This is a genomic window from Methylobacterium iners (genome assembly GCF_022179305.1).
Classification (GTDB): domain Bacteria; phylum Pseudomonadota; class Alphaproteobacteria; order Rhizobiales; family Beijerinckiaceae; genus Methylobacterium; species Methylobacterium iners.
Genome location: NZ_BPQP01000018.1, coordinates 1 through 109,002, shown reverse-complemented (window position 1 = coordinate 109,002; position 109,002 = coordinate 1). Strand labels below are relative to the sequence as shown.

89 protein-coding genes, 2 tRNA genes and 4 pseudogenes are annotated in these 109,002 nt (G+C 68.7%); 41 read left to right on the top strand and 54 right to left on the bottom strand.

Features of this window, described 5'->3' with window-relative positions; genetic code table 11:
- Positions 1–891 precede the first annotated feature (891 nt).
- Entirely contained in the window at positions 892–1,770 is an 879-nt protein-coding gene (locus MFF55_RS06570) for a tetratricopeptide repeat protein (RefSeq protein ID WP_238243277.1), read from the top strand.
- 73 nt (positions 1,771–1,843) lie between these two features.
- Complete coding sequence (locus tag MFF55_RS06565; protein WP_238243276.1) at positions 1,844–3,541, top strand: DUF6311 domain-containing protein; 1,698 nt, start codon at positions 1,844–1,846, stop codon at positions 3,539–3,541.
- An 18-nt stretch (positions 3,542–3,559) separates the two neighbouring features.
- Here MFF55_RS06565 and glpX read toward each other — a convergent pair whose 3' ends face one another.
- From glpX to MFF55_RS06550, 3 genes are all read right to left on the bottom strand, one after another.
- Positions 3,560–4,549 (bottom strand): class II fructose-bisphosphatase, encoded by a 990-nt coding sequence (gene glpX, locus MFF55_RS06560; protein WP_238243275.1) that lies wholly within the window; start codon positions 4,547–4,549, stop codon positions 3,560–3,562.
- A gap of 43 nt (positions 4,550–4,592) precedes the next feature.
- Complete coding sequence (locus MFF55_RS06555) at positions 4,593–5,915, bottom strand: homoserine dehydrogenase (protein ID WP_238243274.1); 1,323 nt, start codon at positions 5,913–5,915, stop codon at positions 4,593–4,595.
- A gap of 116 nt (positions 5,916–6,031) precedes the next feature.
- A complete protein-coding gene (locus MFF55_RS06550) occupies positions 6,032–6,775 on the bottom strand; it encodes a ceramidase domain-containing protein (RefSeq protein ID WP_238243273.1) in 744 nt (247 codons plus the stop codon).
- 88 nt (positions 6,776–6,863) lie between these two features.
- On the opposite strand from MFF55_RS06550, the gene xth reads away from it, so the two are divergent.
- Both xth and MFF55_RS06540 read left to right on the top strand, forming a co-directional pair.
- On the top strand, positions 6,864–7,658 hold the full coding sequence (xth, locus tag MFF55_RS06545; protein WP_238243285.1) for an exodeoxyribonuclease III: 795 nt from the start codon (positions 6,864–6,866) through the stop codon (positions 7,656–7,658).
- A gap of 58 nt (positions 7,659–7,716) precedes the next feature.
- Positions 7,717–8,340: a glutathione S-transferase family protein gene (locus MFF55_RS06540; RefSeq protein ID WP_238243272.1), complete on the top strand. Its 624-nt coding sequence runs from the start codon at positions 7,717–7,719 to the stop codon at positions 8,338–8,340.
- Positions 8,341–8,367: 27 nt separating this feature from the next.
- Here the strand turns inward: MFF55_RS06540 and MFF55_RS06535 are convergent, their stop codons facing one another.
- From MFF55_RS06535 to MFF55_RS06480, 12 genes are all read right to left on the bottom strand, one after another.
- Positions 8,368–9,249, bottom strand: a complete 882-nt coding sequence (locus tag MFF55_RS06535; RefSeq protein ID WP_238243271.1) for a tetratricopeptide repeat protein — start codon at positions 9,247–9,249, stop codon at positions 8,368–8,370.
- A complete protein-coding gene (gene ilvD, locus MFF55_RS06530; RefSeq protein WP_238243270.1) occupies positions 9,236–10,966 on the bottom strand; it encodes a dihydroxy-acid dehydratase in 1,731 nt (576 codons plus the stop codon). The genes MFF55_RS06535 and ilvD overlap by 14 nt, the downstream gene beginning before the upstream one ends.
- A 309-nt stretch (positions 10,967–11,275) precedes the next feature.
- Positions 11,276–11,770: a YcxB family protein gene (locus MFF55_RS06525; protein WP_238243269.1), complete on the bottom strand. Its 495-nt coding sequence runs from the start codon at positions 11,768–11,770 to the stop codon at positions 11,276–11,278.
- A complete protein-coding gene (eutC, locus tag MFF55_RS06520) occupies positions 11,767–12,561 on the bottom strand; it encodes an ethanolamine ammonia-lyase subunit EutC (protein ID WP_238243268.1) in 795 nt (264 codons plus the stop codon). The genes MFF55_RS06525 and eutC overlap by 4 nt, the downstream gene beginning before the upstream one ends.
- Positions 12,558–13,940: an ethanolamine ammonia-lyase subunit EutB gene (locus tag MFF55_RS06515; RefSeq protein ID WP_238243267.1), complete on the bottom strand. Its 1,383-nt coding sequence runs from the start codon at positions 13,938–13,940 to the stop codon at positions 12,558–12,560. The genes eutC and MFF55_RS06515 overlap by 4 nt, the downstream gene beginning before the upstream one ends.
- A gap of 113 nt (positions 13,941–14,053) precedes the next feature.
- Positions 14,054–14,650 carry a LutC/YkgG family protein gene (locus tag MFF55_RS06510; RefSeq protein WP_373874739.1) on the bottom strand — a complete coding sequence of 199 codons (597 nt, stop codon included), beginning with the start codon at positions 14,648–14,650 and terminating at the stop codon, positions 14,054–14,056.
- A gap of 22 nt (positions 14,651–14,672) precedes the next feature.
- Positions 14,673–16,265 carry a lactate utilization protein B gene (locus MFF55_RS06505; protein ID WP_238243266.1) on the bottom strand — a complete coding sequence of 531 codons (1,593 nt, stop codon included), beginning with the start codon at positions 16,263–16,265 and terminating at the stop codon, positions 14,673–14,675.
- Positions 16,262–17,005 carry a (Fe-S)-binding protein gene (locus MFF55_RS06500; RefSeq protein ID WP_238243265.1) on the bottom strand — a complete coding sequence of 248 codons (744 nt, stop codon included), beginning with the start codon at positions 17,003–17,005 and terminating at the stop codon, positions 16,262–16,264. The genes MFF55_RS06505 and MFF55_RS06500 overlap by 4 nt, the downstream gene beginning before the upstream one ends.
- A gap of 130 nt (positions 17,006–17,135) precedes the next feature.
- Positions 17,136–17,732 (bottom strand): cysteine hydrolase family protein, encoded by a 597-nt coding sequence (locus MFF55_RS06495; protein WP_238243264.1) that lies wholly within the window; start codon positions 17,730–17,732, stop codon positions 17,136–17,138.
- A gap of 160 nt (positions 17,733–17,892) precedes the next feature.
- Entirely contained in the window at positions 17,893–18,210 is a 318-nt protein-coding gene (locus MFF55_RS06490; protein WP_238243263.1) for a hypothetical protein, read from the bottom strand.
- A 164-nt stretch (positions 18,211–18,374) separates the two neighbouring features.
- Positions 18,375–20,669, bottom strand: coding sequence for an FdhF/YdeP family oxidoreductase (locus MFF55_RS06485; RefSeq protein WP_238243262.1), 2,295 nt, complete (start codon positions 20,667–20,669; stop codon positions 18,375–18,377).
- Positions 20,670–20,758: 89 nt separating this feature from the next.
- Positions 20,759–22,255, bottom strand: a complete 1,497-nt coding sequence (locus tag MFF55_RS06480; RefSeq protein ID WP_238243261.1) for a caspase family protein — start codon at positions 22,253–22,255, stop codon at positions 20,759–20,761.
- 168 nt (positions 22,256–22,423) lie between these two features.
- Between MFF55_RS06480 and MFF55_RS06475 the strand changes: the two genes are divergently transcribed.
- Both MFF55_RS06475 and MFF55_RS06470 read left to right on the top strand, forming a co-directional pair.
- On the top strand, positions 22,424–22,663 hold the full coding sequence (locus MFF55_RS06475; protein ID WP_238243260.1) for a hypothetical protein: 240 nt from the start codon (positions 22,424–22,426) through the stop codon (positions 22,661–22,663).
- 163 nt (positions 22,664–22,826) lie between these two features.
- Positions 22,827–23,096 carry a hypothetical protein gene (locus MFF55_RS06470; RefSeq protein ID WP_238243259.1) on the top strand — a complete coding sequence of 90 codons (270 nt, stop codon included), beginning with the start codon at positions 22,827–22,829 and terminating at the stop codon, positions 23,094–23,096.
- Between the two features lie 148 nt (positions 23,097–23,244).
- Here the strand turns inward: MFF55_RS06470 and MFF55_RS06465 are convergent.
- The 7 genes from MFF55_RS06465 to argC form a co-directional block, all read right to left on the bottom strand.
- Positions 23,245–23,321: transfer RNA gene (locus MFF55_RS06465), tRNA-Arg, on the bottom strand.
- Between the two features lie 142 nt (positions 23,322–23,463).
- Entirely contained in the window at positions 23,464–24,222 is a 759-nt protein-coding gene (locus MFF55_RS06460; protein WP_238243258.1) for a haloacid dehalogenase type II, read from the bottom strand.
- Positions 24,223–24,405: 183 nt separating this feature from the next.
- Positions 24,406–27,573, bottom strand: coding sequence for an efflux RND transporter permease subunit (locus tag MFF55_RS06455; protein WP_238243257.1), 3,168 nt, complete (start codon positions 27,571–27,573; stop codon positions 24,406–24,408).
- Between the two features lie 28 nt (positions 27,574–27,601).
- Entirely contained in the window at positions 27,602–28,867 is a 1,266-nt protein-coding gene (locus tag MFF55_RS06450; protein ID WP_238243256.1) for an efflux RND transporter periplasmic adaptor subunit, read from the bottom strand.
- Between the two features lie 448 nt (positions 28,868–29,315).
- A complete protein-coding gene (locus MFF55_RS06445; RefSeq protein WP_238243255.1) occupies positions 29,316–29,849 on the bottom strand; it encodes a Ros/MucR family transcriptional regulator in 534 nt (177 codons plus the stop codon).
- A gap of 477 nt (positions 29,850–30,326) precedes the next feature.
- Complete coding sequence (locus tag MFF55_RS06440) at positions 30,327–30,797, bottom strand: nuclear transport factor 2 family protein (RefSeq protein WP_238243254.1); 471 nt, start codon at positions 30,795–30,797, stop codon at positions 30,327–30,329.
- 118 nt (positions 30,798–30,915) lie between these two features.
- Positions 30,916–31,860, bottom strand: a complete 945-nt coding sequence (gene argC / locus MFF55_RS06435) for an N-acetyl-gamma-glutamyl-phosphate reductase (protein WP_238243253.1) — start codon at positions 31,858–31,860, stop codon at positions 30,916–30,918.
- A 198-nt stretch (positions 31,861–32,058) separates the two neighbouring features.
- On the opposite strand from argC, the gene MFF55_RS06430 reads away from it, so the two are divergent.
- Together MFF55_RS06430 and MFF55_RS06425 are read left to right on the top strand one after the other, a co-directional pair.
- Positions 32,059–32,562: a DUF5872 domain-containing protein gene (locus tag MFF55_RS06430; protein WP_238243252.1), complete on the top strand. Its 504-nt coding sequence runs from the start codon at positions 32,059–32,061 to the stop codon at positions 32,560–32,562.
- Between the two features lie 221 nt (positions 32,563–32,783).
- Positions 32,784–33,185, top strand: coding sequence for a SpoIIAA family protein (locus MFF55_RS06425; protein WP_238243251.1), 402 nt, complete (start codon positions 32,784–32,786; stop codon positions 33,183–33,185).
- Between the two features lie 279 nt (positions 33,186–33,464).
- Here the strand turns inward: MFF55_RS06425 and MFF55_RS06420 are convergent, their stop codons facing one another.
- The 3 genes from MFF55_RS06420 to rplM form a co-directional block, all read right to left on the bottom strand.
- Entirely contained in the window at positions 33,465–33,719 is a 255-nt protein-coding gene (locus tag MFF55_RS06420; RefSeq protein WP_238243250.1) for a hypothetical protein, read from the bottom strand.
- Positions 33,720–33,799: 80 nt separating this feature from the next.
- The gene (gene rpsI / locus MFF55_RS06415; RefSeq protein ID WP_238243249.1) at positions 33,800–34,279 is read right to left on the bottom strand and encodes a 30S ribosomal protein S9; all 480 of its coding nucleotides are present in this window, start codon (positions 34,277–34,279) and stop codon (positions 33,800–33,802) included.
- A gap of 2 nt (positions 34,280–34,281) precedes the next feature.
- A complete protein-coding gene (gene rplM, locus MFF55_RS06410) occupies positions 34,282–34,743 on the bottom strand; it encodes a 50S ribosomal protein L13 (protein ID WP_238243248.1) in 462 nt (153 codons plus the stop codon).
- 365 nt (positions 34,744–35,108) lie between these two features.
- On the opposite strand from rplM, the gene MFF55_RS06405 reads away from it, so the two are divergent.
- Positions 35,109–35,879: a potassium channel family protein gene (locus MFF55_RS06405; RefSeq protein ID WP_238243247.1), complete on the top strand. Its 771-nt coding sequence runs from the start codon at positions 35,109–35,111 to the stop codon at positions 35,877–35,879.
- 19 nt (positions 35,880–35,898) lie between these two features.
- Here the strand turns inward: MFF55_RS06405 and MFF55_RS06400 are convergent, their stop codons facing one another.
- Positions 35,899–36,315: a PaaI family thioesterase gene (locus MFF55_RS06400; protein ID WP_238243284.1), complete on the bottom strand. Its 417-nt coding sequence runs from the start codon at positions 36,313–36,315 to the stop codon at positions 35,899–35,901.
- 45 nt (positions 36,316–36,360) lie between these two features.
- Here MFF55_RS06400 and MFF55_RS06395 point away from each other — a divergent pair, with 45 nt between their 5' ends.
- The 8 genes and pseudogenes from MFF55_RS06395 to MFF55_RS06365 all read left to right on the top strand — a co-directional run bounded on the left by MFF55_RS06395 (position 36,361) and on the right by MFF55_RS06365 (position 43,444).
- The gene (locus tag MFF55_RS06395) at positions 36,361–36,924 is read left to right on the top strand and encodes a CoA-binding protein (RefSeq protein WP_238243246.1); all 564 of its coding nucleotides are present in this window, start codon (positions 36,361–36,363) and stop codon (positions 36,922–36,924) included.
- 158 nt (positions 36,925–37,082) lie between these two features.
- Entirely contained in the window at positions 37,083–38,255 is a 1,173-nt protein-coding gene (locus MFF55_RS06390) for a zinc-dependent alcohol dehydrogenase (RefSeq protein WP_238243245.1), read from the top strand.
- 72 nt (positions 38,256–38,327) lie between these two features.
- On the top strand, positions 38,328–38,867 hold the full coding sequence (locus MFF55_RS06385; protein WP_238243244.1) for a cyclase dehydrase: 540 nt from the start codon (positions 38,328–38,330) through the stop codon (positions 38,865–38,867).
- A gap of 110 nt (positions 38,868–38,977) precedes the next feature.
- Positions 38,978–39,904, top strand: coding sequence for a glycine--tRNA ligase subunit alpha (locus MFF55_RS06380; protein ID WP_238243243.1), 927 nt, complete (start codon positions 38,978–38,980; stop codon positions 39,902–39,904).
- 51 nt (positions 39,905–39,955) lie between these two features.
- A complete protein-coding gene (locus MFF55_RS06375) occupies positions 39,956–40,393 on the top strand; it encodes a DUF3828 domain-containing protein (RefSeq protein ID WP_238243242.1) in 438 nt (145 codons plus the stop codon).
- A gap of 118 nt (positions 40,394–40,511) precedes the next feature.
- Positions 40,512–42,047, top strand: a pseudogene (gene glyS / locus MFF55_RS27275) (glycine--tRNA ligase subunit beta); the annotation flags it as partial.
- A gap of 474 nt (positions 42,048–42,521) precedes the next feature.
- Positions 42,522–43,043: pseudogene (locus MFF55_RS27270) on the top strand (DALR anticodon-binding domain-containing protein); the annotation flags it as partial.
- Positions 43,044–43,207: 164 nt separating this feature from the next.
- The gene (locus MFF55_RS06365; protein ID WP_238243240.1) at positions 43,208–43,444 is read left to right on the top strand and encodes a hypothetical protein; all 237 of its coding nucleotides are present in this window, start codon (positions 43,208–43,210) and stop codon (positions 43,442–43,444) included.
- Between the two features lie 42 nt (positions 43,445–43,486).
- On the opposite strand, the gene MFF55_RS06360 is transcribed toward MFF55_RS06365, so the two are convergent.
- Complete coding sequence (locus tag MFF55_RS06360; protein WP_238243239.1) at positions 43,487–46,687, bottom strand: hybrid sensor histidine kinase/response regulator; 3,201 nt, start codon at positions 46,685–46,687, stop codon at positions 43,487–43,489.
- Between the two features lie 190 nt (positions 46,688–46,877).
- Between MFF55_RS06360 and MFF55_RS26740 the strand changes: the two genes are divergently transcribed.
- Positions 46,878–50,621 (top strand): AAA family ATPase, encoded by a 3,744-nt coding sequence (locus tag MFF55_RS26740; protein ID WP_283206706.1) that lies wholly within the window; start codon positions 46,878–46,880, stop codon positions 50,619–50,621.
- Positions 50,622–50,710: 89 nt separating this feature from the next.
- On the opposite strand, the gene MFF55_RS06340 is transcribed toward MFF55_RS26740, so the two are convergent.
- Complete coding sequence (locus MFF55_RS06340) at positions 50,711–50,929, bottom strand: hypothetical protein (protein WP_238243238.1); 219 nt, start codon at positions 50,927–50,929, stop codon at positions 50,711–50,713.
- A 272-nt stretch (positions 50,930–51,201) separates the two neighbouring features.
- Here MFF55_RS06340 and MFF55_RS06335 point away from each other — a divergent pair, with 272 nt between their 5' ends.
- A complete protein-coding gene (locus MFF55_RS06335; protein WP_238243237.1) occupies positions 51,202–52,722 on the top strand; it encodes a caspase family protein in 1,521 nt (506 codons plus the stop codon).
- Positions 52,723–52,877: 155 nt separating this feature from the next.
- Here the strand turns inward: MFF55_RS06335 and glgX are convergent, their stop codons facing one another.
- The gene (glgX, locus tag MFF55_RS06330) at positions 52,878–54,995 is read right to left on the bottom strand and encodes a glycogen debranching protein GlgX (RefSeq protein ID WP_238243236.1); all 2,118 of its coding nucleotides are present in this window, start codon (positions 54,993–54,995) and stop codon (positions 52,878–52,880) included.
- 46 nt (positions 54,996–55,041) lie between these two features.
- Positions 55,042–56,463, bottom strand: coding sequence for an alpha,alpha-trehalose-phosphate synthase (UDP-forming) (locus MFF55_RS06325; RefSeq protein WP_238243235.1), 1,422 nt, complete (start codon positions 56,461–56,463; stop codon positions 55,042–55,044).
- A 387-nt stretch (positions 56,464–56,850) separates the two neighbouring features.
- Here MFF55_RS06325 and MFF55_RS06320 point away from each other — a divergent pair, with 387 nt between their 5' ends.
- The 6 genes from MFF55_RS06320 to MFF55_RS06295 all read left to right on the top strand — a co-directional run bounded on the left by MFF55_RS06320 (position 56,851) and on the right by MFF55_RS06295 (position 60,692).
- Positions 56,851–57,333, top strand: coding sequence for a hypothetical protein (locus MFF55_RS06320; RefSeq protein WP_238243282.1), 483 nt, complete (start codon positions 56,851–56,853; stop codon positions 57,331–57,333).
- 11 nt (positions 57,334–57,344) lie between these two features.
- The gene (locus MFF55_RS06315; RefSeq protein ID WP_238243234.1) at positions 57,345–57,740 is read left to right on the top strand and encodes a phage holin family protein; all 396 of its coding nucleotides are present in this window, start codon (positions 57,345–57,347) and stop codon (positions 57,738–57,740) included.
- Complete coding sequence (locus MFF55_RS06310; RefSeq protein ID WP_238243233.1) at positions 57,737–58,132, top strand: DUF3618 domain-containing protein; 396 nt, start codon at positions 57,737–57,739, stop codon at positions 58,130–58,132. The genes MFF55_RS06315 and MFF55_RS06310 overlap by 4 nt, the downstream gene beginning before the upstream one ends.
- A gap of 61 nt (positions 58,133–58,193) precedes the next feature.
- The gene (locus tag MFF55_RS06305) at positions 58,194–58,925 is read left to right on the top strand and encodes a hypothetical protein (RefSeq protein WP_238243232.1); all 732 of its coding nucleotides are present in this window, start codon (positions 58,194–58,196) and stop codon (positions 58,923–58,925) included.
- A 118-nt stretch (positions 58,926–59,043) separates the two neighbouring features.
- Positions 59,044–60,144 carry an apurinic/apyrimidinic endonuclease family protein gene (locus MFF55_RS06300; RefSeq protein ID WP_238243231.1) on the top strand — a complete coding sequence of 367 codons (1,101 nt, stop codon included), beginning with the start codon at positions 59,044–59,046 and terminating at the stop codon, positions 60,142–60,144.
- Positions 60,141–60,692, top strand: coding sequence for an RBBP9/YdeN family alpha/beta hydrolase (locus MFF55_RS06295; RefSeq protein WP_238243230.1), 552 nt, complete (start codon positions 60,141–60,143; stop codon positions 60,690–60,692). Before MFF55_RS06300 ends, MFF55_RS06295 begins: the two co-directional genes overlap by 4 nt.
- 54 nt (positions 60,693–60,746) lie before the next feature.
- Here MFF55_RS06295 and MFF55_RS06290 read toward each other — a convergent pair whose 3' ends face one another.
- The 10 genes and pseudogenes from MFF55_RS06290 to MFF55_RS06245 form a co-directional block, all read right to left on the bottom strand.
- Entirely contained in the window at positions 60,747–61,766 is a 1,020-nt protein-coding gene (locus MFF55_RS06290) for a YcjF family protein (protein ID WP_238243229.1), read from the bottom strand.
- A gap of 22 nt (positions 61,767–61,788) precedes the next feature.
- On the bottom strand, positions 61,789–63,228 hold the full coding sequence (locus tag MFF55_RS06285) for a YcjX family GTP-binding protein (RefSeq protein WP_238243228.1): 1,440 nt from the start codon (positions 63,226–63,228) through the stop codon (positions 61,789–61,791).
- Positions 63,229–63,345: 117 nt separating this feature from the next.
- Positions 63,346–64,605, bottom strand: a complete 1,260-nt coding sequence (locus tag MFF55_RS06280; RefSeq protein WP_238243227.1) for a hypothetical protein — start codon at positions 64,603–64,605, stop codon at positions 63,346–63,348.
- 81 nt (positions 64,606–64,686) lie between these two features.
- Positions 64,687–65,202 (bottom strand): SixA phosphatase family protein, encoded by a 516-nt coding sequence (locus MFF55_RS06275; RefSeq protein WP_238243226.1) that lies wholly within the window; start codon positions 65,200–65,202, stop codon positions 64,687–64,689.
- A gap of 5 nt (positions 65,203–65,207) precedes the next feature.
- Positions 65,208–66,188, bottom strand: coding sequence for an aldo/keto reductase (locus MFF55_RS06270; RefSeq protein WP_238243225.1), 981 nt, complete (start codon positions 66,186–66,188; stop codon positions 65,208–65,210).
- Positions 66,189–66,276: 88 nt separating this feature from the next.
- Positions 66,277–66,555: pseudogene (locus MFF55_RS06265) on the bottom strand (type II toxin-antitoxin system RelE/ParE family toxin); the annotation flags it as partial.
- A 22-nt stretch (positions 66,556–66,577) separates the two neighbouring features.
- On the bottom strand, positions 66,578–66,859 hold the full coding sequence (locus tag MFF55_RS06260) for a ribbon-helix-helix domain-containing protein (protein ID WP_238243224.1): 282 nt from the start codon (positions 66,857–66,859) through the stop codon (positions 66,578–66,580).
- Positions 66,860–66,966: 107 nt separating this feature from the next.
- Entirely contained in the window at positions 66,967–67,815 is an 849-nt protein-coding gene (locus MFF55_RS06255) for an AAA family ATPase (RefSeq protein WP_238243223.1), read from the bottom strand.
- A gap of 120 nt (positions 67,816–67,935) precedes the next feature.
- The gene (locus tag MFF55_RS06250) at positions 67,936–68,583 is read right to left on the bottom strand and encodes a hypothetical protein (protein WP_238243222.1); all 648 of its coding nucleotides are present in this window, start codon (positions 68,581–68,583) and stop codon (positions 67,936–67,938) included.
- The gene (locus MFF55_RS06245; RefSeq protein ID WP_238243221.1) at positions 68,580–69,785 is read right to left on the bottom strand and encodes an ATPase; all 1,206 of its coding nucleotides are present in this window, start codon (positions 69,783–69,785) and stop codon (positions 68,580–68,582) included. Before MFF55_RS06245 ends, MFF55_RS06250 begins: the two co-directional genes overlap by 4 nt.
- Before the next feature lie 265 nt (positions 69,786–70,050).
- Between MFF55_RS06245 and MFF55_RS06240 the strand changes: the two genes are divergently transcribed.
- On the top strand, positions 70,051–71,919 hold the full coding sequence (locus MFF55_RS06240; protein ID WP_238243220.1) for a cation:proton antiporter domain-containing protein: 1,869 nt from the start codon (positions 70,051–70,053) through the stop codon (positions 71,917–71,919).
- A gap of 26 nt (positions 71,920–71,945) precedes the next feature.
- On the opposite strand, the gene MFF55_RS06235 is transcribed toward MFF55_RS06240, so the two are convergent.
- Positions 71,946–72,407, bottom strand: a complete 462-nt coding sequence (locus MFF55_RS06235) for a hypothetical protein (protein WP_238243219.1) — start codon at positions 72,405–72,407, stop codon at positions 71,946–71,948.
- Positions 72,408–72,729: 322 nt separating this feature from the next.
- Here MFF55_RS06235 and MFF55_RS06230 point away from each other — a divergent pair, with 322 nt between their 5' ends.
- Positions 72,730–73,905: a vWA domain-containing protein gene (locus MFF55_RS06230; RefSeq protein WP_238243218.1), complete on the top strand. Its 1,176-nt coding sequence runs from the start codon at positions 72,730–72,732 to the stop codon at positions 73,903–73,905.
- Positions 73,906–73,911: 6 nt separating this feature from the next.
- Here the strand turns inward: MFF55_RS06230 and MFF55_RS06225 are convergent, their stop codons facing one another.
- Both MFF55_RS06225 and MFF55_RS06220 read right to left on the bottom strand, forming a co-directional pair.
- Positions 73,912–74,232, bottom strand: a complete 321-nt coding sequence (locus tag MFF55_RS06225) for a 2Fe-2S iron-sulfur cluster-binding protein (RefSeq protein ID WP_238243217.1) — start codon at positions 74,230–74,232, stop codon at positions 73,912–73,914.
- Between the two features lie 188 nt (positions 74,233–74,420).
- Positions 74,421–74,765: an Hpt domain-containing protein gene (locus MFF55_RS06220; protein WP_238243216.1), complete on the bottom strand. Its 345-nt coding sequence runs from the start codon at positions 74,763–74,765 to the stop codon at positions 74,421–74,423.
- Between the two features lie 287 nt (positions 74,766–75,052).
- Between MFF55_RS06220 and MFF55_RS06215 the strand changes: the two genes are divergently transcribed.
- Positions 75,053–81,439 (top strand): apolipoprotein A-IV repeat region-like domain-containing protein, encoded by a 6,387-nt coding sequence (locus tag MFF55_RS06215; RefSeq protein ID WP_238243215.1) that lies wholly within the window; start codon positions 75,053–75,055, stop codon positions 81,437–81,439.
- Between the two features lie 19 nt (positions 81,440–81,458).
- Here MFF55_RS06215 and MFF55_RS06210 read toward each other — a convergent pair whose 3' ends face one another.
- The gene (locus tag MFF55_RS06210; protein ID WP_238243214.1) at positions 81,459–81,899 is read right to left on the bottom strand and encodes a DUF1489 family protein; all 441 of its coding nucleotides are present in this window, start codon (positions 81,897–81,899) and stop codon (positions 81,459–81,461) included.
- Between the two features lie 196 nt (positions 81,900–82,095).
- Here MFF55_RS06210 and MFF55_RS06205 point away from each other — a divergent pair, with 196 nt between their 5' ends.
- Entirely contained in the window at positions 82,096–82,281 is a 186-nt protein-coding gene (locus tag MFF55_RS06205) for a hypothetical protein (protein WP_238243213.1), read from the top strand.
- 247 nt (positions 82,282–82,528) lie between these two features.
- Here MFF55_RS06205 and MFF55_RS06200 read toward each other — a convergent pair whose 3' ends face one another.
- Positions 82,529–83,479: a hypothetical protein gene (locus tag MFF55_RS06200; protein ID WP_238243212.1), complete on the bottom strand. Its 951-nt coding sequence runs from the start codon at positions 83,477–83,479 to the stop codon at positions 82,529–82,531.
- A gap of 128 nt (positions 83,480–83,607) precedes the next feature.
- On the opposite strand from MFF55_RS06200, the gene MFF55_RS06195 reads away from it, so the two are divergent.
- The 5 genes from MFF55_RS06195 to MFF55_RS06175 all read left to right on the top strand — a co-directional run bounded on the left by MFF55_RS06195 (position 83,608) and on the right by MFF55_RS06175 (position 88,663).
- On the top strand, positions 83,608–84,795 hold the full coding sequence (locus MFF55_RS06195) for an MFS transporter (RefSeq protein ID WP_238243211.1): 1,188 nt from the start codon (positions 83,608–83,610) through the stop codon (positions 84,793–84,795).
- A gap of 73 nt (positions 84,796–84,868) precedes the next feature.
- On the top strand, positions 84,869–85,999 hold the full coding sequence (locus MFF55_RS06190) for an ABC transporter permease (RefSeq protein WP_238243280.1): 1,131 nt from the start codon (positions 84,869–84,871) through the stop codon (positions 85,997–85,999).
- A 110-nt stretch (positions 86,000–86,109) separates the two neighbouring features.
- Positions 86,110–86,832 (top strand): ABC transporter ATP-binding protein, encoded by a 723-nt coding sequence (locus MFF55_RS06185; protein ID WP_238243279.1) that lies wholly within the window; start codon positions 86,110–86,112, stop codon positions 86,830–86,832.
- 59 nt (positions 86,833–86,891) lie between these two features.
- Positions 86,892–87,974, top strand: coding sequence for an MlaD family protein (locus MFF55_RS06180; protein WP_238243210.1), 1,083 nt, complete (start codon positions 86,892–86,894; stop codon positions 87,972–87,974).
- A gap of 110 nt (positions 87,975–88,084) precedes the next feature.
- Positions 88,085–88,663, top strand: coding sequence for an ABC-type transport auxiliary lipoprotein family protein (locus MFF55_RS06175; RefSeq protein WP_238243209.1), 579 nt, complete (start codon positions 88,085–88,087; stop codon positions 88,661–88,663).
- Positions 88,664–88,801: 138 nt separating this feature from the next.
- Here MFF55_RS06175 and MFF55_RS06170 read toward each other — a convergent pair whose 3' ends face one another.
- From MFF55_RS06170 to thiE, 3 genes are all read right to left on the bottom strand, one after another.
- Entirely contained in the window at positions 88,802–89,428 is a 627-nt protein-coding gene (locus MFF55_RS06170; RefSeq protein WP_238243208.1) for a helix-turn-helix domain-containing protein, read from the bottom strand.
- A 99-nt stretch (positions 89,429–89,527) separates the two neighbouring features.
- Entirely contained in the window at positions 89,528–90,334 is an 807-nt protein-coding gene (gene thiD / locus MFF55_RS06165; protein WP_238243207.1) for a bifunctional hydroxymethylpyrimidine kinase/phosphomethylpyrimidine kinase, read from the bottom strand.
- A gap of 29 nt (positions 90,335–90,363) precedes the next feature.
- Entirely contained in the window at positions 90,364–91,068 is a 705-nt protein-coding gene (gene thiE, locus MFF55_RS06160; protein ID WP_238243206.1) for a thiamine phosphate synthase, read from the bottom strand.
- 174 nt (positions 91,069–91,242) lie between these two features.
- Between thiE and MFF55_RS06155 the strand changes: the two genes are divergently transcribed.
- Positions 91,243–92,229 carry an NUDIX hydrolase gene (locus MFF55_RS06155; protein WP_238243205.1) on the top strand — a complete coding sequence of 329 codons (987 nt, stop codon included), beginning with the start codon at positions 91,243–91,245 and terminating at the stop codon, positions 92,227–92,229.
- A gap of 72 nt (positions 92,230–92,301) precedes the next feature.
- Here MFF55_RS06155 and MFF55_RS06150 read toward each other — a convergent pair whose 3' ends face one another.
- Entirely contained in the window at positions 92,302–94,689 is a 2,388-nt protein-coding gene (locus tag MFF55_RS06150) for a putative bifunctional diguanylate cyclase/phosphodiesterase (RefSeq protein ID WP_373874736.1), read from the bottom strand.
- 387 nt (positions 94,690–95,076) lie between these two features.
- Here MFF55_RS06150 and nadA point away from each other — a divergent pair, with 387 nt between their 5' ends.
- Positions 95,077–96,087, top strand: coding sequence for a quinolinate synthase NadA (gene nadA / locus MFF55_RS06145; RefSeq protein WP_238243203.1), 1,011 nt, complete (start codon positions 95,077–95,079; stop codon positions 96,085–96,087).
- Positions 96,084–97,616, top strand: coding sequence for an L-aspartate oxidase (locus MFF55_RS06140; protein ID WP_238243202.1), 1,533 nt, complete (start codon positions 96,084–96,086; stop codon positions 97,614–97,616). Before nadA ends, MFF55_RS06140 begins: the two co-directional genes overlap by 4 nt.
- 18 nt (positions 97,617–97,634) lie before the next feature.
- On the opposite strand, the gene MFF55_RS06135 is transcribed toward MFF55_RS06140, so the two are convergent.
- Together MFF55_RS06135 and MFF55_RS06130 are read right to left on the bottom strand one after the other, a co-directional pair.
- The gene (locus MFF55_RS06135; RefSeq protein WP_238243201.1) at positions 97,635–99,140 is read right to left on the bottom strand and encodes a glucosamine inositolphosphorylceramide transferase family protein; all 1,506 of its coding nucleotides are present in this window, start codon (positions 99,138–99,140) and stop codon (positions 97,635–97,637) included.
- A 136-nt stretch (positions 99,141–99,276) separates the two neighbouring features.
- Positions 99,277–99,351 (bottom strand) — tRNA-Gly (locus MFF55_RS06130).
- Between the two features lie 1,532 nt (positions 99,352–100,883).
- On the opposite strand from MFF55_RS06130, the gene MFF55_RS06125 reads away from it, so the two are divergent.
- Positions 100,884–101,924 (top strand): NAD-dependent epimerase/dehydratase family protein, encoded by a 1,041-nt coding sequence (locus MFF55_RS06125; protein WP_238243200.1) that lies wholly within the window; start codon positions 100,884–100,886, stop codon positions 101,922–101,924.
- Between the two features lie 26 nt (positions 101,925–101,950).
- Positions 101,951–102,718 (top strand): annotated as a pseudogene (gene rfbF / locus MFF55_RS06120) (glucose-1-phosphate cytidylyltransferase); the annotation flags it as partial.
- An 84-nt stretch (positions 102,719–102,802) separates the two neighbouring features.
- Here rfbF and MFF55_RS06115 read toward each other — a convergent pair.
- The 3 genes from MFF55_RS06115 to MFF55_RS06105 form a co-directional block, all read right to left on the bottom strand.
- The gene (locus MFF55_RS06115) at positions 102,803–103,897 is read right to left on the bottom strand and encodes an NAD(P)/FAD-dependent oxidoreductase (RefSeq protein WP_238243199.1); all 1,095 of its coding nucleotides are present in this window, start codon (positions 103,895–103,897) and stop codon (positions 102,803–102,805) included.
- Between the two features lie 562 nt (positions 103,898–104,459).
- Complete coding sequence (locus tag MFF55_RS06110; RefSeq protein WP_373874735.1) at positions 104,460–105,623, bottom strand: TAXI family TRAP transporter solute-binding subunit; 1,164 nt, start codon at positions 105,621–105,623, stop codon at positions 104,460–104,462.
- Positions 105,624–105,651: 28 nt separating this feature from the next.
- A complete protein-coding gene (locus tag MFF55_RS06105) occupies positions 105,652–105,918 on the bottom strand; it encodes an SEL1-like repeat protein (protein ID WP_238243198.1) in 267 nt (88 codons plus the stop codon).
- A 1,576-nt stretch (positions 105,919–107,494) separates the two neighbouring features.
- Here MFF55_RS06105 and MFF55_RS06100 point away from each other — a divergent pair.
- Both MFF55_RS06100 and MFF55_RS06095 read left to right on the top strand, forming a co-directional pair.
- Complete coding sequence (locus MFF55_RS06100) at positions 107,495–107,857, top strand: hypothetical protein (protein WP_238243197.1); 363 nt, start codon at positions 107,495–107,497, stop codon at positions 107,855–107,857.
- A gap of 359 nt (positions 107,858–108,216) precedes the next feature.
- Positions 108,217–109,002: putative HlyD family type I secretion protein (locus tag MFF55_RS06095; RefSeq protein ID WP_238243196.1), on the top strand; the 786-nt coding region annotated here is incomplete at its 3' end.

Sequence of the window (109,002 nt, the reverse complement as noted above, 5' to 3'; positions counted from 1 at the left end):
GCACGAGCGGGGAGGACATGCCCCGCCGCCGCTTTCACCCTGGCGTGCGGGCGACAGCCTGCGGTGACCGCCCACAACGAGGCGGCACGCGAGAGAGCCTTGCAGCGGCCCGGGATGCAAGAGAACCGGGGTTCAGCGCTGGCGCAGGGCGAGGGCCGCCGACACACCGCGACGCGCGAGCAGCGCGGGCCGACACCCGTGCTGCGGGACGCCGGGGGACCGGCATGTACTGACATCTCAGGTGGTTCCGCGGCGTCCCGCGTCACCCCTCGCCAGCCATGCCTCCGGCGCTCGCAGCGCGCGGAGCCGATGACGCGTGCGGCGCCTGCTTCCGCTGCGAGGGCACTCTCACCTGCGCGGAGCAAGCGACCGACGCTCCTGAAGCCAACCACCGTCATTCCGGGGCTGCGCAGCAGAGCCCGGAACCCGGAGCCGCCGACACAGCTATGCTTGGCACCTGAAGCGGTTCTGATTCCGGGTTCGCCGGAGCCTGTCCTCGGACTGGCCAAAGGCCAGATCCGGGGGGCGCCCCGGAATGAGGGCGGTTGGTAGGGAGAGGGCGGTTCACGACGATCCTCATGAGACCTGCGAGCACGACATCCTTCCAGGCCGGGCACCCGCGAGCCGCCGAGGGCGGGTCCTGACGGCAACACCCTTCCCCTTCCTGCGGTCCCGGACGGGTATGATCGGCCGCCCTCGCCCTAGGTCATATCTTCGCCACACGCACCCGCTTGAGCGGGATCGTTGCCCGTCCTTAAGCGCGCGTTCACCGCGATCGGCGAGGGTGCGCGAGCGGATCGATACCCCTGTGCCGGGGAAGGCCGGGCCGCGTTCGCGGCGACCGGCAGGGGCATGACGAGTGTTGGCGGCGGATCGGCGGGGAGCGGGGCAATGGCGGTTGTGATGCGGCAGGCATCGAAGGCGGGTCTGATCGGCGCGACGATGCTGGTCGGCGCGGCGCTCGGCGGCTGCGAGACCTATGGCACGGGCAGCGCCAGCGCGCCGCGCCAGTTCGCCGTGCTGGAGACCGACACGACGGGCGCCACCACCACGAACATCGCCTCGCTCACCGAGGTGATCCAGCGCAATCCCAACGACGCCTCGGCCTACGTCACCCGCGGCGCCGCCTTCGCCCGCGCCGGGCAGTTCAACGACGCGATCGGCGACTTCGCGAAGGCGATCCAGCTCGATCCGAGCTCGGCCTCGGCCTACAACAACCGGGCGCTGGCCTATCGCCAGACCGGCCGCAACGACGCCGCGCTCGCCGACTTCTCGAAGGCCATCGCCGCCGACCCGAATTACGGTCCCGCCTATATCGGCCGCGCCAACGTGCTGCGCGCCCAGGGCGACCTCGACGGCGCCACCGCCGACCTCAACCAGGCGATCCGGCTCGCCCCGGAATCGGCCGAGGCCTACCACGCGCGCGGCCTCGTTCGGCAGAAGCAGGGCCAGAACACCGGCGCCATCGCCGATTTCGACGCCGCCATCGACCGCAACCCCTTCGTCGCCGCGCCCTACGCCGCGCGCGGCCAGAGCCTCATCGCCACGAACCAGTTCGACAAGGCGATCGAGGATTACAACGCGGCCCTCAACGTGAACAACAAGGACGCGACCTCCTGGGCCTATCGCGGCCTCGCCTACGAGAAGTCGGGGCGTCGCAAGGAGGCTGCCGAGAACTACCAGCGCGCCTCCTCGCTGGAGCCCGGCAACCCGGTGGCGAGCCAGGGCTTGAGCCGCGTGCAGGGTGGCTTGGGGTCGGTGTTCAACTGAGGGCATCGCCCGATACGGAAAATCAACCCCTCCGGCGCGTCCTGACGATCCGGTCGACGGGACGACGTCAAGCATGGATTCCGGCGCGATCCTGGCTCGCCCGGTTGGGCGGGTCTTCCTTACCGACCGGCTGACCTGGTTGCTGAGCCTGGCGATCGGATGCGGCGGAGCGCTCGCGCTCTTCCCAATGCCGGTGCTTCTCGGGACCGCGGCCTACTGGGACCATCCGCGAGGGATCGTTCCAGGCTCCTGGGCCGACATGATCATCGCGCTCTCGGGCTACGAGGCCTTCTTGCGCGACGGATGGCGCTGGCCGCTTTTCGAGGTGAAGAGTCTCGGCGCCCCTGCCGGCACCAACGTCGTCTTCACGGACAGCATTCCCCTGCTCCTCCTAGTGGGGCGCCTTCTCTTTCGCCTGACCGGCGCGGTCGTCCCCTTGTTCGGGCCCTGGTCGGGACTGTGCATCGTGGCGATGGCGCTTGCGAGCACCGGTTTGGTGCGAGCCCTCGGGGCGCGGGACCTCGTGCCCGGCGTGGCGGCCGCGATTATCGGCATCTCGATGCCGGTGCTGCTCGCCCGCTGGGGGCATCTCGCATTGATGGGCCAAGCGATCATGCCGCTCGCGCTCACCCAGTATGTCCGCCTCCGGGCCGAGCCGCGGCCCGACCCGGTGCGGCTTCTCGCGCGAACGGTCGGGCTTTGCCTCCTCGCCCTCCTGATCCATCCCTACCTCTTCCTCATGGTCGGTGGGATCGCGCTCGCGACGATCGCCCAGGCCGCCCTCGACCGGCGTCTTACGCTTTGGGCCCTCGCCGGATGTCTTGCAGGGCTCGTCGGCATCGTTGCCGCCGCCGTCGCGTCGATGGGCCACCTCGCCGGCGGCGGGCCCATCGCGGCGGGCGGCTTCGGCTACTACTCGATGAACCTCCTGTCGCCGATCGTGCCCCAGGGAAGCGGATTGATGGCGCCCTCGCATCGCGGTGTGCTCGATGCCACCGGCGGTCAGTACGAGGGGCTCGCCTATCTGGGTGCCGGGCTCCTGCTGCTTTCGGTTCTGGCCCTGGTGCCGCTCCGGCAGCACCAATTCGGCTTGGTCAAGCGCCACGCCTGCCTCCTTGGCGTGTTGGCCGCCTTCGTATTGCTCGCCCTCTCGCACGAGATCTATGTCGGGCCCCTGCACCTCGTCAGCCTGCCGCTGCCGGACTTCCTGCTCGGGCTGGCAGGGATCGTCCGGGCGAGTGGTCGCTTCGTGTGGCCGGCCCTCTACCTGCTTGCCGCTGTCGCGATCGTGCGCGTCGCCCGGCGTCCGCACGGTGCGGCCATCCTCGCCTGCGCTGCGCTGCTGCAATGGATCGACGCGGGTCCTCGCCGGGCCATGATCGCTGCGAGCGTCGCCGCGCCGGCACCTGCGCCACTCGATGGGCTGGCCTGGGCAGCGGCCCTGGCAGGGGTCGACCGCGCCGTCGTCGATCCACCCTTCGCCTGCCTTCCGGAAGGAGATTACGGGGTCGGATGGGCGGCCGAGGCGGCCACGCAGATCCAGCTCATGGCGGCCCGGACAGGCGTCGCCACCAACACGCTCAACGCGGCCCGGCTGCGCAGGTTGTGCGATCCAGGAACTCCCAACGGCCGCACGCTGCTCATCCGCTTCCAACTCGGCGCAGGCGGAGCGCAGAGCGCCTCGCATTGCCGGTACGACGACCAGATAGCGGTCTGCAGCGAAGTCCTCGCTCCCGAAATCCTCCAGACGCTCCTCGCGGCACGGCGCTGAAGCGCCAATGGGCGGTGCTCAAGCCTCGAAGCGCGGACCGCAATGGGTCGCGAGGATGCGCCGCACGGTGCCCGTCGCGGAGCGATAGACCACCGTCTCGGTCTCGATCCCGCCGGGCTTGAAGCGCACGCCCTTCAGCAGCGCGCCGTCGGTCACGCCGGTGGCCGCCACGATGACGTCGCCGCGGGCGAGGTCGGCAAGCTCGTATTTCCGGTCCGGGTTCGAGACGCCCATCCTCGCCGCGCGCTCGCGCTTGTCGTGGCTGTCGAGGATGAGGCGCCCCTGCATCTGGCCGCCGATGCAGCGGAGCGCGCCGGCCGCGATCACGCCCTCGGGCGCCGCCCCGATGCCGAGATAGATGTCGACGCCGGTCTCCTCGGGGCTCGTCGTGAAGATGATGCCGGCGATGTCGCCATCCGAGATCAGGCGGATGCCGGCCCCCGTGGCGCGCACCGCCGCGACCAAGGCGGTGTGACGCGGCCGGTCGAGGACGATCGCGGTGATCTGGGAGGGATCGACGCCCTTGGCACGGGCGAGCGCGGCGATGTTGTCGGCGGGCGACGCGTCGAGGTCGACGAGGCCCGACGGATAGCCGGGGCCGATCGCGATCTTCTGCATGTAGACGTCGGGCGCGGCGAGCAGGGTGCCGCTCTCGGCCATGGCCATCACCGCGATGGCGCCCGGCATGTCCTTCGCGCAGAGCGTGGTGCCCTCGAGCGGATCGACGGCGATGTCGACTTTCGGCCCCGAACCGGTGCCGAGCCGCTCGCCGATATAGAGCATCGGCGCCTCGTCGCGCTCGCCCTCGCCGATCACCACCGTGCCGTCGACCGGCAGGAGATTCAGCTCGCGCCGCATGGCGTCGACGGCGGCCTGGTCGGCCTCCTTCTCGCGCCCTTGCCCGCGCAGTCGGGCGGCGGCCACCGCCGCGCGCTCGGTCACCCGCGCCAGCTCGAGGGTCAGGGTGCGCGCGACGAGCCCGCCCGCCGCTTCGTTCGCATCCGCCATGGGACTTGCACCCCTTCCCGTGTTCCCGCGCCGACGCGGCCGTCTATTCGCGCTCGATCCGGATCAGCTGCGGCGCTTCCGCCAGGAGCCCGTCCCCGGCGATCGCCTCGAGGGCGTCGCGGATGGTGCCCTCCGTCGCCGCGTAGGTGATCAGCACCAGCGGCACCGGCTGGCCCGAGCGGCCGTGCGGATCCTTGGAGGCGGCGCGCTCGTCGCGACGCTGCAGGATGCTCTCGATCGAGATGTCGCGCTCCGCCATGCGCGTCGCGACGCCCGCGGCGACGCCCGGGCGGTCGTGGACGGTGAGCCGGATGTAGTACCCGCCCTCGTGGCGCTGCATCGCGATGCGCTGCGGCGGCGCCAGATGCGCCGAGGGCCGGCCAAAGGTCGTCCGCAGCACGCCGGCGGCCACATCGGCCACATCGGCGACCACCGCCGAGGCGGTGGCCTCGCCGCCCGCGCCGGGGCCGATCAGGGTCAGCTCGCCGACCGCGTCGGCATCGATGGTCACGGCGTTCGTCACGCCCATGACCTGTGCGATCGAGGAGGAGAGCGGCACCATGGTCGGATGCACCCGCTGCTCGATCCCGCCGGCGGCGGCCTGGGCGACGCCCAGGAGCTTGATCCGGTAGCCGAGCTCTTCCGCCATCTTGAGGTCGAGGGGCTGGATCGCGGAGATGCCCTCCACCGAGACCCCCTCCGCGTCGATCTCGACCCCGAAGGCGAGGCTCGTCAGGATCGCGAGCTTGTGGGCCGTGTCGTACCCCTCCACGTCGAAGGTGGGGTCGGCCTCGGCGTAGCCCAGCGCCTGCGCATCCTTGAGGCAGGCCTCGAAGGTCAGGCCCTCGCGCTCCATCCGGGTCAGGATGTAGTTGCAGGTGCCGTTGAGAATTCCGTAGACGCGGCTCACCGTATTGCCGGCAAGCCCCTCGCGCAGGGCCTTGATCACCGGGATACCGCCGGCGACGGAGGCCTCGTAGGCGAGCGCGACGCCCCGCGCCTCGGCCGCCTGCGCGAGCGCGGCGCCGTGCTTCGCGAGCAGCGCCTTGTTGGCCGTGACCACGTGCTTACCCGCAGCGAGTGCCGCCTCGACCGTGGCCTTGGCGGGTCCTTCCGCGCCGCCGATCAGCTCGATCACGCAATCGACCTCACCGGCCCCCGCGAGCGCCACCGGATCGTCGAACCACGTCACGCCGGCGAGGTCGAGGCCGCGGTCGCGGGCCTTGTCGCGAGAGGAGACGGCGGTGACGCGGATCTCGCGCCCAGTCATGCTGCGGAGCGCTTCGGACCGCCGCGCGATCATCCGGACGACGGAGGCGCCCACCGTGCCGAGACCAGCAACGCCCAGGCGAAAGCTCTGTGTCATTGGCGCAATCCGTGGTTCCAGCCGCTGCCCGACGTTTCTCCGCGGGCCCGAGAGGCGGTCCACGAGAGCGGTGGTGAGCGGTCTTCGTACCGCTGCGGCAGCGGGCGGTTCTTCTGCTATGGATTCGAGGGTCGCGCAAGGAAAGCGCTGCCCTTCGCGGCCGTCCGTGTCCGATAGCGCAAAGCCGTCCTGATCAGCGCATAGAGCACGGCCGCGTTCAGGATGTGCCAGAGGAAGTGGGTGCCCGCGGGCAGGCGCGGGCACAGGGCGGCGTCGGCGGTGCGGAAGCCCAGCGAGACCGTGAAGAGGGCCGCCACCGCGATCAGGGCGAGGCCGGCCCGTCTGCGCGCCGGACCCAGCGCGCAGCCCTGTGGGAGGAGCAGGCCCGCGCCGACCCCCAGCAGCGCCAGGGCCGCCGGTGCGTAGCCGATCGAGCCGTTGCTCAACGCATTCACCGAGCGCCCGATCAGCGCATCGAGCGCCGGTTCGAGACCCGCATTGAAGGCCAGGAAGAGGAGCGTGACCGCCAAGGCCGCCGCCGTGCCGAGCCCGAAGAAGCGCCGCATCGCGAGGAAGAAGTAGGCGTAGATGAACATCGCGATCGGGATCACGTCGGCCAGCAGCGACCAGCGCACCGCGAAGGTGTGGAACAGGAAGGAGCCGATCCCGACGATCGCCACGAGGAGGGCCAGCGCCAGGGCGGCCGGATCTCGCGGCTCGGCGCGCCGCTCCTGCCGGGCTGCAGCGGCCGCTGCGATCAGGAAGGCCCCGTTCGAGACGGCGTTGAGCGGCTCGGCCCAGAATCCCGCATCCGCCCGCTCGCAATAGGCCCGGATCGGCGCGAACCAGGTTTCATCCATGGAGAGCTGCCCCCGCCCCGCTCGTCACGCCTTGCCAGCGTCCCGCGAAGGTCCGATGACGGGCGCCCCGCCCTCCGGACGAAGCCTCATGCGGATCGCCACCTGGAACGTCAATTCGATCAAGCAGCGGGTCGGGCACCTCGTCGGCTTCCTCGACGAGGCGAAGCCCGACGTCGTCTGCCTCCAGGAGCTGAAGTGCCAGGACGAAGCCTTTCCGCGCGCCGAGATCGAGGCGGCCGGCTACGCCGTCGAGACCCTCGGGCAGAAGGCCTATAACGGCGTCGCCCTGCTCGTCCGCGCCCCGCTGACGGCGAGCGACATTCGCCGCGGTCTGCCGGGCGACGAGACCGACGAGCAGGCCCGCTACATCGAAGCCCTGATCTCCGGCGAGGACGTGAAGCCGGTGCGGGTCGCCTCGATCTATCTGCCCAACGGCAATCCGGCTCCGGGGCCGAAATACGATTACAAGCTCGCCTTCTTCGCCAGGCTTCGCGCCCATGCCCGCGCGCTCCTCGAGCGCGAGGAGGCCCTGGTGCTCGCTGGCGACTACAACGTCATTCCGGGGCCCGAGGACGCCGCCGAGCCGGAAGCCTGGACTGCCGACGCGATGTATCTTCCGCCGAGCCGGGCCGCCTTCCGCGCCCTGCTGGCCGAAGGTTTCACCGACGGCCTGCGCGCCTGCGATCCGAAGGCCGGCCTCTACACGTTCTGGGACTACCAGGCCGGCGCCTGGTTCCGAAACGCCGGCATCCGCATCGACCACCTGCTGCTCTCGGCCCGCGCTGCCGACCGACTGGTCTCGGCCGCCGTGCAAAGGCACCTGCGAGGCTTGGAGAAGCCATCCGACCACGTGCCGGTGACGGTCGAGCTGACGGACGCGTGAGCGGCATCGGGATCAGGCCGTGCTAGGAGGGCCCCGCATCGCACCGGAGCCCACCCGCATGATCCTCTACGGCACCAGCCTCTCGCCCTTCGTCCGCAAGGTTCTCGTCGCCCTGGCGGAGAAGGCGGTCGCGTTCGAGCACAGGCCGCTGCGCTTTCACGATCCCGACCCCGCCTTCCAGGCCGCGAGCGCACTCGGCAAGATCCCGGCGATCGAGGATGAGGGGTTTCGCCTCGCGGACTCGACGGCGATCGTCGCCTATCTCGACCGGAAGCAGCCTGCGCCGACCATGCTCCCGAGCGACCCGCACGACTATGCCCGGGCGGTCTGGTTCGACAAGTTCAACGACACCGAGCTCCTGCCCAAGGTCATAAAGCCCTTCGTCCATCGCTTCGTCATGCCGAACCTGCTGGGCAAGCCCGGCGACGAGGCCGTGGTGGCGAAGGCGCTCGACAAGGAGATGCCCCCGCTCTTCGATTATCTCGAGGGCGAGATCGACGGCCCCTACCTCGTCGGCGGCGCCTTCAGCCTGGCGGACATCTCGGTGACGACGGCCTTCCACAATCTGCGGCTCGTCGGCGAGGGCGTCGATGCTGGGCGCTGGCCGAAGCTTGCCGGCTACGTCGCCGCGACGCTGGCGCGGCCGAGCTTCGTCAAGGCGATCGCCGCGCCAACGAGCTGAGTGGCGGCGCCCTCATCGCCGCGTCGCTCACCGCCGCCGCTTGCTCGACCCCGTCGTCTGCGTCTGCACCTGGGCCTGCGCTTCCGCCCGGTCGTTATCGCTCGCCTGGCCCCAGGCCTTCTCGTAGAGTGCAACGATCCAGTCGTCCTTGCGTCCCTGGGCCGATTCACGAGCGAGCTGCAGCCACATCAGGCCCCGCGCGCGCTGGACGGGCACCCCCTGGCCGTTGATGAGCAGCTCGCCGAGCAGCGCCTGGGCAGGAGCATGCCCCTTCTCGGCGGCGAGGTTAAACCACCGCGCCGCCTGCCGGGCGTCGGCCTCGACGCCGGTGCCGTCGAGGTAGAGGCGCGCGAGGTTGTACTGTGCGTTCGGGTCCCCGAAGTACGACGCCGCGTAGTTGAACATGTCGTAGGCGCGCTCGGGGTTCGGGCGCACATAGGTACCCTTGATCCCGTCGAGGAAGTAGGCGCCGAGCGCCGTGAAGGCGCTGGCGACGACGCCCGAATTCTGCGCGTCCGGCCCGTCGTCGGTGGTGTCGTCGGCGATCCGCGAGAAGAACTCGAAGGCCTTGAGGTCGTCGTGGGGCACGCCGTCGCCCTCGGCGTACATCCGCCCGAGCTTCCACAGGGCGAGCGCATGGCCCTGGCCGGCGGCGTATTCGAGGGCGCGGGCGGCCCCCTCCTTGTCGCCGGCATTGTAGTCGCGCACTCCGGTGCGCAGGGCCTCGCGGGCCGAGCGATAGCTGCTCGACGGCACGGGCGTGCGCGCGGCCGCATCGAGAGCCTGCACCGGAAGGGCGCCGAGCAGCAGAAGGCCGCCCGCGAGGACGACGCGGAGCAGGACGGGCCGACCGGGATCGGCCCCGGCCGGCCACTCGGGCCGGCTGAGGTCAGTCCTAGATGTCCGCATAGGTCTGCGTCTCCTGGGCGCCGCCCGGATGGGTGACCGCGCCGCTGACCGCAGGCCCGACGGTCTGCGCGTATTTCCAGAGATAGCCGGAGGTCGCGGCGTTCGTCCGCGGCGTCCATTCCGTCCGGCGCTGCGCCAGCTCCTCGTCGGTGAGCGCCACGTCGAGCGTGCCCTTGATCGCGTCCAGCGTGATCACGTCGCCGTCACGGATCAGGCCGATCGGACCGCCGATCGCCGCTTCGGGGCCGACATGGCCGACGCAGAAGCCGCGGGTGGCGCCCGAGAAGCGGCCGTCGGTGATGAGCGCGACCTTGTCGCCCATGCCCTGGCCGTAGAGCGCCGCGGTGGTCGAAAGCATCTCGCGCATTCCGGGGCCGCCCTTCGGCCCCTCGTAGCGAATGACCAGAACCTCGCCTTCCTTGTAGGTCCGGGCCTGCACGGCCTCGAAACAGGCCTCCTCGCCGTCGAAGACGCGCGCCGGGCCGGTGAAGACCTGCTTGTCCGGACCCATTCCGGCGACCTTCACGATCGCGCCCTCGGGCGCGAGGTTGCCCTTGAGGCCGACGACGCCGCCGGTGACGGTGATGGGCGCGTTGGCCGGCCGGACCACGTCCTGGTCCGGGTTCCAGGCCACGTGCTCCATGTTCTCCGCGATGGTGCGGCCGGTGACCGTCATGCAGTCGCCATGGAGGTAGCCGTGGTCGAGGAGCGTCTTCATCAGGAGCGGGATGCCGCCCACCTCGAACATGTCCTTGGCGACGTAGCGCCCGCCCGGCTTCAGATCCGCGATGTAGGGCGTCTTGCGGAAGATCTCGGCGACGTCGAACAGGTCGAAGCTGATCCCGCATTCATGCGCGATCGCCGGCAGGTGCAGGGCCGCGTTGGTCGATCCCCCCGATGCCGCCACGGCCGCCGCTGCGTTCTCGAGGCTCTTGCGGGTGACGATGTCGCGCGGGCGGATGTTCTTGGCGATGAGCTCCATCACCTTCTCGCCCGCGGTCATGCAGAATCTGTCGCGGATCTCGTAGGGCGCCGGCGCGCCGGCCGAATAGGGCAGCGCGAGGCCGATCGCCTCGGAGACGGTCGCCATGGTGTTGGCGGTGAATTGTGCGCCACACGCGCCCGCGGAGGGGCAGGCGACCTGCTCCAGCTCGTCGAGGTCGTCGAGGCTCATGTCGCCGACGGCGTGCTTGCCGACCGCTTCGAACAGGTCTTGGACCGTGACGGGCTTGCCGCGGAAATTGCCGGGCAGGATGGAGCCGCCATAGATGAAGATCGAGGGCACGTTGAGGCGCACCATCGCCATCATCATGCCGGGCAGGGACTTGTCGCAGCCGGCCAGCCCCACGAGGGCGTCGTAGGCATGGCCGCGCATGGTCAGCTCGACGGAATCCGCGATGACCTCGCGCGAGGGCAGCGAGGCGCGCATACCGGCATGGCCCATGGCGATGCCGTCGGTGACCGTGATCGTGCAGAACTCGCGCGGGGTGCCGTTGGCGGCGGCGACACCCTTCTTCACGGCTTGCGCCTGGCGCATCAACGAGATGTTGCAGGGCGCGGCCTCGTTCCAGCATGAGGCGACGCCCACCAGCGGCTGATGGATCTGCTCCTTCGTCAGCCCCATCGCGTAGAGGTACGACCGATGGGGCGCACGCGCCGGCCCCTCGGTGACGTGCCGGCTGGGAAGCTTCGACTTATCTGTGAAACGCGCGTCCATCGTCGACCTTGACACCCCGGCCCTGCACTCTTGCCGAACGCCAGTCACCACCTGCCGAGGCAGGCGGTTGCGCCGCCTTCCGGCGACGCCCGCGATCCGCACGGATCGCGTGTCTGGAAAGACTCGGAACCTGTCGGTAAAGCGTTGGGGAAATTGCCGTTTACCGCGGGTCCTGAGGTGGTCCCGGTTTATGGCGGGATCGCGGCGGATCAGGGCGGCTCCCAAGGCAAACTCGGGATGCTTTCGCGGTGTTGCGAGGCCGCCACAGCCACGCTTTTGGGCCTGCGGGAAGGTCGGGAAGGCCGAGCCTCAGCGCAGGCGGTCGCCGAGCCGCGCGCGGGCGAAATCCAGCGCCTCGGGCAGGGCGCTCGTCGTGAGGACGGTGAAATACGCGTTCTCGGCGATCGTCAAGATCCAGAAGGCAGGATATTCCCAGACCTCGTCGATGGCGGCCCATGCGAGGCGAGTCGCGCCGGCCTTGGTCTCGACGGAGAGGGCATCCTCGTCGAACGTGAAGGTCGCGTGACCCGCGCCGAGGGCGCGGAGCTTGCGCAGCGCAGCAGCCCGGTGTGCGAGCCAGACCCCCAGCGAAAGGCCGCCGAGCAGTAGGATCAGGGCCGGCAGGACGAGGAGAGGCCAGAGGCTTGCGAGCCAGAGGGCGCAGGCGGCTTCGAAGAGGGCCACGGCGGCCATTGCGATCCAAAGGCTACGGCTGCCGGTGAGCCGGCGCTTGGCGAAGGTCCAGGCCGCTGCACTGGCGAGCGCATGGTCGTACACCGCCTCGAACTGGTAGGGCGGGCTCACCCTAGCCGGTCTGCGAGAGCAGCCTGGGCCGCCGGGCCTTCCAGCAATCGGTCGCTCCCGTCCTTCAGCCCCACACCCGTGAGCCCTAGCGCAAAAGCCTGCGTGAGCAGCCAGTGCAGCTTGAAGGCTGCGAGTTCGTGCGACAGCCCGGCTGGCCGGACGTTCGAGATGCAGTTGCGTTCGGCGTCCGTGCGGCCGGTGCGTGGATTCAGGGTCAGGTAGATGCCGAGCGAGTCCGGCGAGGACAGGCCGGGACGCTCGCCGATCAGGACCGCCACGGCCCGCGCCTTCAGGCCCGCACCGATGCCGTCCCCCAGGGCCACTCGCGCCTGCGTCGCCACGATCACCGGAGAGAGGCGCCAGCCCGCCTTGTCGATATGCGGCTTGAACGCCTTGAGAAAGGCCGCAGCCCCCTCGTGAACGGCGCGGGCGGAGAGGCCGTCGGCGACGACGAGCGCGAGATCGACGGGTTCGGCCTGCAGGGCGGTCAAAGTAGCCCCGGCGCCCTCCCCCAGAGTGCGGCCGAGGTCGGGCCGGCGCAGATAGGTCGCGCGATCGGGCGCCGCCGAGGCGAGGGTCAGGGTGGCGAAGCCCAGGGCCTCGATCTCCTTCGCCACCGCCTCGGCATCGAGCGGCGTGTGCACTGCGTCCCTAGCCTGCGCATGGGCGAGGCCGAAGGCGAGGACTTCGCGCGTCGGCAGGCCGGCTCCCGCCCGGCCGAGGCCGATCCGGGCAGGCGTCAGGCGCGCGAGCCGCGCCCAGGGGTTCGAGACGTCGTCCTGCCCGCTCACGCCGCGAGCCCCGGCGCGGCGGCGATGAGGCGGGCGCTCGGGCCCTCCGGCAGCAAGGCGCCCGAGGCGTCGGTGAGGCCGATCTCGGCGAGCCATGCCTCGAATTCCGGCGCCCGCTTCAGACCGAGCACCTCGCGCAGGTAGAGGGAGTCGTGAAACGAGGTGGATTGATAATTCAGCATCACGTCGTCGGCGCCGGGGATGCCCATGACGAAGGTGCAGCCCGCCGCACCCAGGAGCGTCAGGAGCGTGTCCATGTCGTTCTGGTCGGCCTCGGCGTGGTTGGTGTAGCAAACGTCCACCCCGAGCGGCAGGCCCATGAGCTTGCCGCAGAAATGGTCCTCCAGTCCCGCCCGGATGATCTCCTTGCCGTCGTAGAGGTATTCCGGCCCGATGAAGCCGACGACGGTGTTGACGAGGAGCGGTCGGAAGGGCCGGGCCACCGCATAGGCGCGGGCCTCCAGGGTCTGCTGATCGATGCCGTGATGGGAGTTGGCCGAGAGCGCCGAGCCCTGGCCGGTCTCGAAATACATGACGTTGTCGCCGAGGGTGCCACGCTTGAGCGAGAGCGCCGCCTCGTGCACCTCGCGCAGGATCGGCAGGGTGACGCCGAAGCTCGCATTCGCGCCCTGCGTGCCCGCGATCGACTGGAACACGAGGTCGACCGGCAGGCCCTGATTGATCGCGTCGATCGTCGTGGTCACGTGGGTGAGGATGCAGCCTTGGGTCGGGATCGCGAGGCGCTGGATCAGGTCGTCGAACAGGTGCAGCAGACCGCCGATGGTTGCGATGGAATCCGAGGCCGGGTTCAGGCCGATCACGGCGTCGCCGCAGCCGTAGGACAGGCCGTCGATGATCGAGGCGGTGATCCCGGCCGCGTCGTCGGTGGGGTGGTTCGGCTGCAGGCGCACGCTCAGCCGGCCGGGGAGCCCGATCGTGTTGCGGAAGCGGGTCACCACCCGCGCTTTCCTCGCCACCAGGATGAGGTCCTGGTTCCGCATGATCTTCGAGACGGCCGCCGCGATCTCCGGGGTGACCCCCGGTGCGATCCGCGTCAACGTCGCGGAGGAGGCCGTCAGCAGGAACTCGCGAAAATCGCCGACGGTGAGATGGCCGATGTCGGAGAAGGCCGCCGCGTCGTGGGTGTCGAGGATGAGACGGGTGACGTCGTCCTCCTCGTAGGGGATCAGGGGACGCGCCAGGATCTCAGCCAGCGATACGTCGGCAAGGCACCAGCGCGCCGCCATCCCCTCCTCCGCCGATTCCGCCGCGATACCGGCGAGCCGATCACCCGAACGAACCGGCGTCGCCTTGGCCATCAGGGTGGGGAGGTCGACGAAGACGTGGGTGCGAGCGCCGACGACGTGACGATAGGGCATGGTTCGAGGGCCTTTCCTATGCCGGCAGCGCGGTCCCACCCGTCAAAGGAGCATCGTCTTGCGCATCAGGCCCGCTTGCAAGCACCGAGCCTCTTGTCACCCGCGCCCCAGTCCTAGTGCGCTCCTCGCGGCATCAGCAGCACCGTCAGCGAGCGCACGCCCTGCGCTCCGTGGATCAGCACGCCTTCGATATCCGCCGTGGCCGAGGGGCCCGTGTGGAGCACGGCATAGGCGGCGCGCCCGAACTCGGGCCGGCGGTAAGCCGCCTGGATGTTCACGAGGATGTCGGCGGGATCGAGGAGCACGATCAGGTGCTGGGCCAGATAGGCGACCGCGTTCACTCGCAACTCATCCTGCGTGAACAGCACCGACCCAGTCTCCGCGACGCCGAACACCGCGCGGACCACGGCGACGTCGACGTCGGCGAGGTCCTGCGGCTGCGCCACCTGCGAGAGATCCCGGTTTCCTTCAATCTCCGGCACGGCCGACGCGACGATCTTGGAGGCCTTCAGTCGCTCGCGCACGGCTTCGAACGGATCCGCGCTGCCCGGCTCCGCGATCCGTCCGCCCATGCGCTTCAGGCGCTCGCCGAACTCCGCGACGAGATCTTCCCCGACGAGGGGCGCGAAGACCGGGACCTCCGGCAACGCGTACTCGCCCGATGGGCGGTTCTTTCGGATCGCTTCGAGCGTGGCCGCGCGGCTGCTCATGGCCGTCCTCCGGGGGCGCTCCTCACTGGCCTGTCCCCTTCCCCATCCGGTTCTGCCGGTACCAGGCGTGGAAGCTCTGGCGCGGGGTCTCGGGCATCTCGCGGCCCTTTCCCCAGGTGTTGAGCGGGTTGTAGACGGCGAAGCGCGGCAGGTGCCTGAGCGCGGAATCCGCCGCGCCGATCGCCGCGCGATAGGCGGCCGGCCGGCTGAGCACCTGGCCCGCCGCCTTCATCATCCCCTGCTTGAGCAGCGGGATCTGATGCTCCTCCGCGAGCACCTTGCGCCAGGCGAAGATCTGCTCGTGGATGTTGATCTTGACCGGGCAGACATTGGTGCAGGACCCGTTCATCGTCGAGGAGAACGGCAGGGTCGAGTATTTCCGCTTGTTGAATGTCGGGTCGATGATGAGCCCGATCGGGCCCGAATAAGTCGCCCCGTACGAGAGGCCGCCAGAGCGCCGGTAGACGGGGCAGGTGTTCATGCAGGCGCCGCAGCGGATGCATTTGAGCGAGGTCCAGAACTCCTCCATCCCGAGCCGCTCGGAGCGCCCGTTGTCGACGAGCACCATGTGCATCTCGGTGCCGGGCCGCGGCTTGCGGAAATGCGAGGTGTATTGCGTGATCGGCGAGCCCAGCGCCGAGCGCGAGAGGAGGCGGATGAAGACGCCGAGGTGCTCGGTGCGCGGGATCAGCTTCTCGATGCCGATCGAGTGGATCTGAAGCCTCGGCACGTTGCCCGAGAGGTCGGCATTGCCCTCGTTGGTGCAGGTGACGACGGTGCCGGTCTCCGCGACGGCGAAGTTGCATCCGGTCAGCCCCGCGTCCGCCTCCAGGATTAGCGGGCGCGTGTGCATGCGCTGGCTCTCGGCGAGATAATGGGCGTCGTCGTTCTCCGGGTCGGTGCCCATGGTCTTGGCGAAGACCTCGGCGACGTCGAGACGCGTCTTGTGGACGGCCGGCATGACGACGTGGCTCGGCTCCTCGTCGTCGAGCTGCTGGATTCGCTCCCCGAGGTCGGTCTCGATCACCTCGATGCCGGTGCCGGCCATGTAGTGCCGGAACCCGCATTCCTCGGTGAGCATCGACTTCGACTTGATCAGGCTCCTGGCGCCGTGATCCTTGAGGAGACGATGGACGAGGCGGTTGTGCTCGGCTCCGTCCGCCGCCCAGTGGACGTGCACGCCGTTCGCCTTGGCCTGCGCCTCGAACTGCTCGAGATATTCGTCGAGGCGGCTCAAGGTATGCGCCTTGATGGCGGAGGCGAGCTCGCGCAGCTCCTCCCATTCGGGGATGCCGTGGGTGGCGACGTCCCGCTTCTTGCGGACGTCCCAGAGCCGCTCGTCGTGGGCCTTCTGGTGGAGCGGCGCGGCGAGGAAGCGCTCCGCGGCCTCGGCCTGATCGATCGGGCGGTCGCCGCGGATCTTGGCGCCCCGAGGCTGCGGCTCGCGGGCCGCCTTCGGGGCGGCGCTGATCGGTCGGCTCGCGCCCTCGGCATGGGTCAGGCGCTGGCCGTCCTGACCGCGCTCGCTCTCGTCGTTCGCCTTGGCGACCTCGGGGTGGATGAGCCCGTCGCGGTTCGAGGCGCCGCTGCGGAGGTTCAGGTCGTCGGCGCTCATGCGGCCGCTCCGTTGAGGATGCGCGCGATGTGGATGAACTTCAACGGCACGCCGAGGCGCTCGGCGCAGCCCTTCTGGTGCATCAGGCAGGAGGAATCGGCCGAGACCACGTAATCCGCGCCGGCCCTCGCGTGGTCGGCGACCTTGTCGTAGCCCATCTTGGCCGAGACGGCGGGCTCGAACACGGAGAAGGTACCGCCGAAGCCGCAGCACTCGTCGGGCCGGGCGATCTCGACGAGCTCGATGCCCTTCACCTTCGCGAGCAGGTCCAAGGGCTTCGAGAAGAAGGGCCGATTCAGTTCGGAGGGCCTGGCGTGCCCGATGCCGCGCAGCGCGTTGCAGTTCGAGTGATAGCCGACCTTGTGCGGGAACGCGGCCCAGGGAAACTCCTCGACCTTCAGGACATCGTGCAGGAACTCGACGAGCTCGAACGTCCGCTCGCGGACGGCCTTCACCTCGGGAGTCTGCGGGATCGCGGTGAGGTGCTCGCGCACCTGGTGCACGCAGGAGCCTGACGGGGCGACGATGTAGTCGAAGCCCGTGAAGTTCTTGACGAACAAGGCTTCGGTGGCGGCCGCCTCGGCGTGGCAGCCGGTATTCGTCATCGGCTGGCCGCAGCAGGTCTGGTCGAAGGGGTATTCGACGTCGAGGCCGAGGCGTTCGAGCAGTTCGAGCGTGGCGATGCCGACTTCGGGTTCGAAGGCGTCGACGTAGCACGGAACGAAGAGTCCGACGCGCATGGCGTGTGGTCTTTTCTTGGGGGCCGGCTTGGTCCGGCCCGTCCGACGGGCATTCGAGTTCAGAACCTGTCTATCGAATGGGGTCCGTCTTCGCCAGATCGCGGGCGAGCGCTGATCCGCGCACGCGATCTCAGTTGCGGATGTCGTCCGGCGTCCGGGCGACCACCGCGATGAGGTCCGCAAGGCCTGCGAGGCTTGCCGCCTGCACGCTCGCGGCCGAGACGGCGCTGCCGTCCGGCCCCGGCAGGGCGCGGGTTGCGGTCGCGGAGGCCACCACCGTCGGGCGGTAGCCGAGGCTGAAGGCGCTGCGGGAGGTCGAGTTGACGCACATATGCGTCATGAAGCCGGCCACGATCACGTCCTTGACGCCGGCCGCATCGAGGCGCGCCTGCAGGTCCGTTCCGACGAAGGCGCTCGGATAGGCCTTCGTGATGACGGCTTCGTCGCCCTGAGGCGCGACCTCGTCGCTGATCTGGCCGATCGGCGCCCGGACATCGTAGGGCGAGCCTTCGCCGGCGTCGTGCCGAACGTGGATGATCGGGATGCCGGCGTTCCGGGCGCGGTCGAGAAGCTTCCGCGCCTCGACGATGGCCGGCTCGACGCCTTCGAGCCGCATCAATCCTTCTCGATACGTGTTCTGGAGATCGATCATCAGGAGGGCCGAGCCCGCGAGGCTCGCCGGCTCCGGGCTCAGGCCCGAGACGTCGCGAAGGGTCTTGAGGGTCATCCTGGGCGTGCCTCCGTCATTGACGTTTGAGGTTCATGAGGACGCCAAATCCCACGCGGCCGTCAAGACGACTTCCGGGTGGGCCAGTGCGAGAGAGGGCGCGCCGTGCCCGGCACGCCCTCTCTCGCGAAGCGGAGTTCGAGACTTGAGCCTAACCTCTTCAGTAGGCCGGCCCACCGGAGGTGTTGCCGTAGTTCGGGAAGCGCTTGTTGTTCTGCTCAGCATTGCCGTCCTTGGCCGAACGGTCGAGACCGCGCCGGTCGATCGAGCCCGTTACGACCGCATCGTCGGCCCTCGGCTCGACGACGCGGTACTGAACGGGAGGCCGCCCATCGGGGTATCCGTTCCCGCCCTGCGCGATGTGACCTCCACCGACGTAGCCGGCGGGCGCACCGTAGGTCTGCGCGAGAGCCGGCGAAAGCGCGGCACCGAAGGTCAGCGAAAGGAGGGCGGCCGCGGAGGCGATACGCGTATTCATAGATAAAGCCGATCTCTATATTGCAGCGTGATCAAGTAAAATCTGCAGAGTTTCTTGTGAGACCGGTGTATGTGTGCGCACGATCGTTGATGACGTGTGATGGCGCACATGCGCGGAGGATGGTCGGGAGACGACCCCGCGGAGGCGGTGCGAATCCGGTCGGATCAGACGGTCGGGCGCGGCACGATCCGCACCGGCACCGATTTGGCGGCCGGCACCTTGCTCCGCTCCGCATGGTGCCAGAGCGGGATCAGCGGGTTGCATTCCGGGTAGTAGCCGCCCACGCAACCCGCCGGGATGTCGAAGGGCAGGACGAGAAATCCGTCGACGCGGCGCGCGACGCCATCCTGCGCCGCGCAGACGAGATCAACGGTCTGCCCGTCGCGAAGGCGCAGTCGCGCGACGTCGGCGTGGCTCACGAACAGCACCATGCGCGTGCCTTTCACGCCGCGGAAGCGGTCGTCGTAGCCGTAGATCGTCGTGTTGAACTGGTCGTTCGAGCGCATGGTGATGAGGCGCAGCACGTCCGGATCGGACTGCTCGGTATCGGGATCCGCTGACAGCCCCCGGGGCGTCACGAAGTTCGCCTTGCCGGTCTGCGTCTTCCACTCGCGCTTCGAGGCCGGGATCGGCCGGTGGAAGCCGCCGGGCTTCCACATCCGGGCGTTGAAGTTATGAAACTGGTCGGGATAGGTTGCCTCGATCGCATCCCGTACGCTGGCGTAGTCGGAGGCCCAGACGTCCCAGTCGACCCGCTCGTTGGGGGGAAGGGTCGCCTTGGCGATGCCGGCGATGATGCGGGGTTCCGACAGGAGGTTCGGACCGGCGGGCTCGGCATAGCCCCTCGACCCGTGGATGCAGGCGGTCGAATCCTCCATCGCGACGGATTGCCGGCGGCCGTCCTGCTTGTCGATCTCGATGCGGCCGAGGCAGGGCAGGATGTAGCTGACCTCGCCGTGGATCAGATGGTTGCGGTTAAGCTTGGTCGAGATCTGCACGGTCAGGCGCAGACGCCGCCAGGCCGCCTCCATCAGCGTCGTTTCCGGCACGGCCCGGATGAAGTTGCCGCCGAGCGCCACGAAGGCGCGGACCGAGCCGTCGAGGATGCCTTCGCAGGCCTCGACCGTGTTCAGCCCTTTCTCCGCGGGAGGCTCGAAGCCGTAGAGCGCGCGCAGCTTGTCCATCGGCACGAGTTCGGGCTTCTCGGTGATCCCAACGCTGCGTTGCCCCTGCACGTTGGAATGGCCGCGTACGGGGCAGATCCCGGCGCCGGGACGACCGATATTGCCGCGCAGGAGCAGAAGATTCATGAGCGCCTGCACGGTCTCGACGCCCATGCGGTGCTGGGTCAGCCCCATGCCGTAGACCCCAAGCGTCGCCTTGGCTCTCGCGTAGGTCGCCGCCGCCTGCTCCAGGGAGGCCCGGCTCAGGCCGGAGCGGCGTTCCAGTTCGTCCCAGCCCTTAGAGCGGACGGAGGCGGCGAAGGCCTCGAAGCCGTGCGTGTGCTCGGCGATGAAGGCTTGGTCGATCGGACCCGCCCTCCCCGCCTCCCGCGCCGCGTCGTCGGTCGCGATCAGGGCCTTGCACAGCCCGTAGATCGCGGCGAGGTCGCCGCCCGCCTTCACCTGGAGGTATTGCGAGGAGATCCGCGTCTCGGAGCGGGTGAGCATCTCGGCCGGGGATTGCGGGTTGGTGAAGCGCTCCAGCCCCCGCTCGCGGAACGGATTGAAGGTGATGATGGGCACGCCGCGCCGGCTCGCGTCCTGCAGCGGGTGGAGCATGCGCGGCGCGTTCGAGCCGGGGTTCTGCCCGAAGAACAGGATGCAGTCGGTGTGTTCGAAATCCTCGAGCTGCACGGTGCCGACCGGCGAGCCGATGCTCTCGGGCAGGGCCACGGAGGTCGATTCGTGGCACATGTTGGAGCTGTCGGGCAGGTTGTTGTTGCCGTAGAGCCGCGCCAGCATCGCGTACATGTACGAGGCTTCCAGCGAGGCTCGGCCGGAGGCGTAGAACACCGTGGATGCCGGCTCCAGCGCCCGCAACTCGGCGCCGATCTCGGCGAAGGCCTCCGCCCAGGAGACGGGGCGGTAGGTGTCGCTGGCCTGGTCCCAGCGCATCGGCTCGGTCAGCCGGCCGAGCTCCTCCAGGTCGTAGTCGCGCCAGCTCTCCAGGTCGCGGACCCTGTGCGCGGCGAAGAAGTCGGAGGTGATGCGCTTGCGGGTGACCTCCCAGGCGGTCGCCTTGGCGCCGTTCTCGCAATATTCGAACACGGCGGGCTTGGCCGGCTTCGCCCAGGCGCAGCTCACGCACATGTACCCGTCGGGCTTGTTCTGGTGCATGAGGAGCGTGGCGCCGCTCGCCGGGATCTGCTCGCGCAGCAGGATCTCGGTCAGGGACTTGGCCGAGCCCCAGCCTCCGGCAGGGCCGTCGTAGGGCTTGATCTCGACTCGATCGCTCATTGGACGTCCCCCCGCGCGGCCACCCGCGGGTCGGCCGTTCGCTGGAACGCAACAGGCGGGTCCGGCCCCCTGTTCCGGGCAGCTCTCGATCAGCGCCGGAACTGCTTCACCGCCGAGACCGAACCGTCGGCGTAGACGATCTGCGCCGAGGCCGAGCGGGTGCCCGGCGGCGCCTTCAGGTAGGGCACGAAGCTCGAGGGGATCGCGAAGGGGTTCGCCTCGTCGCAGGGCGGCAGGACGACGACGCGGTCCGGCTCGGGACGGTCGAGGCCGATCCGAAGCTCCTTGATGGCGCAGCGATAGGAGACGAGCGAGGTGTAGTAGAGCAGGACGCCGTTGAAGTTCCGGAACTCGAGCCAGCTCCCGCCCACCATCTCGATGATGCGCCGCTGGTCGCGGACCAGGGCGACCCGCGGATCGAAGGCGATCGGGAAGGGGCCGACGGTCACGCCGGCGGCGTCGACGTAGCGCAGGTAGATCGTGGCCGCCGCCGTCCCGACGTCCAGGTGGAACGACGGGTTCGGCATGCGCCGTCCGGTGCGCTGGTCGATGACGTCGAGAAGGTCGGTATCCGCGTAAGCGCCGCTCTCGCCGAGCCGCCAGGACAGGCCGATCGCCGGTTCCGGCAGGGAGATCGTGGCCTGCCAGCCTGAATTGCTTCGCGAGAAGCTGACGAGCGGCCCGTTGACGGGCGCGTTGCCGCCCGCCGTCGGGTTGGATTGTATCGGCGGGAGGGCCGCGACCTGCGCGGGCTTGGCCGGCGGTGCTTCGGGCGGCGCCGTGCTCGGGAGCTTTGCGGTCAGGGCCGGCGCGGCCTGCACCGGCGGGCGGCCGGAATCGTCGCGGACGAAGAAGAAGTCCTCGCCCGGCAGCGAGCCGTAGACGAACGGCTCCTGCTTCTTGCCGGTCGCGGCCATGACGTCGTCGCGCACGAGGCGGAACAGCTTGTTGATCTCGAGCCCCGGCGTCGGGAGGCGCCGGGAGAGCGCCTGAACGAAGGGGCTGTGCTCGCCCTCCCCGTCCAGGGCCGTCTGGCCGTGCTTGGCCGCGAAGGCGACGAGGGTGCCGCCCTCCGGCTCCATCCGGGCGAGCCCGCGCCCGATGGAGCGCGTCGCGGAGGTCCGCCGCATGCTCGCCACGAAGGGGTTGTCGCGGCAGGCGTCGAGAATGACGAGCCGGAGCTTTCGCGCCGCCTCGATGGCCTGCAGCACCCGGTCGAGCGGCACCGCCTCGTCCGCGATGGAGCGGTCGCTCTTGAGCCTGGCATCGACGGGGACGACGTAGTTGGTCCCGTCGATCTCGATGCCGTGGCCGGCAAAGTAGACGAGGGCCCAATCCGCCCGCTCCGCCGCTTCCGAGAACGTGTTCAGCGCGGCGATGAGCTCGCTCCGGCTGGCATCGGAGACCACGGTCACGGCCTGGAACCCGGACCCGCGCAGGGCCTCGGCGACGCGGGTCGCGTCGCGCGGCGGATTGGGCAGCGGTGCCACGGCGGCGTAGCGGCCATTGCCGATGACGAGGGCGACGCGTGTTTCCGCCGCCGCCGGCATCGCGGCGATGGTCGCCGCCAAGAACGCCAGATGCAAGAACGCGAGACGCCTGCCCATCAAGCCCACCTCTGCAGGTCCATTCGCCCTACCGTTACGATATGGCCTGCCGCACGGGAAGGCGTGCGGCGGGACCTCAAACCCGAGCGAACGGTCACCCATTGCATTCGCTAATGAACCGCGGGCAGCCAGGGCCGTTCGTGAGGAATGGCGACCATCGCGATCCTCATCGGCACGCCGAACGGTACCCGACTCCTGGCCGCGTCCGTGGAGCGGGAGGCGGCGATCATGGCCGAGGCGGTCCTGTTCAAGGTGGAGCGCGACGCCCTGCCGGTTCCTCTCTGGGTCCAGTGCGGCGATGCCGGCATCGCCGGCCGACTCACCCGCTACCTCGTCGAACTTCAGACCGACCTGATGGCGGCCGGCGCCGACAGGACGCCCTCATAGCTCTCGTCGGCGTTCCACGGCGGACGCCGAGCGGCATTCAAGGGCGCCTCGATCTTCGCCGGCCCTGGTGTGCGATTGCGCACGATCGGGTGAGGGAGCCGAAACCTTTGGAGGCCCGAACCGGTTGTTAGTGCACAACTCAATTGGAGTAAGGGATTTGGTCATGAAGAGAATTCTTGCCGTCGGTACCCTGACCCTGGCGCTCGCGGGTTCCGCTTTCGCGCAGGGCACGCCCTACCGCCAGCCCGGCGCCACCGGCACCATCGTCACCCAGCAGCCGAACACCACGGGCAGCTCGCCGGACCTCGTGATCTCGCGCGGCGCGACCGGCGCCGACACGGCGACCTCGAGCTCGGCGGCCGGCGGCAACGCCAACCTGCCCGAGCGCGCGGTTCCGAACGGCAGCGCGGGCGGCGGCGGCGGCGGTCGCTGAGGCGAGGCGCGCCGGTCCGTTACGAAGGACCGGTTCTTGAACCAAGAAAGGGCCTGCAGCCGAAAAGTTGCGGGCTCCTTTTGCATGCGCTGACCGGGAAAGCGAAACCGTGCGGGCCTGAGGCGGAGACTGGAACGGGATCGCAGGATGGCGACCCCGGTTGGGCTCGAACCAACGACCTGCCGCTTAGAAGGCGGCTGCTCTATCCAGCTGAGCTACGGAGTCGGACGCCGGAACCCGTCTACCAGTCCCTTTTTCCGAAGTCGACAGCGCCCTGATGCTCGCCGGAACGTGCGGTCCCGAGGTCCGCGCAGGAGGATTGGACCGCTATCTCCGCTTCTCCTAGTGCTCACCGCCCGCGGCTGGGTCAGCAGCCGAGCGCGTCGGCGGCGGCGATCAGGCTGTCAGCCTCGACATCCCAGTGTTCGGTGGGGGCTAGGTCGGTGGTTTGGGCCGGCCCATGTTCGGTCGGGCGGCGCACGAACACCGTTCGCAGTCCGAGGGCGCGAGCCGCCCTCAAATCCTCGTTGTGGGCCGCGATCATGCCGACCTGCGCGGGCGGCAGGCCCACCGCCTCGGCGGAGCGCAGGTAGGTCTCCGGCCTCGGCTTGTAGCTGCGAGCCACCTCGGCCCCGACGATGATGTCCCAGTGCAGGCCGCCGAACCGGGCGAGCCGCATCATGCCGGCGAGGTGCCCGTTCGAGAGCGCGCCGATGGCGAAGCGGCGCTTGAGGCGGGTGAGTCCCTCGACGCTGTCTGGCCAGGGGTCGAGCCGCTCCCAGCAGCGGTTGAGCGCCGCGAGGTCTTCCGCGGCGATGCCATCGATCGCGACCCCGTGGCGGGTCAGGACCACCCTCAGGTTCTCGAGGTTGAGGATGTCGAGGCGAACCCAAGGTCGCCGGCCCGAGCGGACTTCCTCCATGCTGGGCTGGTAGAGGGCGCGCCACTCGTCTGCGAAGGCGAGGGGATCGACGGCGATGCGATGGCGGTCGAGGAAGGGGGCAGCCGCGCGGGCGACGCCGGAGCGCCAATCGACGACCGTGCCGAACACGTCGAAGCCCAGGAACTCGACGCCGGCCATGGCGTCCGGACCATGGCTCGGCCGCGCCTCGGGATGATGGCTCATCGTCGCGTTGTCTCCATCCTGGCCGCCAATCCCCTTCCAACGCTTCTCAAAGGCGGCGTGCTCCTGATCCGGGAACTGCCGATGGTCCCGAGCTCGAGCGACGTGACGGCCCGACATGCTGTCGAAAGGATTGCCTCTCGCTCCAGCCTGTCCGCCGGGCCAGGGTCGGGTTCGCGGTCCGGACTACGCCGCCCGCGCCTCTTCGATCCGTTCCTCGCGAGCAGCCTCGCCCTGGGCTGCTGGTCTGCGCCTCGAGAAGACGAGGATCAGGACGGGGAGGATCAGGAGGATCAGCACCGGCGCCAATGCCATGCCGCCGACCACGACGAGGGCCAGCGGCTTCTGCACCTGCGAGCCGACGCCGTCGGAGAAGGCCGCCGGCAGCAGGCCGACGCCGGCCACGACGCAGGTCATCACGACGGGGCGCATCTGCGTGTAGCAGGTCTGGAGCATCGCCTGGGTGCGCTCCAGGCCCGTCGCGAGCAGGGCGTTGTACTGCGTGATGACGATGATGCCGTCCATCACAGCGATGCCGAGCAGTGCGATGAAGCCGATGGCGGCGGAGACGCTGAAGGGTGTGGCCGTGAAGGCGAGCGCGAAGATGCCGCCGGCGACCGCCATCGGGATCACGCTGAGCGCGAGCAGGGTGTCGGCGAGGGAGGAGAAGTTGATGTAGAGCAGCAGCGCGATCAGCGCGATGGCGAGCGGCACGGTGAGCGACAGGCGCGCCAGCGCGTTCTGCAGGTTGTTGAACTCGCCCACGAGCTCGATCCGGTAGCCCGGGGGAAGCGCGACCTCCGCCGCGACCCGCTCCCGCGCCTCGATGATCGCGCCGCCGAGATCGCGGTTGCGGATGCTGAACTTCACCGGCAGGTAGCGTTCCTGCCCCTCCCGATAGATGTAGGCCGGTCCCGACACGAGCTTGACCGTCGCCACCTCGTTCAGCGGCAGCGACATCGCCATGCCGTTGGCGCTCCGGCCCACGATCCGCAGGTTCCTGATCGACTGGATGCTCTGCCGGAAGGGTGCGGCGAGCCGCACCACCATGGGGTGATGCCGGTCGCTGTTGGCCTCGTAGAGGTCGCCGGCCTCGTCGCCGCCGATGGCGGTGCGCACCGTCGTGTTGATGTCGCCCGGCGTCAGCCCGTAGCGCGAGGCGCGAACCCGGTCGACGTCGATCTGGACCGTCGGCTGCCCCAGCGAGGTGAAGACGCCGAGGTCGGTCACGCCCTCGATGTTCGTGAGCACGGATTTGACCTGGCCCGCGACCCGGGTCAGCGTCTCGAGGTCGGGGCCGAAGACCTTGAAGGAGTTCTCGCCCTTGATGCCCGAGACCGCCTCGGCGACGTTGTCCTGCAGGTACTGCGAGAGGTTGAACTCGACGCCGGGAAACTCGGCGCGCAGGCGGCCGAAGAGCTCGTCGACGAGTTGGTCCTTCGATACGCCCGGCCGCCACTGCTCCGCGGGCTTGAGAGGCGCGAAGAACTCGCCGTTGAAGAAGCCGGCCGCGTCGGTGCCGTCGTCGGGCCTCCCGTGCTGGGAGACGACGCGCTCCACCTCCGGGACGGCGGCGATAATCCGGCGCATCCGGTTGACGTAGTCGTTGCTCTCGTCGAGCGAGATCGTGGCCGGCATGGTGCCGCGGACCCAGAGATTGCCCTCCTCGAGCTTGGGCAGGAATTCGAGGCCGAGGCTGCGCGCGGTCAGGCCGATCCCGGCGAGGAGCAGCAAGGCGCAGGCGAGCGTGAGGATGCGGTTGCCGATGGCCGCGCGCACGGCCGGCCGGTAGAGCCGGTCGAGGGCGCGGACCAGGAAGGTCTCGACCTCCTTGACGTGGTTCGGCAGCAGCAGGGCCGAGAGCACCGGCGTGACCGTGAACGTCGCGATGAGACCGCCCAAGAGCGCGTAGGCGTAGGTCTGCGCCATCGGGCCGAAGATGTATTGCTCGACGCCCGTCAGCGTGAAGAGCGGCAGGAAGCCCGTGATGATGATCACGGCCGCGAAGACGATCGAGCGCCCGACATCCGAGGAGGCGGCGGAGATCTTCTGCAGCTTGGCCGCGAAACCGCCCGGAGCGCCTGCCGCTGCCGCCGCGACGACCGCGTGCCCGGACAGGTAGCGGAAGATGCTCTCCACCATGATCACGGTGCCGTCCACGATCAGCCCGAAATCGAGGGCGCCGACGGAGAGGAGATTCGCGGATTCGCCCCTCGCGACGAGGATCGCGACGGCGAAGAACAGGGCGAAGGGGATGGTGGCGACGACGATCAGCGCGCTGCGCAGGTTGCCGAGGAACAGCCATTGCACGATCAAGATCAGCGCGATGCCGAAGACCATGTTGTGCATCACGGTGTGCGTCGTGACCTCGATGAGGTCCGAGCGGTCGTAGACCCGCTCGATGCGCACGCCCGGCGGCAGGATGCCCGCCGCCTCGATCGCGGCGACCTCGGCCTTCACGGCCGCGATGGAGGGCGTGCTCTTCTCGCCCCGGCGCATCAGGACGATGCCCTGGACGATGTCGTCCTCGTCGTTCATCCCCGCGATGCCGAGGCGCGGCTGGTGGCCGATCGAGACGGTGGCGACGTCGCCGATGAGGACGGGCGCGCCGCCGGCCTGGCTGACCACGGTGCCGCGGATGTCGTCGACGCTCCGGATCAGGCCCACCGCACGGACCACGGCGGATTGGCCGCCGATCTGGATCCGGTTACCGCCGACGTTGAGGTTGCTGTCCTTGAGCGTCTGCATGACCTGCGGCAGGGTCACGCCGACGGCGTTGAGGCGGTCGAGGTCGACAGCGACGTCGTAGGTCTTCGTCTTGCCGCCCCAGCCGATCACGTCGATGACGCCGGGCACGGCACGGAACCGGCGCTTGAGCACCCATTCCTGCAACGTCCGGAGGTCGGTGACGCTGTAACCCTCGGGCGCGCTCAGCTTGTAGCGGAAGATCTCGCCGATCGGGCTCACCGGCGAGATGGCGGGCTTGGCCCCGTTCGGCAGCGCGTCGAGCTGCGCCAGGCGGTTGAGGACCTGCTGCTCGGCCTGCTGATAGGTGAACTCGAAGCCGAATTGCAGCTTCACGTCGGACAGGCTGTAGAGCGAGTTGGTGCGGACCTCCTTGAGGTAGGGCAGACCCGAGGTGCCGATCTCGATGGGGATCGTGATGTAGCGCTCCACCTCCTCCGCCGAGAGCCCGGGCACCTGGGTGACGACGTTCACCATCGGCGGCGTCGGGTCGGGATAGGCCTCGATGTTGAGGGAGCGCAGGGCGCCCAGGCCCCCGATGATGAGGAGGACGAAGGCGAGCACGACCAGCACGCGCTGGCGCAGGGCGAGGTTGACGATGGCCTTCATCGCATCACGTATCCCTCGCGCATCGACGTCAGTCCTGGGCGGCCATGCGGTCGATGAACAGCGCGCCCTTGGAGATCACGGTCTCGCCCGCCGCCAAGCCTTCGAGGACCTCGAGATTGCCGTCGTTCAGGATGCCGGGCTTGATGCGGCGGTGCTCGACCACGTTGCCGTCCTTGAGCACCCAGACGCTCGCCTTCTCACCCTCGAGGATGACAGCGGGTCGGGGCACGGAGAGCGACACGTTCTCGTACTCGTTGATGATGCGCACCGTCGCGTACATCTCGGGCTTGAGCAGGTTGTTGCTGTTGTCGATCTCGCCGCGCACGACGATTCGGCGCGTCGCCGGGTCGACGGAGGTGCCAATGAAGTTCACCCGCGCCCCGAAGACCCGGTCCGGATAGGCGAGGACCCGGAATTGCAGCCGCTCGCCCAGGCTCACCTTGGCCGCGTCGGGCTCGCGCAGCTGAGCCACGAGCCAGACCAGCGATAGGTCGCCGATGACGTAGGACGGGTCCGTCCCGCCCGTGGCCACGTATTGCCCGGGTCCGATCTTGCGCTGGATGATCGTGCCGCTGAGCGGCGCGTTGATCATCGTCTCGGCATTGATCACGCCCTTCTGCTGGAGCGCGGCCATGTCGGCATCCTTGAGGCCGAGGATGCGCAGCCGGTTGCGCACTGCCTCCAGTCCGACCTCCGCGGTCTTGAGATCGTTCGTGGCGTTCGAGAGGTCGTTCTGCGCGGTCTGAAGCTCACGCAGGGTCGTCACGCGCGTGTCGAAGAGGTCACGGAGGCGTTTCTCGACCGTCTGTGCGTAGAGGGATTGCGCGCGGCTCTTGTTCAGCACGTTGAGGGCGGCGAGGTAGTCGTTCTGCGCCTGGACCATCTCGTTGGCCTGGACCGAGAACAGCGGCACGCCCTGGTTCACGTATTGCCCTGTCCGCCCGAAGATCGCGACGACGCGTCCGGGATAGGGTGAGAAGATCGGGGTGGCCCTATACTCGTCGACGCCGATCTTCCCCTCGGTGACGATCTCCTCGTAGAAGAACTTGTGGTCGACGCTCGCCGTCGTGAGGGTCGCGAGCTGCTGCTCCGTGAGCGCGAAGCCGCCCTTGGAGGGCGGCGCGAGGGCCGCCGGCGTGCCGACCGCTGCGGTCGACGGTGCGGCAGCCGCTCCTATCGAGCGCTGATACCAGAACGCTCCGCCCACACCAGCCAGAAGCGCCAGGACGATCGCGACCTGGAGCCAGGGCTTCAGGGCGATCGGTCCCTTGGTTATGCCATCCGCATTGCTCATGCGCCCTCAACCCGTGTTGAGGCGCTGGGCCGAGGCGACCCGCGACAACCACTGCCCGCGTTGCGCGCCGATCCCGCCTCAGGGACTACGCCCCAGCCCATCCGAAGTCCTCAACGGACTAGAGAGCGGACGTGACAGCGATGTGAACGGCAGGATGTGTCTGAAGTTGATCGTGGGGGCCGCGCAGGTCGCCGGGCGCGAGCCTTCGGCGGGTTCTGCGCACGAGACGCATCATCCAACCACCATGGCGCAGGTTGCCCTGAACAGCAGGCCAGTATTCCCGTTAGAGGCGGCCAGCTTTCCTGAAGGCTAGCCCCGGCGCATCACACCATCGCGATGCGAGCCCGCAACGGCTCTGTTCAGCTAAAGCGTTGCGCTTCTTGGGCGGGGGCTGGCAATCTCTTGCTCAGCCCCCGTTACCTTGATCCCACGAGTCTTGCGAAGCGTCTCAGGCCGCCTGCTTCTTGCGGGGTGCGCGACGCTTCTTCTCGGGCGCGGCCTCGGCCGCCTCCGGCTCGCTCTCCTCGGCGACGCTCGTGCTTTCCTCGGGCGCGGCCTTGGCGGCGGACTTGCGGCGCTGCTGACCGAGGCCGAGGGCGCGGGCGAGTTCGGAGCGCTGCTCCGAATAGGCGGCCGAGGTCATCGGGTAATCAGGCGCGAGGCCCCACTTGGCGCGATACTGTTCCGGCGTCAGGCCGCGCAGGGTCAGGTGTCGGCGCAGGGTCTTGTACTGCTTTCCGTCCTCGAAGCTGATCAAGTAGTCCGCCGTGATGGAGCGCCGGATCTCCTGCGCGGTGGCCTTCGGCGGGCCGGCCTCGACCGCAGGGCCGCCGCTCGCGGTCACGCCCCGTATCGCCTCATGAACATCGCTGAGCAGCTTGGGAAGCTCGGCGCTCTGGACATGGTTGTTGCTGACATAGGCCGAGACAATGTCGGCTGCGAGGGTGATCAAGCGACCAGAGTCGAACTCGGTTTCGGTCATGATGTTTGCGCCGTTGCTGTCTCAGGTGATCGATATTTTGGAGCCTAAGCTCACGATCCTTCGCAAGCAAGATGTTCTTCCCGCGAGCGTGAACTTTTTCACGATTATTTGTGAAGGAAACGAGCCCATCTCACGCCGACCCTGTAAGAGAACGCTCTACCACCCCAAGGTTGACGGTGCGGCCACCTGCTATGTCCCAATTCTGGCCGTCGAACTGAGCCTCGCGTCGGGCCTGCAAGACCTCCGGTGGTCACTCGGCCAGTCGAATGCATCGTGTGACTCGAGGAGTGCAGCGAAGCCGCGATGATGCCGCTCTCGCCCCAGCGTCACGCCTTCGGCTGCCGGCGCGTGACCTTCAGCATCGAGGGAAAGCTCAGTACAGCCCACTTCGCGGATCGCAGGGCGAGTGCGGAAAAGCTCCGGCACCGCTGCGGGACACGCACGACGCGCCGAGGACCTGGAAGTGTCGCGGCAGGTCTAGAGGCCGAGATCCGACAATCCCGGGTGATCGGCCGGGCGGGGTCCCTGGGGCCAGTGGAACTTACGCTCGGACTCTCGGATCGGCACATCATTGATGCTGGCCTCGCGCCGCCGCATCAATCCGCCTTCCGTAAACTCCCACTGCTCGTTCCCGTGAGAACGGAACCATTGTCCCCCGTCGTCGTGCCATTCGTAGGCGAAGCGGGCGGCGATGCGGTTCTCGTGGAAGGCCCAGACTTCCTTGATCAGGCGATACTCGCGCTCGCGCTCCCATTTCTTCGCCAGGAACGCGACGATCGCTTCGCGGCCGCTGAAGAACTCTGAGCGATTCCGCCACCAGCTGTCCGGGGTGTAGGCGAGCGAGACGCGTTCCGGATCGCGGGTGTTCCAGGCGTCCTCGGCGCCGCGCGCCTTCGTGGCCGCGGTCTCGGCCGTGAAGGGCGGCAGCGGCGGGCGGGTGTCCGACATGCTCTGGCAAGCTCCGCGGTGATCGCCGAAAGCTTTGCCGTCGATGACCTCGTCTCGTCAATGCTGCAAAGCGCGAAGACGAAGGAAGGTCGGGGACCGAAGGCTCAGAGGATGAGCCTCAGTCGAGGCCGAGCATCAGGCCGATGTTCTGCACGGCGGCGCCGGAAGCACCTTTGCCGAGGTTGTCGAGGCGCGCCACGAGCACCGCCTGACCATGCGCGGAGGACCCGAACACCCGTAATTCCAGAAGATCGGTGTCGTTCAGCGCCTCGGGTTCCAGGCGCTCGACATGCGTTCCCGTAGCGGCGCCGGGAACAACCCTGACGATGTCCTGACCTTCGTAATAGGCGATCAGAGCGGCTTCGAGGTCGCCCGCACTCGGGCGATCGGGCAGCCCATCGAGGTGGAGCGGCACGCTTACGAGCATGCCCTGTCGGAAATTCCCGACCGAGGGGATGAAGATCGGGCGCCGCGTCAGGCGACTGTAGCTCTGCGTCTCGGGCACGTGCTTGTGCGCGAAGCCGAGCCCGTAGATCTCGAACGCCGCGCCGCGGCCGGCCTCGTAAGCCTCGATCATGCCCTTGCCGCCGCCGCTATAGCCGCTGACCGCGTTGATGCTCACGGGGTGGTCCGGCGGGATCAGCCCGGCCTCGACGAGAGGCCGGAGCAGCGCGATCGCCCCGGTCGGGTAGCAGCCGGGATTGGCGACCCGGCGCGCCTGCCGGATCTCCTCCGACTGACCGTCATGCAGTTCGGCGAAGCCGTAGGCCCAGCCGGGGCTGACCCGGTGCGCGGTGCTCGCGTCGAGGATGCGAGGGCCACCGTTCGGCAGCGCGTCGGCGAGCGCGACGGTCTCCCGCGCCGCGTCGTCCGGCAGGCAGAGCACGACGAGGTCGACGTCCTCCATCAGCGCGCGCTTGGCGGCGACGTCCTTGCGGTCCGCATGCGGCAGGCTTTTGAGCGTCACGCGGCCTTCCCGCTCCAGGCGCTCGCGGATGCTAAGGCCCGTCGTGCCGGCCTCGCCGTCGATGAACACGCTTGGCCGCGCGGCGCTCTCGCTCATGGGTAGGGCCCTTCTTGTGATGCGTCGCCGAGACGAAGCTCGCGACGCCGGCGCGACATGGATGGTGCGCGCTTGCCCGTCAACGGATGCCACGGGGTTGAGCACGGCTTCATGACGATAGGGCAGGTCGACGCTGCACCGGAACTCGCCAGCGAAGCACCGGTTGTCCGCCAAATCCACTTAATCGAGGTGCGCACGATGTCAGCAACCGCGGAGAAGACGGACCCGAAGCTCTGGGACAAGGTCAAGAAAAAGGTCACCGACTCGTCGAAGGGCGGCAAGCCCGGCCAGTGGTCGGCCCGCAAGGCGCAAGCGGCGACCAAGGCCTACAAGGACGCCGGCGGCGGCTACAAGGGCGAGAAGACCGGCGACAACCACCTGACGCAATGGACCGAGGAGGAATGGGGCACGAAGTCGGGCAAGGAGAGCGGCAAGACCGGGGAGCGCTACCTGCCGAAGGAGGCCCGGTCCGCGGTCTCGGACAAGGAGTACAAGCGAAGCTCCGACAAGAAGCGCGCCGACACCGCCAAGGGCAAGCAGTTCTCGAGGCAGCCGGCCGATGTCGCCAAGAAGGCTGCCGCGGCGCGCAAATCTGCCTCCGGCACCACGAAGACCGAGTTGATGAAGAAGGCGCAGGCGCGGAAGATCCCCGGCCGCTCGCGGATGTCGAAGGGCGAGCTCGAGAAGGCGCTCGGCGCCTGACCGCCGACGGCGGACATGTTCCTGTTGGGCAAGGTCTGACGCCTAGTACCGGCCACCTATCATCTTCCAGGCCCCCGCGCATCCGCCGCGGCAACAGGGGCCCCATGCTGATGCCGGAGGTCCTCGAAGGTGGCGACCGGATCCACCGCCGGCTGTCTGGATCAAAACCGATTGGTGCAAGGTTTCGGAGAAGTGTCCGCGAGGCGGTTTGGGAGAGCTTCATGAGCGCAGCACCGGACGGTTCGGTCATCCAGCGCGAGGCGCCGCGGGCCGATCTCATCGCCTTCGAGATCAAGGACAGGATCACGAAGCCGGACATCGAGTGGATGTCCTCCATCGCCGACGCGGCCATGACGACGCACGGCACGATCGACATGTTGCTCATCATGTCGAACTACGAAGGCACGGACCTCGGAGCGAGGTTCGACGGGTACGCCGGCTCTGTCATGGCGCGCTCGGTCGCACACATCCGCAAGTACGTCGTGGTTGGTGGGCCGCTGTTCGTGCGCGCCATGGTCACGCTGTCGGGGTCAGTCATGCCGGTCCAGACCAAGACCTTCGATCTGTCCGAGGAGGCGGCGGCCTGGGCCTACCTCGCTGAGGCCGGGCCGGCCGCGACCTGAGTCCGAGGCGGGACGGGGGATCGACCCGACGCGGTCGGCGGCCACCGTCACGCGGGTCTCCCGACGCGCCCAAATCGATAAACCTCCGACCGTTCCCAGGCTGGAGCATTTTCCGCCGAAGTGGTTACGGTCCGGCGAAAGAGAATGCGCTCGCCACGTCAGCGGTTCTGGGTCCTGCTGCGCGGCCTCGAATTGGCAACGGTGGTTTTGACCGGCGAGCTTCTCGCGCCTTCACCGCCAGATGCGAGTCTTACGTCGCGACTTGACTGCTTTCCCGCGTCACGCCTCGGCCAGCGTACCCCAGGAATCCTTCCAGACGCTCTGAGGGTCGATCACCACGATCTCGCGCGCGCCCTCGTTGGCCACGTGGACGGCAATCCCGAAGGCCTGGGCGACCGGCAGTTCACCGGTCGAGCTGAACTGGACGCCGTCCGCGAGCTTGACCTCGCCGACGACCTCCGCACCGGACCGCTTCAGGCAGAGCGTGACGGCAGAAGCGACGGGAGCCTGAACGCGCCGGAAACTGTTTGCCATGGTCCCGTCTCCGTCGCGGAGTTCAAAGAAAAGGGCGGCCGGAGCCGCCCTTTTTGGATGCAACGATCGGCGCGAGGGCCTCAGCGCTTCGAGAACTGGAAGCTGCGGCGAGCCTTCTTGCGGCCGTACTTCTTGCGCTCCACGACACGGGCGTCGCGGGTGAGGAAGCCCTCGCGCTTCAGCGGGCTGCGCAGCTCGGGCTCGTAATAGGTCAGGGCCTTGGAGAGACCGTGGCGCACGGCGCCCGCTTGGCCCGAGAGGCCGCCGCCATGCACGGTGACCGTGATGTCGTACTGGTCCACGCGGCCCGCGATCTCGAGGGGCTGGCGCAGGATCATCCGCAGCACCGGCCGGGCGAAGTAGGTCTCGATGGTGCGGCCGTTGACCACGACGGTGCCCTTGCCGGGCTTGATCCAGACGCGGGCGACCGCGTCCTTGCGCTTGCCGGTGGCGTAGGCCCGGCCCTGCGCGTCGAGCTTCTGGACATGGACCGGCGCCGCGTTCTCGGGCGATTCGACGTTCGACCGGTTGAGGTCGGCGAGGGACTGGAGGGTCGCCATGATCAAGCGCTCACGTTCTTGCGGTTGAGGGCGCCGACGTCGAGCGCCTGCGGCTGCTGGGCGGTGTGGGGGTGCTCGGTGCCCTTGTAGACCCGGAGGTTGCCCATGATCTGGCGGAAGAGCGGGCCGCGCGGGAGCATGCGCTCGACGGCCTTCTCCACGACACGCTCGGGGAAGCGACCGTCGAGGATATACTTGGCCGTGCGCTCCTTGATGCCGCCCGGATACCCGGTGTGGTGGTAGTACACCTTCTGCTCGCGCTTGCGGCCGGTGAACTTCACCTTCTCGGCGTTGATGACGATGACGTTGTCGCCGCAATCGACGTGGGGCGTGTAGGCGGGCTTGTGCTTGCCGCGCAGACGCATGGCGACGATGGAGGCGAGCCGGCCGACGACCAGGCCATCCGCATCGACGACGATCCACTTCTTGTCGACGTCGGCGGGTTTCAGCGAAGTGGTCTTCATCGCGCTGCTCATCCCGTGATGGTCCGTGTGATCTCTCGAAAAACGATGCGCCGCCGCGTTCGGGACGCGACGGCGTTGGCGGGTGCAATACGCGCGGGGTGCCGCGCCGTCAAGAGTCTTATTGCGCGCCTAAGCGCACAAACGCCAATACTCTGAGCGACTTCCGCCGTACGGTATCAAGGTACCGCGCTCGCGAGGTGCCGTGAAAACCCGCGGCGTTCACGTCCTCGCCATGGCCGAGCCGCGCGGATTTCCGTTCTCCCAATCCTGAGAGGACCGGCCCGCACGAGAGGCGCGGGAACGTCCTTGCGCCGCCGACGCTTCGAGAGAGCCGAGCCGCGGCAGCGATGGGAATGCCCGCCCACATGAGCCAGCTGAGATCTGTGCTGACGGAGCTCTACGAGGGCGACAGCCCTCGCGCCCATCGCTTTCGGTACGGCCTGCTCGTCTTCGACATCGCCACGATCGTGTTCATCGTCGTATCGTCGTTCCTGCCGCGCCTCACCCTTTTGAAGGCCGCCGACATCGCGCTCGGCCTCGCCGTGCTCGCCGACTTCGCCGCCCGCCTGCTGATCAGCCGCCAGCGCGGTCGCGAGTTCCTGCGCCTGACCACCTGGGCCGACGTCGCGGCGGTGGTCTCGTTCCTGGCGCCCGCTGTCGTCGAAGGCGCCGGCTTCCTGCGCATCCTGCGGACCCTACGGCTGCTGCGAACCTACCAGATCCTCGACCGCCTGCGCCGCGACATCGACCTCTTTCGCCGCAACGAGGAGGCGATCCTGGCCGCGACAAACCTCGCGGTCTTCGTGCTCGTGATGACCGGCATCGTCTACGCGACGCAGCACCGGACCAACCCGGCCATCGGCAACTACGTGGACGCCCTCTACTTCACCGTGACCTCGCTGACGACGACGGGCTACGGCGACGTCACGCTTCCCGGCACCTCTGGGCGCCTGATCTCCGTCGTCGTGATGATCTTCGGTGTGACCCTGTTCCTGCGCCTCGCCCAGGTGCTGTTCCGCCCCAACAAGGTCCGCTTCCCCTGCACCTCGTGCGGGCTTCAGCTCCACGAGCCCGACGCGGTCCATTGCAAAGCCTGCGGCACCATCGTGAACATTCCCGACGAGGGATCGGGCTGAGTTTCCGGGGCGGGCCGCCTCAGCGCTCCGGCGGGATCGCGTAGGTACCCGTCGCGTGGCAGACGAGGTCGCTGGAGCCCAGCGCGGTGATGAGCACCTCCCCGACCGCCAGCCGGCGCCCGAGCTTCAGGAGGCGCGCCTCTCCAACGAGGCCGTTCGGTCCCGGCCTGCGCAGGAAGTTGAAGCTGAGATTGGTCGTCACCGCGAGCGCGACGGGGCCGAGATTGGCGAGGATCGCGGCGTAGAGCGCGAGGTCGGCCAGGGTCATCATCGCGGGGCCCGAGACGGTGCCGCCCGGCCGCAGGAAGCGATCATGATGATCCATGCGCATCCGGGCGGTGAGCAATCCGACCGCCTCGAGATGATAATGGCGACCGCCATGATGGATCTGCGGGAACTCGCGCTCCAGGAAGGCGACGGTCTCGTCGAGGGTCATCATCGTCGCCTTGCAGCACGGCCCGCGATGACGGACAAGTCGCCCATGATCCCGACCCTCGACAGCGCCCCCGACGGCATCGCCACCTGCCACGACCGCTACGACGACGCCAATGTCCGCGCGCTCCTCAAGGCGGCGCGCACGATCGCCCTGGTCGGCGCTTCGGCGAACCCTGCCCGCCCGAGCTGGATCGTGCTCAAGTACCTGCTCGCCCGCGGCTATGACGTCACGCCGGTCAATCCGGGCCTCGCCGGGCAGGATCTCCTGGGCAAGGCCTGCGTCGGGCGCCTCGCCGACTTGCCTGGCCCCGTCGACATGGTCGAGATCTTCCGCAACTCGGAGGCCGCGGGTCCTCTCGTCGACGAGGCGCTGGCCCTGCCCCAACCGCCGCGGATCATCTGGATGCAGCTCGGCGTGCGCAACGACGCGGCCGCGGCCCGGGCGGAGGCGGCGGGCGTCACCGTGATCATGAATCGCTGCCCCAAGATCGAGTACGGTCGCCTCTCCGGCGAGATCGGCTGGACCGGAGTCAACTCGCGCATCATCAGCGCCAAGAAGCCGGTTCTCGCCGGCCGCGGCGTCCAGCGCCTGACGATCGACCGTCCCTGAGCGCGGGATTCATGTCGGGCGCAGCCGGCCCGCTAGCGTAATGCTATAACACTTCTTTCGAGAGACTTCAGGCCGCGCAGGGATTTGCTTGGAAACATCGAGGGTTCTCGCTGGTTCGTAGGAGGAAACGCCAACAAGAACCGCCGAGGAAACACCCCATGAGAGCACTCGTCTGGCACGGGGCGCAGGACATCCGCTGCGACACGGTTCCCGATCCCAAGATCGAGCAGGACCGCGATGCGATCATCAAGGTGACCTCCTGCGCCATCTGCGGCTCGGACCTGCACCTCTACGACCACTTCATGCCCGGCATGGAGAAGGGCGACATCATGGGCCACGAGACCATGGGTGAGGTCGTCGAGGTCGGCAAAGGCGCCAAGGACGCACTCAAGGTCGGCGACCGGGTCGTCATCCCCTTCACGATCATCTGCGGCGAGTGCGACCAGTGCAAGCGCGGCTTCTTCTCGGTCTGCGAGCGCACCAACCGCAACAAGCACATGGCGGCCAAGGCCTTTGGCCACACCACGGCAGGGCTGTTCGGCTACACGCACATCACCGGCGGCTATCCGGGCGGCCAGGCCGAGTACCTGCGGGTGCCCTTCGCCGACAAGACCCATATTAAGGTGCCGAGCACGCTCTCGGATGAGCAACTCCTGTTCCTGTCCGACATCTTCCCCACCGGCTGGCAGGCCGCCGTCCAATGCGACATCCAGCCGACCGACACCGTGGCGATCTGGGGCGCCGGTCCGGTCGGGCAGATGGCGATCCGCTCCGCCATCCTGCTGGGCGCCAAGCACGTGGTCTGCATCGACAACGTGCCCGAGCGCCTCGAAATGGCCCGCGCCGGCGGCGCCAGCACGATCAACTTCTCGGAGGAGAGCGTGATCGAGCGCCTCTTCCAGATGACGGCCGGCAAGGGCCCCGAGAAGTGCATCGATTCCGTCGGCATGGAGGCGCATGCCACGGCGACGATCGACGCGATGTACGACCGCGCCAAGCAGGCGGTGATGCTCGAGAGCGACCGCCCGCACGTGCTGCGCGAGATGATCTATGTCTGCCGCCCGGCCGGCACGCTCTCGGTGCCCGGCGTCTATGGCGGGCTCATCGACAAGGTCCCGATGGGCGCCTTCATGAACAAGGGCCTGACCATGCGCACGGGCCAGACCCACGTGAACCGCTGGACCGACGACCTCCTGCGCCGGATCGAGGAGGGCCAGATCGACCCCTCCTTCGTGATCACCCATCGGGTCGGGCTCGAAGACGGGCCTGCGATGTACAAGACCTTCCGCGACAAGAAGGACGGCTGCATCAAGGTCGTGATCCGCCCCTGAGCCGACGCATCAACCCTCCCCCGCAGAGGGGAGGGTTGCGCGCTCCAACCTTGTGAAAAGGATCCAGGCCCCATGCGCTACGAAGGTCCCCGTTCCCGCCGCCGTGGCCATCCTGCCCAGGGCACCGACACCCTCGCCCGCGGCCTCGGCGTATTTTCGCTCGTCCTCGGGGCCGCGGAGGTGCTGGCACCCCGCGCGCTGGCCCGCGCCCTCGGCATGCAGGGCCAGGAAGGGCTGATCCAGGCCTACGGCCTGCGTGAGATCGGCACCGGCATCGGCCTCCTCGCGAGCGAGGATCCGATGCCCTGGGTCTGGGGCCGGGTCGCGGGCGATGCCCTCGACCTCGCTACCCTGGCCGCGGCCTATGACGGCAATCCGAGGAAGGACAACCTCCTGCTCGCGGTGGCGGCGGTGGCCGGCGTCACGGCGCTGGACGTGATCTGCGCCGACCAGCTCACCCGGCAGACCGCGGCGCCCTTGCGCCATATCGGGAACTACCGCGGGCGGAGCGGCTATCCGAACGGCCTCAAGGCGTCCCACGGCGTGGCGAAGGACGTCGAAGGAAGCGAGGGGCTTCTCACGCCCGACCTTCTCAAGCCCTGGGCGGCGTGAGGCGGCTCAGGGAACTCGACCCTCGTCGGACGATGATCCGACCGGGCGGTTGACAGGGTGGGCGCCGGCCGTAAACGCAGGGGCGCCCCCTCCCCCGACCCGGACCGCCCATGTCGAGCGCCGTCGACCTCGCACCCCGAACCTCGTTCCAGGGCCTGATCCTGACGCTGCAGAATTTCTGGGCCGCGCAGGGCTGCGTGATCCTGCAGCCCTACGACATGGAGGTGGGAGCCGGCACCTTCCACCCGGCGACAACGCTGCGGGCTCTCGGACCGAAGCCCTGGAAGGCCGCCTACGTGCAGCCCTCGCGCCGCCCCAAGGATGGCCGCTACGGCGAGAACCCGAACCGGCTGCAGCACTACTACCAGTTCCAGGTCATCCTGAAGCCGAACCCGCCGAACCTGCAGGAGCTCTACCTCGCCTCCCTCGACGCCATCGGCGTCGATCTCAAGCTCCACGACATCCGCTTCGTCGAGGACGACTGGGAGAGCCCGACGCTCGGTGCCTGGGGCCTCGGGTGGGAATGCTGGTGCGACGGCATGGAGGTGAGCCAGTTCACCTACTTCCAGCAGGTCGCCGGCTTCGAATGCGCGCCGGTGGCGGGCGAGCTGACCTACGGGCTCGAGCGGCTCGCCATGTACGTCCAGGGCGTCGAGAACGTCTACGACCTGAACTTCAACGGCGGCTTGGGCGACGAGCGGGTGAGCTACGGCGAGGTCTTCCTCCAGGCCGAGCAGGAATATTCGCGGCACAATTTCGAGGTGGCCGACACGGCGATGCTCTTTCGCCAGTTCACGGACGCGGAGAAAGCCTGCCGCACCTACCTTGAGGCCGGGGCGCCCGAGGACGAGGCCGGTCGCCACCGCATGGCCCAGCCGGCCTACGATCAGTGCATCAAGGCGAGCCACGTCTTCAACCTGCTCGACGCCCGCGGCGTGATCTCGGTGACCGAGCGACAGAGCTATATCTTGCGAGTCCGCGAACTGGCGAAGGCGTGTGGGGCGGCCTGGCTCCGGACGGCGGGCGGTGGCGCTTAGGCCGGGGATCGCCGCGGCTGACGATCACCCATAGAGAGCCTTCGACGATCCATGCGCCTCGCCCTCGCCCTCCTCCTCGCCCTGTTCACGCTGCCGGCCCTGGCTCAGTCGACGACCGACCCGGTCGAGACGGTGCGCGCGCTCTACGCGAAGGATGACGCCACCGAACTCCGCTTCTTCGCCAAGACCTTGCGCACGCTCTTCGAGAGGGATGCCAAGGAGGCCCAAGGCGAGGTCGGGCGCCTCGGCTTCGCCTACCACGTCAACGGGCAGGATACGGAGCCGGGCTGGGCGAAGACCCTCTCGCTCACCCTCGTCTCGCAGGACGAGACCAGGGCCGAGATCCAGGCCCGCTTCAAGAACTTCACGCCGCAGGACCTGCGCTACGATCTCGTGAAGGAGGGCGGCCGCTGGCTCGTGGCGGATGTGCGCTCCCTCAGGAAGGAGCGCTGGCGGCTCATGGAGATCATGTCGGCGCCCCTGCAGTAGCGGGCGCCGTCCTCGACACGCCTGTCCCGCCTCTCTACACGGGCACCTCGTCGCCGGGCCCGCCGGCCCCACGAATCCCTGACGCGGCCTCCGCGTCCAGGCCGCAGCCCGCCAAGCCATGCCCGATCTGCTCCTCGAACTCCGCTCCGAAGAGATCCCCGCCCGCATGCAGCGGCGCGCGGCCGACGACCTGCGCAAGCTCGTCACGGACGCGCTGGTCGCGCGCGGCTTCCTTTACGAGGGCGCCAAGGCCTTCGCGACGCCCCGCCGCCTCGCCCTCCACGTCGCTGGCCTGCCGGCGCGCGGCCAGGACGTGCGCGAGGAGCGCAAGGGCCCCCGCGTCGGTGCCCCCGACGGGGCGGTCCAGGGCTTCCTGAAGAGCGCGGGGCTGACGAGCCTCGACGAGGCGACCATCGTCAGCGATCCGAAGAAGGGCGAGTTCTACGTCGCGAAGATCGAGCGGCCCGGCCGCCCGACGCTCGACGTGCTGGCCGAGATCCTGCCGGAGATCATCCGGGGCTTTCCCTGGCCGAAATCCATGCGCTGGGGCGCGGCCTCGGCGAAGCCCGGCGCCCTGCGCTGGGTGCGCCCGCTGCAATCGATCGTGGCGACCTTCGGCCCCGAGACCGAGACGCCCGACGTGGTCCCCTTCGCCGTCGACGGGATCGCGGCCGGCACGACCACCTACGGCCACCGCTTCCTGAAGCCGGACCCGATCGAGGTGCGCCGCTTCGACGATTACGTCCAGGCGCTGGAGCGCGCCCACGTCGTCCTCGACGCGGACCGGCGCAAGGACATCATCCTGCACGATGCCCGCGACCTCGCCTTCGCGCGCGGCCTCGAACTCGTCGAGGACGAGGGCCTGCTGGAAGAGGTCGCCGGGCTCGTCGAGTGGCCCGTGGTGCTGGTGGGCTCCTTCGATCCGAGCTTCCTCGAGATTCCGCCCGAGGCCGTGCGCGCCACGATCCGCGCCAACCAGAAATGCTTCGTGCTGCGCGAGGCCGGCAGCGAGCGCCTGGCGCCCGCCTTCATCCTGACCTCGAACCTCGTCGCCAGCGACGGCGGCCTCGCGATCACCGCGGGCAACGAACGCGTGGTCCGCGCCCGCCTCTCGGACGCGAAGTTCTTCTGGGATACGGACAAGGCGATCCCGTTGGAAAGCCGGCTCCCGAAGCTCGACAGCATCGTCTTCCACGAGAAGCTCGGCACCCAGGGCGAGCGGGTCGCCCGCATCGCGGCGCTGGCGCGCGAGCTCGCGCCGATCGTCGGCGCCAATCCGGACCGCGCTGAGCGGGCGGCGCTCCTCGCCAAGACCGACCTCGTCACCGAGATGGTGGGCGAGTTCCCCGAGCTTCAGGGGCTGATGGGGCGGCGCTACGCCGAGCTGCAGGGCGAGCACCCGAGCGTCGCGGCGGCGATCGAGGAGCATTACAAGCCCGTTGGCCCGAGCGACCGGGTGCCGACCGATCCGGTCTCGGTGGCCGTGGCGCTGGCGGACAAGCTCGATACGCTAGTCGGGTTCTGGGCAATCGACGAGACGCCTACAGGGAGTAAGGACCCGTATGCCCTGCGGCGGGCGGCGTTGGGTGTGATCCGGATAATTCTCGCAAACGAGCATCGGATCAAAATCGCTTCTTTGTCTTCAAAGATGTTTGCTTGGCTTCTGGCCAGACAAGGGGCTCAGATTGAAGCCTTTATTGACGAAAAGCCGGTTGAAAACACCGAGTCTCGCTCCGCGGAGATTGTAGAAAATTTTGCAATACCTGCAAGGTTCTTGAATTTCGACGGTTTGCTCTCGAAAAATCGCGAACTTCTATTTAGATCAATCGATTTTCATAGGTCAGAAAGTCGATATCAAGACTTCGGTTCGTACGCAAAAGATGAGAACATTCAGCAGTATATTTTAATTGCCAGGCAGCAGCTTGGCTTGATGATTTACGTTGAGGATGAACGGGAGGCCGCTGAACGGGCAACGGAGCTCGCTAAACAGATTTACTGGCTGCATGGATTTGCTCTAGAAACAATCGATGCTTATGATCTCGGACTTCTTGAGAGTATAAAATCAAATTTCAATGATAAATTTATTGCACGATTGGAAAAGTTTTCTGGCCTAGAAAGCCAATCAATACTTGTCTTCTTCGCCGACCGTCTCAAAGTCTACCTTCGCGACCAGGGCGCGCGCCACGACCTCATCGACGCCGTCTTCGCCCTACCCGGCCAGGACGACCTCCTCATGGTCGTCCGCCGCGTCGAAGCCCTCGGCACATTCCTCGAAACCGAGGATGGAAAAAACCTGCTCGCCGGCTACAAGCGCGCCGCCAACATCCTGCGCATCGAGGAGAAGAAGGACGGCCGCAGCTACGAGGCCGAGCCTGATACTGCGCTCGCCGCCCAGGGCGAGCCGGAGGAGCGCGCCTTGTCGGAAGCCCTGGTCGCGGCCCGGGAAGCCGCATCCCGTGCGGTCGCGACGGAGGATTTCGCCGGCGCCATGCAGGCGCTCTCGACCCTGCGCGCGCCGGTGGATGCCTTCTTCGACAAGGTGACGGTGAACGCCGAGGACCCAGCCTTGCGGGCGAACCGCCTCGCCCTCCTCAACGCTCTGCGGGCCGCGACGCTCGAAGTCGCGGACTTCTCGCGGATCGAAGGTTGAACGCCACGCCGGGCGCGCTCATCGAAAGTTGTTCGCGGGCGTGACCATTCCACGGCCAAGCTAGGGCGAGCTCAGCGAAAAGCACACCGAAGACAAGCGCGAGTGGAACGGTTTTCCCGGCAACGTCGTTGCTGGCGCAGTTCCACTCCCCATCGGAGAACAACATGCGCATATCCCTTCTTGCCGGCGCTGCCCTCGCGACGATCCTCGGCGCCTCCGCCGTCACCGCGCAGACGACGGTGATCGAGCGCGACCGGACGGATGTCGTGGTCGACCGCCCCGCCTCCGAGACCCGTACGGTCGAGCGGCGCGAGTCGAGCGACGGCTGCTCCACCAAGACCGTCTCGAAGGAGAACGAAGTCGGCGACCGCAAGACGGTCACCAAGGAGCGCTGCGACTGAGGCTTTCACAACGATCCGCCCGGGCACCGGCCCGGGCGGTCTTCACCCGTACGCGATCAGATCCTTGATCCGGCTCGCCAGCGCCTCCATCACGAAGGGCTTGGTGAGCACCTGCATGCCCGGCTCCAAGTGGCCGTTGCCGATGACGGCGTTCTCCGCGTAGCCGGTGATGAACAGCACCTTCAGCTTGGGCCGCGCGACCCGGCCCGCATCGGCCATCTGGCGGCCGTTCATGCCGCCGGGCAGGCCGACATCGGTGACGAGCAGGTCGATGCGCACGTCCGATTGCAGCACCTTCAGGCCCGCCGTGCCGTCCGCCGCCTCGATCGCGGTGTAGCCGAGTTCCTCCAGCACCTCCGTCACCAGCATGCGCACGGTCGGCTCGTCATCGACGACGAGGACAGTCTGGCCCTGCTCGGCCCGCGGCGCAGCGCTGAGATCGGCGTCTGGCATTGCGCCGGCCTCGGCGCCGTAATGGCGGGGCAGGTAGATGCACATCGTCGTGCCCTGGCCCTCCTCCGTGTAGATCCGGACCTGCCCGCCCGATTGCCGGGCAAACCCGTAGATCATCGAGAGGCCCAGGCCCGTGCCCTTGCCGATGAGCTTGGTGGTGAAGAAGGGGTCGAAGGCCCGCGCCGCCACCTCCGGGCTCATGCCGGTGCCCGTATCGGTGACGCAGAGCGACAGGTACTGGCCCGGCGGCAGGTCGCGCTCCCGGGCGCCGCGCTCGTCCATCCACTTGTTGGCGGTCTCGATGGTGATGCGTCCGCCGTCGGGCATCGCATCGCGGGCGTTGATGCAGAGGTTCAGGAGGGCGTTCTCGAGCTGGGGCGGATCGACGAGCGCCGGCCACAGGCCGGTCGCGCCGACCACCTCGACGGCGATCGACGGGCCGACCGTGCGACGGATCAGGTCGTCCATGCCCATGATCAACGCGTTCACGTTGATGGATTTCGGGTCCAGCGTCTGCCGGCGCGAGAAGGCGAGTAGGCGGTGCGTCAGCGCCGCGGCGCGCTTGGCCGCGCCCTGCGCCGCGTTGAGGTAGCGGTCGAGGTCGGTCATCCGGCCCTGCGCCATGCGCGTCTGCAGGAGTTCGAGGCTTCCCGAGATGCCGGCGAGCAGGTTGTTGAAGTCGTGGGCGATGCCGCCGGTGAGCTGGCCGACCGCCTCCATCTTCTGCGACTGCCGCAAGGCCTCCTGCGTCGCGGCGAGCGTCGCGGCGGCCTCCCTCTCGGCCGTGACGTGGCGGCCGCTGGCGTAGATCAAACCCTCCTCGGGCGCCGCGACCCACGAGATCCAGCGGTAGCTTCCGTCCTTGTGGCGGTAGCGGTTCTCGTAGGTAGGAAGCTCCTCGACCGAGGCCGTCGCCAGCGCATCCCGGCTCGAATGGTGGTCCTCGGGATGGATGAAGTCGAGGAAGCTGCGCCCGACCATGTCCTCCGGCGGCCAGCCCAGGATCGTTGTCCAGGCCTCGTTCGCCGCACGGAAGACACCCTCCATGTCCACGACGATCTGGAGGTCGCGGGAGTTCTTCCAGGCCCTATCCCGCTCGTGCGTGCGCTCCTCGACACGCGCCTCCAGGGTCTCGTTGAGCTCGCGCAGGGCGGCCTCCGCCGCTACGCGGGCGGTTTCGTCGCGCAGGGTGAGGACGGCGCCGATCTGCGTGCCGGCCCCGTCGCGGACGGGCCGGGCATTGCCGACGGCCACGATCTGCGTCCCGTCCGGGTGACGGATGCGCCAGCGCGCGTCGAGCACGACCTCCCCCCGCACCGCGCGGGTCAGCGCCAGATCGTCCGTCGGATAGGGCCGGCCGTCCTCGGTGAGCAGATGGTAGGTCTCGGCATAGTCCTCCGGCGCCACGTCGAGGCGCCTGACGCCGTGGATGCGCGCCGCCGCCTCGTTGACGAGGGTGACCCGGCCCTCCGCGTCCGTGACGATGACGCCCTCCGCGAGCTGCCCCAGCGTCGCCGTCTGCTGCGCGGCGAGTTCGCGGGCGCGCGTTTCGCTCTCGCGCAGGCGCTCCTCGGCTTCGCGGCGCTCGTCGATGTCGATGACCGATCCAACATACCCGAGGAACTCGCCCCCCGGGCCGAAGCGCGGACTCGCCGCGTCGATGGCGAGCCGGTAGGCCCCGTCGGCGCGGCGCAGGCGGTACTCGACCCGGAACGGCGCCTGCCGGGCATTGGCGGAGAGAAAGGTCTCCGCGGCCAGCGCCTCGTCGTCGGGATGGGTCGCCTTGGTCCAGCCCATTCCGAGCGCTTCGGCCTCGGTCTGCCCCGTGAACTCGTACCAGCTTCGGTTGAGGTAGGTGCAGGAGCCGCTGGGATCGGTCACCCACATCATGACGGGGGCGTGGTCGGCCATGTTGCGGAAGCGCGCCTCGCTCTCCGCCAGGGCCTCGGCCTGCTGTCGGCGCAGGGTCTCGTCGCGGGCGATCTTGATGAAGCCCTGGCCATCCGGCAGGGCGTGCATCGATCCGTCGAGGAACACGCGTGTGCCGTCGGCGCGCAGGTGCCAACGTTCGTCGTTGGCGCAGCCGTTGCGCGCGGCCGTGGCGAGTTCCTGCCTGTCGGCTCCGGCCGCGCGATCTTCCGGCGTGAAGATCATCGACGCGGATCGTCCTTTGGCAGTCTCGGCGCGCCAGCCGAGGACGGCCTCGGCCCCTGCCGACCAGCTCGTGACGACGCCGTTCGTGTCGGTCGTGAAGATCACGTGGTCCGTGGCCGTTTCGAGGACGAGGCGCAGGCGCTCCTCGCTCTCGCGCAGACGCCGCTCCGCCATGACCTGGCCGGTGATCTCCGCGCAGGCGCAGAAGAACCCCCCGACGCCGCCTGCCCCATCGCGCACCGGCGTGTAGGAGAACGAGAAATGCGTCTCTTCCGGGTAGCCCTTGCGCTCCATCACGAGGGTGAGGTCCGCCATGTGGACGGATTGTCCCGACAGGGCCTGGGCCACGATGGGTTCGAGGTCCCGGCGGATTTCGTGCCAGACGTCGAAGAAGCGTCCGCCCATCGCCGCCGGATGCTTCTTCCCCAGGATCTCGGCGTAAGGATCGTTGTAGAGCAGGACGAGGTCGGCGCCCCAGGCGATGAACATCGGCTGGTTGGCGTCGAGCATCACGTCGGTGAGGAGGCGCAGCGCCTGCGGCCAAGTCTCCGTGGGACCGAGCGAGGTCTCCGACCAGTCGCGGCCCCGGATCAGGGCGCCGCTGGCGCCTCCCCCGGATGAGAGCGGAGCCGTCACGGCCCAGGCCTCACGCACGGTCGCCCGGCCGGAAACGTCATCGGGGCGGGGGCCGGCACCGGAGGGGACATCAGGTCGGATTGCATGGTGGCGATGCCCTGTCAAAGGTCGTAGCCAGGGTCGTAGCCAAGTGTTCGTGCCAGGGACACCGCCCGCTCGGGTCAGGCGCGGGTGATCAGGATGAAGTCACGTGCGTATCCTTGCGATCCGCGGCGGGAACCTCGCGAGCCTCGCCGCTCCGTTCGCCGTCGACCTCTCGGCCGATCCGCTCGGCACCACCGGCATCTTTGCGATCACGGGGGAGACCGGCGCCGGAAAATCGACGATCCTCGATGCCCTCTGCCTCGCGCTCTACGGCCGCTACCCTCGCGTCGCGGGAGGACGCCGCGAGGACACGCCTGATCCGAGCGGCGACACGCTCGGCTCGAACGACGGCCGCGCGATCCTGCGCCGGGGCGCGGCCTCGGGCTTCGCCGAGGTGGATTTCGTCGGCCAGGACGGCGTGCCCTACCGGGTGCGCTGGGAGGCGTTTCGCGCCCGCGGCCGGGCGGACGGACGCCTTCAGCACGACCGGCGCATGCTCCACCGCCTCGACGACGGCAGCGCGGTCGAATCCGGCAAGAACGCCGTCGCCGCCGCCATCGAGCAGCGCACGGATCTCACCTTCGACCAGTTCCGTCGGACCGTGCTCCTGGCGCAGGGCGAGTTCGATGCCTTCCTGCTCGCGGCCGAGAGCGAGCGCGCCGAACTCCTCGAGAAGATCACCGGCACGGCGATCTACTCGGAGATCTCGAAGCGGGTCCATGCGGGAACCGAGGCCGTGCGCTCGGCGGTCCGAACGCTCGAGGTTCGGCGCGACGCCATCGGCCTCCTCGACCCCGAATTTCGGGAAGGCGCCCTCGCGGAGCGCGGAGGGATCGCCGCCGATCTCGCTCGTCTGTCGGGGGATCAGCAGGACCTGCATCGGGCTCTGGAGCGGGCCGACCGGATGGCGGCGGCTCGGGGGCAGCTCGCCGAGGTGCAGCGCCGCCTTGAGGCTGCGGAGGCCGAGCTCGCGGCCAACACCGCCGAGGCAACCCGTCTGGCCGAGCTCGACGCCGTGGAGGCCCTTCGCCCCCTCGCCGAGGCCGCCGATGCGGCCGAGCGTGCCGCTGCGGACGCGTCTGCGGCTCTCGCGATGGCAGGAACCGACCTGTCCCAAGCCGAGGCTGCGGCTTTCGAGGCCGCGGAACTCTTGACGGCCGCCCGGCACGGAGAGGCGGAGACCGAGGCCGCCCTCGCGGCGTTCGGACCGCTTTGGGCCGAAGCCGCCGGCCTCGATCGCGACATTGCCCATGCCGCGGCCCTAGCGGCGGAAGCTGCGAAGGCCCAGCAAGACGCCGAGGCCCTGCTCCGGTCCGCCGAGGACGGCTTGACGCTCCTGGACGGTGTCGTCGCCGAGGAGGCCGCCGCCCTCGCCGTCATCGTCGAACGGCTCGCTGCCGAGAGCGGCGCTGCCTTCCTCGCGGGCCGGCGCGACGACATCGCCTCGATGTTCGAGGAGCGGGCGGGCCTTCGGCAGGACCTCTCCGAGGCCACCGCTGCCCTGGCGCTCGCATCCGCCGAGAGGCAGGCGGCCGAGGACCATGCGGCCGAGGCGTCGCAGCGTATCCTGGAAGCCGAGGCGGAGCGTCAGCGGGATCGGGCGCGGCGCCTCTCCAGCGAGGCGGAGCTCGCTGCGCTCCAGGCGGAGGGGACCCGCGAGCGCGACCTGGCCCTCGCCGACCTTCTCGATCGCACGCGCGCGGCATCGAGCCTGGCCGTGGGCTACGCCGCGTCGGCCGACACGCTCGCCTCCACGGAGCAGGACGCGGCGCGGGGCCGCGCCGCGGTTGCGGCGGCGCTGGTGCGGCAGAGGGAGGCGCGCGCGGCGCAAACGGCAGCCGAAGCGGCGCGGCGCGAGATCACGACGCTCGCGGACCTCGCCGACGGAAGCGTCTCCGAGGGTGCGATCCACCTGCGCAGCCTGCTCGTGCCGGGCGAACCCTGCCCCGTCTGCGGGGCAGGGCATCACCCTCATGTCGGGTCCGACGACCGGTTGTCGCGCCTGGCCGCGGCGATGGCCGAGCGCCGCGCCGCCCTCGACGCGGCGCTTCGCCAGTCGAGCGCGGCCATGCGTGCCGCGGCCGTGGAGCACGCGACCGAGGAGGCTCGGGTCGCGCAGGCCGAGAGCATGGGCGCGGCGATGGGTCGACACATGGCCGAGGCGGCCGCGGCCTATGCCGCGCTGCGTCCCGCCATCGAGGCCGCCGGCGACGCAGCCGGCGTCGAGGTTGCGCTGCCGCCGGTGCTCGGCGCCGCCGCCGTGTCCTCGTTGGCGGGCCTCGGCGAGGCTGTCCAGGCGCTCCGCTCCGGGTTGGAGGTGACGCTTGCGCGGGCGGCCGAGCTGCGAACGGAGGCGGCGAGCGCGGCGGAGGCGGTCGAGACTGCGGGAGAGGTCATCGACGCGGGCCGGGCGGCCCTCGATGGGCATCGCGCCCGGGCCCATGCGGCGGCCCTCCGGGGTGAGAACCTGGCGGGCCGGGCCACCGAGCTTACCGATCGGATCACGGCGCTGGAGCGCGAGATCGCGCCCTGTCTCGCCGCATCTGCGCTCACGACCACTGACCTCGACCTCGATCCGAATGCCGTGGTCCGCACGATCGAGGACCTCGTCGCGGTGCACCGCACGCTGTGCGATCGCCGCCGCGATCACGACGTCAGGCTCGGTGACCTGGCCCGACAGCGCGCCGTCGCGGCCGAGAGGCACGCCGCTGCGGAGCGAGCCCTGACTCAGGCCAAGGCCGCGAGGGATCTTCGAGCGGGCGCGTGGGATGCGCTCAGGCACCGTCGCGCCGGCCTCCTCAACGGCGAGGCGACAGAGGCGCATCGCGACCACGTTACGGAGCTTCACCGCACGGCTTCGGAGGCTCGCGTCCGCGCCGAGCAGGCGACGGGCGAGGCGGCGACTCGGGTCGCCGCGGTCCAAGCCCTTCGGGGCGCCGCCCAGGCTGCCGCGGCGCGCGCGGCCACCAATTTCGCCGCCGCCAGCGCCGCGCTCGCCGCAGCTTGCGCCCCGCGACCGGTCGAGACCGTGAGGCAGTGGCTCGCCCTTTCGCCAGAGATCCGCACCGGACTACGTGCCACGGTCGAGGCGCGCAGTCGCGCCGTCGAGGCGGCCAAGGCTGAGCGCGCGACGCGGCGGTCCGACCTCGCGGCCCTGCGCGGCGAGCCCGCGATCGACCGATCAACGACCGAGGCGGCGATCGCCACGGCAGCCGAGGCCATCGCCCTTGGCCAGCGGCGCCTCGGCGCCATCGACGCCGATCTCGCGCGCGATGCCGCCGGGCGGCGCGAGGCCCTCGATCTCGAAGCGCAGATCGCGGAGCGGCGCCGGGAACTCGCGACCTGGGAGGCGGTGGACGAGGCGATCGGCTCGGCGAGCGGCGACAAGTTCCGGCGCTTCGCGCAGGGCGTCACCCTCGAACACCTGATCGGGCTTGCCAACGACCAGCTGCGCACCCTCTCGCCGCGCTATCGCCTGGCGCGCAGCCCGACCTCCGACCTCGCGCTCCACGTCCTCGACCGGGACATGGGCGACGAGCTGCGTGCCACCCGAAGTCTCTCGGGCGGCGAGCGCTTCCTGGTCTCCCTGGCGCTGGCGCTCGCGCTCTCGGGGCTGGAGGGCCGGCAGGCTTTCGTCGACACCCTGTTCATCGACGAGGGCTTCGGCTCGCTGGACGCCGAGACCCTCGACCTCGCCGTGGATGCCTTGGAGACGCTGCAGGGTCGGGGCCGCAAGGTCGGCGTCATTACCCACGTCGCAGCGATGATCGAGCGCATCGCGGTGCAGGTCCGCGTCGAGAAGCGCGGCAACGGCCGTAGCGTGGTCCGTGTCGTCGGCGGCTCAGGGTGAGCATCGTGGGCTGGACTGGCCAACCCGTTCGGCGCGGTCGCTCACGGATCTTGGATGGAGTCGGAGCGGTGACGTCCGCCCCCCTGGCGTCACACCAGCAGATCCACGAGCCGCCGCTCCGAGGGGCCGATCGATGGGGCGCCCTCGCCGGCCGCCAGCGACGGGCGCCTCGGATCGAGGGGGCGGTCCACCGCCACCGTGACGAGCCGGGTCTCGGTGTCGCCGCGGCGGATCAGGTCGTTGCGGGTGGCCTGGAACAGGTCCGTGGCCCGCAGCAGGCCGAGCGATGTGATCGGGACGGTCTTCATGGCAAGGACCTCCTCCCCCAATCGATCAGCAACTCTTCAAGGATGGATGCCCGAAATCCGCAGCATTCGTGCGATTGGAAAAGGACGAATGCTACGCAGCGCGCAATGGTGACGCTTGGCACATGACAAACCGGCAACAGGAGCTAGAAATTCTGCTGGATGACGGCGGCGACGGAGGCTTCGCCGATTGAACCTGACCGACGAGTGTCAGAATGTCGCCGCGCGTCGAAGGTACGGCCGTCTTCGGGAAGGCCGCACGCGATGAGGGGGTTATGAGGATGGGCACCGCGTATTTCGTCGCGCTCGGGGCGCTGCAACGGCTGGTGATCGCGACCCTGGCAGGGCTTGCCCTTGCTCTCACCGCGCAAGCGGCCACGTCGGAGCGGCGCGTCGCTCTCGTCATCGGCAATGCGGCCTACGAGAATTTCGGCGCGCTGGAGAACCCACTGATCGATTCCAAGGCCATGGCCGCGGCGCTGAAGCGAATCGGCTTCGACGTGGTCGAGGGCTACGACCTCAAGCTCGACGCCATGCGCAGCGTCGTCGGCCAATACGCGGCCAAGCTCGACGGGGCCAAGGTGGCCCTGGTCTACTACGCCGGCCACGGCGTCGCGGTGGCGGGCGAGAACTACCTCCTGCCTACCGACACCATCGTGAAGAGCGAGGCCGACCTCGACTTCCGGACCATGAACATCAGCCTCGTCCTGCGCCAGATGCAGCGCGAGGACCGCGTCAACGTCGTCATCCTCGACGCCTGCCGCGACAACCCCTTCGCCAAGGAGCTGGCACGCTCCATGAAGACGCGCTCGGCCGCCGTCGGCGCGGGTCTGAGCGAGATCGCCGTGAACTCGGCCGCGGGCACGATGATCGCCTTCGCCACCGACCCGGGCAAGACCGCGCTCGACGGCACCGCCGGCCAGAACAGCCCCTTCACCACCGCGCTCCTGAAGCACATGGAATCGCCCGGCGTCTCGATCAGCACGGTGATGGACCGGGTGCGGGAGGACGTCTGGCGCTCGACGAACGAGAAGCAGCGTCCCTGGGTCAACACCTCGATCATCGGCGAGTTCTACCTGAACCCCGCGCCCGCCGGCGCGGCCACCAAGGTCGCGGCCCTGGGCACCACCGACGGCATGGCGAACATGCCGGCGACCGCCGTGGCGCCGACCCTGAACCCGCAGGCCTTCGAGATGAAGCTCTGGGAGGCGGCCGAGCGCTCCAACAACGTCGAGGACTACAAGGCCTACCTGGAGGCGCATCCGAACGGCTACTTCGCGCAGATCGCCAAGAACCGTATCGCCCGCGGCACTAGCACGACCTCGCGGTCGGCCATCGACGAGACGGCGCTCAAGAGCGAGGCCGGCACGGCCAAGACCGAAGCCGAGCTGAAGCACGCCCCCAAGGACCGGATCGAGGTGCAGCAGCGCCTCAAGGCCCTCGGCTTCGACCCGGGCGGCGCGACGGGCAAGTTCGGCCCCGGCACCCGCGCGGCGCTCGCGAACTGGCAGAAGACCCGCGAGATCCCCGAGACGGGCTATCTCACCAAGAACCAGTACGCCGCGCTCTCCGAGCAGAGCGAGTCCGACTACCAGAAGCTCCTTGCCGCCAAGCCGAGCGTGGTTCGCTCCGCTGCGCCGCCTCGGCCGCGTCGCCAGCCGCAGGAGGCCTATGCCGGGCAGCCGCGGCAGGCCGCACCGCCGCCCCAGCCGCAGCGCGGCGGCGCCTCGCTCGGCGAGGTCGGCACCTTCCTCGGCGGCGTCGGCTCGCTGGTCGGCGGCATCAGGGGCCGGTGAGGGCATTCCCCTCGCCCTGGTGAGGAGCGACTAAGGCCGCGGACGCCTGTTGAGCGGCAGGATCGCCCAGTCACCCGACGTCCAACGCCTCCCCGAAGAGGAGGAGAGGCGCGTGAGGTAGTCGAGACCGCTCTACGCGGCGGGAGCCGTGGGTCTCACCCCCGTCGGCGACCGGCCTCATACGCTGCCGCCGGCCGTGCTCGCAGAACGAAGAGCGAGCGCGGCTCCAGCCGCACCCGCGCACCCGGCGGAAACAGTGTCTGCCCGGAGGGGACCGCGCCCGTCGCTCGGGTCGTGTCGAAGATCACGGCCCAGGGACCGCCGATGATGGGGGCGAGGGAGAAGTCGCAGATCCCTTCCCCCGCATTGATCAACACGAGCAGACGGTCGGCTTCCGGCAGATCGTTGCCGATCTGCATGCCGAAAGCCTGACGGCCGTCATCGGCCCAGGCCGCGGCATCCATCTCGGCGCCGCAGGGCGAGAGCCAATGCACGTCGCGCAGCGGCTCGTCCTTGTCGATTCCGGTGCCCATCAGGAAGTCGCGCCGCCGCAGGGCCGGCTGCTCCCGGCGCAGCCGTGCCAGGTTCGCGACGAAGGCCGTCAGTCCGGGATCGGGATCGTTCTCCCAATCGACCCAGCTCGTCGGGTTGTCCTGGGCGTAGGCGTTGTTGTTGCCGCACTGGCTGCGCGAGCGCTCGTCGCCCATCAGCAGCATCGGCACGCCCTGCGCCAGAAGGATGGTGGCCAGGATGTTGCGCTTCTGGCGGGCGCGCAGGCCGAGGATCGCGGGATCGGTCGTCGGACCCTCGATCCCGTAATTGCGCGACAGGTTGTGGCCGTGGCCGTCGCGGTTCTCCTCGCCGTTCGCCCAATTGTGCTTCGCCTCGTAGGCGACGACGTCGGCCAGCGTGAAACCGTCGTGGCTCGCGGCAAAGTTGATGCTGGCGAGCGGCGAGCGGCCGGATGGGCCGAAGATCTCGCGCGATCCCGACAGCCCCTGGGTCAGTTTCGGCAGCGTGCCCCGGTCGCCACGCCAGAAGCCGCGGACGCTGTCGCGGAACTGGTCGTTCCACTCGCTCCAGCCCCGGGGATAGGCGCCGAGCTGGTAGCCGCCGGCGCCGATGTCCCAAGGCTCGGCGATCATCTTGACGCGCGCGAGCACCGGGTCCTGCGCGACCGCCTGGAAGAAGGCGGCCTTGGCTGAGAAATCGTGCGGCGCCCGCCCGAGGCTCGAGGCGAGGTCGAACCGAAAGCCGGCCACGCCGTAGGCCGTCACCCAGTGTCGCAGGGAATCGAGGACGAGCTGCATCACCCGGGGATGGTCGACGTTCAGCGTGTTGCCGCAGCCGGTGCAGTCGATTTCGCGGCGGCGATTGCTGGGATCGAGCTTGTAGTAGCTCGCGTTGTCGATGCCGCGGAACGCGAGCGTCGGGCCGGTGTGATCGGCCTCCGCGGTGTGATTGTAGACCACGTCGAGGATGACCTCGATCTCGGCGGCGGCGAGTTCCCGGATCGCGGCCTTCAGCCCGCCGATGCCGGGATGGCCGAGGTAGCGCGGCTCCGGCGCGAAGTAGCCGAAGGGCTGGTAGCCCCAGAAGTTGACGAGCCCCTTGTCGACGAGGAAGCGGTCGTCGGCGAAGGCGTGGATCGGCAGGAGCTCGATCGCCGTGACGCCGAGCTTCAGCAGGTGCTCGATGATGGCGGGATGGGCGAGCGCCGCGTAGGTGCCGCGCTCCGCCTCCGGGATGTCGGGGTGGGTCTGGGTCAGGGACTTGACGTGCGCCTCGTAGATCACCGTGTCGCAGAGCGGCCGATGCACCGGCTTCACGCCGAGGTCGAGCATGTCGGGCGCGGTGACCACGCCCCGCGGCATGTAGGCCGCGCTGTCGCGCCGGTCGATGTGGTCCTCGCGCTGCAGACCGCGGCGGTGGCCGTAGAGCGCGTCGTGCCAGCGGATGCGCCCCTGGATCTCCCGCGCATAAGGATCGAGGACGAGCTTGGCGGGATTGAAGCGATGGCCATGGGCCGGATCCCAGGGCCCGTGGACCCGGTAGCCGTAGAGCTGGCCCGGATAGACCCCGCGCAGGTAGCCGTGCCAGACGTCGTCTGTGCGGCAGGGCAGCCGGATCGTCTGATACTCGTGGCGCTCGCCCGGCTCGAACAGGCAAAGGTCGACCGCCGTCGCGTTCTGCGAAAAGAGGGCGAAATTGACGCCGCGGCCGTCGAAATGCGCGCCGAGCGGGGCGGGCACGCCGTCATCAAGGCCGATCATCGCGCCCTGCGCGCCCGGGTTCGATCGATGAGGGCCAAGCCGCCCGCTATTCCGCCGCCGCCGCGGTGCGCGGCGGCTCGCGCTCGATCGTGCGGAAGTTCTCCAGATCCGAGAGGAAGTTGCGCGCCCACCAATCCACGTCCTCGCGGGTCATGCGCTCGACCATGGGCTTCCAGCGCTCCAGGCGCTCGCTGCGCGGCATGTAGAGCGCCGTGCGGATCGCCTCGGCCACCTCGAAGCGGTCATAGGGATTCACGAGCAGCGCCTCCGGCAATTGCCGCGCCGCGCCCGCGAACTTGGACAGGACGAGGACGCCGGGATCCTCGTCGCTCTGGGCGACGACGTATTCCTTAGCCACGAGGTTCATGCCGTCACGCATCGGCGTCACGAGCCCGACCCGGGCCGCGCGGTAGAGCCCGGCGAGGACGGGCCGCGGATAGGCCTTCGTCACGTATTGGATCGGGGTCCAGTTCGGCTCGCCCAGGCTGCCGTTGATCTCGCCGACCGTTTCGTTCACCTCGCGCGAGAGCTCTTCGTATTCCTGGACCTCGGTGCGGGATTTCGGCGTGATCTGGATGTAGACCACGTTGCCGCGCTGGTCCGGATTCGAGGCGAAGAAGCGCTCGACCGCCTCCATCCGCTCGGGCACGCCCTTCGAGTAATCAAGACGATCAACGCCGATCAGCAGCTTGCGGGTGCGCAGACCCGCCATTGTCTCGCGCACGGTCTTATTGGCGCCCGCGTTCTCCGCCGCCTCCTTGAAGCCTGCGACGTCGATGCCGATCGGGAAGCTGCGGATGCGGGTGCGACGCCCGTCGACCATCAGCGAGCCGCCGCCGAGGGGGATCGCCCGCAGCTCGTCGATGAGGTTGCGCGAGAGATTGTGGACGTCCGGGTCCGTCTGCAGGCCGATCAGATCGTAATCGGCGATCGCGCGGAGCAGATCGGTGCTCGCCGGCAGCGTGTTGAACACGTCGGCCGCCGGCCAGGGAATGTGGTGGAAGTAACCGATCGGGTTGGCGATCCCGAGCCCGCGCAGCTCCGAGGCCAGGGGCAGCAGGTGGTAATCGTGCACCCAGATGAGGTCGTCGGGCTCGATCAGGCGCGCGAGCGTGCGCGCGAAGGTGCGGTTGACGCGCTGGTAGCCGGCATAGTCCGAGCGCGAGAAGGCGCCGAGCCCGAGCCGGTAATGCATGATCGGCCAGAGCGCGCGGTTGGCGAAGCCGCTGTAATACTCGCGGTGGTCCTGGGGCGAGAGGTCGACGACGGCATACTGGACCCGCCCGCGATCGATCACGGTCGGCTCGGTCGACGGGTCCTCGACGACGTTGCCGCTCCAGCCGAACCAGAGCCCCTCGTAGGCCGTGAAGGCCTCCTTGACGGCCACTGCCAGCCCGCCGGCGGCGACGGCCTTGCTCCCATCCTCGGGGACTGCCACGCGATTCGAAACGATGACGAGACGTGCCACGTACTGGGCTCCGGTCCTCTGACACTCAGCGCAAAAACGGTGCGCGACGGTCTTGATCCATCGGGTGAACGCGCGGAAGCGTGACGCGATCCGTCGACCACAGCCAAGCGCCAACGAACCTTGTGGGTCAATGGGGCGAGCGGATGTTTCTGAGACAACCCAGGATCGGCGGCGGCTTTTCCAACCTACGCCGGCCGAGGCGCCCCCGATGCCGCCACCGCCCCACCATCGCGAACCGCGATGGGTTGAGCTTGGCCCTTTTGCGATGCGGGAGATGAATGGGGGCTGACCCGGTCGGCGGGGCGGCTTTCGGAACCGCGGCCCCCTGCCGCTGTTGACAGCACAACATCCACTCTCACGACGACGAGGAGTCTGCCCGTGAATGCCATCCACCCGGCTGGACGAACCAGCGCCGAATCGACGGCCGCTCGCCCGGCCGATGACACCGCCGACCTGAAGGACCTGCGCAGGGATGTCGACGGCATCGCGAACCTCGCCGTCGAGCGGGGACGCGGCTTCGTCGACGCGGCGCGCCTTCAGGCCACGGAGTACGTCGACCGCCGCAAGGGCGACGCGGCCCAGTCCGTGACCGATCTCGCCCGGACGCTGCGCGATTCGAGCAAGACCTTCGACGACAAGCCCAACATCAAGGCGTTCTTCGACAGCGCGGCCGAGGGTCTGGAGCAGCTCGGCACCTCGATCGAGCAGCGCAGCTTCACCGATTTCTACGAGGATGCCGAGGCCTTGGCGCGTCGCGCACCGGTCGCCGTCGCGGTGGCGACGTTCGTGACCGGCTTCGTCGTCGCCCGCTTCGTCAAGTCGTCGAGCGTCACCCCGGCGAACGTCGCCCGCGACCGCTACAGCGCCTGAGGTCGCCGGCCATGACGAACGGAACACCCTCGAGCATCCAAACCCTGATCGGGGATGCTCTGCGCGAGACCAACGATCTCGCGCGCAAGGAGATTGCCCTCTTCCGCAACGAGATGACGAGCAACGTACGCTCGCTGTTCATCGGGCTCGCCCTGATGGTCGGCGCGGCGGTGTTCGCGGTCGTCGCGCTGTTCGTGCTGGTGGGCGCCCTCGTGAAGTGGGTCGCGATCCTCGTGCAGTCGGACGCCATCGCCGCCTCCATCGTCGGCGGCGTCCTTCTCGTCGTCGCGATCGGGCTTGCCCTCTGGGGCAAGAACGCGATGTCGCTCTCGACGCTCGCCCCAACCCGCACCACGCGGCAGGTTCGCGAGGACGCCCGCGTCCTCTCTGAGAGGGTCTCGGGATGAGCGCTTCCTTGAACGATCTCGAGAAGGACATTGAGGCGAGCCGCGCCCGCCTCGACCAAACCATCGACCGCATCCAGGACCGGCTCTCGGTGTCGAGCATCGTCGACGAGATGCTCGGGACCGCGCGGCGCAGCACGCCCCTGGGCGGTGCCTATGATGGCGCCCTCGATGCCGTTCGGCGCAATCCGGTTCCCGTCATGCTGATCGCGGCAGGCGTCGGTTGGCTGATCCATCGGATCTCGACCGACTCGGCCCGGCAGGCCGCGCGGCGCCGCGTTCAGCAATCGGCCGATCGCCTGCCGGTCCTGAACACCGGTGCGGCCCGGGTCTACGATCCGGACCGGCCGACGCTCCAGCCGACGAGAGAATTCGCGGAAGAGACGCAGGTCTGACCGGACCCGCATGCGGCCGGGTCAGCGATGATCCGGCGACCAGATTGGACAGGAGCTATCCATGGCTGTGAACAACAAGTCGGATATTGGCGGTCAGCCGCTCACCGACGAGATCGCCACCGCGGCCGGCCTTCCCCGCGGCACGACGGCGAGCGAGACGATCCGCAAGGTCTCGGACGACGTCCAGGCCCGGGACAAGTTCGGCACGACCGGCACCAACACCACGGGCGCCAAGTCGGGCACGGGCTCGGCGTCGGACAAGGCCTCCGACGCGATCGACAGCGTGAAGGATCGCGCCGCCGGTCTGGCCGGCGACGTCAAGCAACGCCTCGGAGAGACGGTCGGGGATCTGCGCGACAAGGCGTCTTCCACCTATTCCGACACGCGGGAGTGGGCTTCGGACATGCGCGACACCCACAGCCGCCGCATCAACGACTTCGCGGACCGCGGCACCGCGCATGTCCGCCGCGGCCGGAGCGCCGTCGAGGATTTCGTGAGTGAGAACCCGCTTCTCGTCGGCGTGGTCGGTGTCGCGGCCGGGCTCCTGCTCGGCGCGCTCCTGCCCCGTACCCGCAAGGAGGACGAGACCGTCGGCCATTGGTCCGACGAGGTGAAGGACACGGGCCTGCGCTACGCCCGCGAGTTCACCGAGCGCGGGCGGGAATTCGTCGAAACCGCGCTCGACCCGGAAAACCTGAACGCCGCAACTCAGCGCGCGACCGGCCAGCCGGCCGAGACGAAAAGCGCCGGCGCCCCGCCGCCCCGGGGGCCGACCAGCACCTCGCATCACTGATCGGGGCAATCCAGACGTGGTCAGAAGGGGCGGTGCCGAAAGGTGCCGCCCCTCTTCGTTCGAGCAGGCTTGATCGGCGAAGGTTGAGTCCGAAGCCGGCGAAGCGCGTTGTCGCTTCATGACATCGGATCCTCAGCGCCTCGGCTTCTGCTGCAAGTTCATTCCCGACCCGGAGGTCGAGCACAAGACGGCGAAGGCGGCGCGCGAGGCGGCGCTGGTGATGAACCTCACCAGCGTCACGATGGCCTATCTTGGGCGCCTCGACCCCGTGGCGGCGCAGGTCAAGCTCGCGGAGATCGTCCTGCACAACCTCGCGGCGCTCGGCCGGCAGGTGGCGTGGGTCGCGGAGCGTCCTCCGCTCGAGCGCCTGCTGCGCATGGCGAGCAACATCCTGCCCGGCTACACCCACCCCGCAGCCAGGCCGCTCTACGCCGATCCGGACCTGCGCCGCGCCATCGAGACCGAACTCGCCGCCATCGGCGAAAGGGCGCGAGTCGCTGGCGTGCGCTTGAGCCTGCATCCGGGCCCTTTCTGCATCCTCGCGAGCCGCAACGAGGCGGCCCTGAGGAATGCCATCGAGGAGCTCGACTATCATGGGGAGATGATGGCGCTCCTCGGCTACGGCACCGGCTGGCACCCTGACGGCGCGCACATCAACATCCATGTCGGCGCCCGCGACCCCGGGATCGACGGGTACCGCGCGAACCTCTCGAAGGTCTCGCGGGTCGCGCGCGACCTCGTGACGGTCGAGAACGACGAGAACTCCTTCGGGCTCGACGCCGTCCTGCGACTCGGCGACCTCGTGCCCATCGTGCTCGACATCCATCACCACTGGGTCGAGAGCGGGGGCCAGTACATCGAGCCGGATGATCCCCGCATCGCCGCGATCCTCGCCTCCTGGCGCGGGGTGCGGCCCGTGAGCCACATCAGCGTCTCGCGCGAGGCATTGCTGCCGGACCACGACCCGGCGGCGCTGCCCGACTTCGCGGCGCTCTCCGCGGCAGGTCATTCCTGGCGCGACCTCGCCGCCCATTCCGACATGATGTGGAACAGGGCCCTGAACGATCTCGTGGCGCGCCACCTCGCCTGGACCGATTTCGAGATCGAGGCGAAGTCCAAGAATCTCGCCTCCGTGGGTCTGGCCGAGCAGATCCGGGGAGGCACCGGGCACCGCACCGTCTCGACGAGTGTCGAGCGGGCCGCTATCGCAGCCCCATGAAGATCGCCGATTGCGAGATCCTGATCCTGCCGGGCTTCGGCAATTCCGAGGGCGAACACTGGCAGGCCCGCTGGGGCGAGCGGCTGCCCGGCGCCCGGATCGTGGCGCAGGACGATTGGAACCAGCCGGAGGCCGCGGCCTGGCAGTCCAACATCGTGGAGGCGGTGGCGCAGGCGCGCCGGCCCGTCATCCTCATCGCGCACAGCCTCGGCGTGGTCGCCGCCGTGCAGGCTGCGCCCCGCTTCCCCGCGGGGATCGTGCGCGGCGCCCTCCTCGTCGCTTTCCCGGATGTCGAGCGCACGCCGAACCTGCCCGCGAGCGTGACGGCCTTCGCGCCGGTGCCGCGCGATCCCCTGCCCTTCCCCTCGCTGCTGGTGGCGAGCCGCAGCGACCCTTATTGCGCCTACGAGCGGGCCGAAGATTTTGCCTATGCCTGGGGCGCCTCGCTGGTCGATGCCGGCGAGTCCGGGCACATCAACACCGCGAGCGGGCACGGCCCCTGGCCCGAAGGGCTGATGCGGCTGGCGGGGTTTCTGAAGAACCTGTGAGACGTCCCTCCCCAAAATAGGGATGAAAGCGACGCGGCTTCCAATCCTATCTCCCTAAGGCACCGGCTCGTCCGCCGATTTCAGCAGCTCCCCGGCGACATCGGAGAGTCGCGGCGGCGCTTCGCGGGTGAACGGCAGGGGCCGGCAGACCGCCAGCGCCGCGAGACCGAAGCGGGCGGTCATCAGGCCGTTGAGCACGCCCTCACCGAGCTTCGCCGAGACGCGCGCCGCGATGCCGAGGCCGAGCGCCTGCTGGATCAGGCTGTCGCCGACCGCCACGCCCCCCGTGACGGTGAGATGCGCGAAGGCGGAGCGCGCCAGGCGCAGGAAGCCGAGGAAGCCCGGTCGGCCGCCATAGATCGTGGCGATGCGCCTCAGCAGCCTCACGGCCGCGAAGACCACGAAGACGACGTCGACGATGGCGCGCGGGCTGAGGGCCGTCACCGCCGAGACCTGCTTGGCCGCATTCGCGATGGCGTTCTTCGCCTGTCGGTCGAGGGAGGCGAGGAGCTCGTGCTCGGCGAGCCCGAGGCGGTCGTCCACGTCGAGGATGGCGTCGCCCAGGGTGGCGAGGCGGTTGCGGCCGGCCGCCAGGGCCGGACGCTCCGCGTAGAGGGCGATGAGGTCGCGGACGACCGCCTGCGCCGCACTGTGATCGCGGATCGCGAGCGCCTCCATTGCCCGGCCGCGCAGAGCCTCGATCTGGCGCTCACGCCAGACGCCCCGCAGCTCGCGGGCGACGATGGCGAGGAGGGCCACGGCCGCGACCGCCAGCAGCGCGAGCGCGACGCCGCCAAGCCAGGGCGCGGCCGAGAACAGATCGGCGATCAGGCGCTCGACCGAGAGGCCGACGCCGAGCGCCACCAGCCCGCCGAGCGCCGAGAGGAGCAGCGTCAGCCAGGGCGCGCGGGCCTTGGGCGCCACCGGCACCGGCGTGCCGTCGGCCGCATCGACGATCTCGAAGGGCTCCTCGACGATCCGCACTGCGCTCGGCGGCGCGGGGGCGATCTCGCCGGTGGGACCCGGCTCGGCGGAGGGGATGCGGAAGGCGCGCGGGCGCTGGGTTGAGGACATGGGATCGGCCCTGTGCCGGCTGTCAGGCGAGCTTGTCGCCGATGAGGAACTGCATCGCCCGGTCGAGGCGGATCTGCGGCAGGTGGCCGGGTCGGCCCAGGGCGTCGGGTCTCACCGGCGGAGGGCGGAAGCGGGGGAAGCGCAGGGAGCCCGGCGCCACCGCGCCCTCGAGCACGGCGTCGGGATGGGCCGGCAGCTCGCCGGGGAAGATCGCCGCCTCGCTCAGGCCGTCGAAGACCTCGTCGCCGACGCGCTCGCCCGCCTCCGGAGTGCCCGAGACGGCGCGCAGGATCTCGTCGCCGTCGTGGATCGTCGTCTCGCGCGTCGCGCGCACGGAGGCGAGTGCCGCGGTCCCGACCCGCGCGCCGGCGGCCTCCGTCCGGCGCATCGCGCGGGCCACGAGGAGGCGCAGCAGGGCATCGAGCCGGTCGTGGCTGGTCTGGTGCAGGTGGTCGGCCTTGGTCGCTGCGAACAGGATGCGATCCGCCCGCGGCGCGAACAGGCGCGAGAGGATGGTGTTGCGCCCGATCCGGAAGCTCAGAAGCACGGAATCCAGCGCCTCCTCCAGCTCCGCCACGGCCGCCGGGCCGGCATCGACGGCGGCGAGCACGTCGACGAGCACGATCTGCCGGTCGACGCGCTGGAAATGGTTGCGGAAGAACGGCTCGACCACCTTGGCCTTGTAGGCCTCGAAGCGGCGCTCCATCAGTCCGGCGAGGCTGTCCGGCCGCAGCCCCTCGCCGAGGCGATCGAGGGGCGCGAAGGTGAGCGCCGGCGAGCCGGCGAGGTCGCCCGGCATCAGGAAGCGCCCGGGCGGCGTCGTGGCCACGGCCTCCGGCCCGGCGCGGAGCGCGGCGAGGTAGGTCTTGAAGGCCGTGCTCGCCCCCTCCGCCACGACCTCGTCGAGAGGCGCTTCCGGATCGAGCCCCTTCAGCGCTTCGAGCCAGGGCGCGGCGATGGCGGCGCGGCCGCTGCGGCGGGTGCCGGCGATGGTGGCGCGGGACCAGCCCGTATAGGTCTGTTCGATGAGCGCGAGGTCGAGCAGCCACTCGCCCGGGTAATCGACCACGTCGAGCATCAGGGTGCCCGGGCCCGAGCGCCAGCCGCCTTTGCGCTCATACTCGATGGCGAGGCGGAACTGGCTGATCCGGTCGGTCGAACGCGGCCACAGCCGGGCCTCGGTGAGCGCCCCGAAATGGTCCTCGAAGGGAAAGCGCGGGATGTCGTCGTCCGGCTGCGGCACCAGCCGAGCGCGGCGCAGGCGGCCCTCGTGCGAGGGGGCGAAGGCCGGCAGGTCGTGGGCCTCGACGAGGTGGTGGATGAGCGCGGTGGTGAACACGGTCTTGCCCGAGCGGGCGAGGCCGGTGACGCCGAGCCGGAGGGTCGGCTGGATCAGGAGATCGCTCGAGGCCTCGGCGAAGGCCTTCACCGCGGAGCCGGCGCGCGCGGCAAAGCTGGTCATGCGTCGGTGGTCTCGGGCGGCAAGGGCGGACTCGGAGGGGGATCAGCGGGGCTGAGGTGGCGCCCTCGCCCCCTCACCGCAAGGTCCCTCTCACGCTTGCCTCGAGCGTCCCGTGCGTCACGGAACGGCGCTCGCCTCCGGCGAGGCTCCTGCGACCGGACGCGCGGCGAGGCGGGCCACGGCCGCATCGACGAGGGCAGGTGCCGCCCGGAGCGTGCCGAGCTCGAAGCCCGACATCGCCAGCATCACGCGGGCGAGATTGAGCGTCGGCGTGCCGTCGGAGGCGAAGAGCTTGAGGTCATCCTCCATGCCGAGGCCGGCGCTCGCGGCAATCCGCCCCGCATAGTTGCGGATGCGCGTCTCGTCGTTGGCGCAGACCGGCGCGGGAAGGCGCAGGTCGAGGAGCGGCACGTCGGGTAGGCCCGCCGCGATCGGCGGCAGCGAGGCGGATTCGGCGGCGAAGCGATCGCGGCGGTCGATGCCACGGGCTGAAGCGGGCGTAGCGTTCCGCTCCTGCGGTTTCTTGAGGAGCACCGAAGGCGCGACCAGCAGGACGGATGGCTTGACCAGCAGCTCCGAGGGCTTGGCGATGATCGTCGAGGGCTTGATCAGGAGGCCCGGACTCGGAGCGAGCTCCGCCGCGGCCACTCGCTTGGCGGGCTGCGAACGCTTCGGCTCCGCCTTCGCGATCTCGGACCCGGTCGCGCGGACCTGGCCGCCGAGGCGTGCGCGCGCCGACCAGGGCTGGACGCGCAGGCCGCCCTGCGGCGCGATGGCGACCCGCTTCACGGCGCTGCCCCTGCCCTGCCGCGCGAGGTAGCGGGCACGCAGCGTCTTCTGGATGCCGCGCGGAGCGATGTCCGACGCGACCCTGGGGGTGGTGGCCGATGCCGCCGGCGCAGGCGTGCCCGCGACGCGGCATTCCGCCGGCGCCCAGCGGCGGACGATGGAAAGCGCCGTACGGCGACCGAACTCGCGGTAATAGCGCCGGAGCAGGAGCGCGGCGGCGTCGGCTCCGGCCGCGGCGCTGGCGAAGCCGGTATGCCCCTCCGCATCCGCGCCGATCTCGCCCTCCCAGCGCGCGCGCTTGATGCACCAGTAATTGTTCAGCTTGACGCAGCGGGCGACGAAGGACGGATCGGTCACCGAATAGCGCGTCACCAGCGCCAGGGAGGCCGGCCGCAGGGCCTCCCCCGCTTCCTGCCGCCAGTTCGAGACTGCGCGCGCCTCGGGTTGGAAGAGGGGCGCCACGCTCGGCGCCGGTCCCATCCGCGACAGCCCGGCCTGCGCCTTCGCCAAGCCGCTGCGGGCCGCGCCGAGTCCGTCCTCGAGCTTCGGCATGAGCGTCGACACGACGAGGAGCGTGGTCAGGAGCACGGCGCTGGCGGGGTCGACGGAGGGCGGGAATCAAGCAACGGCCGGAGCACGCAAAGCGTTCAACCAGGGGAACGGGAAGCCCTACTCGTCCCCAAGATCCTTGGGCGCGACGAAGCGCTCGATCCGGCCAGTGCCTGGCGCCACATCGCTCCAGTGTTCGAGATCGAACGCGATGACGGCCAGCGTCGCGGTCGGGAACTCCGTGTCGAGACGCCGGCGAAGCTCGCGCGGTCCCGCTCCGACGAGCTGCGTCGCGAGGTCCTGTGTGCCGGGATTGTGCCCGATCATGAGGAGGCTCGCTGCCGTGTGGGGCGTCGCGCGGACCACGTTGAGGAGCGCCTCGGGCGGGGCCTCGTAGATCGCATCCACGATGGCCGCCTCAGGAAGTCCGAGCGCCTCGCGGACGGGCTCCCAGGTCTGGCGCGTCCGCAGCGAGGGCGAGACGACGACGTGATCCGGCCGCAGATCCTCGGCGGCGAGGTAGGCGGCCATCCGGGGCGCGGCGGCGCGGCCGCGCGGGTTCAGCGGCCGGTCGAGATCGCCGACGCCCGGCGGCCGGTCGGATTTGGCGTGGCGCAGGAGCATGAGACGCAGCATAGGGCCTACTCGAAACCGACGACGGCGTGGGGGGTGTAGGGCGCCTCGAGCGCCGCGATCTCGTCGGCGCCGAGGTCGAGCGAAAGGGCCGCGACGGCGTCGTCGAGGTGCGAGGCCTTCGACGCACCGATGATCGGCGCCGTCACGGCAGGCTTGGCCGCGACCCAGGCGAGCGCGACCTGGGCGCGCGGGACGCCGCGCCGGGCCGCGATCTCGGCGACCTTCGCGGCGATGGCGCGGTCCGCCGCCTCGGCGGCATCGTAGAGCTTGCGGCCGACCTCGTCCGTGTCCTGGCGTCCGCTGGTAGTACCCCAGTCGCGAGTGAGACGCCCTCGGGCGAGCGGGCTCCAGGGCAGCGTCGCGATCCGCTGATCGACGCAAAGGGGGTGCATCTCGCGCTCCTCCTCCCGATGGAGCAGATTGTAATGGTCCTGCATCGTCGAAAAGCGTGTCCAGCCGTGAAGATCGGCGGTGAAGAGCGCCTTGGCGAATTGCCAGGCGTACATCGACGAGGCGCCGATGTAGCGGGCTTTTCCGGCCTTCACGACGTCGTGCAGCGCCTCCAGCGTCACCTCGATCGGCGTGGCGTAGTCCCAGCGATGGATCTGGTAGAGGTCGACGTAATCGGTGCCGAGCCGCCTCAAGCTTGCATCGATCGAGGATAAGATCGCCTTGCGCGAGAGCCCGCCGGCATTGGGCTGGCTCCGGAGGGGGAAGTAGCACTTCGTCGCGATGACGATCGCGTCGCGGTCGGCGTAGTCCCGCAAGGCGCGGCCGACGATCTCCTCGCTGGTGCCGTCCGAGTAGTAGTTGGCGGTGTCGAAGAAATTGATGCCGAGATCGAGCGCCCGCCTGATCAGCGGCCGGCTCTCCTCCTCTCGCAAGGTCCAGGGATGGGGACCGCGCTCGGGAATGCCGTAGGTCATGCAGCCGAGGCAGAGCGGCGACACGTCGAGGCCGGTGCGGCCGAGTTTTTTGGTTTTCATGCGGACTCCCGCGGAGAGACTTCCCGGGTGAAAGACGCCTGACCTATCTGGTGGCCTTGAGGCGAGAGGCACCGTCTCTGGTCGACGCTCACAGGAGCGCAGTCAAATCACGGCGGCCATCAACGACGCGCACGATCTCCAACTCCGTCAGGTCGCCTTCGTCCGTATCCGGGATCGTCTCGTAGAGGATCAAATAGGGCGGCTCGACGAGTATGCGCATGGATGGGCGTATGTCCGGCCGGCGCGGTCCCATGCGGGGATGAAGCGCGAGCTGATTCGAACGTTCCTCGATGCGATCGTAAAGACGCTCCGCAGCCGGCGGATTCCCCGCGCCTATAGCGACATACAGGTCGATGAGGTCCTCGCGAGCGCGCCTCGATCAGACGACCCTAACCGGCATCGCCGCTGCGACTTATCGTCGATTTCAGGCGATCACGGCTTTCCCGACGCAGCGCCTCGAAATCGATGGGACCATACCGTCCGCTCGCCTTGCCGACGTCCCATGCTTCCGCAAGCCATTCGACATCGGAATCCCGGGAATGGCGGCGAACAAACCAGAGGCTGACTGCCTCCTGGACCGCCTCACTGGTCGACGCGAACTCGCCGGCCTCCACGGCCGCGCGAAGCTCGGCGGCCATCGGTTCGGGAATGGCGATCGTCAGGCGTTCCATATCGTCCAAAGCGCCCTCCCTCTCAACGGTTTGGCGTCGTTCGAAGAGTCCTGGCGCTTACCATAGCTCACCTCGCAGCGCCGCAAACAGATGCGCGCCGCGCGAGTTCAGGAGCGCCCTTCCCGCCGCATCATGAAGGCGAGCTTCTCGAACAGGCTCACATCCTGCTCGTTCTTCAGGAGCGCTCCGTGCAGCGGCGGGATCAGCTTGCGCGGATCGCGCTCGCGCAGCTGATCGGGGCCGATATCCTCGGAGACGAGGAGCTTGAGCCAGTCGAGCAGTTCCGAGGTCGAGGGCTTCTTCTTGAGGCCGGGCGCCTCGCGGATCTCGAGGAAGATGCGCAGGGCCTCCTCGACGAGACGGTGCTTGATGCCCGGGTAGTGGACGTCGACGATCCGCTGCAGGGTCTCAGCGTCTGGGAACTTGATGTAGTGGAAGAAGCAGCGGCGCAGGAACGCGTCCGGCAGCTCCTTCTCGTTGTTCGAGGTGATGATCACGATGGGACGCCGCTCCGCTCGCACCGTCTCGCCGGTCTCGTAGACGTGGAACTCCATCCGATCGAGCTCGGTCAGGAGGTCGTTCGGGAACTCGATGTCGGCCTTGTCGATCTCGTCGATCAGCAGCACCGGCCGCTCGGGCGCCGTGAAGGCCTCCCAGAGCTTGCCCTTGCGGATGTAGTGGCGGATCTCGGAAACGCGCGGGTCGCCGAGCTGCGAGTCCCGCAGGCGCGAGACGGCGTCGTACTCGTAGAGGCCCTGCTGCGCCTTCGTGGTGGATTTCACGTTCCAGGTCAGGAGCGGCGCGCCGAGCCCCTTCGCGATCTCCTCAGCGAGCACGGTCTTGCCGGTCCCCGGCTCGCCCTTCACGAGGAGCGGGCGCGCCAGCACGATGGCGGCGTTGACCGCCGTGGTGAGGTCGGGGGTCGCGACGTAGGCGTCGGTACCGGTGAAGCGCATCGTATCGAGGCCTAAGAGTGGAACGGAAGCGGGATTGCTCCGCGGGCGCGGGACGCTCGCAGTGACCCTGGGTCTACGGCCGGAGGCAACGTATGGCCACCCTAGCCCGTCAGACGCCGCTCACGTCTTCTTCCCCTCACTCCACACGCAGTTCCGGCCCAGGATCTCGAGGTTCACGTCAGACTTCGCGGGTTGCGGCAGCACCTTGCCGTCCATCGCGAGGTCGATCTTGATCTCCACCTGGCCCTTCGCCTCGTTCTGGCGGCGGGAGAAGTAGCAATATTGCTGGAACGGCACGTCCTCGTTGGCGCGGAAGTTCCAGCCGGTCACGATCTGCCCGTCCATGTAGGGCACCTGCTTGAACACCGTGAAGGTGGTGTTCACCGGCGCCTTCGAGGCCGGGGCGGCATCATTGCCGAGCTGCGCCTGGGTCGGCGTCGGGGCGCCGCCGCGCGGCAGGCCGCCTTCGAGCCTCAAGGTGTTGTCGGTAAGCGTCACCTCGCCCTTGGTCTTCAGCGTGATTTCGGACAGAGCCGCCTGCATCGCGGAGGCGATCTTTTCCGCCGCGCTGTCGAACTGGTTCATCGTGGCGTAGCCGTAGAACGCGGCGCCGGTGCCGAGACCGAGGAGGGCCGCGAAGGCGCCCGCGCCGAGGCACCGGAACAGGAAGGCGCGGGCCGCGACGATGCGCGCCTCCGCGCGGAGGCGGCCGTTGACGCTCTGCGCGAGGACGACGTTCTCCGGGGTGCCGGGCGTATGGATGCTCATGCGCCGGCTCCCGCGCTCGCGGGCACCGCGACGGGCGCGCCCGGACCTGTCCGCCGATCCATCGGGATCACCGCGCCGGACGCGACCGCGGCGTCACGCTCGGGTTTCGCCTGCGGCACCCCCATTTCCTGGCGGAGGGCTTCGGTGATCGAGTCGAGCATGTAGGGCGTCGCCGCCGGGTCGACGGTGGCGCCGAGGTCGTCCTCGTCCATGAAGGTCTTGCGCACCGAGACGGCACAGAGCGCCAGGATCGTCGAGGCGAAGGCCGCGCAGAGCGCCGGCACGAACACGAAGATGCGCAGGAAGGCGTGGACCTGCGCGTCGGTCACGTCGATTGGATCGACGCCGTAGACCATCGCCGTGAAGGAGTGGAGCTGCGAGCGGTTCACGGCATTGCGATAGGCCTGCTCGGCATCCGCCACGCGCCGGTCAATGGCGCCGCGATCGAGGGTGGCGCGGAAGGCCCGGGCCTCGTCGAGCTGCTTGGTGACGTTCGCCCGCTCCGTCCCCGCAATGTTCAGGCTGGCTGCCACAGTCGCGGTGCGCGGGTCAGGGATGCACTTCAGGTTCGAATAGGCCTTGCCCTTGCTGTTCGTGCCCGAGATCCGCTCGCAGCGCTGGGCCGGCAGGGCGGCGAGCTGCGCCGCGTTGTCGGCGGAGCGCCGCTCGATCGTGCCGAGCTCCGCCGTGTACTGCGCCACGCGGGCATCGGCCGCCGCGATCCGCGTGTCGAGGCTGGCACGGTCGGCCTGGGCGTCCTTGAGGGCGGTCTTGGTCTTGGCCGCGTCCATGAGGCGGGGATGGAACATCATCTCGCCGAGCTGGGACACCGATTTCGTGGTTACCCCCGCGGCGAAGATGATGCCGAGGATCGCGAGGCCGCGCACGACGTAGGAGCGCTGCGTGCGCGCCAGGATGCCGAGCGGCACCCGGCAGAGCTCGACCGCGGCGTAGACCAGCGGCGCGAGCAGCATGAAGTAGAAGGAGTGGCTATCGCCGTCGCTGTAGACGCCCGCGAACAGCCAGGCGCCGGCGAGCGAGGCGCCGATCACCATCGCCTCGACGAGGTAGGCGATGCCGACATAGCCCCACTTGATGCGGTAACCCTTCTCGATATGGCGCTCCTGCGTCCAACGCTCGGATTCGCGGATCCAGTCGCGGCGTTCGCGCTGGACGTCCCGGCTCGGCGGGTTTCTCGGCATGAGGCACTCTTGGTTCGCTGCGCGGCGGCGCGACGGTTAACGGACGCTTAAGCTCGGCCCTATGCGGCTATTGTGCCGTTTTTGCGCCACGAGGATTGCTCGGGTGCAAACGGCCGCACCGCGCAGGGTTTTTGCGCCTGGCGCGAGGGATGCGTGGCCGCGGGCGGGTGACGAATCCGGGTTGCTTCGATAGGGCTCCGCCACCCATGATCGCGGCGCCGGTCCTGCCTTTAGGGACGCAAGCCTCAGGACATCCCCCCACCTCATGACCGATGCCAGCACTGCCGGCTCCTATCGGGAGGTGATCATCTTCCTCGTCACGGCGGGGGTGGTGGTTCCGCTCTTCCACCGTCTGCGCATCTCCCCGGTGCTCGGCTTCATCGGGGCCGGCGCCCTGCTCGGGCCGTTCGGCCTCGGACGTCTCGCGGAAACCGTTCCCTGGCTCGCAGCCTTCACCATCGGCAACCGGTCGGAGATCGCGCATCTCGCGGAATTCGGCGTGATCTTCTTGATGTTCATGATCGGCGTCGAGCTGTCCTGGGAGCGGCTGCGCACGCTCAGGCGCCTCGTCTTCGGGCTCGGCTCGGTGCAGGTTCTCGCGTCGGCGGCCGTCATCGGGGGCTGCCTCTACGCCATCGAGATCCCGCTCGCCGCCGCGATCATCGTCGGCCTCGCCCTGGCGCTCTCCTCGACCGCCATCGTCATCCCGGTGCTGGCCGACCAGAAGCGGCTCGGCACGCCGGCGGGTCGGACCAGCTTCGCGGTCCTGCTGTTCCAGGACCTCGCGGTGGCGCCGGTCCTGTTCGCCATCGCCGTCCTCGGGCGCAGCGACGGGGCGAATGTGGGAGGGGCGCTGGCGATTGCGCTCGGACAGGCCGCGATCGCCCTCATCGTCATCGTGATCGCCGGTCGCGTCGCCCTGCGGCCGCTCTTCCATCTCGTGGCCCGGACGCGCTCGCCGGAATTGTTCATGGCGGCCTGCCTGCTCGTGATCGTGGCGACCGCGCTGACGGCGGCGGCGAGCGGCCTCTCGATGACGCTCGGCGCCTTCGTCGCCGGGCTGCTGCTCGCGGAGACCGAGTACCGGCGGGCGATCGAGGCGACGATCGACCCCTTCAAGGGCCTGCTGCTCGGCGTGTTCTTCGTCTCGGTCGGCATGAACCTCGACCCGGCCGTCCTGCTCTCGGCGCCCGCGACCATCCTCGGCCTGTCGCTCGCGCTCCTCGGTATCAAGGCCGCCGTGATCCTGCTCGCCGCCCCGCTGCTCCGGGTGTCCCGGGCGGTCGCCCTGGAGGCCGCCCTTCTGCTCGGCCCCAGCGGCGAGTTCGCCTTCGTCCTGATTGGCGGCGCGATCGCGGGCGGGCTGGTACCCGATGGACTCGGCCAGGCGGCCCTGATCGTGACCACCGTCACCATGATCGCCATCCCCGCCCTCGCCGTCGCGGCGCGGCGGCTCGGGCGCCGGATGTCGCGAAAGAATCTGGGGCGTGCCCGGGCCGAGCCGATGCCGGGCAAGCAGCAGAACCGGGTCATCATCGCGGGCTACGGACGAGTCGGGCGCCTCGTCGGCGAGATGCTGACCCGGCACAAGATCCCCTACCTCGCCCTCGACGCCGACGCCGCCCGGGTGTCCGAGCAGCGCCGGCTCGGCAATCCGGTCTATTTCGGGGATTCCTCGAACCCGGAGCTGCTGCGCCGCTGCGACATCGCCACGGCGCGCGCCCTCGTCGTCACCCTCGACAACCCCCGCGCGGTCGAGGCCGTGGTCGAGGCCGCTCGCGCGGAGCGGCGGGACATCACCATCGTCGCGCGGGCCCGCGACGCCCGGCACGCGACGGCCCTCTACGAGCTCGGCGTCGACGATGCGGTGCCGGAGACGATCGAGGCGTCGCTGCAATTGTCGGAAGCCGTCCTCGTCGATGTCGGCGTGCCCATGGGCCTCGTCATCGCCTCGATCCACGAGCGGCGGGACGAGTATCGGGTGATGCTCAAGCGACGGGAAGCCGAGGCGCGGCCGGCCTTCCGGGCGCGGCGCACCGTCGGCAAGGCCGTCGACACGAGGGAGGCCGCCCCCAAGGACGGCGCTCAGGCCAGCAAGGCGGAACCCGCCGCCCGCAGCGCCGGTGGTCCCTGAGCCGCACGGCCGGGACTTCGCGTCCGCTAGAAGAGGCGGCCCTGCCCGTGGGGGGGCGCGGTCGGTTTGGGCGGTCCCAGCGTCGGCCTCGAGTCCGAGCCCGCGATCTTACGCGGCGTTCGGCGCACGCCGATCCGGTTGGCGGGCTCATAGCCGGACGCGAAGCTGCAGCGATAGGTGATCTCGTCGGGCGGGCCGAGCCCGGTATCGAGGGGAACGCTGATGGTGTCGTTGGAGTAGCGCCACCGGCGCGTGCCCTTGTCCCAGTACAGCCAGATCGTCGTCGGGTGTCCCTTGACGGCGAAGACGGCAGCCTTCTTGGACAGGGCCTGCACGGTTCGGGGCTCGTACATGCCCTTGTCGCGGTAGGCCTGCTGGAAGGCGGGCGGCTGGCGGTCGACGAAGGTGTTCCGCACGATCTGAATCGTCGCGCCCGGTTTCGCCAGAAACCGTTTGAAGTCGCCTAATGAGCGCAAGACGATCGCCATAAGGGTGATCCCTACACAACCCGGTTATCAAGATCCTGTCCTGGCCGAGACTGTGACTCCGAGCTGTTCGATTCCCGTGACGGTGTTCGAGGGGGTGCGAGCATTGTAGAGGGGGATATCAACAGGAATCGGGACTTATACCCAGCTTCGTGCACGGAATCGGAAGGCGGGCGTGATCCTGACGCGGTGCGTCATCCGCTAAAATCCTTACTCAACTTATGAATTCAGCCTCATTGCTGCAGCGCCAAAGCTCGGCCGGGAGGGTTCGTACGGCGGCTTTCCGCGGCTTGACCGGAACGCGTCCTTCGCGCGTTGTCCGCCCATGCTGCTGCAGTTCTTCACCGCCCTTCGAGAGGCCAAGGTCCCTGTCACCCTCCGCGAGCACTTGACCTTGCTGGAGGCCCTCGACCGGGACCTCGCGGGGAAGCGCGTCGAGGAATTCTACGAACTCGCCCGCGCGCTCCTCGTGAAGGACGAGCGCCACCTCGACCGCTTCGATCGGGTGTTCGGGACCGTGTTCAAGGGTCTCGAGACCGTCGGCGAGGCGCTCGGGCCCACGCCCGTTCCCGAGGAATGGCTGCGCAAGCTTGCCGAGCGCTACCTCACCGAGGCCGAGAAGGCGGAGCTGAAGGCGCTCGGCTGGGACAAGCTGTTCGAGACCCTCAAGCAGCGCTTGGCCGAGCAGAAGGAGCGCCACCAGGGCGGCTCGAAATGGATCGGGACGGGCGGTACCTCGCCCTTCGGCGCCTACGGCTACAATCCGGAGGGCGTTCGCATCGGTCAGGAGGGCAACCGGAACTTCCGCGCGGTGAAGGTCTGGGACAGGCGCGAGTTCAAGGACCTCGACGACGGCATCGAGCTCGGGACGCGGGCCATGCGCGTCGCCCTGCGCCGGCTTCGCCGCTTCGCACGGTCAGGCGCGGCGGAGGAGCTGGACCTCGACGGGACGATCCGCGAGACGGCGCGCAGCGGCTACCTCGACGTGAAACTGCGTCCGGAGCGGCGCAACGCCGTGAAGGTCCTGCTCTTCCTCGATGTCGGCGGCTCGATGGACTGGCATGTGGGGCAGGCCGAGGAGCTGTTCTCGGCGGCGCGGGCCGAGTTCAAGCACTTCGCCCATTTCTACTTCCACAACTGCCCCTACGAGGCCGTCTGGCGCGAGAACCGCCGCCGCCACGACGACACCCTGCCGCTGCTCGACGTGATCCGGACCTATCCGTCCGACTATTCCGTCCTGTTCGTGGGCGACGCCTCGATGAGCCCCTACGAGATCGCGATGCCGGGCGGCTCGGTCGAGCATTGGAACGCGGAGGCCGGTCAGGTCTGGCTCGGCCGCGTGCTCGCGCATTTCCCGAAGGCGGTCTGGCTCAACCCCATACCGCGGGAGCACTGGGACTACACGCCCTCGATCGGCATGATCCGCCGGCTGTTCGACGACCGGATGTTCACGCTGAACGTCGAGGGGATCGATGCCGCGATGCGGACGCTGATGCGGTGAGGCCCCTCAGCCCTGGCGGGCGGGCGTCGTCACGGTAAGACCGTCGAGCTCGGGCTTGATCCGGATCTGGCAAGAGAGCCGCGAGGTGCTGCGCACGTCGGAGGCGAAGTCGAGCATGTCCTGCTCCATGGGCTCGGCCGGCCCGACGACCTCGGCCCACTCGCCATCGACGTAGACGTGGCAGGTGGCACAGGCGCAGGCGCCGCCGCATTCGGCATCGATCCCGGGAACATTGTTGCGGATCGCCGTCTCCATCACGGTCGATCCCACGTCGCCCTCCACCGTCCTGGCCGTGCCGGCGTGGTCGACGTAGGTGATCTTGGGCATCGATGGCTCCAGGCTCGGACATTGCGGTCGGGGCCGGTCTCGCGGCGCGGGGTCTGCCTTGGAGGCGCGAGACGGGGAATGCAAGCGCGCAGGCGAGGCCGACGCGGATTCCAGGCCCTTACGCTGCAGGTGGCGAGGCCGTTCCGTCGCGGGTCTGGGCAGTCAGCTTTTGCCGCAGGCGGACGGACCTATCGCCGGCTGGCGGCAAGTTCCTCGATCTCGACGAGGGTCGCATCCACGGCCCGAGCCAGCGCGTCGAGTTCGGTGTCCTCGACCGCGCCCCGTGTCCGCAAGACGTCCTCGACGGCCGCGGACTGCGCGGCGATCTGAGCCGCGCCGACACCCAGCGCGGAGCCCTTCAGGGTATGGGCGTGGTCGGCACGGGCCTCCGCGGAGAGCGACGCATCCCTGATCCCGGGCAGGAGCCGCAGGCACTGCGCCTCGAACAGGGACAAGAGCTCGCGCGCGAGCGCCGCGTCCCCGAGGGTCTGGCTGTCGAGATGGACGAGGTCGATCAGGCGATCCGGCTGCACCTTGGCGTTCCGCTCCCATCATCGACCCTGGGTTCCGGCCCGTAGCCGCTGTCCACAGGACCGGCCTGCTACGTTCGCTTCCGTTTAAGGCTTGAGGCATCATGCAGAAACCCCGCCGGGCGAGGCCGGGGCCTGTCTTGGTAACCATTCCGTTAAGGTTTTTTGGGCGGTGCGCCGGGCTCGGGTATCCGAGGCAGGCCGCGAAGTCTAAACTTCCTTGGTAAATGCGTAAAAACGAGTTCCGCGACCCAGCGCGGCCGGCGGAGCTCCGCGTAACGAGGCGTTGAATGGCCACGGAAAAGAAGCTCAAGGATCCGGCGGAGGCCGCGCTCTCGGCAATCGAACAAGCCCTGAGCCTGGACATGCTGGCTCCCAACGCCGACCAGCGCCCCGAGCCGCGCCTGCCGGATGTGGGCGACAGCGATCCGCTGCGCGACCCGAGCGGCCGCCTGGCCCCGCCGCGCCTCGACTTCGATGCTCCCCTCTCCTCCGACCTTCCCCCGCCGGACCGCCACCGGCCGCGGCGCGAGGGCGGGCTGCTCCCGCCCGACCGCTCCCTCGTCGCCAACGACGACCGCCAGAACATCGGCATCCTGCAGCAGACCCTTCGGGTCCGGCCCTCGCGCAAGCCCTATCTGTGGGCGGCGCTCGTCTCGCTGCTCTGGGCCGGCGGCCTGATCGCGCTTGCCTGGAACCAGTCGAGCGGCGACCTCCGGAGCTTCGCGCTCGGATTGAACGCGCTCCAGGCCGCCGTCGCCGCCACGGCCCTGGTCGGCCCGATCGTCCTGTTCACGATCATGGCGATGCTGGCCGTGCGCGCGCAGGAGATGCGCCTCGTCGCGCGGGCCGTCGGCGAGGTGGCGATCCGCCTGGCCGAGCCCGAGACCTTCTCCACCGACGCGGTCCTGACCATGTCGCAGACGGTCCGGCGCGAGGTCGCCGCCGTCGGCGACGGCGTCGAGCGGGCGCTGGCCCGGGCAGGCGAACTCGAGACCCTGGTGCGCGGCGAGATCGCGACCCTGGAGCGGGCCTATTCCGACAACGAGATCCGCATCCGCTCCCTCGTCGACGAGCTCGTCGCCCAGCGCGAGGCCATCGTCGCCAATGCCGAGCGCGTCCGCAGCGCCATCACGGGCTCCCATCAGAACCTGACGCAGGAGCTCGACGGGGCGGCCGAGCGCATCGTTTCGGCCGTGAACGGCGCCGGCGACCGGGTCACCGGCGCCCTCGACGCCCGCGGCGAGGCCATCACGACGGCGCTGGGTCAGCGCGGCGATGCCATTACGGCGGCGCTCGGGGAGGCAGGCGACCGCGTCGTCGACCTCGTCTCGGTGCGCGGGGACGATCTTGTCCAGCGGCTCGTGGCGACGAGCGACGGCGTCCGCGGCTCGCTGACGGAAGTCGGCAATGCCCTGACGCAATCCCTGGAGACCCGCGCCGAGGAGGTCACCCGGTCCTTCGAGCGCACGGGCGGGCTTCTCACCGCGACTCTCTCCGAGAACGCCACCGACGTGACGCGCACCCTCGCCGAGACGGGTGCCAGCGTCATCGAAGCACTCGACCGCCAGGGCGGCGAGGTCCGCGCGACCTTCGAGCGCTCCACGCGCGGCCTGGAGGAGGCCTTCCTCTCGCGCGGCAACGAACTCACCGAGCATTTCTCGACGACCGGCGGCCAGATCACGGCCCGCTTCGCCGAGACGGGCGACGCCCTGCGCGAGCATTTCGCGGCCACCGGCGCGGCGCTCACCCAGGACATCGCGGCCCGCGGCACCGCCCTGCGGGCGGAGCTCGAGACCGCCGGCACCGGCGTCTCCGAACTCATCGAGGCCCGCGGACGCGACGCCCAGGCCGGGCTCGCGCTCGCCGCGAGCGGCGTGGTCGAGACCTTCACGGCGCTCGGCGGAACCATCGAGGCCCGCGCCAACGACGCGATCGGAGTCCTGCGCAGCACCGTCGAGGCCTTGGGAAGCGATATCGGCGCCCGCACCGCCGAGGCAACCGAGCTCCTCCGCCGCAGCGCGGAGGATACCACGACCGTCGTCGGCGCCAGCACCAGCGAGGCCGCGCAGGCGTTCCAGCGCGCGGCCGTCGACGCCACCGGCGAGCTCGAAGCGCGCACCGTCGAGGCCGTCCAGATCTTCGAGCGCCGGCTGGGCCAGACGACGGGCGAGCTCGCGGCACGGACCCAGGAGGCCGCGGCGCTGCTCAACAGCACCGCCGACGAGGTCGGCTCCGCCCTGACGGCTCGGGTCAGGGACGTCGAGGCCGTCTTCAGCGACCAGGGCCGCGCCGTCACCGACCTTCTCGCGGCGCAGGCCGAGGCGGCCCACGCGCAGATCGCGGGGACCGCGCGCGACGTCGTGCTGGCGGTCACCACCCAGGGCGCCCGCGTCAACGACGCCCTCAACGAGGCGGGCGCGACCTTCGCCGACACGGCCGACAGCCGCGCCAAGGCGATCGACGCGGTCCTCAACGACCGTCTCGCCGCCCTTAAGGAGACCATCGCGCGCGGCGACATCCTCGCCGACCGCATCGCCCAGGACACGAGCTCGCTCGGCGCGGTCGTCGCCGATCAGCTTCAGGAGATGGACCGGATCATCACCGTCCAGGGCAAGGCGGTGGTGGAGACCATCACCGAGCGCAGCCGCGAGGCGAGCGATGCCGTCGCCGCGCAGCTCGGCGCCCTCGAGGAGCGTGCGCTCTCGCGCTCGACCGAGATCGGCGACACCTTCACGACGCTCGTCGGCCATATCGACGGGCATCTCGGCGCCAGGGCAACGGCCCTGAACGAGGCGCTGGTGATGCGGACCGGCGAGATGGCGCGGATCATGGCCAAGGGCAGCCGCGACCTCGTCCAGGCGCTCGACGCCCGCGCCGACGGGATGGCGCAGGACATCGCCGCCCGCAGCCAGGGCCTCGGCGATGCCCTGAGCGCCCGCGTCGCGCAGATCACGGAGCGGATCGACAGCCAGACCCTGGAACTCGCCCGCCGCCTCGACGAGGGCGCCGGCCGCTTCGACACCGGCGTGCTGGAGCGCCTCGACGCGATCAGCGTCGCGCTCGAGGAGCGCAGCCGCCTCATCGACGAGACCTTCGGCGCCCAAGCCTTCGAGGCGATCCGCCTCATCGAGAGCCGCACCCGGGCGGTCGACGAGGATCTTTCGAGCCGCACCCGCGAGCTGGTGAGCCTGATCGAGAGCCGCAGCCGGGGCGCCGACGAGATCCTCTCCGGCCAAGTCGAGGCGATCCGTGCGGCCTTCGCCGAGCGGGCCGACCTGCTCGGCAGCTTCATCGACGAGCGCACCGCCGCGATGGGCCAGGAGCTCGACGAGAAGGGCCGCATGGTGTTCGGTGCGCTGGGCGGCCGGATCACCGAGCTCGCCCGCCTGTTCGACCGGGGCAGCACCTCGCTCGGCGAACTCCTGGAACAGCGCGGCGACATCATCCTCTCCCGCCTGCGCGAGGTGGTGGCCGAGGCCGATCGCCTGCTCGGCGAGGGCGAAGGCCGCCTTAGCAAGACGCTGGAGAGCCGCACCTCCGACATCAGCGGCCTCCTCGACGAGGGCGTCCGCACGGTGCACCAGCTCCTCGACGACCGGACCGGAACGATCCGGACGCTCCTCGACGATCATGTCCGCAACCTGGACGGCACCTTCGAGGGACGGATCGCTCCGCTTCACGCCGAGCTCGACCGGCGCGGGCGCGAGCTCGTCGAGACCATCGAGTCGAGCCTCGGGATCGCGGCCGGTGCCGTCGATGTGCGCACCCAGTCGATCGCCTCGCTGTTCGACGAGCGGATCGGCAACCTTTCCAGCGTCGTCGACGGCGGCGCGGCACGGCTCAGCCAGAGCCTCGACGACCGCGCCCACGCCCTGCGCGCCCTGTTCGACGAGCGGATCGGCAACCTCTCCAGCATTGTCGAAGGCGGCAACCAGCAGCTCGACCGGAGCATCGCCGACCGTACCCAGGCCTTGCGGGCGCTGTTCGACGAGCAGATCGGTACCCTCTCCAATGTCGTCGAAGGCGGCAGCGCCCAGCTCAGCCAGAGTGTCGATGCTCGCGCCCATGCCCTGCGCTCGGTTTTCGACGGGCTGCTCACCGCCCTCGAGGGCCTCGTGGAAGGCCGGGCCGACGCCATCACCCAGCGGGTCGATGGCCGGACCCGGACCATGCTCGCCCTGTTCGACGAGCGTCTTGCCGCCATCGACCAGCTGGTCGACGGTCGCGCCAACGCCTTCGCGCAGACCATCGAGGCGAAGGGCTCGGCCCTCACCGAGACCGTCGACGCCCGCAGCGAGGCCTTCACGCAGCGCATCGACAGCCGGATGAAGGCCTTCGCGGCCCTCGTCGCCTCGCGGGGCGACGCACTCGCGGCCGCCTTCGACGATCGCCAGGACGCCTACGCCTCCCTGGTGGACGAGCGCACGGCGCAGATGCTTACCGCCTTCGACGAGCGGGTCAGTCGCCACGCCGCCGTCGCCGAGGCCCATGCGGCGGCCCTCGCGACGGCGCTGGACGAGCGCAACGCCGCCGTCGCGGCACTGATCGACGGACGCAACCAAGAGATGGGAGCCGCGTTCGAGCGCCGCTCCAACGCGCTCGCCACCCTCGTCGAGGCCCGCGGTCAGGCCCTGGCGCGGCGCCTCGCCGAGAGCGCCGAGACGATCACCCGCGCGATCGAGGATCGCGGGGGCACCCTCGTCGACTCCATCGACGGCCGCGGCGGCATCGTCGTCGAGGCCATGGAGACCCAGGCGAGCCGGCTGAGCGCCCTGATGGACGGCCCTGCGGCGGGTCTCGTCGAGGCCTTGGACGAGCGCGGCCGGGCGATCGAGAAGGCGCTTGCCGAGACGGGCGCCCCGCTGATCGAGGCGCTTCGCGAGCGCACGCAGGATCTCGTGGACCAGTCCACGGCCTCCGCCCAGGCGTTGCTCGCCGCCGTCGACGGCGGCGCCTCCCGCGCCATCGCGAGCCTCACGGAAGCGAACGACCGCCTGCGCAACGATCTCGGCGGCGTGCTCTCGCGCATCAACGGCGCCAACGACGCCCTGCGGAACCTCGTCGGCAACGCGCAGGAGAACCTGGGCGCCATCGAGGAGGGTCTCGCCGGCCGCGTCCAGCAGATCCAGGCTGCGCTCGATGCCATCGCCGACGAGACGAACCGGGCCAGCACCGGCGTGTCGGATCAGGTCGCCGCCCTCAAGGGCGTCGCCGAGGGCGTCCTTCGGGAGGCGGCGGAGCTTGCCGCCACCCTCGATGCCCAGGGCCGTTCGCTGCGCGACACGACGCGCGACCATGTCGATGCTTTGGTGAATGCGGCCGGCTCCCTAGAAGGGATCGAGGGCCGCGTGTCCGAGGCCCTGGCGGCCCGGGCCCGCGTCGCCGACGAGCTGCTCGGCCGCATCGAGACCCGCTCCGGCGCGCTCGAAGCGGAGACGAAGCGCTTCGACACGATGCTCGACGAGACGCTGCGCGCCGCGGAGGAGCGGGCCCGGTCGATTGGGGCGAGCCTCGCCGAGACGGCGCGCGACGCCGGCACGGCGGTCGCGGGTGAGTTCGAGCGCCTGCGCTCGGGCGCGGGCGACGAGGGCGAGCGGACGACCCAGGCCGTGCGCGCCGCGATCCTCGACGCCTCGAAGGAGATGAACAGCGCGTTCGAGGCGGCCTCGTCCCGGTTCAGCGAGTCCGTCGCCGGCATGCGCGAGATGGCGTCGGAGATCCGTCGCGAGCTCGACGCGACCCGCGCCGACCTCCAGCGCGGCGTCGTCGAGATCCCGCGCGAGACGCAGGAGGCCACGGGCGAGATGCGCCGCGTGGTCTCGGACCAGATCAAGGCGCTGAACGAGCTCTCCGCCCTGGTGGCCCGCTCGAACCGCGCGGTCGACGTCGCCCAGCCTCAGCCCCAAGCGGCTGCGACCGTGGCTGCGACCCCGCCTGCGCCGGTCTCGGCCCGGCCTGCCGAGCCGCGTCCAAGCCCGAAGGCAGCGAGCCCGGTCGCGCCGCAGCCGGTGCGTCCCGCCGCCCAGCCGGTGGCGCCCGCGTCACAGGCGGAGGCAGCGCCCAAGCCTCAGCAGCAGGTCGCGGTGGTGACGCCGCCGGCCCGGCCGCCGACTCCCCCTGCCCCGACGCCCGCACCGGTGCGGGCGCTGGAGGCTCCGCGTCCCTCGGCACAGCCGCGCCTGGATGCTCGCGGCGGCACCGGACAGAACCGCGGCTGGCTGTCGGACCTCCTGACGCGGGCCTCGATCGACGACGAGCCGGGCAACGCGACACCGGCGCCCACGCCAGCGCCGGCCGCCGCGCCGGCGAAGCCTGCACCGGAGCGCAGCCGCACCGCGCTGGACATGATCTCGACCGACATCGCCAGGATGATCGACCACCAGACGGCGGTCGACCTGTGGGAACGCTACCGCCGCGGCGAACCCAACCTGTTCGATCGCCGGATCTACACGGCTCAGGGGCGCCAGGCCTTCGAGGAGATCCGCCGGCGCTACGCCGCCGACGCCGATTTCCGCCGCACGGTCGACCGCTACGTCAGCGAGTTCGAGCGTCTCCTCGGCGAGGTCTCGCGCAGCGACCGCGACACCAAGCGTGCCGATGCCTACCTGACCTCGGAGACCGGCAAGGTCTACACGATGCTGGCCCATGCCAGCGGACGGTTCGAGGGCGCCTGAGGCGTCCTCGCGCCGGGGCTCAGATCAGCCCGAGGCCTGCGAGCTCCCGGCGCAGGCTCTCGGGCATCTGGATCAAGTCGCCGGCCGCGTGCCGGTCGAGATCCGGCGGCGCGTCCCGGTGTTCCAGGTAGCGCCAGCCCTGGAAGGGCCGGCATGGCCGCGGGGCGACCGGCGTCACCTCCGTGCCGAGGATCAGGCGGCAGCGCGCGATCCCGTCCGTGTCCGTGAAGGGCGCGATGCCCGCGATGGGCTGGCGGCAGACGAGCGTTCCCTTCATCACCCAGTAGATCGAGCCGCGTCCCGCGATCTCGCGCGCCCGCTTCGGGATCATCCGCGTGGTGTGGAACGGCGCCGGATCGCGCTCCAGGCGCAGGGCCTCGGCCCGATTGCGGGCGATGCGAGCCTCGAGTTCCTCGATCGTGGCGGGCCCGACGCAGAGCTTCAGCAGATGGAGGGTCATGCCGGCGCTTCTACAGCATCGTCCTGCGTATCGCATCCGGGCCGATGCCGTAGGTCGTTGGTTTCGCATCGGCTTTTGCCGAGCCTCGGCAACCGCTTCTCAAGCCGATGCTTCGGCCATCGAGGCGGCGGCGGGAAGCCTTCCCGGAACGTCTGCGCCTCGCTTCCGTTGCTTTGCCAACCGAACGGAGGAAACCATGAGAAAGCCATCCAAGCCCGGAACCGAGGCGAGCAAGACGCGCGAAGGCGGAGCACTCGGGAACATCGACGAGCTGACGGGGCATCCGGGAAAAGGAACCAGCGGCCCGTCGATCAAGCCGTCCGAGAGCCCGGATCCCTCGAAGGGCGTGCAGCCGGGGTCGGATCGCGGGAAGAACGGCTGAGGCCGGCACGGTCGCGATGTGACGAGCTCGCCTGTCGCGGATCTGCGAAACGCGTGTCCGTGCCGCGAGGGCGTCATGAATCGTTAACCAAACCGCGCTATCACCGTCCCATGCCGACCGCGACACCGTCGCTCGATCGGATACGGCCACGATGCCGGGCTCAGGTGACGCCGGATGTACGCGCACCAGGCCCGGTATCCGTGGCCGTTGTTTTTTCTGACCCCTCAGGCGCTCGACCGAGGGCCCGTCAGGAGAACAGCGCCATCTTCTCTTCCATCGTCAGGCCGTCGATATCGGCGAAGGCCGCCTCGATATCGATCGGTTCCGCTGGCTCGTCCTCGGCGGGCGCCGCCGGCTCGCTTTCGGAAGCTGCGGAGGCGGTTTCGGCTTCCGGCGCGTCATCCTCCCACGCCTCGGGCTCCGACTCCTCGGCATCCGGCTGCGCGTCGAGGAACACGATGTCCTCGTGCGGCGCGACCAGCGTCGCGATGATCTTCGTCGCGGCTTCCCCCGTCGCGACGGGCTGCGACGGCTCCATGTCGATGAAGCGGTCGACGTCGCTCTGGCTGAGATCGACCTCCGGAATCGGGTGCGCGGAGCGCTCCGCCTCCACCTCGGCGGGATCGCCCCAGATGGCGATCATCGCGGCAAGCCGCTCCTCCAGGTAGCGCAGGGTCTGGACGATCCGCGCGATGCGCTGCGCGGTGAGGTCCTGGAACGAGCAGGCGGTGTAGATCTGGGTCGCCCGCCGATCGAGCTCGTCGCAGACCGACGTGTCGGAGCCGGCCTCGCGCAGCAGCCAGGCCGCCTCCTGCACGTTCTCGGCCGCACCCAGGATGTCCGTGGTCGCCCGCTCCGTCGCGCGCACGATCGCGTCGAGCGCGAGCGAGGCGCCGTCGAGCCGGCTGTGATCGGGGTCGCCCGCGCTGATCGCGGCGATCTCGGTCTTCGTCCGGGCGATGGCCTGCGCCATGTCCATGATGTCGCCGCGCATCCGGTCGACGTGATCGGCCTCGCGCTCGCTCGTGACGACGCCCTCCAGGCGCTCGATGGCGCCGAGCAGCATCTCGGTATCGGCGGACCGGTTCCGGCGCGCGTATTCCTGGAGGAACCAGCGGCCCCGCGCGCTCTCGCTCATCGCCGCTTCGATGCGCTCGAACTCGTCGTCGGTCGTCGTCAGCGACTGGGAGCCACTCATGCCGTCGGATCCTTGGGAGTGCCGGGGCAGCCGCGTGCGCGGTCCGTCCGTGTCCAGGGCCGAGGCAGTTTGACAGCAGGGCTTTAACGTCTGCTTTACGCTCCCGCCCCCCTGCCGCAGAGGCCACCTTGCCGAGCCGTGCCCCGAATCCGGCCGAGCCCGACGCCGCTCGGCTCTCGCTTCTCTACGCCGTCGTCTTCGTCGAGATCGGCATCGCGATGCCGTTCATGCCCGTCTGGCTGAACGCGATCGGCCTCGAGGCCCAGGTGATCGGTCTCCTGCTCGCCCTGCCGATCGCGGTCAAGATCGTCGCCACGGCCCCCCTGCTCGGCCTGATCGATCGGGGCGTGACCGCGCGCCGGCTCCTCGTGACGGGCAGCCTCGCGCTCGCTGCGACCTACGCCGCGATGCCGGCGGGCGCCGCGATCGGCTGGCCCGTCCTCGCGCTCCTCATCGCGCTCAACGCCGCGGCGGGCGCGCCGCTCGTGCCGACCATCGATTATCTCACCCTCGCCGCGACACGGCGCAGCGCCCGGCTCGACTATGCCCGCATCCGGGTCGCCGGCTCCCTCGGCTTCCTCCTGGCGAACCTTGCCGGCGGGCTCGCGCTCAACGCGCTCGGCGAGCGGCTCGCGGTCCCCCTCCTCCTGACGGCGTTCGCCGTCGTCGCCTCGGCCGTCGCCGTCACGAGCCAGGTCGAGGCGCCGTCGCCAGAGCGGCCGCGGGGCGTCACCCTCCCGCCGCGGCTCCCGCGCACCCTCTGGCTCATGATCGGCGCGGCGGCGCTGATCCAGGCGAGCCACGGCGCGCTCTACGCCTTCGGCAGCATCCATTGGAGCGCGGGCGGCATCGCAACGAGCTGGATCGGAGTCCTCTGGGCGATCGGGGTCGCGGCCGAGATCGTGCTCTTCGCGGTCGCCCGGCGGCTGCCCGCCCGCTGGCGGACCCCCTACAGGCTCGTCGGCCTGGGCGGAGCCGCGGCCCTCACCCGGGCCGTCGCCATGGCGCTCGTCGGAGATCGGCTCGGTCCGCTGATTCCGCTGCAGGTCCTGCACGGCCTCAGCTTTGGCGCGACGCAGCTCGGCGCGATGGCCGCGGTCTCCGCCCTGGCGCCCGACGGCGCGCGGGGCCGTGCCCAGGGCACGCTCAGCGCGACCTCGGCCCTCGCCTCGGTCCTCGCGACGCTCGCGAGCGGCGCGGCCTACGCGGCCGGCGGCGGGCCGCTGGCCTTCATCCTCATGGCGCCGCTGGCGCTGGCCGGCCTCGCCCTGGCCGCCCTTGCATCGCGAGAAGCCTTCACTCCGCCGCGTTTATAGTGAAGCCATCGCTGCGACCCAGTCTCGAGCCCCCTCGCGACGAGGAGCATCCCGCGTGCGAAGCGCCGTCGCCCTGCAGAATCCCAACGCCGCCGATGCCCTGATCCAGCCGGGCGAGGGCTGCGTCGCGCTCACCGGCTACTGGACCGCCGACCAGGCGCCCTCCGTGGAAGCGGCCGCCTCGCGCATCGCCGGCCATGCGGCGGCGCATCCCGTCCTCGTCGATCTCGGCGGCATCCAGCGGCTCGACACCCTCGGCGCCTGGGTGCTGGAGCGCGCCCGCGGCGAGATCGAGGCGGCCGGCGGCCGGCTCAGCTACGCGAACGCCTCGCCCGAGCACCGCATCCTGCTCGGCGAGGCCAAGCTCGGCGCCGCCGAGGCGCCGCCCGCGCGCCAGCGCGGCCGTATCCACAATTTTCTCGAGGCTTTCGGCGTCCGGGTCGTCGGGGGCAAGGCGGATTTCGTCACCGGCCTCGCCTTCCTCGGCGAGGTGGTCCTCGCCTGTATCCGCGTCGCCTCGCGGCCCTCCAGCTTCCGCGGCACCGCCCTCGTCCACCAGATCCAGCAGGTCGCCTTCAACGGCGTGCCGATCATCGTGCTGATCTCGTTCCTCGTCGGCGGCATCGTCGCCCAGCAGGGCATCTTTCAGCTCCAGCGCTTCGGGGCGCAGAGCTTCGTCGTGAACCTGATCGGGCTCCTGATCCTGCGCGAGCTCGGCGTGCTCCTCACCTCGATCATGGTGGCGGGCCGTTCCGGCTCGGCCTTCACCGCCGAGATCGGCTCGATGCGGATGCGCGAGGAGGTCGACGCGCTGCGCGTCATGGGCCTCGACCCGATCGAGATCCTGATCGTGCCGCGCATCCTGGCGCTGGTGATCGGCCTGCCGATCCTCACCTTCCTCGCCTCGCTCGCGGCGCTGGCCGGCGGCGGCCTCACCGCCTCGCTCTACGGCGGCATGACGCCCGAGGCCTTCCTGGCCCGGCTCCAGGCGGCGGTGTCCCTCCACCACGTTGCCGTCGGGCTGATCAAGGCGCCGTTCATGGCGCTGATCATCGGCATCATCGCGACGATCGAGGGTTTCGCGGTGCAGGGCTCGGCCGAGTCGCTGGGCCGCCACGTCACCGCCTCAGTCGTGAAGTCAATCTTCATGGTCATCGTGCTTGATGGACTCTTCGCGGTGTTCTTCGCCGCTATCGATTTCTGAACCACGTGGAAACTTTGTCAGCCACCCTCGAGCGGCCCGACGCTCTCCCGGCGCGCGAAGCGGTCATCCGCGTGCGCGACCTCGTCGTGGGCTTCGGGTCGAAGACGGTGATGAAGGGGCTCAACCTCGACATCTACCGGGGCGAGATCCTGGGCTTCGTCGGTCCCTCGGGTCAGGGCAAGTCGGTGCTGACCCGGACCATCCTCGGCCTGGTTCCGAAGCGCTCGGGGACCATCGAGGTGTTCGGCGAGGACGTCGACGGCATGAGCCTCGCCCGCCGACGCCAGATCGAGCAGCGCTGGGGCGTGCTGTTCCAGCAGGGCGCGCTGTTCTCCTCGCTCACCGTCAAGCAGAATATCCAGATGCCGATGCGCGAGCATCTGAAGCTGTCCGAGCGCCTGCTCGACGAGTTCGCCCGGCTCAAGATTGAGATGGTGGGCCTGAAGGCCGACGCCGCCGACAAGCTGCCCTCGGAGCTGTCGGGCGGCATGATCAAGCGGGCGGCGCTCGCCCGCTCGCTGGCACTCGACCCCGAGGTTCTCTTCCTCGACGAGCCGACCTCGGGCCTCGACCCCATCGGCGCCGGCGAGTTCGACGAGCTCGTCGCCACCCTCAAGCGGACGCTCGGGCTCACCGTCTTCATGGTGACCCACGACCTCGACAGCCTCTACACGGCCTGCGACCGCATCGCGGCTCTGGGCGATGGCCAGATCATCGCGGAGGGCCCGATCGACGCGATGCTGCGCGCCGAGCACCCCTGGCTGCGCTCCTATTTCCACGGCAAGCGCGCCCGCGCGATCGTCCCGGGAGGTGCGAGCCATGCCCACGCTTGATGAGCGGCGTGCGCCGGCGCACCGCGCGGCGCCTACCGATCTCGGACAGGTCTGATCCGATGGAGACTCGTGCGAACTATGCCCTGATCGGCGCCTTCACCCTCGGGGTGATCGTGGCCGCCTTCGGCTTCGTGTTCTGGCTGCAGGGCGGGTCGCGCTCCCAGGTTCGCGCGGGCGTGCGGATCGTGTTCTCGGGCAGCGTCGGCGGGCTCGCCACCGGCTCATCCGTCACCTTCAACGGCATCAAGGTCGGCGAGGTGACGAGCGTCAAGCTGCTGCCGCAGGACCCGCGGCGCGTCATCGCGATGATCCAGGTCGATCCGACGACGCCGCTGCGGGCCGACACCCGCGCCCGCCTCGATTCCGCGCTGCTCACCGGCGTCTCCGTCATCGCGCTCAGCGGCGGCAGCGCCGATTCTCCCACGCTCGCGCCCGGCACCGGCGAGCAGACGCCGACGATCTTCGCGGATTCGTCGGACATCCAGGACATGCTGGCCGCCGCCAAGCAGATCGCGCAGCGGGCCGACGACGTGCTCCAGCGCCTCGACAAGGTGGTGGCGGGCAACGAGGGCGCCATCAACCGCACGCTCGCCAATGTCGAGGCCTTCTCCAAGACCCTGGCCGATGCGGGGCCAGCGGTGTCATCCCTCGTCAAAGCCATCGACGGGCAGAAGCTCAACCGGGTCGTCGACAATGCCGACCGCTTCTCGGCGGCCCTGAGCAACGCGAGCCCCGACATCGAGGCCGGGCTGAAGGACGCCCGGCTGCTCGCGGGCAAGCTCAGCGCGTCGGCCGACCGGATCGACGGCGTGTTAAAGGGGGCGGAGGGCTTCCTCGGCTCGGCCTCGGGCGAGGCCGGCAGCAGCACCTTCGCCGAGGTCCGCGAGGCCGCGATCTCCGTGCGCGACGCCGGCCGTGCCTTCCGGGCCCTGTCGGAGAACCTCGACAAGCGCACCGCCAACATCGCGACCAGCTTCAACCGCCTCTCCGGCAGCGGCCGGCGCGAGGTCGAGGCGCTCTCCACCGACGGACAGCGCACCCTCAACACGCTCAACCGCACCGTGAAGAACCTGGAGCGCGATCCGTCCCAGGTCATCTTCGGCGGCAAGCCGTCGTTGCCGGAATACAACGGTAGCCGGTGATTCGGCCGATCCACATGCAGGTGTGCCCCCGCACACGGCACCGAGACAGCTTTGCCGTAGTTTACGGGTAGGCGCCCCCCCGCGCTGCGAAGGTGTGTCGAGCCCTGCGTATGATCCACTGCAAGACTCTTCTCGGCACGATCCTCCTCGCGGCCGCCCTCGGGGGCTGCGGCGGCGCCGTGCCGCTCACCTTCGATTTGGGCGCCCTTCCCGCCACCGGCCGCGGCGCGGCGTCGGCGCGGGCGATCGTGGTGGCGGAGCCCGTCGGCATCCAGCCCTTCGAGGCCGACCGCATCATCGTTCGCGAGCCCGGCGGCGGCCTGTCCTTCCTCGGCGGCGGCCAGTGGGCCGATCGGCTGCCGCGCCTGATCCAGACCCGGATCATCCAGAGCCTGGAGAATTCCGGCCGCCTGCGCTCCGTGAGCCGGCCGGGCGACAAGATCGTCTCGGAGTATCAGCTCATCAGCGAGATCCGCGCCTTCGACATCGCGGCAGGATCGGGTGAGGCCGTGGTCGACCTCTCGGCCAAGCTCATCGCGGAGGGCTCGGGCAAGGTCGTCGCGGCCAAGATATTCCAGGCCCGCGTGCCCGTGGCCAAGGTCGAGGCCGGCGCCGCGGCGGTGGCGCTCGATGCGGCACTGGCTGTCGTTCTGGCTGATGTGGTGCGGTGGGTGAATTCCGGGCGATAATCGGGGTGGGATGGCGCGCCTCTCCTCCTCCTTGCAGGGAGGAGTTTGGGACGGGCGTGGCTGGGCGACCCGCCCGCTCACCGGGCGGAACCAAACTCAACCCTTGGTCCCTCCCCGCAAGGGGAGGGAAGCCGCCCTTCACTCCATCACGGCGGCCTTCATGATCACCACCATGATCGCCCGGCCCGGGCCATCGACGCAGCGCACCGCGTGCGGGCGGTCGCAGCGGTAGCGCAGGGTCTCGCCCGCCCGCGCTCTCTGCAGGGTGCCGGAGACCTCCACCTCGAAGACGCCCTCGGTGACGGTGAGCGATTCGACCGAGCCGCGCTGGTGCGGATCGGATTCGAGAATGCCGCCGGGATCGGCCGTGACCTCGTACCATTGCAGCCACTCGACGGTCTTGATCCAGCCGACGATGGCGAGGCGCACGCGGCCGTCATCCGAGACCAGGATCGGCGTGTCGGCCCGCGAGGTCTTCTCGATGAAGGGCTCCTCGTCGCCGGTGGCGAGCACCCGCTCGATCGAGACGTCGAGCGCCTGGCTCAGGCGCCAGATCGTGGCCAGCGTCGGATTGGTCTCATTGCGCTCGATCTGGCTGATGATCGACTTCGCGACGCCGGACTGCTCCGCGAGCTCGGAGAGCGAGAGGTTGTAGGCCTTGCGAAGCCGCTGGATGGTCTTGCCTAGCTGGCCCGAGAGCACCTGGGCGCCCGTCAGCACGTCCCGCGCCCGCCCGCGCTCGATCGTCGTGGTCTCGTCCTGCATCGCCCCTGAACCCGCCGCGCCGTTCCGCAAACCGAACGAACGTGCGGTACTTCAAACGCAAATCCGGGCGTGGCGCAAGGCGGAAAGGCGCGCCCGGCCTCAGCGCCAGAGGGCGTGGAAGTGATGAACCGGCCCGTGGCCGGAGCCGACCGGCACGGAATCCGCCGCGGCGATCGCCGCCGTGACGTAGCGCTTGGCCTGCCCCACCGCCTCGGTGAGGGGCAAGCCACGGGCGAGGCCCGCCGCCACCGCGGAGGACAGGGTGCAACCGGTGCCGTGGCTGTTGCGCGTCGCGATGCGCGGGCTCGCGAAACGGCGCAGAGTCCCGTCCGCGCAGAGCAGGTGGTCGACGCTCTCGCTGCCCTCGGCATGACCGCCCTTGATCAGGACCGCTCGGGCGCCGAGCCCGATCAGGCGCCGCGCCTGGGCGACGCCCTCGTTCTCGTTGGCCGCAGTCCCCGCGCCGAGCAGCGTGGCCGCCTCGGGAAGGTTCGGGGTGACGAGGTCGGCGAGCGGCATCAGGTGCCGGCGCAGGGCCTCGACCGCGTCCTCGCTGATGAGGCGGTCGCCGCTCGTGGCGACCATCACCGGATCGAGGACGATCGGGACCCGGGAGGCATGCCGGCGAAGGCCGTCCGCCACGGCTTCGATGACGCCCGCCTGCGACAGCATCCCGATCTTCACGGCCGTGACGGCGAGGTCGGAGAACACGCTGTCGATCTGGGCGGCGATGAAATCGGCCGGCACGTCGTGGATGGCCTGGACGCCCCGCGTGTTCTGAGCCGTGAGCGCCGTGATCACGCTCGCGCCGTAGACGCGGAGCGCCGCGAAGGTCTTGAGGTCGGCCTGGATGCCCGCGCCTCCGCTCGAATCCGATCCGGCGATGGTGACGGCGATGGGTGTCATGGCGGCGACCTTGTTTCCTCGAGGCGAGCTTACGCCGCCCCCTTGCGGGCGGCGAGCGCCGAATCGATCCGATGGCGCAGGTCGCGGGCCCTGCCCTCCACGGCGTCGCCGCCGAACAGGGCCGAGATGACGGCGACGCCGTCGGCCCCCGCCGCGATGGTCGCCGCCGCGTTGCTGGAATCGATTCCCGCGATGGCGCCGAGCGGCAGGTTCGTGCCGCGGGCGAGCCGCGCCCGGAAGGCGATCCGCCCGAACCCGTCGAGGCCGACCGGCGGGTCGGGGTTGTCCTTGCTGCGCGTGGCGAAGACGCCGCCGATGCAGGCGTAATCGACCGGCAACCGGTAGAGTTCGTCGGCCTGCGCGCCGGTCTTCAGGGTCAGGCCGATGACGGCGCCGGGGCCGAGCAGGCGACGAGCATCGGCGGGGTGCAGGTCGCTCTGGCCGAGATGGACGCCCTCGACCTCGGCCGCGAGCGCGAGGTCGACCCGGTCGTTGACGAGGAGCGGCACGCCGCTCTCCGCGAGCGAGGCCCGGATGGTGCGGATGCGCGCCAGCGCCGCCCGGGCGTCCGCGATGTCCTTTTCCCGGTACTGCAGGAGGGTGCAGCCTCCGGCGACCGCCGCTGCGGCCATCTCGCCGAGGCGCCGCCCGTCGAGCCCGCAGAAGGCCGTATCGAGGATGCCGTAGAGGCGCAGGTCCACCGGCGTCTGGTCATGGGTGTCGCGCAAAGCCATCGCCCCTCGGTGCCCCAACGGATCGCCGACGCCGCGCCATTACAACCAAGGCCTTACCCGCTGGCAAGGCGCTGCGGGACCAGTGGGAATCCGCCCCTGCGCCGACGCGCGGCGTTGACGCCCCGCGCCGGTCTGCCGCTATAGCGAAGGATCGGGAGAGGGGCGGGATTGACGATGACGACCGGGGAGTCGCTTCGGGGCGGGGACGCCCAAGTCCCCAATCCCTCGGCGGTCGGCCTCGTGGCGGTCATCGTGGCGGCGACGGACGGCGAGCCCCGTGCGCTCACCGTGCAGGTCGCCGGACAGGCGAGCGGCCGCGGCGACGGTCTGCCGGCCGGGCCGCTCGTGCCCGAGCACGCGACCCTGGAGCGCGGCCTGCGCGCCTGGGTGGAGCAGCAGACCCATCAGCGGCTCGGCTATGTCGAGCAGCTCTACACCTTCGGCGACCGCGACCGCCGCGGCGACGATCCCGACGGGCTGCACTCGCTCTCCGTGGCCTACCTCGCCCTGGTGCGCGAGGTCCGGCCGGCGGGCCTCGCCGAGGCCTCCTGGCGCAACTGGTACCGCTACCTGCCCTGGGAGGATTGGCGCGCCGGACGCCCCGCCTCCCTCGACGAGATCGAGCCGAAGCTCCTGGCCTGGGCGGCGGAACCGGCGGACCCGAAGCTGCGCCGCCGCCGGGAGGACCGGCTCGGCCTCACTTTCGGCCCATACGGCGCCGCCTGGAACGAGGAGCGCGTGCTCGAGCGCTACGAGCTTCTGTTCGAGGCCCGGCTGATTCCGGAGGCGCAGGGACAGTCCGGCGAGGCGGCGGAGACGGAGGTCACCGGACATCCCATGGCGCTCGACCATCGCCGCGTGCTCGCCACCGCGATCGGGCGCCTGCGGGGCAAGATCAAGTACCGGCCCGTGGTCTTCGAGCTGATGCCGCCGACCTTCACCCTGTTCCAGCTCCAGCGCACGGTGGAGGCGCTGTCGGGCACGATGCTGCACAAGCAGAACTTCCGCCGGCTCGTGGCCCAGCAGGGCCTCGTCGAGGAGACCGACGACGTCACGAGCGGCACCGCCGGCCGCCCCGCGCGCCTCGTCCGCTTCCGCCGCGAGGTGCTGCTGGAGCGACCTGCGCCGGGTTTCAGGCTGACGCCCTCGCGCCGGGTTTGAGTCTGACTTTCGCGCCCGGCCCTGGCTCCTCCCTCGGATCGACCGGAGGTTGGGGCTCAGCCGAGTTCTCCGTCATGCGGCCGACTTCCGCCTCTTGCCGTCTTCGGCAGTCGTTTCCTCGTCGACGACGTGGGCGAAGTGCGAGATCAGCGCCGGCTTGCCCATCAGGTAGCCCTGGGCTTCCTGGCAGCCCTCGTTCATCAGGAAGGCGAGCTCGCCCTGGGTCTCGACGCCCTCCGCCAGCACCGGAAGGGCGAGGCCGCGTCCGAGGCCCATCACGGCCCGGACGATCGCCGCGGCCTGGTCGTTGCTGTCCACCGACATGATGAAGGAGCGGTCAATCTTGATCTTGTCGAAGGGGAAGGCGCGCAGGTTCGAGAGCGAGGAGTAGCCCGTCCCGAAATCGTCCATGGCGATGCGCACGCCGAGCGCCTTCAGGAGGTGCAGCGAGGCGAGCGCCCGGTCGAAATCGCGGATCAGCGCCGTCTCGGTGATCTCCAGTTCGAGGCGCTCCGGCGCCAGTCCGGTTTCGACGAGGATCTCGCGGACGAGGCCCGAGAGGCGGGCGCTGTGGATCTGGACGGCGGAGACGTTGACCGCGATCCGCAGGGGCTGGGTCCAGGACGCGGCCTCGCGGCAGGCGGTCCGCAGCACCCATTCGCCGACCGCCTCGATGCTCCCGGTCTCCTCCGCGATCTGGATGAAGCGGTCCGGGGGCACGTTCCCGCGCTCGGGGTGGTGCCAGCGCAGGAGGACCTCGAAGCCGATGACCTCGCCCGTCTCGATGGCGGTCTGCGGCTGATAGACGAGGTGGAACTGGCCGCGCTCGACGGCGAAGCGCAGATCGTGTTCCAGGATGCGCCGCTCCCGGACCCGGGCGCCCATCTCGGGATCGAAGATGCGGCAGAGGCCGCCGCCCTCCGCCTTGGCGCGATCGAGCGCGGTGGTCGCGTCGCCGAGGAGGGCGGCCGCGTCGGTCGCGGGGTCGGGCCACAGGGCGATCCCGATGCTCGCGGCGACGAGGGGACCGGATGCCGTCCCCGCGCCGCCCAGCGACCGGAGGATGGCCTCCGCGACGCGGACGGCGCCGGCGAGGTCGGCGATCCCTGCCACCACGATGCCGAACTCGTCGCCGCCGAGCCTGGCGAGGCTCTGGCCCTCGTCGAGGGCGCCGGCGACGCAGCGTGCCACGCCCTGCAGCACGGCGTCCCCGGAGGCCTGGCCGAACAGGTCGTTCGTCTTCTTGAAGCGGTCGAGGCCGAGGCAGATCACCGCGACGCGCTCACCGGGTGCGGCGCCCGCGATGGCCGCCTCGAGGCCTTGCATGAACGAGGCCCGGTTCGGCAGCCCGGTCAGCGCGTCGTGCTGAGCCAGGAAGCGGATGTCCTCCTCCGCCTTCTTGCGTTCGCGCAGGTCGCGCACGGCGATGGCGTTGTGGGTGGCGCCGCGGAACTCGATCGGCTGGAGGATGAGCTCGACGGCGACGCCCTCCCCGTCACCGCGCCGGAGAACCGTCTCGATCGGCTGGCCCGGGGCGCCGAGCAGGGTATCGCGAACCGCCTCCTCGGACAGGAACCTGTCGAGCGGCAGGCCGGCCAAGTCCTCGGCCGCTTCTCCCGCGAGCGCCGCGAAGCTCGGGTTGGCGGTCACGATCGTGGTACCCCGACACAGGAGCAGACCTTCCGCGACGGCGTTGACGAGGCCGCGCATCCGCTCGCCGTCGAGGGCCGAGCGATAGCGGTCGATCTTGTCCACGAGGAGCGCCGCGGCCGTCAGGAGCAGGATCGCGAAGCCGACGCCCGTGACCGCGACCACCACCCACCGTGTGACCCTCGCGGTCGAGGACAACCCGACCAAGGAATCCGCCACGGCGGTCACCGCCGACATGGCCGCGAGGTGGTAGCCCGCAATCGCCCCGGCCAGGAGGAGGATGGCGAGGAGCCCGCGTCGCCATCCGCGCCCGCCGACGGCGACCCTCACGGCTGCAGCGGCCAGGATCAGGGCGAGGGCGACAGCGCCGCAGGTGACGAGAAGATTCCGGTCGAGTCGCCCTGGGATCTCGAAACCGGCCATGCCGGCGGAATGGGCGAGCGCGATGCCGCCACCGAGGACGGCGCCGCCGAGCCAGGACGCACCCCGGCGCGGCGCCAGGGCGATCAGGAGCCCGAGGCCGGCCAGCGCGATCGCCGTCGTCAGGGCGACCAGCGTCGGGAGAGCCGCGAAGCCGTTGGGCAGGTCGGAACGGAAGGCCTGCAGCCCCGTGAGATGCGTCGCCCAGATCCCGAATCCGCACACGATCGCGGCAGCCACGAGCCAGGCCGTCGAGCCCGTCCTGCGGGCGTGGCTCAGCAGGCCCAGGGTCGTCAGGGAGGCGAGAAGGCAGAGGACGAGGGCCGCCGCGAGGGCGTAGGGATCATGCTCGGTCGGGAGAGCGTCGGTGACCCTGAGCAAGGGGTGCATCCTCAATGGAAGGCTGTCCGCGCGGCCCGCCTCGTGTGACGGGCCGCCCATCGCCGGCATTCAGCGGCAGAGCGAAGCAGCGGCCACTTTATCTTGGGTTAACAGTCGAAGGCGCGGGGCCCGTCGTCCCCGCAAACCCGTTCGCCACCGGCGGAAATCGTCATCCGGCTCGTCGGCGCCCGCCGCGCGCATCGCTGCGGACGAGAATCCGGATGATGGTGCGGGAGGGGAACTGCGGTCCGTGGCCGGGCACGCAAGACAGACGAACGGCCGAGGGACTGCGTCGCGAAATCGATATGCTCAATCTCAGCATATCTGGACAAGGGCGGTGGGCACCACTAAGTTAGGCGGCACAATGCTCATTTTGAGCATAACTGAGGACGCGTCATGGCGGCGACTCTTTCACCCCTCGGCCGGGCCCCTGCCCTGCCCCTGCCCGAGGTCTATGCCCGGGTCAGCCGGCACGTGCCTGCCATCGAGTGGCCGGCGCTCGCCGGCGACGTCGAGGCGATCCTCGCGCTGAAGCGGAGCCGCAACGCGGTGGTGCTGGCCCACAACTACCAGGCGCCGGAGATCTTCCACACGGTCGCCGATATCGTGGGCGACAGCCTGGCGCTCGCCCGCGAGGCCGCGAAGGTCGATGCCGACGTGATCGTGCTCGCCGGCGTCCACTTCATGGCCGAGACGGCCAAGCTCCTGAACCCGGGCAAGACGGTGCTGATCCCGGATCTGCGCGCCGGCTGCTCGCTCGCCGATTCGATCACCGCCGCCGACGTGCGAGGCTTGCGCGCCAAGTATCCGGGCGTGCCGATCGTGACCTACGTGAACACCTCGGCCGCGGTGAAGGCGGAATCGGACATCTGCTGCACCTCCGGCAACGCCGTCGAGGTCGTGCGCTCGCTGAACGCGCCCCGAGTGCTGATGATCCCGGACGAGTTCCTGGCGCGCAACGTTCAGGCCCTGGTGCCGGAGGTCGAGATCCTGACCTGGGCCGGGCATTGCGAGGTGCATGAGCGCTTCACCCCCGCGGACATCCGCGAGGTCCGCGACAGCTATCCCGGCATTACCGTCATCGCCCATCCCGAATGCCCGCCGGACGTCGTCGCCGAGTCGGACTTCTCCGGTTCGACCGCGATGATGATGAACTTCGTCACCGAGAGGCGGCCCGCCCAGGTCGTGCTCGTCACCGAGTGCTCGATGGCCGACAACATCGCGGCGGCCAATCCCGACATCGAGTTCGTGAAGCCCTGCAACCTCTGCCCGCACATGAAGCGGATCACGTTGCGGAACATCCGTCACGCCCTCGAGACGCTGACCCAGGAGGTCACGGTCGAGCCCGAGCTCGCGGATCGCGCCCGGCTGGCGGTGGAGCGCATGCTCGCGGTGCGCCCGCGATGAACGCCCATACCCCCCTGCCCCGCCCGTCTTCCGACCGCATCGTGGTGGTCGGCGGCGGGGTCGCGGGCCTCGCCACGGTCCTGCGCCTCGCTCCCCGGCCCGTCACCCTCGTCACCGCTTCCCCCCTCGGGCTCGGCACCGCGACGGGCTGGGCGCAGGGCGGCATCGCCGCGGCCATCGCGGCCGACGACGCGCCTGCCCTGCACGCGGCCGATACCGCGGCGGCGGGCGCCGGCCTGACCGACCGGCAGGTCGCGGCACGCGTCGCGGCGGCGGGTCCCGGCCTGATCGACTGGCTCGTCGATCTCGGCATCGCCTTCGATCGCGACGCGGACGGCGCCCTGGCGCTGGGGCTGGAGGCCGCCCATTCCCGGCGGCGGATCGTGCGGGCGGGGGGTGATTCCACCGGCCGGATGGTGCTCGAAGGCTTGGTGCGGGCGGTGCTCGCCGCGCCGTCGATCGACGTGGTCGCCGCTCAGGTGCGAAGCCTCATCCAAGACCCGCACGGTGCGGTCTCCGGGATCGTCTGCGAGCGCGACGGCGCCGCCTTCCGCATCCCGGCGCGCGCCGTGGTGCTCGCCACCGGTGGGCTCGGCGCCCTCTACGCCTCGACCACCAATCCCCGGGGTGCCGTCGGCGCCGGGCTCGCCCTGGCGGCGCGGGCCGGGGCGGTGATGCGCGACATGGAATTCGTGCAGTTCCACCCGACCGCCATCGCGGCGGGCCCCGACCCGATGCCGCTCGCCACCGAGGCGCTGCGCGGCGAAGGCGCGACGCTGATCGACGCGGCAGGCCGGCCGGTGATGGCGGGCATCGACGGCGGCGACCTCGCCGCCCGCGACGTCGTCGCCCGCGCGATCTTCCAGGCCGGCGCGCAGGTCTTTCTCGATTGCCGCGGTGCCCTCGGCGCCCGGATGCCCGCCAGGTTTCCCACTGTGGCCGGGCTCTGCGCAGCGGCCGGCATCGACCCGGCCCGGCAGCCGATCCCGGTGCGGCCGGCGGCGCACTACCACATGGGCGGCATCCGGGTGGACGCTCGCGGCGCGAGCAGCGTGCCCGGCCTCTTCGCCTGCGGCGAGGTCGCCTCGACGGGTCTGCACGGCGCCAACCGGCTCGCCAGCAACTCGCTCCTCGAGGCGCTGGCCTTCGCGGGCTGGATCGCCGAGGCGGTCGACGCCGTCCCCGCGCCGCTTCCATCCGGCGCCGAGGTCAGGGAAGCGTCGCCCGCGGCATCGGATCTCGGCACGATCCGCGCCCTGATGGAGCGGGATGTCGGCGTCGTGCGCGATGCCGACGGCCTCGCGCGGGCCGTGCGCCGCCTCGCGCCCGCCGCCCAGGCGGGTTCCGATGCCGCCCTCACGGGGCTCCTCGTCGCCGTTTCGGCGCTGGCCCGCACTGAGAGCCGGGGCGCCCATTGGCGCAGCGACCATCCCGGGCAGGAGCTGGCCCGGCACACCGAGACCACGCTCATGGAGGTTTGGGCGCGTCTCGGCGAGATCCACCCCGTCGAGGCGGCGCTCGGCGCCTGAACCTCAGGCGCTGCGTGGCTAGGGCAGGCGCGGCGAGCGCCGCGAGCCGTCGATGAACTCGTAGTCGCCGCTGCGGTTCAGGGTGTGGAGACGGTTGCCGGGCCAGCCCGGCCCCGCCCGAAGAGTGGTCTCGACGGTCTGGGCGTAGCCCTCGGCGTCGAGGCGGTCGATCCGGGCGAGGGCGAGCGCCTCGCCGTAGCCGCGCCGCCCATCCTGAACGGGCCGGATCAGGCTCCCGCCCCGCATTACGATGGCGCCGGCCGGCCGGGCCGAGGCGATGTCGACGAGGACCGGATTCTTCGGATGCGCCGTCCAGGGGCCGCGGAAATCCGGCGCCGACCACAGGTGGAGGGCGTCGGAATAGGAGCCCCGCACCAGCGCCGGGTCGCTGGCCCGGTCTTGCACGGTCGCAAACATCCACCATCGGCCGCTATGCTCGACCAGGGTCGCGTCGCTCGCCGTGACGCCGGCGACGAGGGTCGCCTCCCTCACCCACCCGCCGGGGAAGGCCGTGGCGCGGTAGAGGTCGACCGTTCCGTTCGCGCAGCTCTCGGGCACCATCCAATGCTGGCCGTCCCTGAAGAACACGAACGGATAGGACAGGTGGTAGGCCTCCTCCAGCACCGGGACCGGGACCCCCGTCGGGCCGTAGCGGTCGATGGCCACGGCGGAGATGACCGCCTTGCCCGTCGCGTGGGGGTAATCCTCCACGAACAGGAAGGTGCGCCCGGCATGGTCGATGGCGAAGGGGTCGGCGTAGAAGCGCCGGCCGTCGTCGGCCAGATCTCTCCAGCCCTCGGCCGGATGGGCGCGCAGGTCGATCAGGTCCGGCCCGTCGAGGCGGCGCCAGCCGACCCGCCAATGGGGTGCGCGAAAGCAGAGGTGATAGAGCCGGCGCAGGATCGCCCAGGCCAGCATGCGCGTGGCGCGCGCCCCGAGCGCCCTCACGGTGAGGCGGGCAGGTTCACCCTGGACGGGCATAGCCTCGGCGTGCGGGAGGACCGGCCCGGCACCCGAGGCCGCCGCGACGAGCAGCGTGACCGTGCGGATCAACGCATCCTCGAAGGAGAGCAGGATGTTGCCCAGCGCCTCGGTGCCGGCTCGACCCGAGGCCACGACGCGTCCCGCCTCGCTTATCGCGACGATCGGCGCGCGGCCGGCCAGGAGGCTCGAGAGCAGCGCCGCCTCGCCGGTCCGCCCGTCGTAGGACAGCCGCCAGACCCGCCTTCCCGGCATCTCCGGCACGTCGCCGCAGAGGTCGATGACGATGTCGGGAGGCGAGGTTCCAGCCGGCGGATGGGTCTGGAACAGGTCGGAGCCGGCCTCAGCCGCGAGGCCGGTCAGCGGCAGGCGGTTGAGCAGCGCCTCAAGCCTGAACAGCAGAAACGCGTTGGGCGGCAGGGCCCCCGGCCCGGCCGAGGCCTCCCGCTCGACCGAGACGCCCGGCAGCGCGGCGAGCCGGTCGAGCAGGAGCCCGTGCCAGCGGCGCGGTCGGCTCCCGTCCAGGCGTACGCGCAGAAGCATCGATCCATCCCGGGCCGCGCCGGCCGAGCGAGGTCAAGCGGAGCGCCGGGCGCAGGTCCGCGATCGCCCTCCGGCGGTCTCATGGCTCGGCTTCTACGGCCTGTAGGTTGAGAAAGGCTTGGATGGGCTCACGGAGTGGAGCGGGCGATCGGGATCGAACCGACGACATTCAGCTTGGGAAGCTGACGTTCTACCACTGAACTACGCCCGCAACGCGTTGCGTTTTGAAGGGCTTATGGGGTCTGAGTCAACGCCCACCCTAATCGCCTCGCGCAATACGTAGCACCTCCGTAGCAGAAACGACGGGGCTGTACACGGCGTGATGCACCGAACAAGATGCCAGGCCATTGGTACGGCAGATACGATCACCTGCAGCGGTCCTACGTCGACAAGCTGGAAGCGAGTGTTTTGTCAGACAGGTGCGATAATCGGACCTTCGGCCAAAGCCACCTGAACGGTCAGTTGGACCGCGAAAGCTGCCGTTAGTATGAGCGATCGGTCCGTCGGCGATACGTCATGACGGCGGCCACGTGGATGCGCGCCGCTCGCGTCAATGTCAGGGCGACCCAACCTTCCAGGCATGTCGGTACAGCCGGCTGCAAAGATCTACGGTCAGAAAACTTTTCAGGGGCAGGATGCGGCTGCCGAGGCGCTTACGTGGTCGCATAGGTGAAGGCGGCGCACTCGTCTGCCATTATGATTTCCGAGACGATCACGATGCGCAGCTCTGTGGTGGACTACCGACGGGGGCCCATGAGCACGTACTCGGCACGAATTGCGCAGGAACCATGGAGTGTCGACAGTTCCGGCAGCAGCTGCTTGAAGCATGGCTGCTAAGGACCCTTCCATGGATGCCTCCTCCCGAGCATCTCGCGCCCACACGCGCATGGCCGGTCGCGCCGCCCTAGTGGACGGCTCCGCAGTCCTCATTGACTGCATCGTCGAGGATCTCTCGCCTACGGGAGCCCGCGTGATCTTCTCGGCGGACACCTTGATCCCGGGGTACTTTGAGCTTGAGATCGGACCAGTCGGCCAAAGCCACTGCGTACGGACGGTGTGGCGACAGGCCAACACGGCTGGCGTCATATTCCTGAAGGCACAAGTGAACGCACCCGGCGTGCTGTCTGACTGAACCGCAGTCAGTGATGCCAGTGAAGGATCGTTCGTAGACTGGGGGTTATGGAACCCGTTCGCGCCGTCTTGCCGCTTTATACAAGGTGCGCGAGACCGGCATCGACAGCCAAGCTCTCCCGCGACAGCTCACTCGTGCTTCCCTAAAAACGCCTATCCTTCGTAGATGTGACAATGCAAGTGCGAGGGCGGAGCAGGCGCACGAGGACAGTCCTACGCATTCCATGCGGATTGCAGCGAAGCCAAAAGCCGGGTAGAGCAAAACCCATACTGCAAACGCATTTTACGACCAACCATGTTGGACGTAGGGGCCGGCGGGGGAGCTCTGCTCGCCTGCCTCGCCGGCTCACACCGTATGAATTGGGAGCCGCCACGCAACAATCCCTTCCTCGGCTCGTCCCAAAATACCAGCTAGATCATCCACTACACCTGACCGAGAGCTTAATTTGCAGGAGTATGGCCATCGGCACGCCATATAGTATTTTAATGGATTGTATTGCTCTTCCGCCAATTTTTTAAATACGTATTTCAACCATTTCGAGGCATGTTATAAAACACGGTAGAGCTGCGCCGTCTCCTCCGCTAAGATCTAGATTGACGGGGCCAAACCAAATGCGAGTCATGATTACGGGCAATCTGGGATATGTTGGCCCAGCCGTTGTGCAGCAATTGCGGAGCGCTCACCCCGATGCCTTCCTTCATGGCTATGACGCCGCCTTCTTTGCGCATTGTCTGACCGGCGTGCCCGTCCTGCCTGAACGGCTGCTAGATCAGCAGAGTTACGGTGACGTCCGAACGATCAAGCCTGAGCTGCTTCACGGCTACGATGCAGTCATCCATCTCGCGGCTGTGTCCAACGACCCGATGGGTAGCCGCTTCGCTGACGTCACTCGGGCAATCAACCATGACGCCTCGGTTGCACTGGCTCAGGCTGCGAGTGACGCCGGCGTGCGCAACTTCGTTTTCGCCTCGAGCTGCAGCGTCTACGGCGTTGCCCAAGGAGGGCCTCGGCGCGAGGAAGACCCCGTCAATCCCGTCACTGCTTATGCGTCGTCCAAGATCGGAACCGAGCAGGGCCTGTCAGATCTCGACAGCGACATGACGATCACCTGTCTGCGCTTCGCCACCGCCTGCGGCATGTCGAGCCGGCTACGCCTTGATCTGGTGCTCAACGATTTCGTTGCCTGTGCGCTGTCAGTTGGCGAGATCAGTGTCCTCAGCGACGGGACACCGTGGCGGCCCCTGATCGACACGACCGATATGGCACGTGCCTTGGACTGGGCAGCCTTTCGGTCGTCCAGTAGCAGCGATCGCGTCCTGATCCTCAACGCTGGGGCTAATTCAGCAAACTATCAAGTGCGCGACCTTGCTGCTGCTGTGGCTCAGGCTGTGCCTGGGACGCGCGTCAGTATCAACACGGGCGCGCCAGCCGATAGCCGATCGTATCAGGTGGACTTCAGCCGCTATGCTGCGCTTGCACCCGACCATCAGCCGCAAATGACCTTAGCGGACTCGATCAAAGCCCTTGTCGAAGGGTTGCGCAGGATGGGCTTCAACGACCCCGAGTTTAGGTCATCGCAGCTCATACGCCTGCGTGTGTTGCAGGACCATATCAAAGCCGGACGTCTCTCTGAAGATCTGCGCTGGCATTAGGCCAAGCTTTTAAAGGAAGTTGCGTAATGAAAGTGGTCCTGTTCGCCGGTGGCTTTGGCACACGCCTCAGCGAGGAAACCAGCGTCCGACCCAAGCCGATGGTCGAGATCGGCGGTCGGCCGATCATGTGGCACATCATGAGCTACTATGCTCATTTCGGCTTTCGCGACTTCGTTGTGCTGGGCGGGTACAAGGTCGGATATATCCGCGACTACTTTCTCAATTTTCGTGGCCATCATGCAGACTTTACAATCGATCTCGCATCTGGCGAGACAAAGTGGCTGAACAACCCGCATGAGGATTGGCAGGTGACGGTGCTCGACACCGGCGCTGAGACGATGACCGGCGGCCGCTTACGTAGGGCGCAGCATCTGCTTCGTGACGAGCGCTTTCTCCTGACCTACGGCGATGGATTGAGCGATGTCGACCTTCACCAACTCATTGCGACTCACGAGGCTGCAGACGCGTGGTGCACGCTAACGGCAGTCACCCAGCCAGGACGCTTTGGCGCGCTGAAGCTGAGTGAGGGAGATAATCAGGTCACGGGTTTTCGCGAGAAGGGCATTTCCGATGGTGGTCTGATCAACGGTGGGTTCTTTGTCTGTGAACCCGAGATGTTCAACTTGATCGATGGCGATGACACCGTGTTTGAGGATGCACCGATGGCCCGCCTCATCGAGCGCGGGAAACTCGCAAGCTACCGGCACGATGGTTTCTGGCAGAGCATGGACTCTCTGCGCGACAAGCAGGTTCTGGAACAGCACTGGGCCGCAGGTGCACCCTGGAAAGTCTGGTCGCACGATCAGCAACGTGATGTCGGGGAAACGCCAACGCATAACGGCACATTGCTGCACAAGCTAGCCCAGACTGACGAGGCGTCAAGCCTCAAGTTGATCAGCGACGTCTTCGGCGATCGACAGGGCGGAGGTGAGGCCGGGGCTCTCGATGCCAAACAGGTGCACCAAGCCAGCAAGCCCATGCGCGGGCGGCCCGTCGATGAGAAAATCAACCGCCGGCTCGCCGGGACCTGACAACTTTGGCCGGATGCCCGCGTAGTCCGGCACTAAGGCCCCGTCCGGCAAGCCTGGCCAGTACCGGCGGATGGCAGCGTAGAACACTGCACTCCGTGCAGGGTCGACAGCATAGTTGAGCTCGTCAACCCACTCCACGTCAGGTCCAAAACGCATCTGCCCAGCAAGATCGCGGGTCAGGTGTGTACCTAGTCCCCCGTCAACGGGTGCTGGATAGATCAACCGCGTGAAGGCAGGCTTGCCAGGACAACCGAAGTAGTTCCCCTTAGCAAGCACCTGCTTGGGTACCCGCTCTGGTGGATAGCCTTCCGTGCAACGCGCGAGATCTTGGGCCGAGAAACTTGTGGCGTTAACGACGGCGTCGCATACCATCTCACCCGGCGTTCTCCCGCCGAGGACAACGAGCCAGCCGCTGCCGTGGCGCAGCAGCCGTTCTGCGGGCGTGTGGAAGGCGATCATCCCGCCACACGCCTCAAAGTCTCCCTGGAGCGCCAGCATGAGAGCATGGCTGTCGACGATGCCAGTCTCTTCCGACAGAAGAGCTGCCGTACAGGCCAAGTTCGGCTCTAATCGCTGCGCCTCGCTGGCATCGATCAGACGTAGTCCTTCAACGCCATTCGCGTCGCCCTGGACGTACAGCGCGGCGATCTTGTCGGTCTCAGCCTCGGAGGTCGCAACCACAAGCTTGCCGACACGGGCATGTGGGACACCATGGCTCTGGCAGAATGCGTACAACATGCGTCGGCCAGCAACGCAGTGACGAGCCCGCAGCGATCCAGTGGGATAATAGAGCCCTGCATGGATCACCTCGGAGTTGCGCGACGAGACGCCAGTGCCGATTGCGCCCGCTGCTTCAGCAACGACAACGTCATGGCCTCGGACGGCAAGTGCTTGCGCAACAGCAAGCCCGACGACCCCAGCCCCGATCACGAGAACGTCCATGCTTGCACACCTAGTGACGAACCCAACTCCGTCCATCTGCATTCTGGTGGGCTGCCCCAAACAAAACGTTCGCTACCAATCCACCTTCGTTCCAATAGGGCCTGGCCTTGTGGAACGTTCCAGGCCCGCTCCATCGAAATTCATTTGAGTGTCGCGCGCCTATGGGTGGGAAGACGGCACTTGATCAGATGGTTGCGCAATGACGAGACCGAGGAGGCCGATCCCAGCTACTAGTAATTTCAGAACCGTCGAAGACGAACGCTGCCGAACAATCCTGCCGGAAATTGCGCGCTCGCCGGCATCGGAGCGCAGTTGCGGAAGCCAACGCCTCACGGCTCGAGGCGGAGCTGGCCGGGGTCGCGACCCGGCCAGCCCCTGACCAGCCGCCTGCTGTTAGAAGCAAGCGATGGCTTCCCACATTGTTGACGCACAGGACGTCGAGGTCGACCCCTTTCAGGCTACGATCAGCGACCCAGCCGCATACGCGCGGCTTGCGGAGCTTCTTCATGCGATCGACACCCCGCACACGACCCCGGCCGACTTGGACTGAACGGCAACAGCTCTAACGGCTGAGGCGAGCGTCCTTCGTAGCGCGTGACCTTGAAAGGTTTTGACGCTCTTGGCGCCATTTGAGATAGGCCTGATAGACCTGCTCCTTGTCGGCTGCCGCGCTCGGCGGTTGCTCATTGAGGAATCGATCGAGATCAGATGCCGTTGCGGCCTCCTGTTCGCGATGACTATCGAGCCACTCCTGGGCGGGGCGAAAACGCGTCCAACCATTCACCGAGGCCGCTAGGTTAACCTCGTGCCATTTCGGATGCCGCTGCGGAGCTAGGAACTTGTCGTATTGCGTGAAGAAGGCGTCCACGAACCTAGTAAGCTTGTTGTAGCGTTCTGATCCCTTTAGATGATTATAGACACCGAGGACTGTGCCAACTGCCAGCGTCTCCACTGGCTCGGCGCCCTGCACTAATTTTGGATAATCCGCGTTCGTTAGCGCGGCCGGCACGTAGGCCTCGCCTAGAGTGCTGGGGTAAGGTGTCTTAACGAGATGGAAGCGGTCGCCAGCATCGAAGCCTGCGATTACGGATACAGGCTTGGCCGCAACCGAGACTACCGCATCGACTTCGCCGTTACTCAGCATCTTCAGGGCTGTCGGCTGGTCCACGTTGATGACCTCCACGGGAACTCCGAGCCCCTGGAACATCGCCCGACCACTGTAATCCGTGCCGCTGCCCTTTACGTCGAAGGTGACGCGTTTTCCGGCCAACTCGCGCACATCCCTGATTGACTTCAGAGCGATGACATGAAGCTCATCGTTGAATAGCTTGGCGATGTATTGAATGTGCTGGTCGATGTTCTTGAGGCGCTTGTCCTGTCGAAGCTGTTCCAGAGTGTCCGTCCGGATGAAGCCGATGTCGACACCCTTGAGGAAGCGAATGTCGTAGGCATTCTCGCCGGCGCCTTTGCCGAGGATCGGTAGTACGCGGAGCTTGTCGCCGTCATTGAGCACGAAGGCGAGATCTGCGCCAATTCGGAAGTAGGTTCCGCCGGGCGTACCGGTGATCACCGATACCGTGTTCGCATTCATCTGCTCGCTGAGAGCCGCTTCCGTGGCAACCGTCTCATTGCCGGAGATACGGGATTGAGGCCTCTCCCGAGCCGTAGCCCCGGTCCCTCCGATCAGGAGTACAAGCCCCGCTATTATGGCATGCCTCAACATCATCCGGCGTTCCTCCAGGGTCGTGAGGGGCTCACCGCCCCGTGTTGACGATCGGCCCAGTGTCGTGGTGGCCGTCCTTGGCCGCCTTAGCGTAGAGGGCTCGGGCACGGTCCGGGTCAGGCCGCAGGCCCTGAACCTTCCAGATTCGTAACATGCGTGGGTCGCAGGTCTGCGCCAGGAGGAAGGTGGCCCTGGGATCGCCCCGGTCAGCCGCCCGTTCAAGCACAAGGCGAGCACCACTGATGTCCCCATGCTTGATCAGTCGCTCGGCCCGCTCGACGAGTGCCTTGCTATCCACCTCCGCGGCCGGCTCCGGCGTTGGGGCGAGAAGTGGCGTGACCATGGGTACTGTGGTGGCGAGTGCCAAGTTAAGAGGAGCAGCAAGGGCAGATGGCGTCGCCGCTGGTCGGGAGCTGAGGCTGCGCTGATCGAGCGGACTTCGAGGCGCAATGGTGGCCGTCGTAGTACCTGCCCTTGATGTCTCTTCGTGCCAGAGGTTCACCGAGGTCTTTAATCTGCCAGCGTCGATGTTTGAGGTCTCCATCTTCGCTGTGATGTCGCCTTGGGATGCCTTGTTGCTGGGCAGTGACGCTGCCAAGGGTGGACGGACCGCCTCGGGTACCTTGGCTGCATCCGCCTGTTCGGCTCTAAAGACTGACGTCCCAAGTGTGGACGTCCCTGCTGTTTGCTCCGTTTCGCGGCTCTCTGCCCTCGCTATCAGGGTGAAAGTGGAAGTAGTGAACGTCAGAGGCCCATCGTTGTCAGGGCGAGAGGCTGCGACGACCGCCACTGTGTAGGTGCCTGCCTGCGTCGGAGTTAACACAACTGATAGTTTTGAATGATCCCAATGCGTGATGTCGATAGCCGATTTCTCATCAGCCGCTGTGACCGTGTCTCTGTCAGTTGAGAGGAGAGCCGCCTTCGGAAGCCCAACCAGAAAGGTATGCGCCAAGGACTGTCTCGGCCCAGGTCGGACGGTCACCGCGAGAGGAATGGGTTCGCCAGGAGCACCCGAAACATTTTTTACTGTAATTAGGGAAGTGGGCTGGTCGGAGTTCGGGCCGGAGCCGGTCTCGACACTGCGGGCAGAGGGTTCTAGCCCTGTCGGCAGGGCTAAGGCGGCGGTCGGAAGCGTGAGGAAGGCCATCACGATGGGGCGTGAGAGGCGCAACCATCTGCGAAGGGCGGGGTGACTGTAATACCGCATCGACGCTCCCTCAGATGTCGTTCGTAAGCCGGTATGTTGAGGAAAAGGGAAGAATTTCCTCTTGCTGGCATGCAGCGAACCTTGTTGGATAGGCGTTTGCTTTCGCGACAAATCAGTTCCGCAGTAAAAACACATAAATAGGTTAATGTATATTTAACGCCGCAAACCATATTGTAAATACAAGTATTTTGAATGCGACGCTCTTTGCGAGATCCACAATGCTGAGCGAATGTGATGGACCCATTGATTTTCAAGCGTCTAGAGTAAACATTTCTCATCGGCTTGCGTGTCATCGTTTTCCGCAGCGTTAGCGCGGAAGGCGTTGAGGATTTATACCCCCATGCGCTAGAGCCGGCTCTACAAGGCCGCTGACAGGCTCGAGACGCTGCCACGGAAAACTGCGGATTGTGAATTCGAAGTTCGCATAGGCAGTTAGACCTTAGGCTAAGGTGGTAGTTGAGAACCGTGGTCAGTCTGCTTGTGCTAAGCATTTCTGATATCAAGCGAAAAGCCTGTTTTGAGAATATCTCCAACGGCAGGAACGGTGTCTGACGAAACCCGCAGTAATCCAGACGATTACAATCTGCGAGCCACATGGCTTTTTTAAGTTATTTTAAATAATTTGGCCTGCTTTAAGAGCGACACAATTCACATCGGGAGGTTAGGTATGCAGCTGGTGTCAGAAGTGCCACCCACGCTCGACCTCGACCAGGACTCCTCTGGCCTTAAAGGTACCTTTGTAAGCTCGTTTCCTGTTCAGGACGCCGATCAGGTGACGCTAAGCACAGAGCTTGAACGAGAAGACTCGCGTGAGGCGACTGTTGAGGAAGATGAATTTGATTGGTCAATCACCCTTAGCAATGTGCACGAGATGTTAAAGCAAGCGAGAGTAAGCGAGGGGAGGATCCAGGCTGCTGAGGCTCGTGCTGTGCGAGCTGAGGCAAGAGCAGAGAAAGCAGAACATTGGTTGCGGGCACTTCATAAGGCCGTGTTAGAAGAAGCACCGCAGCGTTTATTGTCCAGTCAATAGAATATAATTATAATTATCATATAATGTAGATAAAATTAACAACGTTGGCCGGCGTTATGATTCGGCACGGCGGGTGATCGAAGAGGGGAATGCATACGCAGACAAGCGCGAAGTAAGAATTGCAATATGCCTATTTCGATTGCTAAGCGCACAGCGTCACATCTAAGTCTCATGTCATTGTTCTCTGTCAAAACGCCTTTCATGACCGCTCTTAGTGCTGAACAGCTAATCAGCGTCTTATTTTGAGATCTAGTCGGTCACAACGCTTAGCTAGCCATCGTCGATGCACGGCCTAAACTGAGGGTACCGTCGCACGAGAATTGGCGCGGGCAGCATGAGACTTCCGGAAACCGCCTAACATGACGATTGCTCCTCAGACCTTTGCCTTTGCACCAGTCGCCGGCTTGGCCCCAGCCCGCGATATCGCTCATAGCTCTATTCGCCATCACCTCGCTGTTGTCATCGCAATCAGCGCCACCCTCGTGCTGGCGATTGGCGGCTGGGCGGCCTTCACGATGATCTCGGGGGCTGTGATCGCGCCTGGACAACTCGTGGTCGAGTCCGACGTAAAGAAGGTCCAGCACCCCACCGGCGGCGTCATTGGCGAGCTGAAGGTGCGCGACGGCGTCAAGGTCAAGGCTGGCGACGTTCTCATTCGCCTCGACCACACCCAGATCCTGGCAGGCCTCGATATCGTACGCAAAGCTCTCGACGAGCTCTCCGCCCGTCGAGCCAGTCACGAAGCCGAGCTGGACGGCGCCGCTCTAGTGACCTTCCCGCCCAACCTCCTCGAACGCCGTGACCGCGACCCTGTCGTTGCCCACCTGTTGGATGGCGAGAGCCGCCTGTTCGCAGCTCGTGTCGCGGGGCGTGAAGGACAGAAAGCGCAGCGGCGTCAGCGTGTTGTCCAGCTGCGCCATGACATCGACGGGCTGACCCAGCGAATTGCTGCCACGGAACGCGAGATCACGCTCATTGGCAGCGAGCTCAAGGGCGTGCGCGAGCTCTTCGCCAAGAACCTGATCCCGCTCTCGCGGGTGACCGCGCTCGAGCGCGACGCCATACGGCTTGAGGGCGAGCACGGCCAGCTCATCGCCTCGACCGCCTCGGCCCGCGGCAAGATTACCGAGACCGAGCTCCAGATC

Coding starts and splice junctions, on each gene's coding strand:
- MFF55_RS06230 (WP_238243218.1), top strand. CDS start 72,730: ATGCTGCTGCAGTTCTTCACCGCCCTTCGAGAGGCCAAGGTCCCTGTC.
- MFF55_RS06110 (WP_373874735.1), bottom strand. CDS start 105,623: ATGATGTTGAGGCATGCCATAATAGCGGGGCTTGTACTCCTGATCGGA.
- MFF55_RS06400 (WP_238243284.1), bottom strand. CDS start 36,315: ATGACCCTCGACGAGACCGTCGCCTTCCTGGAGCGCGAGTTCCCGCAG.
- glpX (WP_238243275.1), bottom strand. CDS start 4,549: ATGGCGGATGCGAACGAAGCGGCGGGCGGGCTCGTCGCGCGCACCCTG.
- xth (WP_238243285.1), top strand. CDS start 6,864: ATGCGGATCGCCACCTGGAACGTCAATTCGATCAAGCAGCGGGTCGGG.
- MFF55_RS06240 (WP_238243220.1), top strand. CDS start 70,051: ATGACCGATGCCAGCACTGCCGGCTCCTATCGGGAGGTGATCATCTTC.
- MFF55_RS06235 (WP_238243219.1), bottom strand. CDS start 72,407: ATGGCGATCGTCTTGCGCTCATTAGGCGACTTCAAACGGTTTCTGGCG.
- MFF55_RS06390 (WP_238243245.1), top strand. CDS start 37,083: ATGAGAGCACTCGTCTGGCACGGGGCGCAGGACATCCGCTGCGACACG.
- MFF55_RS06215 (WP_238243215.1), top strand. CDS start 75,053: ATGGCCACGGAAAAGAAGCTCAAGGATCCGGCGGAGGCCGCGCTCTCG.
- MFF55_RS06495 (WP_238243264.1), bottom strand. CDS start 17,732: ATGACCCTCAAGACCCTTCGCGACGTCTCGGGCCTGAGCCCGGAGCCG.
- MFF55_RS06115 (WP_238243199.1), bottom strand. CDS start 103,897: ATGGACGTTCTCGTGATCGGGGCTGGGGTCGTCGGGCTTGCTGTTGCG.
- MFF55_RS06125 (WP_238243200.1), top strand. CDS start 100,884: ATGCGAGTCATGATTACGGGCAATCTGGGATATGTTGGCCCAGCCGTT.
- MFF55_RS06200 (WP_238243212.1), bottom strand. CDS start 83,479: ATGAGTGGCTCCCAGTCGCTGACGACGACCGACGACGAGTTCGAGCGC.
- MFF55_RS06175 (WP_238243209.1), top strand. CDS start 88,085: ATGATCCACTGCAAGACTCTTCTCGGCACGATCCTCCTCGCGGCCGCC.
- rplM (WP_238243248.1), bottom strand. CDS start 34,743: ATGAAGACCACTTCGCTGAAACCCGCCGACGTCGACAAGAAGTGGATC.
- MFF55_RS06290 (WP_238243229.1), bottom strand. CDS start 61,766: ATGTCCTCAACCCAGCGCCCGCGCGCCTTCCGCATCCCCTCCGCCGAG.
- ilvD (WP_238243270.1), bottom strand. CDS start 10,966: ATGGACGCGCGTTTCACAGATAAGTCGAAGCTTCCCAGCCGGCACGTC.
- MFF55_RS06500 (WP_238243265.1), bottom strand. CDS start 17,005: ATGCGCGTCGGACTCTTCGTTCCGTGCTACGTCGACGCCTTCGAACCC.
- MFF55_RS06315 (WP_238243234.1), top strand. CDS start 57,345: ATGACGAACGGAACACCCTCGAGCATCCAAACCCTGATCGGGGATGCT.
- MFF55_RS06210 (WP_238243214.1), bottom strand. CDS start 81,899: ATGACCCTCCATCTGCTGAAGCTCTGCGTCGGGCCCGCCACGATCGAG.
- rpsI (WP_238243249.1), bottom strand. CDS start 34,279: ATGGCGACCCTCCAGTCCCTCGCCGACCTCAACCGGTCGAACGTCGAA.
- MFF55_RS06430 (WP_238243252.1), top strand. CDS start 32,059: ATGTCAGCAACCGCGGAGAAGACGGACCCGAAGCTCTGGGACAAGGTC.
- MFF55_RS06395 (WP_238243246.1), top strand. CDS start 36,361: ATGATCCCGACCCTCGACAGCGCCCCCGACGGCATCGCCACCTGCCAC.
- MFF55_RS06155 (WP_238243205.1), top strand. CDS start 91,243: ATGACGACCGGGGAGTCGCTTCGGGGCGGGGACGCCCAAGTCCCCAAT.
- MFF55_RS06535 (WP_238243271.1), bottom strand. CDS start 9,249: ATGCGGACATCTAGGACTGACCTCAGCCGGCCCGAGTGGCCGGCCGGG.
- MFF55_RS06550 (WP_238243273.1), bottom strand. CDS start 6,775: ATGGATGAAACCTGGTTCGCGCCGATCCGGGCCTATTGCGAGCGGGCG.
- MFF55_RS06225 (WP_238243217.1), bottom strand. CDS start 74,232: ATGCCCAAGATCACCTACGTCGACCACGCCGGCACGGCCAGGACGGTG.
- MFF55_RS06135 (WP_238243201.1), bottom strand. CDS start 99,140: ATGCTTCTGCGCGTACGCCTGGACGGGAGCCGACCGCGCCGCTGGCAC.
- MFF55_RS06385 (WP_238243244.1), top strand. CDS start 38,328: ATGCGCTACGAAGGTCCCCGTTCCCGCCGCCGTGGCCATCCTGCCCAG.
- MFF55_RS06335 (WP_238243237.1), top strand. CDS start 51,202: ATGAGGATGGGCACCGCGTATTTCGTCGCGCTCGGGGCGCTGCAACGG.
- MFF55_RS06555 (WP_238243274.1), bottom strand. CDS start 5,915: ATGACACAGAGCTTTCGCCTGGGCGTTGCTGGTCTCGGCACGGTGGGC.
- MFF55_RS06295 (WP_238243230.1), top strand. CDS start 60,141: ATGAAGATCGCCGATTGCGAGATCCTGATCCTGCCGGGCTTCGGCAAT.
- MFF55_RS06510 (WP_373874739.1), bottom strand. CDS start 14,650: ATGAGCAGCCGCGCGGCCACGCTCGAAGCGATCCGAAAGAACCGCCCA.
- MFF55_RS06245 (WP_238243221.1), bottom strand. CDS start 69,785: ATGCCGAGAAACCCGCCGAGCCGGGACGTCCAGCGCGAACGCCGCGAC.
- MFF55_RS06505 (WP_238243266.1), bottom strand. CDS start 16,265: ATGAGCGCCGACGACCTGAACCTCCGCAGCGGCGCCTCGAACCGCGAC.
- MFF55_RS06205 (WP_238243213.1), top strand. CDS start 82,096: ATGAGAAAGCCATCCAAGCCCGGAACCGAGGCGAGCAAGACGCGCGAA.
- MFF55_RS06150 (WP_373874736.1), bottom strand. CDS start 94,689: ATGCACCCCTTGCTCAGGGTCACCGACGCTCTCCCGACCGAGCATGAT.
- MFF55_RS06285 (WP_238243228.1), bottom strand. CDS start 63,228: ATGACCAGCTTTGCCGCGCGCGCCGGCTCCGCGGTGAAGGCCTTCGCC.
- MFF55_RS06540 (WP_238243272.1), top strand. CDS start 7,717: ATGATCCTCTACGGCACCAGCCTCTCGCCCTTCGTCCGCAAGGTTCTC.
- MFF55_RS06405 (WP_238243247.1), top strand. CDS start 35,109: ATGAGCCAGCTGAGATCTGTGCTGACGGAGCTCTACGAGGGCGACAGC.
- MFF55_RS06375 (WP_238243242.1), top strand. CDS start 39,956: ATGCGCCTCGCCCTCGCCCTCCTCCTCGCCCTGTTCACGCTGCCGGCC.
- glgX (WP_238243236.1), bottom strand. CDS start 54,995: ATGATCGGCCTTGATGACGGCGTGCCCGCCCCGCTCGGCGCGCATTTC.
- MFF55_RS06460 (WP_238243258.1), bottom strand. CDS start 24,222: ATGAGCCATCATCCCGAGGCGCGGCCGAGCCATGGTCCGGACGCCATG.
- MFF55_RS06420 (WP_238243250.1), bottom strand. CDS start 33,719: ATGGCAAACAGTTTCCGGCGCGTTCAGGCTCCCGTCGCTTCTGCCGTC.
- thiE (WP_238243206.1), bottom strand. CDS start 91,068: ATGGCTTTGCGCGACACCCATGACCAGACGCCGGTGGACCTGCGCCTC.
- MFF55_RS06170 (WP_238243208.1), bottom strand. CDS start 89,428: ATGCAGGACGAGACCACGACGATCGAGCGCGGGCGGGCGCGGGACGTG.
- MFF55_RS06565 (WP_238243276.1), top strand. CDS start 1,844: ATGGATTCCGGCGCGATCCTGGCTCGCCCGGTTGGGCGGGTCTTCCTT.
- MFF55_RS06470 (WP_238243259.1), top strand. CDS start 22,827: ATGAAGAGAATTCTTGCCGTCGGTACCCTGACCCTGGCGCTCGCGGGT.
- argC (WP_238243253.1), bottom strand. CDS start 31,860: ATGAGCGAGAGCGCCGCGCGGCCAAGCGTGTTCATCGACGGCGAGGCC.
- MFF55_RS06445 (WP_238243255.1), bottom strand. CDS start 29,849: ATGACCGAAACCGAGTTCGACTCTGGTCGCTTGATCACCCTCGCAGCC.
- MFF55_RS06185 (WP_238243279.1), top strand. CDS start 86,110: ATGAAGGGGCTCAACCTCGACATCTACCGGGGCGAGATCCTGGGCTTC.
- thiD (WP_238243207.1), bottom strand. CDS start 90,334: ATGACACCCATCGCCGTCACCATCGCCGGATCGGATTCGAGCGGAGGC.
- MFF55_RS06300 (WP_238243231.1), top strand. CDS start 59,044: ATGACATCGGATCCTCAGCGCCTCGGCTTCTGCTGCAAGTTCATTCCC.
- MFF55_RS06365 (WP_238243240.1), top strand. CDS start 43,208: ATGCGCATATCCCTTCTTGCCGGCGCTGCCCTCGCGACGATCCTCGGC.
- nadA (WP_238243203.1), top strand. CDS start 95,077: ATGGCGGCGACTCTTTCACCCCTCGGCCGGGCCCCTGCCCTGCCCCTG.
- MFF55_RS06180 (WP_238243210.1), top strand. CDS start 86,892: ATGGAGACTCGTGCGAACTATGCCCTGATCGGCGCCTTCACCCTCGGG.
- MFF55_RS06255 (WP_238243223.1), bottom strand. CDS start 67,815: ATGCGCTTCACCGGTACCGACGCCTACGTCGCGACCCCCGACCTCACC.
- MFF55_RS06275 (WP_238243226.1), bottom strand. CDS start 65,202: ATGCTGCGTCTCATGCTCCTGCGCCACGCCAAATCCGACCGGCCGCCG.
- MFF55_RS06340 (WP_238243238.1), bottom strand. CDS start 50,929: ATGAAGACCGTCCCGATCACATCGCTCGGCCTGCTGCGGGCCACGGAC.
- MFF55_RS06485 (WP_238243262.1), bottom strand. CDS start 20,669: ATGAGCGATCGAGTCGAGATCAAGCCCTACGACGGCCCTGCCGGAGGC.
- MFF55_RS06455 (WP_238243257.1), bottom strand. CDS start 27,573: ATGAAGGCCATCGTCAACCTCGCCCTGCGCCAGCGCGTGCTGGTCGTG.
- MFF55_RS06250 (WP_238243222.1), bottom strand. CDS start 68,583: ATGAGCATCCATACGCCCGGCACCCCGGAGAACGTCGTCCTCGCGCAG.
- MFF55_RS06475 (WP_238243260.1), top strand. CDS start 22,424: ATGGCGACCATCGCGATCCTCATCGGCACGCCGAACGGTACCCGACTC.
- MFF55_RS06450 (WP_238243256.1), bottom strand. CDS start 28,867: ATGAGCAATGCGGATGGCATAACCAAGGGACCGATCGCCCTGAAGCCC.
- MFF55_RS06140 (WP_238243202.1), top strand. CDS start 96,084: ATGAACGCCCATACCCCCCTGCCCCGCCCGTCTTCCGACCGCATCGTG.
- MFF55_RS06440 (WP_238243254.1), bottom strand. CDS start 30,797: ATGTCGGACACCCGCCCGCCGCTGCCGCCCTTCACGGCCGAGACCGCG.
- MFF55_RS06270 (WP_238243225.1), bottom strand. CDS start 66,188: ATGAAAACCAAAAAACTCGGCCGCACCGGCCTCGACGTGTCGCCGCTC.
- MFF55_RS06310 (WP_238243233.1), top strand. CDS start 57,737: ATGAGCGCTTCCTTGAACGATCTCGAGAAGGACATTGAGGCGAGCCGC.
- MFF55_RS06570 (WP_238243277.1), top strand. CDS start 892: ATGGCGGTTGTGATGCGGCAGGCATCGAAGGCGGGTCTGATCGGCGCG.
- MFF55_RS06425 (WP_238243251.1), top strand. CDS start 32,784: ATGAGCGCAGCACCGGACGGTTCGGTCATCCAGCGCGAGGCGCCGCGG.
- MFF55_RS06100 (WP_238243197.1), top strand. CDS start 107,495: ATGCAGCTGGTGTCAGAAGTGCCACCCACGCTCGACCTCGACCAGGAC.
- MFF55_RS06260 (WP_238243224.1), bottom strand. CDS start 66,859: ATGGAACGCCTGACGATCGCCATTCCCGAACCGATGGCCGCCGAGCTT.
- MFF55_RS06515 (WP_238243267.1), bottom strand. CDS start 13,940: ATGCCCTATCGTCACGTCGTCGGCGCTCGCACCCACGTCTTCGTCGAC.
- MFF55_RS06305 (WP_238243232.1), top strand. CDS start 58,194: ATGGCTGTGAACAACAAGTCGGATATTGGCGGTCAGCCGCTCACCGAC.
- MFF55_RS06380 (WP_238243243.1), top strand. CDS start 38,978: ATGTCGAGCGCCGTCGACCTCGCACCCCGAACCTCGTTCCAGGGCCTG.
- MFF55_RS06490 (WP_238243263.1), bottom strand. CDS start 18,210: ATGAATACGCGTATCGCCTCCGCGGCCGCCCTCCTTTCGCTGACCTTC.